The organism is Streptomyces sp. NTD107 (genome assembly GCF_059510435.1).
Window position 1 is genome coordinate 55,667 of record NZ_JCAJZV010000005.1, and the last position, 113,642, is coordinate 169,308.

General features: G+C 71.6%; 100 protein-coding genes (2 of these 100 running past the window's edge). 48 read left to right on the forward strand and 52 right to left on the reverse strand.

Annotated features, from left to right (window positions below; genetic code table 11):
• The 4 genes from allB to AC5WRL_RS12485 all read left to right on the forward strand — a co-directional run.
• Positions 1-1,233, forward strand: partial view of an allantoinase AllB gene (allB, locus tag AC5WRL_RS12470; protein WP_496088819.1) — the 3' portion only. Its footprint begins 144 nt before the window's first position; only the last 1,233 of its 1,377 coding nucleotides appear in the window; its start codon lies beyond the left edge, outside the window; the stop codon is at positions 1,231-1,233.
• Positions 1,230-2,288, forward strand: coding sequence for an allantoicase (alc, locus tag AC5WRL_RS12475; RefSeq protein WP_496088514.1), 1,059 nt, complete (start codon positions 1,230-1,232; stop codon positions 2,286-2,288). Before allB ends, alc begins: the two co-directional genes overlap by 4 nt.
• A 107-nt stretch (positions 2,289-2,395) precedes the next feature.
• On the forward strand, positions 2,396-2,836 hold the full coding sequence (locus AC5WRL_RS12480; protein WP_496088820.1) for a guanyl-specific ribonuclease: 441 nt from the start codon (positions 2,396-2,398) through the stop codon (positions 2,834-2,836).
• Between the two features lie 166 nt (positions 2,837-3,002).
• Positions 3,003-4,232 (forward strand): cytochrome P450 family protein, encoded by a 1,230-nt coding sequence (locus tag AC5WRL_RS12485; protein WP_496088515.1) that lies wholly within the window; start codon positions 3,003-3,005, stop codon positions 4,230-4,232.
• A 45-nt stretch (positions 4,233-4,277) separates the two neighbouring features.
• Here the strand turns inward: AC5WRL_RS12485 and AC5WRL_RS12490 are convergent, their stop codons facing one another.
• Positions 4,278-4,856, reverse strand: a complete 579-nt coding sequence (locus AC5WRL_RS12490; protein ID WP_496088516.1) for a dihydrofolate reductase family protein — start codon at positions 4,854-4,856, stop codon at positions 4,278-4,280.
• A gap of 86 nt (positions 4,857-4,942) precedes the next feature.
• Between AC5WRL_RS12490 and AC5WRL_RS12495 the strand changes: the two genes are divergently transcribed.
• The 8 genes from AC5WRL_RS12495 to AC5WRL_RS12530 all read left to right on the forward strand — a co-directional run bounded on the left by AC5WRL_RS12495 (position 4,943) and on the right by AC5WRL_RS12530 (position 12,934).
• A complete protein-coding gene (locus AC5WRL_RS12495) occupies positions 4,943-5,530 on the forward strand; it encodes a TetR/AcrR family transcriptional regulator (protein ID WP_496088517.1) in 588 nt (195 codons plus the stop codon).
• A 136-nt stretch (positions 5,531-5,666) separates the two neighbouring features.
• Positions 5,667-6,755 (forward strand): sugar ABC transporter substrate-binding protein, encoded by a 1,089-nt coding sequence (locus tag AC5WRL_RS12500; protein ID WP_496088518.1) that lies wholly within the window; start codon positions 5,667-5,669, stop codon positions 6,753-6,755.
• Positions 6,752-7,810, forward strand: coding sequence for an ABC transporter permease (locus AC5WRL_RS12505; protein WP_496088519.1), 1,059 nt, complete (start codon positions 6,752-6,754; stop codon positions 7,808-7,810). The genes AC5WRL_RS12500 and AC5WRL_RS12505 overlap by 4 nt, the downstream gene beginning before the upstream one ends.
• Positions 7,807-8,598, forward strand: coding sequence for an ATP-binding cassette domain-containing protein (locus AC5WRL_RS12510; protein WP_496088520.1), 792 nt, complete (start codon positions 7,807-7,809; stop codon positions 8,596-8,598). The genes AC5WRL_RS12505 and AC5WRL_RS12510 overlap by 4 nt, the downstream gene beginning before the upstream one ends.
• Positions 8,599-8,623: 25 nt before the next feature.
• Entirely contained in the window at positions 8,624-9,769 is a 1,146-nt protein-coding gene (locus AC5WRL_RS12515; RefSeq protein WP_496088521.1) for an ROK family glucokinase, read from the forward strand.
• Positions 9,766-10,314 (forward strand): hypothetical protein, encoded by a 549-nt coding sequence (locus AC5WRL_RS12520; RefSeq protein ID WP_496088522.1) that lies wholly within the window; start codon positions 9,766-9,768, stop codon positions 10,312-10,314. Before AC5WRL_RS12515 ends, AC5WRL_RS12520 begins: the two co-directional genes overlap by 4 nt.
• 47 nt (positions 10,315-10,361) lie before the next feature.
• Positions 10,362-12,353, forward strand: a complete 1,992-nt coding sequence (locus tag AC5WRL_RS12525) for a DUF7224 domain-containing protein (protein WP_496088523.1) — start codon at positions 10,362-10,364, stop codon at positions 12,351-12,353.
• Positions 12,350-12,934, forward strand: coding sequence for a hypothetical protein (locus tag AC5WRL_RS12530; RefSeq protein WP_496088524.1), 585 nt, complete (start codon positions 12,350-12,352; stop codon positions 12,932-12,934). Before AC5WRL_RS12525 ends, AC5WRL_RS12530 begins: the two co-directional genes overlap by 4 nt.
• 140 nt (positions 12,935-13,074) lie before the next feature.
• Here the strand turns inward: AC5WRL_RS12530 and AC5WRL_RS12535 are convergent, their stop codons facing one another.
• Positions 13,075-14,193 (reverse strand): glycerate kinase, encoded by a 1,119-nt coding sequence (locus tag AC5WRL_RS12535; protein ID WP_496088525.1) that lies wholly within the window; start codon positions 14,191-14,193, stop codon positions 13,075-13,077.
• 167 nt (positions 14,194-14,360) lie between these two features.
• On the opposite strand from AC5WRL_RS12535, the gene AC5WRL_RS12540 reads away from it, so the two are divergent.
• A complete protein-coding gene (locus AC5WRL_RS12540) occupies positions 14,361-16,133 on the forward strand; it encodes a BCCT family transporter (RefSeq protein WP_496088526.1) in 1,773 nt (590 codons plus the stop codon).
• Between the two features lie 11 nt (positions 16,134-16,144).
• On the opposite strand, the gene AC5WRL_RS12545 is transcribed toward AC5WRL_RS12540, so the two are convergent.
• Complete coding sequence (locus AC5WRL_RS12545) at positions 16,145-17,575, reverse strand: phytoene desaturase family protein (RefSeq protein ID WP_496088527.1); 1,431 nt, start codon at positions 17,573-17,575, stop codon at positions 16,145-16,147.
• 27 nt (positions 17,576-17,602) lie between these two features.
• Positions 17,603-18,418: an inositol monophosphatase family protein gene (locus AC5WRL_RS12550; RefSeq protein ID WP_496088528.1), complete on the reverse strand. Its 816-nt coding sequence runs from the start codon at positions 18,416-18,418 to the stop codon at positions 17,603-17,605.
• Between the two features lie 106 nt (positions 18,419-18,524).
• Between AC5WRL_RS12550 and AC5WRL_RS12555 the strand changes: the two genes are divergently transcribed.
• The gene (locus AC5WRL_RS12555; RefSeq protein WP_496088529.1) at positions 18,525-19,613 is read left to right on the forward strand and encodes a hypothetical protein; all 1,089 of its coding nucleotides are present in this window, start codon (positions 18,525-18,527) and stop codon (positions 19,611-19,613) included.
• On the opposite strand, the gene AC5WRL_RS12560 is transcribed toward AC5WRL_RS12555, so the two are convergent.
• The 6 genes from AC5WRL_RS12560 to AC5WRL_RS12585 all read right to left on the reverse strand — a co-directional run bounded on the left by AC5WRL_RS12560 (position 19,614) and on the right by AC5WRL_RS12585 (position 28,307).
• Complete coding sequence (locus AC5WRL_RS12560; protein ID WP_496088530.1) at positions 19,614-20,822, reverse strand: hypothetical protein; 1,209 nt, start codon at positions 20,820-20,822, stop codon at positions 19,614-19,616.
• Positions 20,823-20,861: 39 nt separating this feature from the next.
• A complete protein-coding gene (locus AC5WRL_RS12565; RefSeq protein WP_496088531.1) occupies positions 20,862-22,148 on the reverse strand; it encodes a hypothetical protein in 1,287 nt (428 codons plus the stop codon).
• Positions 22,149-22,250: 102 nt separating this feature from the next.
• Positions 22,251-24,047, reverse strand: a complete 1,797-nt coding sequence (locus AC5WRL_RS12570) for a gamma-glutamyltransferase family protein (protein ID WP_496088532.1) — start codon at positions 24,045-24,047, stop codon at positions 22,251-22,253.
• Between the two features lie 46 nt (positions 24,048-24,093).
• Complete coding sequence (locus AC5WRL_RS12575; RefSeq protein ID WP_496088533.1) at positions 24,094-25,116, reverse strand: TIGR03842 family LLM class F420-dependent oxidoreductase; 1,023 nt, start codon at positions 25,114-25,116, stop codon at positions 24,094-24,096.
• Positions 25,117-26,526 (reverse strand): dihydropyrimidinase, encoded by a 1,410-nt coding sequence (gene hydA, locus AC5WRL_RS12580; RefSeq protein ID WP_496088534.1) that lies wholly within the window; start codon positions 26,524-26,526, stop codon positions 25,117-25,119.
• Between the two features lie 155 nt (positions 26,527-26,681).
• Positions 26,682-28,307 (reverse strand): glycoside hydrolase family 43 protein, encoded by a 1,626-nt coding sequence (locus AC5WRL_RS12585; RefSeq protein WP_496088535.1) that lies wholly within the window; start codon positions 28,305-28,307, stop codon positions 26,682-26,684.
• Positions 28,308-28,462: 155 nt separating this feature from the next.
• On the opposite strand from AC5WRL_RS12585, the gene AC5WRL_RS12590 reads away from it, so the two are divergent.
• The 3 genes from AC5WRL_RS12590 to AC5WRL_RS12600 all read left to right on the forward strand — a co-directional run bounded on the left by AC5WRL_RS12590 (position 28,463) and on the right by AC5WRL_RS12600 (position 33,493).
• The gene (locus AC5WRL_RS12590) at positions 28,463-29,485 is read left to right on the forward strand and encodes a LacI family DNA-binding transcriptional regulator (protein ID WP_496088536.1); all 1,023 of its coding nucleotides are present in this window, start codon (positions 28,463-28,465) and stop codon (positions 29,483-29,485) included.
• Between the two features lie 271 nt (positions 29,486-29,756).
• Positions 29,757-32,234 (forward strand): non-reducing end alpha-L-arabinofuranosidase family hydrolase, encoded by a 2,478-nt coding sequence (locus tag AC5WRL_RS12595; protein WP_496088537.1) that lies wholly within the window; start codon positions 29,757-29,759, stop codon positions 32,232-32,234.
• Between the two features lie 647 nt (positions 32,235-32,881).
• Complete coding sequence (locus tag AC5WRL_RS12600) at positions 32,882-33,493, forward strand: hypothetical protein (protein WP_496088538.1); 612 nt, start codon at positions 32,882-32,884, stop codon at positions 33,491-33,493.
• On the opposite strand, the gene AC5WRL_RS12605 is transcribed toward AC5WRL_RS12600, so the two are convergent.
• Positions 33,435-34,295 carry a helix-turn-helix domain-containing protein gene (locus AC5WRL_RS12605; RefSeq protein WP_496088539.1) on the reverse strand — a complete coding sequence of 287 codons (861 nt, stop codon included), beginning with the start codon at positions 34,293-34,295 and terminating at the stop codon, positions 33,435-33,437. The genes AC5WRL_RS12600 and AC5WRL_RS12605 overlap by 59 nt on opposite strands.
• Before the next feature lie 540 nt (positions 34,296-34,835).
• Here AC5WRL_RS12605 and AC5WRL_RS12610 point away from each other — a divergent pair.
• The 10 genes from AC5WRL_RS12610 to AC5WRL_RS12655 all read left to right on the forward strand — a co-directional run bounded on the left by AC5WRL_RS12610 (position 34,836) and on the right by AC5WRL_RS12655 (position 46,830).
• Entirely contained in the window at positions 34,836-35,615 is a 780-nt protein-coding gene (locus AC5WRL_RS12610) for an alpha/beta fold hydrolase (RefSeq protein WP_496088540.1), read from the forward strand.
• A 117-nt stretch (positions 35,616-35,732) separates the two neighbouring features.
• Complete coding sequence (locus AC5WRL_RS12615) at positions 35,733-36,425, forward strand: type 1 glutamine amidotransferase domain-containing protein (RefSeq protein ID WP_496088541.1); 693 nt, start codon at positions 35,733-35,735, stop codon at positions 36,423-36,425.
• A gap of 89 nt (positions 36,426-36,514) precedes the next feature.
• A complete protein-coding gene (locus AC5WRL_RS12620) occupies positions 36,515-37,216 on the forward strand; it encodes a phosphoribosylanthranilate isomerase (RefSeq protein ID WP_496088542.1) in 702 nt (233 codons plus the stop codon).
• Positions 37,216-37,887, forward strand: coding sequence for a uracil phosphoribosyltransferase (gene upp / locus AC5WRL_RS12625; RefSeq protein ID WP_496088543.1), 672 nt, complete (start codon positions 37,216-37,218; stop codon positions 37,885-37,887). Before AC5WRL_RS12620 ends, upp begins: the two co-directional genes overlap by 1 nt.
• Positions 37,888-37,976: 89 nt before the next feature.
• The gene (locus AC5WRL_RS12630) at positions 37,977-38,660 is read left to right on the forward strand and encodes an NAD(P)H-dependent oxidoreductase (RefSeq protein ID WP_496088544.1); all 684 of its coding nucleotides are present in this window, start codon (positions 37,977-37,979) and stop codon (positions 38,658-38,660) included.
• 60 nt (positions 38,661-38,720) lie between these two features.
• Positions 38,721-42,791 carry an amino acid adenylation domain-containing protein gene (locus AC5WRL_RS12635; protein ID WP_496088545.1) on the forward strand — a complete coding sequence of 1,357 codons (4,071 nt, stop codon included), beginning with the start codon at positions 38,721-38,723 and terminating at the stop codon, positions 42,789-42,791.
• Positions 42,792-42,801: 10 nt separating this feature from the next.
• The gene (locus AC5WRL_RS12640; protein WP_496088546.1) at positions 42,802-43,806 is read left to right on the forward strand and encodes a pseudouridine-5'-phosphate glycosidase; all 1,005 of its coding nucleotides are present in this window, start codon (positions 42,802-42,804) and stop codon (positions 43,804-43,806) included.
• Positions 43,803-44,525, forward strand: coding sequence for a HemK2/MTQ2 family protein methyltransferase (locus AC5WRL_RS12645; protein WP_496088547.1), 723 nt, complete (start codon positions 43,803-43,805; stop codon positions 44,523-44,525). Before AC5WRL_RS12640 ends, AC5WRL_RS12645 begins: the two co-directional genes overlap by 4 nt.
• A 92-nt stretch (positions 44,526-44,617) precedes the next feature.
• Positions 44,618-45,844 carry a methionine adenosyltransferase gene (metK, locus tag AC5WRL_RS12650; RefSeq protein ID WP_496088548.1) on the forward strand — a complete coding sequence of 409 codons (1,227 nt, stop codon included), beginning with the start codon at positions 44,618-44,620 and terminating at the stop codon, positions 45,842-45,844.
• 2 nt (positions 45,845-45,846) lie between these two features.
• A complete protein-coding gene (locus AC5WRL_RS12655; protein WP_496088549.1) occupies positions 45,847-46,830 on the forward strand; it encodes a carbohydrate kinase family protein in 984 nt (327 codons plus the stop codon).
• 73 nt (positions 46,831-46,903) lie between these two features.
• Here the strand turns inward: AC5WRL_RS12655 and AC5WRL_RS12660 are convergent, their stop codons facing one another.
• Complete coding sequence (locus AC5WRL_RS12660) at positions 46,904-47,779, reverse strand: LysR family transcriptional regulator (RefSeq protein WP_496088550.1); 876 nt, start codon at positions 47,777-47,779, stop codon at positions 46,904-46,906.
• A 268-nt stretch (positions 47,780-48,047) separates the two neighbouring features.
• On the opposite strand from AC5WRL_RS12660, the gene AC5WRL_RS12665 reads away from it, so the two are divergent.
• The 3 genes from AC5WRL_RS12665 to AC5WRL_RS12675 are packed head-to-tail and all read left to right on the forward strand — an operon-like array spanning position 48,048 to position 50,881.
• Positions 48,048-48,689, forward strand: a complete 642-nt coding sequence (locus AC5WRL_RS12665; protein ID WP_496088551.1) for a mycothiol-dependent nitroreductase Rv2466c family protein — start codon at positions 48,048-48,050, stop codon at positions 48,687-48,689.
• Positions 48,690-48,743: 54 nt separating this feature from the next.
• Positions 48,744-49,673, forward strand: coding sequence for an EamA family transporter (locus AC5WRL_RS12670; RefSeq protein ID WP_496088552.1), 930 nt, complete (start codon positions 48,744-48,746; stop codon positions 49,671-49,673).
• Positions 49,670-50,881, forward strand: a complete 1,212-nt coding sequence (locus AC5WRL_RS12675) for an MFS transporter (protein WP_496088553.1) — start codon at positions 49,670-49,672, stop codon at positions 50,879-50,881. Before AC5WRL_RS12670 ends, AC5WRL_RS12675 begins: the two co-directional genes overlap by 4 nt.
• A 203-nt stretch (positions 50,882-51,084) precedes the next feature.
• On the opposite strand, the gene AC5WRL_RS12680 is transcribed toward AC5WRL_RS12675, so the two are convergent.
• From AC5WRL_RS12680 to AC5WRL_RS12740, 13 genes are all read right to left on the reverse strand, one after another.
• Positions 51,085-52,026, reverse strand: a complete 942-nt coding sequence (locus tag AC5WRL_RS12680) for an NADase-type glycan-binding domain-containing protein (RefSeq protein WP_496088554.1) — start codon at positions 52,024-52,026, stop codon at positions 51,085-51,087.
• Positions 52,027-53,241: 1,215 nt separating this feature from the next.
• A complete protein-coding gene (locus AC5WRL_RS12685) occupies positions 53,242-53,805 on the reverse strand; it encodes a phage tail protein (RefSeq protein WP_496088555.1) in 564 nt (187 codons plus the stop codon).
• Position 53,806: 1 nt separating this feature from the next.
• Complete coding sequence (locus AC5WRL_RS12690) at positions 53,807-55,819, reverse strand: putative baseplate assembly protein (protein ID WP_496088556.1); 2,013 nt, start codon at positions 55,817-55,819, stop codon at positions 53,807-53,809.
• Positions 55,816-56,223: a GPW/gp25 family protein gene (locus AC5WRL_RS12695; RefSeq protein WP_496088557.1), complete on the reverse strand. Its 408-nt coding sequence runs from the start codon at positions 56,221-56,223 to the stop codon at positions 55,816-55,818. The genes AC5WRL_RS12690 and AC5WRL_RS12695 overlap by 4 nt, the downstream gene beginning before the upstream one ends.
• A 5-nt stretch (positions 56,224-56,228) precedes the next feature.
• Positions 56,229-56,534 (reverse strand): PAAR domain-containing protein, encoded by a 306-nt coding sequence (locus AC5WRL_RS12700; RefSeq protein WP_496088558.1) that lies wholly within the window; start codon positions 56,532-56,534, stop codon positions 56,229-56,231.
• A gap of 34 nt (positions 56,535-56,568) precedes the next feature.
• Positions 56,569-58,467, reverse strand: a complete 1,899-nt coding sequence (locus AC5WRL_RS12705; protein WP_496088559.1) for a VgrG-related protein — start codon at positions 58,465-58,467, stop codon at positions 56,569-56,571.
• 9 nt (positions 58,468-58,476) lie between these two features.
• A complete protein-coding gene (locus AC5WRL_RS12710; RefSeq protein WP_496088560.1) occupies positions 58,477-59,244 on the reverse strand; it encodes a CIS tube protein in 768 nt (255 codons plus the stop codon).
• An 8-nt stretch (positions 59,245-59,252) separates the two neighbouring features.
• On the reverse strand, positions 59,253-59,687 hold the full coding sequence (locus AC5WRL_RS12715; protein ID WP_496088561.1) for a phage tail protein: 435 nt from the start codon (positions 59,685-59,687) through the stop codon (positions 59,253-59,255).
• A gap of 35 nt (positions 59,688-59,722) precedes the next feature.
• Positions 59,723-60,010: a hypothetical protein gene (locus AC5WRL_RS12720; protein ID WP_496088562.1), complete on the reverse strand. Its 288-nt coding sequence runs from the start codon at positions 60,008-60,010 to the stop codon at positions 59,723-59,725.
• A 1,392-nt stretch (positions 60,011-61,402) separates the two neighbouring features.
• Positions 61,403-61,546: a DUF6760 family protein gene (locus AC5WRL_RS12725; RefSeq protein WP_496088563.1), complete on the reverse strand. Its 144-nt coding sequence runs from the start codon at positions 61,544-61,546 to the stop codon at positions 61,403-61,405.
• A complete protein-coding gene (locus tag AC5WRL_RS12730) occupies positions 61,543-61,974 on the reverse strand; it encodes a hypothetical protein (protein WP_496088564.1) in 432 nt (143 codons plus the stop codon). The genes AC5WRL_RS12725 and AC5WRL_RS12730 overlap by 4 nt, the downstream gene beginning before the upstream one ends.
• Before the next feature lie 59 nt (positions 61,975-62,033).
• Entirely contained in the window at positions 62,034-62,477 is a 444-nt protein-coding gene (locus AC5WRL_RS12735) for a phage tail protein (protein ID WP_496088565.1), read from the reverse strand.
• 20 nt (positions 62,478-62,497) lie between these two features.
• The gene (locus tag AC5WRL_RS12740) at positions 62,498-64,027 is read right to left on the reverse strand and encodes a phage tail sheath family protein (protein WP_496088566.1); all 1,530 of its coding nucleotides are present in this window, start codon (positions 64,025-64,027) and stop codon (positions 62,498-62,500) included.
• A gap of 182 nt (positions 64,028-64,209) precedes the next feature.
• Between AC5WRL_RS12740 and AC5WRL_RS12745 the strand changes: the two genes are divergently transcribed.
• Complete coding sequence (locus AC5WRL_RS12745) at positions 64,210-67,344, forward strand: DddA-like double-stranded DNA deaminase toxin (protein ID WP_496088567.1); 3,135 nt, start codon at positions 64,210-64,212, stop codon at positions 67,342-67,344.
• Entirely contained in the window at positions 67,331-67,855 is a 525-nt protein-coding gene (locus AC5WRL_RS12750; RefSeq protein ID WP_496088568.1) for a hypothetical protein, read from the forward strand. The genes AC5WRL_RS12745 and AC5WRL_RS12750 overlap by 14 nt, the downstream gene beginning before the upstream one ends.
• 71 nt (positions 67,856-67,926) lie before the next feature.
• Here the strand turns inward: AC5WRL_RS12750 and AC5WRL_RS12755 are convergent, their stop codons facing one another.
• The 4 genes from AC5WRL_RS12755 to AC5WRL_RS12770 form a co-directional block, all read right to left on the reverse strand.
• Positions 67,927-69,945 carry an ATP-binding protein gene (locus AC5WRL_RS12755; RefSeq protein ID WP_496088569.1) on the reverse strand — a complete coding sequence of 673 codons (2,019 nt, stop codon included), beginning with the start codon at positions 69,943-69,945 and terminating at the stop codon, positions 67,927-67,929.
• A complete protein-coding gene (locus AC5WRL_RS12760; RefSeq protein ID WP_496088570.1) occupies positions 69,942-70,535 on the reverse strand; it encodes a Pvc16 family protein in 594 nt (197 codons plus the stop codon). The genes AC5WRL_RS12755 and AC5WRL_RS12760 overlap by 4 nt, the downstream gene beginning before the upstream one ends.
• Positions 70,536-70,557: 22 nt before the next feature.
• Positions 70,558-72,681, reverse strand: coding sequence for an HYR domain-containing protein (locus AC5WRL_RS12765; RefSeq protein ID WP_496088571.1), 2,124 nt, complete (start codon positions 72,679-72,681; stop codon positions 70,558-70,560).
• 130 nt (positions 72,682-72,811) lie between these two features.
• Complete coding sequence (locus AC5WRL_RS12770; RefSeq protein WP_496088821.1) at positions 72,812-73,429, reverse strand: helix-turn-helix transcriptional regulator; 618 nt, start codon at positions 73,427-73,429, stop codon at positions 72,812-72,814.
• A gap of 242 nt (positions 73,430-73,671) precedes the next feature.
• Between AC5WRL_RS12770 and AC5WRL_RS12775 the strand changes: the two genes are divergently transcribed.
• Positions 73,672-75,039: a COG1470 family protein gene (locus AC5WRL_RS12775; RefSeq protein ID WP_496088572.1), complete on the forward strand. Its 1,368-nt coding sequence runs from the start codon at positions 73,672-73,674 to the stop codon at positions 75,037-75,039.
• Positions 75,040-75,046: 7 nt separating this feature from the next.
• Here the strand turns inward: AC5WRL_RS12775 and AC5WRL_RS12780 are convergent, their stop codons facing one another.
• From AC5WRL_RS12780 to AC5WRL_RS12795, 4 genes are all read right to left on the reverse strand, one after another.
• Positions 75,047-75,850 carry an eCIS core domain-containing protein gene (locus AC5WRL_RS12780; RefSeq protein WP_496088573.1) on the reverse strand — a complete coding sequence of 268 codons (804 nt, stop codon included), beginning with the start codon at positions 75,848-75,850 and terminating at the stop codon, positions 75,047-75,049.
• Positions 75,851-75,993: 143 nt separating this feature from the next.
• Complete coding sequence (locus AC5WRL_RS12785) at positions 75,994-77,076, reverse strand: enoyl-CoA hydratase/isomerase family protein (RefSeq protein ID WP_496088574.1); 1,083 nt, start codon at positions 77,074-77,076, stop codon at positions 75,994-75,996.
• Positions 77,077-77,087: 11 nt separating this feature from the next.
• The gene (locus AC5WRL_RS12790) at positions 77,088-78,443 is read right to left on the reverse strand and encodes an aspartate aminotransferase family protein (RefSeq protein WP_496088575.1); all 1,356 of its coding nucleotides are present in this window, start codon (positions 78,441-78,443) and stop codon (positions 77,088-77,090) included.
• Positions 78,440-79,288, reverse strand: coding sequence for a nitrilase-related carbon-nitrogen hydrolase (locus AC5WRL_RS12795; protein ID WP_496088576.1), 849 nt, complete (start codon positions 79,286-79,288; stop codon positions 78,440-78,442). The genes AC5WRL_RS12790 and AC5WRL_RS12795 overlap by 4 nt, the downstream gene beginning before the upstream one ends.
• A gap of 199 nt (positions 79,289-79,487) precedes the next feature.
• On the opposite strand from AC5WRL_RS12795, the gene AC5WRL_RS12800 reads away from it, so the two are divergent.
• The gene (locus AC5WRL_RS12800; RefSeq protein ID WP_496088577.1) at positions 79,488-80,231 is read left to right on the forward strand and encodes a hypothetical protein; all 744 of its coding nucleotides are present in this window, start codon (positions 79,488-79,490) and stop codon (positions 80,229-80,231) included.
• Between the two features lie 55 nt (positions 80,232-80,286).
• Complete coding sequence (locus AC5WRL_RS12805; protein WP_496088578.1) at positions 80,287-81,057, forward strand: GntR family transcriptional regulator; 771 nt, start codon at positions 80,287-80,289, stop codon at positions 81,055-81,057.
• A gap of 34 nt (positions 81,058-81,091) precedes the next feature.
• Here the strand turns inward: AC5WRL_RS12805 and AC5WRL_RS12810 are convergent, their stop codons facing one another.
• From AC5WRL_RS12810 to AC5WRL_RS12860, 11 genes are all read right to left on the reverse strand, one after another.
• On the reverse strand, positions 81,092-81,550 hold the full coding sequence (locus AC5WRL_RS12810) for a DUF6278 family protein (RefSeq protein WP_496088579.1): 459 nt from the start codon (positions 81,548-81,550) through the stop codon (positions 81,092-81,094).
• Between the two features lie 112 nt (positions 81,551-81,662).
• Positions 81,663-82,442 (reverse strand): exodeoxyribonuclease III, encoded by a 780-nt coding sequence (locus AC5WRL_RS12815; RefSeq protein WP_496088580.1) that lies wholly within the window; start codon positions 82,440-82,442, stop codon positions 81,663-81,665.
• Positions 82,443-82,473: 31 nt separating this feature from the next.
• On the reverse strand, positions 82,474-83,124 hold the full coding sequence (locus tag AC5WRL_RS12820; protein WP_496088581.1) for an MBL fold metallo-hydrolase: 651 nt from the start codon (positions 83,122-83,124) through the stop codon (positions 82,474-82,476).
• 139 nt (positions 83,125-83,263) lie between these two features.
• Positions 83,264-84,115, reverse strand: coding sequence for a CDP-diacylglycerol--serine O-phosphatidyltransferase (gene pssA / locus AC5WRL_RS12825; protein WP_496088582.1), 852 nt, complete (start codon positions 84,113-84,115; stop codon positions 83,264-83,266).
• Positions 84,102-84,734 (reverse strand): phosphatidylserine decarboxylase, encoded by a 633-nt coding sequence (locus AC5WRL_RS12830; protein ID WP_496088583.1) that lies wholly within the window; start codon positions 84,732-84,734, stop codon positions 84,102-84,104. Before AC5WRL_RS12830 ends, pssA begins: the two co-directional genes overlap by 14 nt.
• 358 nt (positions 84,735-85,092) lie before the next feature.
• Entirely contained in the window at positions 85,093-86,082 is a 990-nt protein-coding gene (locus AC5WRL_RS12835) for an HpcH/HpaI aldolase/citrate lyase family protein (RefSeq protein ID WP_496088584.1), read from the reverse strand.
• Positions 86,083-86,134: 52 nt separating this feature from the next.
• Complete coding sequence (locus AC5WRL_RS12840; RefSeq protein WP_496088585.1) at positions 86,135-86,929, reverse strand: TetR family transcriptional regulator; 795 nt, start codon at positions 86,927-86,929, stop codon at positions 86,135-86,137.
• A gap of 57 nt (positions 86,930-86,986) precedes the next feature.
• Positions 86,987-87,517 carry a GNAT family N-acetyltransferase gene (locus AC5WRL_RS12845; protein ID WP_496088586.1) on the reverse strand — a complete coding sequence of 177 codons (531 nt, stop codon included), beginning with the start codon at positions 87,515-87,517 and terminating at the stop codon, positions 86,987-86,989.
• A complete protein-coding gene (locus AC5WRL_RS12850) occupies positions 87,514-88,185 on the reverse strand; it encodes an L-2-amino-thiazoline-4-carboxylic acid hydrolase (protein WP_496088587.1) in 672 nt (223 codons plus the stop codon). The genes AC5WRL_RS12845 and AC5WRL_RS12850 overlap by 4 nt, the downstream gene beginning before the upstream one ends.
• A gap of 155 nt (positions 88,186-88,340) precedes the next feature.
• Positions 88,341-90,428 carry a beta-galactosidase gene (locus tag AC5WRL_RS12855; protein WP_496088588.1) on the reverse strand — a complete coding sequence of 696 codons (2,088 nt, stop codon included), beginning with the start codon at positions 90,426-90,428 and terminating at the stop codon, positions 88,341-88,343.
• Between the two features lie 168 nt (positions 90,429-90,596).
• Positions 90,597-91,193, reverse strand: a complete 597-nt coding sequence (locus tag AC5WRL_RS12860; RefSeq protein WP_496088589.1) for a TIGR03086 family metal-binding protein — start codon at positions 91,191-91,193, stop codon at positions 90,597-90,599.
• A 63-nt stretch (positions 91,194-91,256) separates the two neighbouring features.
• Between AC5WRL_RS12860 and AC5WRL_RS12865 the strand changes: the two genes are divergently transcribed.
• Entirely contained in the window at positions 91,257-92,081 is an 825-nt protein-coding gene (locus AC5WRL_RS12865; protein ID WP_496088590.1) for a DUF6597 domain-containing transcriptional factor, read from the forward strand.
• Here the strand turns inward: AC5WRL_RS12865 and AC5WRL_RS12870 are convergent.
• A complete protein-coding gene (locus tag AC5WRL_RS12870; RefSeq protein WP_496088591.1) occupies positions 92,039-92,872 on the reverse strand; it encodes an endonuclease/exonuclease/phosphatase family protein in 834 nt (277 codons plus the stop codon). The two genes, AC5WRL_RS12865 and AC5WRL_RS12870, sit on opposite strands and share 43 nt — an antisense overlap.
• Before the next feature lie 23 nt (positions 92,873-92,895).
• Here AC5WRL_RS12870 and AC5WRL_RS12875 point away from each other — a divergent pair, with 23 nt between their 5' ends.
• The gene (locus AC5WRL_RS12875) at positions 92,896-93,615 is read left to right on the forward strand and encodes an HAD family hydrolase (protein ID WP_496088592.1); all 720 of its coding nucleotides are present in this window, start codon (positions 92,896-92,898) and stop codon (positions 93,613-93,615) included.
• Positions 93,616-93,619: 4 nt separating this feature from the next.
• On the opposite strand, the gene AC5WRL_RS12880 is transcribed toward AC5WRL_RS12875, so the two are convergent.
• Positions 93,620-93,805, reverse strand: a complete 186-nt coding sequence (locus AC5WRL_RS12880) for a hypothetical protein (RefSeq protein WP_496088593.1) — start codon at positions 93,803-93,805, stop codon at positions 93,620-93,622.
• 73 nt (positions 93,806-93,878) lie between these two features.
• On the opposite strand from AC5WRL_RS12880, the gene AC5WRL_RS12885 reads away from it, so the two are divergent.
• Complete coding sequence (locus tag AC5WRL_RS12885) at positions 93,879-94,802, forward strand: LysR family transcriptional regulator (RefSeq protein WP_496088594.1); 924 nt, start codon at positions 93,879-93,881, stop codon at positions 94,800-94,802.
• Between the two features lie 15 nt (positions 94,803-94,817).
• On the opposite strand, the gene AC5WRL_RS12890 is transcribed toward AC5WRL_RS12885, so the two are convergent.
• Complete coding sequence (locus AC5WRL_RS12890) at positions 94,818-95,771, reverse strand: GlxA family transcriptional regulator (protein ID WP_496088595.1); 954 nt, start codon at positions 95,769-95,771, stop codon at positions 94,818-94,820.
• 137 nt (positions 95,772-95,908) lie between these two features.
• Between AC5WRL_RS12890 and AC5WRL_RS12895 the strand changes: the two genes are divergently transcribed.
• Entirely contained in the window at positions 95,909-96,340 is a 432-nt protein-coding gene (locus tag AC5WRL_RS12895) for a Rid family hydrolase (protein ID WP_496088596.1), read from the forward strand.
• Here AC5WRL_RS12895 and AC5WRL_RS12900 read toward each other — a convergent pair.
• Both AC5WRL_RS12900 and AC5WRL_RS12905 read right to left on the reverse strand, forming a co-directional pair.
• Positions 96,324-96,872 (reverse strand): P-loop nucleotide/nucleoside kinase family protein, encoded by a 549-nt coding sequence (locus AC5WRL_RS12900; RefSeq protein WP_496088597.1) that lies wholly within the window; start codon positions 96,870-96,872, stop codon positions 96,324-96,326. The two genes, AC5WRL_RS12895 and AC5WRL_RS12900, sit on opposite strands and share 17 nt — an antisense overlap.
• The gene (locus tag AC5WRL_RS12905) at positions 96,869-99,004 is read right to left on the reverse strand and encodes a glycoside hydrolase family 36 protein (RefSeq protein ID WP_496088598.1); all 2,136 of its coding nucleotides are present in this window, start codon (positions 99,002-99,004) and stop codon (positions 96,869-96,871) included. Before AC5WRL_RS12905 ends, AC5WRL_RS12900 begins: the two co-directional genes overlap by 4 nt.
• A 70-nt stretch (positions 99,005-99,074) precedes the next feature.
• Between AC5WRL_RS12905 and AC5WRL_RS12910 the strand changes: the two genes are divergently transcribed.
• From AC5WRL_RS12910 to AC5WRL_RS12930, 5 genes are all read left to right on the forward strand, one after another.
• Positions 99,075-100,130 (forward strand): LacI family DNA-binding transcriptional regulator, encoded by a 1,056-nt coding sequence (locus tag AC5WRL_RS12910; protein ID WP_496088599.1) that lies wholly within the window; start codon positions 99,075-99,077, stop codon positions 100,128-100,130.
• A 69-nt stretch (positions 100,131-100,199) separates the two neighbouring features.
• Complete coding sequence (locus tag AC5WRL_RS12915; protein ID WP_496088600.1) at positions 100,200-101,537, forward strand: ABC transporter substrate-binding protein; 1,338 nt, start codon at positions 100,200-100,202, stop codon at positions 101,535-101,537.
• 29 nt (positions 101,538-101,566) lie between these two features.
• On the forward strand, positions 101,567-102,460 hold the full coding sequence (locus AC5WRL_RS12920; protein WP_496088601.1) for a carbohydrate ABC transporter permease: 894 nt from the start codon (positions 101,567-101,569) through the stop codon (positions 102,458-102,460).
• Positions 102,457-103,296, forward strand: a complete 840-nt coding sequence (locus tag AC5WRL_RS12925; protein WP_496088602.1) for a carbohydrate ABC transporter permease — start codon at positions 102,457-102,459, stop codon at positions 103,294-103,296. The genes AC5WRL_RS12920 and AC5WRL_RS12925 overlap by 4 nt, the downstream gene beginning before the upstream one ends.
• Positions 103,297-103,406: 110 nt before the next feature.
• Positions 103,407-105,938 carry a CBM35 domain-containing protein gene (locus tag AC5WRL_RS12930; RefSeq protein ID WP_496088603.1) on the forward strand — a complete coding sequence of 844 codons (2,532 nt, stop codon included), beginning with the start codon at positions 103,407-103,409 and terminating at the stop codon, positions 105,936-105,938.
• Positions 105,939-105,956: 18 nt separating this feature from the next.
• Here the strand turns inward: AC5WRL_RS12930 and AC5WRL_RS12935 are convergent, their stop codons facing one another.
• On the reverse strand, positions 105,957-107,003 hold the full coding sequence (locus AC5WRL_RS12935; protein WP_496088604.1) for an Rv2578c family radical SAM protein: 1,047 nt from the start codon (positions 107,001-107,003) through the stop codon (positions 105,957-105,959).
• A gap of 108 nt (positions 107,004-107,111) precedes the next feature.
• Between AC5WRL_RS12935 and AC5WRL_RS12940 the strand changes: the two genes are divergently transcribed.
• Positions 107,112-107,573, forward strand: a complete 462-nt coding sequence (locus AC5WRL_RS12940) for an SRPBCC family protein (RefSeq protein WP_496088605.1) — start codon at positions 107,112-107,114, stop codon at positions 107,571-107,573.
• Between the two features lie 73 nt (positions 107,574-107,646).
• Here the strand turns inward: AC5WRL_RS12940 and AC5WRL_RS12945 are convergent, their stop codons facing one another.
• Together AC5WRL_RS12945 and AC5WRL_RS12950 are read right to left on the reverse strand one after the other, a co-directional pair.
• Positions 107,647-107,892 carry a hypothetical protein gene (locus AC5WRL_RS12945; protein ID WP_496088606.1) on the reverse strand — a complete coding sequence of 82 codons (246 nt, stop codon included), beginning with the start codon at positions 107,890-107,892 and terminating at the stop codon, positions 107,647-107,649.
• Between the two features lie 57 nt (positions 107,893-107,949).
• Positions 107,950-108,741, reverse strand: a complete 792-nt coding sequence (locus AC5WRL_RS12950) for a VOC family protein (protein WP_496088607.1) — start codon at positions 108,739-108,741, stop codon at positions 107,950-107,952.
• A 260-nt stretch (positions 108,742-109,001) separates the two neighbouring features.
• On the opposite strand from AC5WRL_RS12950, the gene AC5WRL_RS12955 reads away from it, so the two are divergent.
• The 3 genes from AC5WRL_RS12955 to AC5WRL_RS12965 all read left to right on the forward strand — a co-directional run.
• Positions 109,002-111,437: an ATP-binding SpoIIE family protein phosphatase gene (locus AC5WRL_RS12955; RefSeq protein ID WP_496088608.1), complete on the forward strand. Its 2,436-nt coding sequence runs from the start codon at positions 109,002-109,004 to the stop codon at positions 111,435-111,437.
• 481 nt (positions 111,438-111,918) lie between these two features.
• Entirely contained in the window at positions 111,919-112,752 is an 834-nt protein-coding gene (locus AC5WRL_RS12960) for a M55 family metallopeptidase (RefSeq protein ID WP_496088609.1), read from the forward strand.
• Positions 112,745-113,642 carry the 5' portion of a M20/M25/M40 family metallo-hydrolase gene (locus AC5WRL_RS12965; RefSeq protein ID WP_496088610.1) on the forward strand. It continues 467 nt past the right edge of the window, so the window shows 898 of its 1,365 coding nt (coding positions 1-898); its start codon is at positions 112,745-112,747; its stop codon lies off the right edge, out of view. Before AC5WRL_RS12960 ends, AC5WRL_RS12965 begins: the two co-directional genes overlap by 8 nt.

Here is a 113,642-nt window from a genome sequence, read left to right on the forward strand (position 1 = left end):
GGTGACGCCGCCCTGCTGCCCGGCCTGGTGGACACCCACGTCCATGTCAACGACCCCGGCCGCAGCGCCTGGGAAGGCTTCACCACCGCCACCTCGGCCGCCGCCGCCGGCGGCATCACCACCCTCCTCGACATGCCGCTCAACAGCCTGCCGCCCACCACCGACCCGGCCGCGCTCACCGTCAAACGCGCCACCGCCCGCGAACAGGCCCATGTCGATGTCGGGTTCTGGGGCGGGGCCGTGCCCGGCAACCTCGGCCGGCTGGCGCCGCTGCACGCCGCCGGGGTGTTCGGGTTCAAGTGCTTCCTGTCGCCCTCCGGCGTCGAGGAGTTCCCGCACCTGGACCCCGCAGGGCTGGAGAGCGCCGTACGGGAGACCGCCGCCCTCGGCGCGCTGCTCATCGTGCACGCCGAGGACCCGCACCACCTCGCCGCCGCCCCCGACCCCCACGGCAGCCACCGGTACGCCGACTTCCTCGCCTCCCGCCCGCCCGCCGCCGAACACGCCGCGATCGAACGGCTGCTGACCCTCGCCCGGCGGTACCGCGCCCGCGTCCACATCCTGCATCTGTCCGCCGCGACCGCCCTGCCCGCCATCGCCGCCGCCCGCGCCGAGGGGGTGCGGGTCACGGTCGAGACCTGCCCGCACTTCCTCACCCTCACCGCCGAGGAGATCCCGGACGGCGCCACCGAGTTCAAGTGCTGCCCGCCGATCCGGGACACCGCCAACCAGGACGCGCTGTGGGCGGCCCTCGCCGCAGGCACCATCGACGCCGTCGTCTCCGACCACTCCCCCTCCACCGCCGACCTCAAGGTGCCCGACTTCGGCGCCGCCTGGGGCGGGATCTCCTCGCTCCAGCTCACTCTGCCCGCCGTGTGGACCGCCGCCCGGGACCGCGGCCACGACCTCGCCGACGTCGCCCGCTGGATGGGCGCCGCACCCGCCGCCCTCGCCGGGCTCGGCCACCGCAAGGGAGCCATCGCCCCCGGCCTGGACGCCGACCTCACCGTGCTCGACCCGGAGGCCGCCTTCACCGTCGACCCGGCCGCCCTGCACCACCGCAACCCGGTCACCGCCTACGCCGGCCGCACCCTGCGCGGGGTGGTGCGCGAGACCTGGCTGCGCGGCGAACTCATCGCCGTGCGCGGCCGGGTACTGGCCAGGACCGGGCGGCTCATCGAACGCGGCCCGCACGAGCCGGCCGCGACCCCCGTAAGGAGCAGCAACCCTTGAGCACCACCCACTTCACCGGCCCGGCCGCCCCGTACCCCGGCGGCGACCCGTACGCCGACTACCGCACCCCTGACCTGACCGCGTTCCCCTGCACCGCGCTCGCCGATCTGGCCGACCGGCGCATCGGCGGCACCGTACTGGCGGCCTCCGACGAGTACTTCGCCGAACGCGACCATCTGCTCGCCCCGGGCCGCGCCCACTTCGACCCGGCGGCGTTCGGCACCCGGGGCAAGATCATGGACGGCTGGGAGTCCCGGCGCCGCCGCGCCGCCCCCGGCGATCACGACTGGGCGCTCGTCCGGCTCGGCGCGCCCGGCGTCGTACACGGTCTGCTGGTGGACACCGCGCACTTCCGCGGGAACCACCCGCGGGCCGTGAGCGTGGCGGCGACGGCCGTCGAGGGCCATCCGGACGCCGCCGCCCTGCTGGGCCCCGGCACCGTGTGGACCGAACTGGTACCGCGCACCGAGGTGGGCGGTCACGCCGCCAACGTCTTCGAGGTCCCGGCCCCCGCCCGCCGCCGCTTCACCCATCTGCGGCTGCGGCAGTATCCGGACGGCGGCATCGCGCGGCTGCGGGTGTACGGGGAGGTACGGCCCGACCCGGCGTGGCTGGCCGCGCTCGGCACCTTCGACCTGCTCGCGCTGGAGAACGGCGGCTTCGCCGAGGACGCCTCCGACCGCTTCTACTCCTCGCCGCTGAACACCATCACCCCCGGCCGATCCCGCGCCATGGACGAGGGCTGGGAGACGAAGCGGCGCCGCGACGACGGGCACGACTGGGTGCGGTACCGGCTGGCCGGCCGCTCCGTGGTGCGCGCCGTGGAGATCGACACCGGCTGCTACAAGGGCAACGCCCCGGGCCGGGCCGCGCTTTCGGTCCGGGAGGGGGAGCGGGGGGAGTGGCACGAGGTGCTGCCCGCCACCGCGCTGCTGCCGGACTCCGTCCACCGGTTCGTACTGCGCGACGACGCCCCGGCGGCCACTCACGCCCGGCTCGACATCTTCCCGGACGGCGGCATCGCCCGGCTGCGTCTGTACGGGTCGCTCACGTGACCGGGAGATGCTGTGGAGTTGCCCGGCCGGCTTGTGAACTCCTGGGAAAATTACCGCAGGCGCGGTTGACGCGGGTCGCGCTACGCGCGTCAACTATTGGCATGGGCATGAACCTCATCTCCAAGGTCATCCGGACCGGCGCCATGGGCGCCCTGGCCACCGGGCTGCTCCTCGGCGGCGGCGCGGCCACGGCCAACGCCACCGCATCCCCCACCCCCACGTCCACGTCCACGGTGTCCGCCGCCGACATCGCCCCCACCGCCGTGGGCAATGTCTGCTACAGCGCGCTTCCTTCACAGGCGTACGACACCCTGCGGCTCATCGCGAACGGCGGGCCCTTCCCGTACTCGCAGGACGGCAGCACCTTCTACAACCGCGAAGGACTGCTGCCGGCCAAGTCGAGTGGGTATTACAAGGAGTACACGGTCATCACCCCCGGCAGCAGCACCCGGGGCGCCCGGCGCATCGTCACCGGGAACTCCTACCGCGAGGACTACTACACCGCCGACCACTACGCCTCGTTCCGCCTGATCAACTACGGCTGCTGAGCCGGTCGCACCCCTGAAACCACCGCCCCCCCACAGACGGCGCCGGGGTCCGCGTACCCCACATCTGCGCGGCACCCCGGCGCCGTCACCCTCCCTCTCCCTCCCTCGCCCGCGCTCGGCCAAAAAGCGCGGTTTACCGCCGCACCGCGCAGTGAAGTCGTCAGACATGACCCCAGCGGACGACATCATCGACCTCACCGATCCGCGGGCGTTCGGCGCCGACTTCACCCGCGACCCGTACGCCGTCTACGCCGCGCTGCGCGAGCGCGGCCCGGTCCACCATGTGCGCTTCCCCGACGGTGCGGAGGGCTGGCTGGTGGTCGGGCATCAGCAGGTCCGCTCCGTGCTCGCCGACAACCGGCTCACCAAGCAGTGGCAGTACGCCAACCCGAGACTGCACGGCGGCCGGGTCTCCCCGGCCACCCACATGCTCGGCGCCGATCCGCCCGACCACACCCGGATGCGCTCCCTGGTGACGCGGGAGTTCACCGCCCGCCGGGTGGCGGCCCTGGCGCCGCGCGTCCAGGCCATCACCGATGAACTGCTCGACACCATGCTCGCCGGACCCGGCGGCGGCACGGATCTGGTGGACGCGCTCTCCTTCCCGCTTCCCATCACCGTCATATGTGAACTGCTGGGCGTGCCCTTCCTGGACCGGGAGCGCTTCCGCACCTGGTCCAACCTGGTGCTCGGCACCACGCTCGACCAGGAGGAGCGGCACGAGACGGTCCAGCTGATGAGCGGCTATCTCCAGGAGCTGATCGACGCCAAGCGCGACCGGGCGGGCGAGGATCTGCTGAGCGCGCTGATCCACACCGCCGACGAGGACGGCGACCGGCTCGCCCCCACCGAACTCGTCGGCATGGCCTGGCTGCTGCTGGTCGCCGGCCACGAGACCACCGTCAACCTGATCAGCAACGGGGTGCTGGCCCTGCTCCAGCACCCCGATCAGCTCGCCCTGCTGCGCGAGGATCCGGAGCTGCTGGACGGCGCGGTGGAGGAGATCCTGCGCTACGACGGCCCGGTGAACACCCCCACCTTCCGGTTCACCCGCGAGCCGTACGAGATCGCCGGCACGGTCATTCCGGGCGGCGGCGAGCTGGTGCTGCCGGCCCTCGCCGACGCCGACCGGGACCCGGACCGCTTCCCGGCCCCCGACCGCTTCGACATCCGCCGCGACACCCGTGGCCATCTCGCCTTCGGGCACGGCATCCACTACTGCCTGGGCGCCCCGCTGGCCCGCCTGGAGGCCCGGATCGCGCTGCGCACCCTGCTGCTGGAGCGGGCCCCCGACCTCACCCTGGACATCCATCCGGCCGCCATCGCCTGGCGCGAGGGCATCCTGATCCGGGGTCCGGTCCGGCTCCCGGTCCGCTGGAAACCACGGGTGGACTGAGCGCCGCGTCCGCCCGCGTCCGCCGCGTCAGGCGCGTCAGGCGCGTCAGGCGCGGGTGTACGTGGTGACGCTGACACCGGAGTCGAAGGCGCGGGTGCTGACCGGGGTGAAGGGGGACGGGGCGAAGGGGCCGTCGAAGAGCGGGATGCCGGCGCCGAGCACGATCGGGTTGCGCTTGATGATCAGCTCGTCGATCTCGTCGCGCAGTACGGCGGCCAGTGTGCCGCCCCCGCACAGCCAGATGCCGAGGCCGTCCGGGCTCTCGCGCCGCTTCAGCTCCCGCACCACCCGTACCGGATCCTCGGCGGTGACGTGCACCGAGGGGTCGGTGCCGGTCTCCGTGCGGGAGAAGACGTACTGCTCCAGATGCGGGTAGGGGCTGGTGATGCCCGCGTTGAGGGCGGGCAGGTAGGTGCCCCGGCCCATCACCACCGTGTCGAAGTGCCGGGGCGGCACGTCCGTGAGCTTCAGCGCGGCGCGTGCCTGGACCGGGAGGGTCTCCGGGTACTCGGCGGTCAGCGCCGCGGAGACATCGGGTTCGAAGGGGAAGAAGTCGTACTCGCCGTTCGGGCCGGCGATGAAGCCATCGAGGGTGGCGGCGACGTAGTAGGTGAGACGGCGCAAGGAGGGCTCCTGATCGCTTGATGTACTCTGCGTGCAGTGGTTTGACCGTAGTACTGCACTTGCAGTGATGTCAATCGGAGATCCGGATGCGCCAGAACCCCGCCCGCCGCACCGCGCTGCTCGACGCCGCCATCGAGGTCCTCGCGGCGGAGGGTTCCCGCGGCCTGACCCTGCGCGCCGTCGACAAGGCCGCGGCCGTTCCCACCGGCACCGCGTCCAACTACTTCAGCAACCGCTCCCAGCTGCTGGGCCAGCTCATGGTCCGGGTCCAGGAGCGCCTCACCCCCGACCCCGAACAGGTCGCCCGCACCCTGGCAGCCGGGCCGTCCCGGGAACTGGTCACCGTGCTGATGGGTCAGCTCATGGAACGGCTGCGCGCCGACCGCGCCAGCCATCTCGCCATGCTGGAACTGCGCCTTGAGGCCACCCGCCGCCCCGAGCTGGCCGCCGAGCTGGGGCAGTTCCTGGACGCCGAGGTACGGGAGCTGACCGATTTCCACGTCGGCGCCGGACTGCCCGGCGGCCGGGACGGGGTGTTCCTGCTGTATCTGGCCATGTTCGGCCTCATGGTCAACGAGCTGACCGCCCCCGAACTGCTCGCCGGCCACCCCGAGCCGGAGCTGATCGCGACCCTGGTGACCAGGCTGCTTCCCGGCGACACCACACCGCGATGACGGCGGGCATGCGCATGGCGGGATCCCGCTGGTCCGGTTCCGGACGGCGTGGCGGATACTTGGCCGGGACACTCAGCCGGACGCATGCCGGATGAAACAGACGATGAAGGAGACGGGGCCGCGTGGTGAGGTGCGGATGAGCCGACGACGAGGCAGGGGTACGGGCCGGGCCGCCACCGCCGCGCTGCTGCTCACCTCGGTTCTGCTGGCCACGGCCGGATGCAGTTCCGCCGGCGGCCGGCGGGCGGAGAACGCCGACCCCACGGCCGGCGCGGAAGCCACCGCCGGCGGCGCCGGCAGCGACACCGGCTCCGGGAACGGCAGTGGCGGTGGTTCCCGCACCGGCGGCTCCGGCACCGGCGGCGACGGCTACACCGTGGCCATGGTCACCCACTCCGGGGACGGCGACACCTACTGGGACATCGTCCGTAGCGGCGCCGAACAGGCCGCCGCCAAGGACGACATCAATTTTCTCTACTCCCACGACAGCGACGCCGGCCAGCAGGCCCAGCTCGTCCAGGCCGCCATCGACCAGGACGTCGACGGCCTGATCGTCACCCTCGCCAAGCCCGAGGCCATGCAGGACGTGGTCCGCCGCGCCGTCGCCGCCGGCATCCCGGTGATCACCGTCAACTCCGGCCAGGACGTCTCCGCCGCCTACGGCGCGCTCGCCCACATCGGCCAGGACGAGGTGCTGGCCGGCGAGGCCGTCGGCGAGGAACTGAACGCCCGTGGCGCCACCAAGGCCGTGTGCCTTTTCCACGAGCAGGGCAACGTCGGCCACGAACAGCGCTGCGACGGCGTCCGCAACACCTTCGACGGGGAGGTGAAGGACGTCTTCGCGGACGGCACCAACATGCCCGCCGTGGAATCCACCCTGGAGGCCCAGCTGCTCGCCGACCCCTCCATCGACACCGTGATCACCCTCGGCGCCCCCTACGCGCCCATCGCCGCCAAGGCCGCCAGCCAGGCCGGCAGCGACGCCGAGACCGTCACCTTCGACCTCAACGCCCAGGTCGCCGCCGGCCTCCAGGACGGCTCCATCGCCTTCGCCGTCGACCAGCAGCCCTACCTCCAGGGCTACGAGTCCGTCGACCTGCTGTGGCTCCACCTCACCAACGGCAACATGCTCGGCGGCGGCAAGCCGGTGCTCACCGGCCCGCAGATCGTCACCCGGAACGAGGCCGACGCCCTGCTCGAATACGCCCAGCGAGGCACCCGATGACCGACACCCTCAGCACAGCGCCCGGGCCGGTCGCCCCCGACAGCCGGCTGATCCGCCGCTCGCTGCCGCGCCGGCTGCTGGGCCGCCCCGAGCTGGGCGCCGTCATCGGCGCCGCCGCCCTCTTCGTCTTCTTCGCGATCGTCGCCGACAGCTTCCTCAAACTGGGCGCGCTGTCCACGATCGTCTACGCCTCCTCCACCATCGGCATCATGGCCGTCCCGGTGGCGCTGCTGATGATCGGCGGCGAGTTCGACCTGTCCACCGGCGTGCTGGTCACCTCCTCGGCGCTGGTCTCCTCCATGGTCAGCTACCAGCTCACCGCCAACGTCTGGGTAGGGATAGGGGTATCCCTCCTGGTCACCCTGGCCGTCGGCCTCTTCAACGGCTTCATGCTGGTCCGCACCAAGCTGCCCTCGTTCATCATCACGCTGGGCACCTTCCTGATGCTCACCGGCATCAATCTCGGCCTCACCAAGGTCGTGAGCGGCACGGTCACCACCCGCAGCATCAGCGACATGGACGGCTTCCCCGCCGCCCGCGCCGTCTTCGCCGCCCGCCTGGAGCTCGGCGGCGGCGCCAGCGTCAACGTCACCGTGCTGTGGTGGCTGGGCCTGGTCGCCCTCGCCACCTGGATCCTGCTGCGCACCCGCGCCGGCAACTGGATCTTCGCGGTCGGCGGCGCCCCGGAGGCGGCCCGCGCGGTCGGCGTCCCCGTGACCCGTACCAAGATCGGCCTCTACCTCGGGGTGGCGCTGGCCGCCTGGATCTCCGGGCAGCATCTGCTCTTCAGCTACGACGTCATCCAGTCCAGCGAGGGCATCGGCAACGAGCTGATCTACATCGCGGCGGCCGTGATCGGCGGCTGCCTGCTGACCGGCGGGTACGGCTCGGCGATCGGCGCGGCGGTGGGCGCGTTCATCTTCGGGATGACCAACAAGGGCATCGTCTTCGCCCAGTGGGATCCCAACTGGTTCAAGTTCTTCCTGGGCGCCATGCTGCTGCTGGCCACGCTGCTGAACGCCTGGATCCGCAAGCGGGCGGAGGCCACCCCATGAGCGAACTGCTGGAGCTGGAAGCGGTCAGCAAGTTCTACGGCAACATCCGGGCGCTGACCGAGGTGTCGCTGTCGGTGGGCGCCGGCGAGGTCAGCTGCGTCCTGGGCGACAACGGGGCCGGCAAGTCCACCCTCATCAAGATCATCTCCGGGCTGCACCGGCACGACGCCGGCGCGTACCGCATCGACGGCACGGAGCTGCATCTCGGCTCCCCGCGCGAGGCCCTGGACCGGGGCATCGCCACCGTCTACCAGGACCTCGCCGTCGTTCCGCTCATGCCCATCTGGCGCAACTTCTTCCTCGGCTCCGAGCCGGTCAGGGGCCGCGGCCCGCTGCGCCGCCTGGACGTGGCCACCATGCGCGCCACCACCCGTACGGCCCTGGCGAAGATGGGCATCGACCTGCGGGACGTGGACCAGCCGATCGGCACCCTGTCCGGCGGCGAACGCCAGTGCGTGGCCATCGCCCGCGCCGTGCACTTCGGTGCCCGCGTACTGGTCCTGGACGAGCCGACCGCCGCGCTCGGCGTCAAGCAGGCCGGGATCGTCCTGCGGTACGTGGCCGCCGCCCGCGACGCCGGCCTGGGCGTCGTCCTGATCACCCACAACCCGCACCACGCGCATCTGGTGGGGGACAGCTTCGTGCTGCTCAAGCGCGGCACGATGGCCGGCCGCCACCGGGCGGACGAGATCACCCTGGACGAGCTGACCCGCCAGATGGCGGGCGGCGCCGAGCTGGCGGAGCTCGGCCACGAACTGCGGCGGGGAGATCCCACGGACGCCGGGTAGGGCGGCGTAAGGCAGAATCAAGCCGATGAGTACCTACCGTGAGCGAGTCCACCGGTCATCGGCGAGGGCGACGGTGCTGCGCACCATCGCCACCCGTGAGCGCCGCTCGCATCTGTCCGCGCCCAGGGTGCCCACCGTCGGCATCGACATCGGCGGCACCAAGGTGATGGCCGGGGTCGTGGACGCCGACGGCACCATCCTGGAGAAGGTGCGGACCGAGACCCCGGACAAGTCCAAGAGCCCCAAGGTGGTCGAGGACACCATCGCCGAGCTGGTGCTCGACCTGTCCGACCGGCACGATGTGCACGCGGTGGGCATCGGCGCGGCCGGCTGGGTGGACGCGGACCGCTCGAAGGTGCTGTTCGCCCCGCATCTGGCCTGGCGCAACGAGCCGCTGCGCGACGCGCTGACCGCGCGGCTCGCGGTGCCGGTGATGGTCGACAACGACGCCAACACCGCCGCCTGGGCGGAGTGGCGGTTCGGCGCCGGGCGCGGCCAGGACCATCTGGTGATGATCACCCTGGGTACCGGTATCGGCGGCGCCATACTGGAGGGTGGCCGGGTCAAGCGCGGCCAGTACGGGGTGGCGGGGGAGTTCGGCCACATGCAGGTGGTGCCGGGCGGCCACCGCTGCCCGTGCGGCAACCGCGGCTGCTGGGAGCAGTACAGCTCGGGCAACGCCCTGGTGCGCGAGGCCCGCGAACTGGCCGCCGCCGACTCGCCGGTGGCGCATCACACGCTGGAGCGGGTCAGCGGCCAGATCAACGAGATCACCGGGCCGATGATCACCGAACTGGCCCGGGACGGCGACGCGATGTGCGTGGAGCTGCTCCAGGACATCGGCCACTGGCTGGGGGTGGGCATCGCCAACCTGGCCGCCGCCCTCGACCCGTCCTGCTTCGTCATCGGGGGCGGGGTGAGCGAGGCCGACGATCTGCTGATCGGCCCGGCCCGCGAGGCGTTCCGCCGCCAGCTCACCGGCCGCGGCTACCGCCCGGAGGCCCGCATCGTACGGGCCCAGCTCGGCACGGACGCCGGCATGGTGGGCGCCGCCGACCTGGCCCGCCTGGTGGCCCGCCGCTTCCGCCGCGCCAACCGCCGCCGGGCGGAGCGCATTCACCGGGGAGGCTTCGACCTGAGCCTGCCGCGATCGTGGTCGATGAACTCATGAGCACCGCGATCGACACCGAACGCCCCCCGCGCCGCCCCCAGCACCGCTGGCTGGCGGCGATCGTGGTGGTGCTGCTGATCGCGATCCCGGCCGGCTATCTGGCGCTGTCGGCGTGGCAGAGCCGGGAGAGCGGCGAGGACAAGGCCCGTTCGGCGTCGGCGCGGGCGCTGATCTACGAGTGGCCGAGCAAGGTGCAGCGCCGGATCTACGACATCCCCATCCCGGACGGCTCCACCTACGTCGGCTACTACGAGACCAACGCCTGGCAGCGCAGCACGATGTATGTGCAGTTCCGCACGACCCCCGGCCAGCTGGCGGTCTTCCTGGAGGAGTCCGGCACCGAACGCGCGGCGCTGCGGGAGGACACCATCGCCATCGCCCCCGGCCAGGCGGACATGGTCGGCTGGTCCTTCGACGACCCGGGCCGCCGATACGCGAGCACCGTCATCCCCGGCTCTGCCTCGGCCCCCGAGGTGACCATCACGGTGGACATCACCAAGGATGAGAACCCCCGCGTCTACGTGGTCTCCACCACGGAGCCCTGACGCTCGGTCAGCTCAACTGCGCACATGCTGTGTAGGGTCGGGTGATCATGCCCATCACCTTTCACCAGTGCACCTTTGGCTACCGTCGGAACCGGCCCGTCCTGCGCGACTTCACCTTCACCTTCCCCGCCGGGCGTACCGTCTTCCTGGGCGTCAACGGCGCAGGCAAGAGCACCGTCCTCTCCCTCGCCGCCTCGGTACGGATGCCGTCCTCCGGACAGGTGGGCCTCGGCGAACTGCGTACCGGCCGCCGCGCCGACCTGCGCGCGTACCGGCGCCGGGTGGCCTGGCTGCCGCAGCAGGTACGGCCGGTGGCCGGCCTGACCGTCCGCGAACAGGTCGCCTACGCCGGCTGGTTGAAGGGCATGAGCCGGCACGACGCCTGGCGGCAGACCCCACGGGCCCTGGCCCAGGTGGAGATGGAGCCGTTCGCGGACCGCAAGGCGTCCCAGCTCTCCGGCGGCCAACTCCGCCGCGTCGCCATTGCCCAGGCCCTCGTCCACGACGCGGACGTCCTGCTGCTGGACGAACCCACCGCGGGCCTGGACCCCCGCCAGCGCCGGGTCTTCCAGGATGTGCTGCACCACCTGCCGGCCGACGTACAGGTGATCGTCTCCACCCACGATGTGGCGGACGTCGAGAGCGATTTCGATCAGGTGGTGGTCGTGGACGACGGTCGCGTGAGGTTCTCCGGGCCGGTCTCGGACTTCCTCGCCCATGCCCCCGAGGGCTCCCCCCCCGGCCCGCCGCGCGGAGAACGCCTTCCACGCGCTCACCGGACCGGAGGTGGCATGCGCCTCCTGACCTCCCTGCGGATATCCAGCGCCGCCTGGGCCCTGCTGCCGACCCTGCTGGTGTCGTGGTACATCGCCGCCGACCGGGCCAGGTTCGGCATCGAGGGCTACGGTGCCTCGGCGACCGTCAACGGTCTGGAAGCGATCTTCGCCCCGGCGGCTGCTTGTGCCGCCTGTGCGGCCTGGGAAGCGGCCCGGCTGACGCGGGCCGGCGTCTGGCGGCTGGCCAATCTGCGCGGTCGCTACCGGATCGCCGCCCACGCCCTGATCCCCGTGGCCGTGCTGGGCGCCGCCGGGATGCTCGCGGCGCTCGCCTCGGCCGGGTTGCGACTGCGCGCCGTGCCCGATCTCGACAGTGTGCCGCTGTTGCTGGGCGGCGCCGTTGTCCTCCTCTCCCACAGCGCGGTCGGCTTTCTGCTCGGCTGCCTGCTGCCGGGGATCATCGCCGCCCCGGTGATGCTGCTGGCGGTCTACCTCTGGATGGGCTTCCCCGCGGCGATGGAACCGCCGTGGCTGCGCTACCTCAACGGCCAGCCGATCGATGCTCCCGGGGCGACGGACTCCCTCGCCGCCGGCTACTGGACCGCCCCCTCACTGCTCGCTCTGGGACTGATCGCCGGAGCCATGGCGGCGGTGGCCCCCGTACTGCGCTATGCGGTGCCGCGGGCCCTGGTCGCGGCCGGCTGCGTCACGGCGGGCGCCCTGGGCGCCCACGCCATCGTCGCGGACTGGGAGTACCAGCCGAAGACCGTACCGCGCGCGTTCACCCCGGTGTGCACCGGCGGGGCCCCCGACATCTGTGTGCCGCCCGAGTTCCGGGCGGCGCTGCCCGGCGCCCGGCGCGCCGCCGACGAAGTGCTGCCGCTGCTCGCCGAGGTGGGCTTCGCTCCACCCGAGCGGATCATCATGCAGTCACGGCACGCGGAGCTGCCCGAGAACACCTGGCTGCTCCACACCCATCCCGGACTGACCGACGCACAGCACCGCCGCTCCATCGCCTACAGCGTGCTGCCACCGGACCCGGGCTGCTCCTTCGGCAGGACCACCGACCTGCGGCTCTGGGGGAGCGCGGAGGCATGGCTGTGGCTCACGGCCGGACGGCCCGAGGTGGCCGACCGGCACGACGAGGAGGACCTGGCAGCCGCCGAGGAGATCCGGCAGCTGCCACCAGCCGGGCAACAGCAGTGGTTCCAGGGTATTCAGGACCAACTGCGCACCTGTCTCCCCGAGGAGACGTACCTGTGACGCTCTGGACCCGGGCCCGGCAGCTGTGGCTGCTCGCAGCGGCCGGACTCGCCTACGTCCTCGGCCTCGCCGTCGTCGGCGACGACGGTGTTCGGCTGCCCTCGCTGTCCTCCGCCTTGCCACCCGCCACCCCGCTGGCGCTGTTCCTTCCGCTGGTGATCTGCCTGACGCTGCTGCACTGCCTGAGCAGCGGACTGCCCGAGCAGGAGCGGGCCGGGGTGCGGCCGGTGTGGCGGTACGACGTGGCGCTGATCGCCGCCACCGGTGCGCTCGCCGTGCCGTTCGGCGTCGCGGTGGCCGAACTGCTGGATTTCCCCGCCGCCGCCTCCACCGGGCGTAACCTGCTCTTCCTGTGCGGCCTGATGCTGCTGGTGCGCGGCCTCTCGGACGATCGCGGTGCGGGCGCCGCACCCGTGGTGTGGCTCATCGCGGTGACCATCTTCGGGTACGCCCCCTCCGGCGCTCCCTACCCCTGGACCGTCGTCGCGCTGCCGCCCGGGGACGGGCTCTCCTGGACGGCCGCGCTGCTGGTGTTCGGGGCCGGGATGGGGCTGCTGGCGCGGGGCGAGCGGGACTACTAGGCAGTCTCGTTCGGATTCTCGTGGATCAGGCCGTGTCGTCGGATGCGGTGCGTCGCAAGGCGCCGGAGCGCCCTCAGAGTGGTTTCCCGTGGGCATTTCGGCACCGCGGCGCGGCCCCGCGAAGATCCGAACGAGACTGCCTACAGGTGGTCCTGGGCCAGTTGTTCCGCCGCGCGTTCCAGCAGGGGGCCCGCCTCGCGCATGGAGACGGCGGGGTCGGGTTCCAGGGCGGACAGGGGGTACGCCTGCTCGATGCCCGCCGCTCGCAAGGTGGCCGTGTCGATGGCCAGCCGGCCGCACACCGCGAGGACCGTGCGGCCCGCCGCGCGGGAGGCCGCCGCCACCCCGGCCGGGGCCTTGCCGTGCAGGGTCTGCTCGTCCAGCGAGCCCTCGCCGGTGATCACCAGCGTGGCCCGCTCCAGCGCCGCGGCGAAGCCCAGGACGTCGAGCAGCACCTCGATACCGGGCCGGAAGACGGCGTTCAGGCCGATCAGCGCACCGTAGCCGATGCCGCCCGCCGCGCCCGCGCCCGGGGCGGCGGCGAGGTCGGGGCGGCCCAGCACCTCGGCGAAGTGCGCCAGCGCCGCGTCCAGCGTCGCCACGGTCTGCGCGTCGGCGCCCTTCTGCGGCCCGTAGACCGCCGCCGCGCCGTGCGGGCCGGTCAGCGGGTTGTCCACATCGCTGGCCAGGATGATCTCGGTGTCCTTCAACCGCGGGTCGAGGCCGGTCAGATCGGCGCTCGCCAGGTCACGCAGCGGGCCGCCCCCGTACGGCAGCGGGTCGCCGTCGCCGTCCAGCAGCCGCGCCCCCAGCGCCACCAGCATCCCGGCGCCGCCGTCGGTGGTGGCCGAGCCGCCCACCCCCAGCACGATGGTGCGCGCGCCCGCGTCCAGCGCCGCGCTCAGCAGCTCGCCGGTGCCGTACGTGGTGGCGGCCAGCGGCGCGAACACCCCCGGCGGCAGATGCCGCAGCCCCGACGCCTCCGCCATCTCCACGATCGCGGTCCGCCCCCGTACCGCGAACCCCGCCGTGACCGGGGTGCCCAGCGGCCCGGTCACCTCCATCTCGTGGAGCGTGAACCCCGCCTCCACGGCCGCCGCGACCGTACCGTCGCCCCCGTCGGCCACCGGCAGGGCCTCCACCGGCACGCCGGGCCGTGCCCGGTGCAGGCCGGCCGTCACATGTGCGGCGACCTCGGCCGCGGTCAGTGACCCCTTGAACTTGTCCGCGGCGATGAGTACGCGCGCCGTCTGACCCATGTGCTGCCCCTGTTGTGGTCGCTTCGTTGCAAGTGTCCAGGCAGTCATGCCCGGGTGACCCTATCCGCCGCGCACCGCCGAGGGCCATGCCTGTCCACCGCCGCGCCGATCACATCGCGGCGTGCCGGGCGCCCGCAACCCCGGCATTCGTCCCATAGTGGTGCACTATGACCACGGATGTGACCGTCCCGCCCCAGCCCCCCGACGCCGGGACCGGGGCGCCGCACCGGCCCGACCCGCCACCCGACGTCACGGTCATCGTCCTCGGCATGGCCGCCGTCCTGGGGGTGGTCGGGTGGGCGGCGTTCGGCAAGGACAACTTCGCCTCGGTCACCGAGAGTTCCCTGGACTGGGTGCTCTCCAACTTCTCCTGGCTGTTCATCATCGCCGCCAACGTCTTCCTGGTGACCTGCTTCGTCATCGCCTTCAGCCGGTTCGGCCGGATCCGGCTCGGCCGCGACGACGACGAGCCGGAGTTCTCCTCGCTGTCCTGGATCGCCATGATGTTCGCCGCCGGCATGGGCATCGGGCTCATGTTCTTCGGCGTCGGCGAACCCCTGCTCCACTTCGCCTCCCCGCCGCCCTTCGGCGACATCGCACCGCGCAGCAACGAAGCCGCCCGCGCCGCCCTCGAATACTCCTTCTTCCACTGGACGCTGCACCCCTGGGCCATCTACGGCATCGCCGGCCTCGGCCTCGCCTACGCCACCTTCCGCAAGGCCCGCGGCAACCGGATCAGCGCCGTCTTCGTCCCCCTCATCGGCGCCCGGCACAGCGCCGGGGCGGCCGGCCGGCTCATCGACCTGCTCGCCGTCTTCGCCACCGTCTTCGGCACCGCCACCAGCCTGGGCCTGGGCGCCCTCCAGGTCTCCAGGGGCCTCAACATCACCACCCACGTCGAGGACAGCCTCACCCTGCGGATGATCATCATCGGCGCGCTCGGCAGCGCCTTCGTCGTCTCCGCCTTCAGCGGGCTGCACAAGGGCGTCAAATGGCTCAGCAACATCAACATCGTGCTGGCCATCAGCCTCGCCCTGTTCATCTTCGTGGTCGGCCCCACCGTGTACATCCTGGGCGCCATCCCGGCAGGCCTCGGCGTCTACCTCGAAGACCTGATGGTGCTCTCCTCCCGCACCGGCGCCTTCGGCAACGAGGACTGGCTGGGCGCCTGGACCATCTTCTACTGGGCCTGGTGGATGTCCTGGGCGCCGTTCGTGGGCACCTTCATCGCCCGCATCTCCCGGGGCCGCACCATCCGCGAATTCCTCATCGGAGTGCTGCTCATCCCCTCCGGCGCCTCGATCATCTGGTTCTCCATCCTGGGCGGCAGCGCCCTGCGCATCGACTCCACCGGCGGCGCCGACCTGACCGGCGAGGTCAACAGCGGGGGTGAGGAGGCCGCCCTGTTCGCCCTGCTGGACGCGCTGCCGCTGGGTACCGTCACCGCGTTCGTCGCGATGATCCTGGTGATGCTCTACTTCATCACCAGCGCCGACTCCGCCTCCCTGGTGATGGGCTCGCTCACCAGCCGTGGCGCCCTGCACCCGCGCAAATGGCTGGTCGTCGCCTGGGGCATCCTGATGGGCGCGGTGGCCGCCGTACTGCTGGTCGCGGGCGGCCTCGACTCACTCAAATCCGGCACCATCCTGGTGGCGCTGCCCTTCGTGGTGGTGATGCTCGCGATGTGCTGCGCCCTGGTGATCGAACTGCGCTCCGACCCCGGCGCCGGAGCCCCCCGGCACCTGCCGCTGCACGGCATCAGGGAGGCGGTACGGGCCATGGTGGGCGAGGCCGTCGAGGAGCGCACCCGTGGCCCCCGGCACTGGCGGCTGCGCCGCACGGCCGACAACGTACGCGACCGGCAGGACGACAGCGGCAGCGGCAGCGGCAGCGGCACCGGGACCGCCACCGACCACCCGCCGTCGCCCCCCGACCCGTGAGGCGCCCGGCGTCACAGCCGCTGCCGCCGCAGCCGCCGCCACACCACCTTCGCCGCGTTGTGCCCCGACATCCCGTGCACCCCCGGCCCCGGCCACGCCGCCTGCGAGCACAGGAAGACCGCCGGATGCGCCGTGGTGTACGGGGACCACGCCGGCCGCGGCCGGAACATCGTCTGCAACCCGCTGAACGCCCCACAGGCGGTGTCCCCGCCCACATAGTTGACATTGCGCCGCGCCAGCTCCGCCGGCCCGGCCACCGCCCGCGCCAGCACCCGGTCCCTGAACCCCGGCGCGAACCGCTCGATCTGCGTCTCCAGAGCCTCCGTCAGATCGCCGTCCCAGCCGTTGGGCACATGCCCGTACGCCCAGAAGACATGCTTGCCGGCCGGCGCCCGGGACGGATCCAGCAGCGTCGGCTGCGAGGTGATCATGAACGGCACCTCCGGCCCCCGCCCCCGCACCGTGGCATCGCGCAGCGCCGTCTCGATCTCCGCGCTGCTCGCCCCGAGATGGACCGTGCCCGCGCGGTGCGCCTGTGGCGCCGTCCACGGCACCGGACCGTCCATCGCGTAATCGATCTTGAACGAGGCCGCCCCGTACCGGAACCGCGGGTACGCCCGCCCCAGGCCCGCGATCCGCGCCATCGCCGTGGGGGAGGTGTCGAAGACATACGCCCGGGCCGGCGGCAGCTCATCCAGCCGCCGCACCTCCACCCCCGTGTGCACGGTGCCGCCCAGCGCCCGCAGATAGCCGGTCAGCGCGTCCGCGATCGACTGCGAGCCGCCGCGCGCGATCGGCCAGCCGCCCTCGTGCGCCGCCAGCGCGAACACCATCGCGATCGCCGAGGTGGCCGGCGTGGTGCCCGCCGGCGAGATCACATGCGCGGCCAGCCCGTGGAACAGCGCCCGCGCCTTCTCGTCCCGGAACCGGGCCCGCGCCACCCACGCCGCCGGCTGAAGCCCCGTCAGCCCGAACCGCGCCAGGGTGAGCGGCGCGGCGGGCAGCCCGTCCCACGGCACCTTCAGAAAGTCTCCGGCCAGCGCGTCCCAGCGGCCCAGATACGGGGCCATCAGCCGCCGGTACGCCTCCGCGTCGCGCGGCCCCAGCGAGGCCGCCGTCACCCCCACCTCACGGGCGAGGACCGCCGCGCTGCCGTCCGGGAACGGATGCGCCAGCGCCAGCTCCGGATGCAGCCACTCCAAGCCGTAGCGTTCCAGCGGCATCGCCTTGAACGCCGGTGATCCGGCGCCCATCGGATGCACCGCCGAACACGGATCGTGCCGGAACCCCGGCAGCGTGAGTTCCTCGGTGCGGGACCCCCCGCCCACCGTCTCCTTGGCCTCGAACACCTCGACGGACATGCCCCGCCGGGCCAGCTCCACGGCGGCGGTCAGCCCATTCGGGCCGGCCCCCACCACCACCGCGTCCCGCATGGTCGGCACGTTACGGCTCCCCTCACCGGTGTGGATTCACGCTCCGGACAGCAAGGAGAGAATACGCCGCGCCGTCGCCGCGTCCCGAGCCGCCGTGAAGGGCAGCGCGTTGCCGCCGGCGATCGCGAACGGCACCCCCGCCACCGTCTCGTGCACCCCGCCCGCCTCCAGCACCAGCAGCAGCCCCGCCGCGTGGTCCCAGGCCGACTCCCAGTTGAACGCCACCGCGTCCAGCTCCCCGCGCGCGATCCGCAGATACTCCAGCCCCGCCGAACCGCACTGGCGCGGCGCCACCCCGTCCGCCCACAGCCGGGCCAGCACCCGCTTCTCCTCGTCCGTCGTGTAGTGCGGGTGCGCGTGCGCCACCCGCAGCGGCCGGCCCGGCTGCGGTGAGCCGGCGACCAGCCGCTCACCGTCGAGGAACGCCCCCGCCCCGCGCCGGGCCCGCGCGGTGAGCCCGAGCGCCGGCGCATGCGTCCAGGAGCCGTGCAACACCCCCCGGTGGGCCAGCCCCACCAGGGTGCAGAAGCCCTTGTCGCCCTCCACGAACTGGCGGGTGCCGTCCACCGGATCCACGATCCACACCGGCGCGTCACCCGCCAGCGCCCCGTACGTCGACGGGTCCGCCGCCACCGCCTCCTCGCCCACCACCACGGAGCCGGGCAGCAGCCCCGTCAGTATCTCCGTCAGCCGCTCCTCGGCCAGTCGGTCCGCGACCGTCACCAGATCGTGCGGACCCGACTTGACCGCCACCTCGTCCTCGGCGAGCCGCCGCCAGCGCGGCATGATCTCCTCGGCGGCGACGGAGCGTACGGCCTCTTCCACCTTCACGGCCAGCTGTTCATCGATCATGCCCCCCATCGAAGCACGTCGCGGGTCACCCCGGACGGTGAGCCGGCCGTGGCGGAGGGCACACTGGCAGCCGGCGCGACGCCGCGCCGGGGGAGGGGAACTGGCCATGGGAGTGGTACGGGAGTTACGCCGCTGGGCGTGGGAACGCTGGATCGCGCTCGGGGTGCTGGTGCTGCTGCTGACCGCCCTCCAGACGGGGACCGGCCAGCAGATCACCGACAAGGCGCTGGTGCGGCTCCAGCCGTGCGGCGGAATCCTGCGCGCCACGGAACTGGCCGCCGTGCCGGGCTGGGACGAGGTGGACGGACAGCGGTTCGTCCACCATCCGCGGCTGGACCGGCTCAGCTGTACGCTGCTGCGCGGCAGCGCCCCCCGGGCGCCGGACTGGCTGACCCTGTCCGCCACCGGCGCGGCGGAGGAGATCGACGCCGAGCTGCTTGCGGCGACCTGGTGGGACCCGTCGAACCGGGGCGGGCCGCTGCCCGACGGACTGCCCGGATTCCTGGTCGAGGAACCGCCCGAGCGGATCCGGATCGTGCTGCTGCTGCCCTGTGCCGCCACGCCGGACGGACAGCTGCTGGTGCAACTGTGGGCGCACGGCGCACGGCAGGGGGAGGAAGAAGCGGCGCTGCTGCGGGCCGCCGTGGGCGCGGCCAACGCCACCGCCGGCGGGTTCGGCTGCGGCGAACCGCCGCTGCCACTGCCCCAGGACCCGGTCCGGCGCCATCAGGACGGGCTGCCCGTGGCGGTGGTGAGCGACGCCGCCCCGTGCGCGGCGATCATCCCGGAGCTGCCCGACGAGGGCCCGCCCGGTGGCTGGCGGATGCATGAGGTGGTTCCGGACGGCGGACCGTTCGGGGTGTGCGCCCTGCCCTTCGACCACGGCAGGAACACGCTGCTGGTCAGCGCCGCCTACGGTCCGTGGAGCGCGTACAAGCATGTGGAGAGCCCCTCGGAGGGGTGGGCGGAGCCGCTGCTGTCGGAGCAGTGGAGGCCCGTCGCGGGCGAGTCCGTCGCAGTGGCCCACACCACTTGTGACGGTGCGTTCGCCCTGTTCCGGGCCGAGGTCGACCTCTACGAGCAGAGCCAGTTCACCAAGGAGTCACTCACCGCGATCGTGACGGCCTTCGCCGTCGATCAGGCCGACCGCCGCGGCTGCGCGCCGCCACGGCTGCCGGCCGCCGGTCAGGAATAGTCAGGAATGGCGCCAGGACGCGCCGTGGAGCGCCTGCGCGTAGGCGGTGCCCAGCACCGCGCGCAGCGGCACCCACTCCGCCTCGGGAAGTCCGCGCTGCTCGGCCCAGCGCTCCAACATCATGATCAGGTGTCCCCGGGCGGCCAGGAAGGCGTCGTCGGCCGTGGGCCCGGGGGCGGGGGCCCGGCGCGCCAGATCACCGGTGAGCACCGGCGGCTGCGGTGGGTCGGCGACGGCGAGGAACGTGCCCCGGCTGTGCTTGCGTACGGCGTCGTCGAAGGCCGCGAGGTCGGTGATGGTGCCGTCCTCCGCGTACCGGGCCCGCAGGTGGGTCAGATCGGCGACGCCCCGCGTCAGCTCACGGAGGGGACCGTACGTATGGAGCCGCGGGGTCGTCCCGACGCCGGCGGTCAGTACCCCCTCCGCGTCCACCGACAGCTGGTCCAGATAGTGGGCACCGTGCGCGCGGTAGGCGTCGTGCAGGATGGCGTACGCCTGCGGATGGGAGACGATCCGGGCGATGACGGTGTACAGCGGGTCCGTCCACGCGTGGAGGGTGTCGCCGGTCACCGGGTCGGTCTCCTCCGCCCACTCGCCGGCGGAGGAGAACAGCACCCGCGCCTCGTCCGTCGCCCGGTCGGCCAGGGCCCGTACCAGCGCGTCGCTCGGAACGGGAGTGACCAGGTCCGGCACATAGGCGGCCAGCATCGTGGCGACATACGGCTCCAGGCCGGGCGGCACCACCGGCGGCAGGGCATCCCGGGGACCGGCAGGCAGCACCGTCCGGCTGCTCGCCGCCATCCCGAGGACCGCCACCGTGTCGTGGACGATCGACGCCATGGCCAGGGTGTGCGGAACGGCGGGACCGTTCTGTTCGGCGAGGGTCTGCCCGGTGGTGGCGGCCACCAGGATGGCCCCCAGCAGGTCGGGCCCGGACGGCCCGTCGCAGGTGACCCAGTGCCGCGGCGCCAGCAGATCGGCCACGCCACCGCCGCCCGCGCTGTCGGTGCCGGCGTCGACGTCCAGCCCGGGATCGAGGTACGCGGTGGCCGCCGCCGGATCATCGGCGAGCGCGGCGATCTCCAGGGGCACGTCCCAGCAGCGCACGCTCGGTTCGGCCCGCCACAGCACCACCCCCAGCGGCACCAGCAGCGCCACCGACACCAACGGCCCGAGCCACTTGCCCGCCGCCACCCCCCACGCAGCCATGACGGACAGCCTACCGGCGGGTCGTGTGCCGGGCCGGGGTCAGGCCAGCCCTGCCCGGCGCAGTTCGCTGGTGATCGCGTAGTGGTGCCGGGGAGACAGCCCGTGAGCCGCCGTCAGCAGCAGCGGGGCCACCACCTCGGGGGCCGGCACGGCCGCGCCCGCCGCCTCCTCCGCCGGCCGCGCCCCCACCAGCGCCGCCAGCAGCGTGACCGCCTCCTCGGACCGCCCCGCGTGCCACAACTCGGCCGCGATCACCCCGGCCTCCGCCGCCGGCCGGGCGGCAGCCTGGCGCAGCAGCGCCACGCAGTCGCGCTCCCGGCCCGCACCGGCCAGCGCCTCCGCCACCGCCGCCAGCGGACCGGGCGGCAGCGACGCCGCCTCCCACAGCAAGGTGGCCACGTCCGAGATCAGACCGGTGCGTTCCAACTCGGTGAGCAGCACCGGCAGCCGGGCCGCCGGACCGCTCACCGCCTCGCTCAGCACGATGTGCGCCCGGCCGCTGGCACCGGCGGCGCGCAGCCCGGCCAGTTCCCCGGCCATCGCCAGCGCCGCCCGCCGGTCCTCCTCGGTCAGCCGCTGCCGCCGCTCCTGCCGGGACTCGCGCAGCGCCCCCGCGAACCGCGAGCCACCCGGCGGCGCCGCCGGCGGCTCCACCACGTCGCCCGCGGCCGGCTGCGCGGGGACCACCACCACCTCGTCCTCCGCCTCGATCCCGGCGAAGCGTGCCCCGCGCGGCTTGGGCTTCCTCGCCCTCACCACCGGCTCCGGCGGCGCGACGGGCGCCCGCGCCGCCGGCTCCTGGGGCAGCGCCGCGAGCCGGGCCCGCAGTTCGGCCCCGCGCGCCCGCGCCCGCTCCTCGTCGTCCCTGGCCCACAGCCGCTGCGCCGCCAGCCGCTGCTCCTCACCGCCCTGACCCACCCGACGGGCCAGATGCAGCGCGTCGGACAGCTGCGTGGAGCGGCTGGCGGCAGCCCGCCTGGCCGCCTGGGCCGCCGCCAGAGCGTGCTCCAGCGCGGCCCGCCCGCCCGGCAGCGCGTCCAGGGCGCGCGCCGCGCCCTCGTACCGCCCGCGCAGCCGGGCGCCGGTGCTCTCGGCGGCGCCGGTCCCGCTGCGTACCGCCAGATCCTGGAGCAGATCGGCGACCACGTCCCACGGCGGCAGTTCCCGGCCCGCCAGCCAGCCGGCCAGTTCCTCCGGGCCGCGTCTGGAGAAGGCCGCGTACCATCCGGCCGCCGGGTCGAGCGTGGCGGTGATCCTCCGCAGCTCGCCAGTGAAGGCAGCCAGTTCGGCCGCCGCTTCCCGCTGGGCCCTGGGCACATCTGCCATAGCCGCTACTGAATCCAACGGTGTTACGCATCGTGTTACCGGCGTGCTACGAGCGCTTTTCCGAAGGTTCTTCCGCAATCACCCGCCGCTACCGCCCCGCGCTCACCGGCCCACGGCGTACCCCTGCGCCCCGCGCGGATTCGCCGCCGCCAGCAGCACCCCGCGCTCCGGGTCGCGGCCCACCGCGCACAGCCGCCCCGCCGTCCACGGCCCGTCGACCGTCACCTGGTGCCCGCGCCGCCGCAGTTCGGCGATCGTTTCCTTCCCGATTCGCGACTCGACGGTGACGCTGCCCGGACGCGTCCCGCGCGGATAGAAGGAGCTGGGGAAGCTGTCCTGGTGCCAGTTGGGCGCGTCGATCGCGCCTTGCAGATCCAGCCCGCCGCGCACCGCCGGCCGCAGCACGGCGGCCAGGAAGAAGTGCAGCTGCCACTGGTCCTGCTGGTCCCCGCCCGGGGTGCCGAACGCCAGCACCGGCTCCCCGTCGCGCAGCGCAAGCGACGGGCTGAGCGTGGTGCGGGGCCGGCGGCCCGGCGTCAGCGAGGTGGGCAGCCCCTCCTCCAGCCAGGTCATCTGGAGCCGGGTGCCCAGCGGGAAGCCGAGACCCTCGATCACCGGGCTGGACTGGAGCCAGCCGCCGCTGGGCGTCGCGCTGACCATGTTGCCCCAGCGGTCCACGACATCGACATGGCAGGTGTCGCCCCGCGTCTCCCCGCTGCGGTCCACGGTCGGCTCGCCCGACCCGGCCACCGGCGCGCCGCCCGAGCGCTCCGCGCCCGCCAGCGCCAGCGCGGCGAGCCGCGGCGTACGGCCACCGGGCGAGCCGGGCCGCAGCTCGTACGAGGCGCCCTCGCCGATCAGCTCCCGGCGCCGCGCGTTGTACGGCGCCGACAGCAGCTCCTCCAGCGGTACGTCGCCACTGTCCCCGTACCACGCCTCCCGGTCGGCCATCGCGAGCTTGCCGCCCTCGATCAGCGTGTGCACATACTCCGGGGTGCCGTACGCCGCCGCGTCGAGCCCCGGATCCAGCAGCGCCAACTGCTGGAGCAGCGCCGGGCCCTGGCTCCACGGGCCGGCCTTGCACACCGTCCAGCCCTGCCAGTCGTAGCTCACCGGCTCCTCGTACCCGGCCGACCAGCCGGTCAGATCATCACCGCTCAGCACGCCCGCGTGCCGCTCCCCGGAGGAGTCCATCGCCGGCCGGGCGGCGTGCACCGCGATCGCCTCGCCGATGAAGCCCTCCCGCCAGATCCGGCGGGCCGCCTCGATCTCCGCCTCCCGGTTACGTCCCGGGCCCGCCGACTCCTTCAGCAGCCGGCGCCAGGTCGCGGCCAGCTGCGGATTGCGCAGCATCCCGCCCGCCGCCGGGGCCACGCCGCCGGGCAGATACACCCCCGCCGAGGACGTCCACTCCTCCTCGAACAGCTCCCGCACCGACTCCACGGTGAGCCCGATCCGCTCCACCGCCGGGTGGCCGTCCTCCGCGTACCCGATCGCGTACCTCAGCACCTGCGCCAGGCTCTTGGTGCCGTGGTCGCGCAGCAGCGTCAGCCAGGCGTCGACCGCGCCGGGGACGACGGCGGCCAGCGGGCCGGTACCGGGCACCAGGTCCAGGCCGAGCGCGTCCCGGTAGTGGCCGATGGTGGCCCCGGCGGGGGCCGGGCCCTGCCCGCACAGCACCTGTATCCGGCCGCCGGCCGGCGCCAGGATGATGGGGACGTCCCCGGCCGGGCCGTTGAGATGCGGCTCGACGACATGCAGGACGAAGCCGGCCGCCACGGCGGCGTCGAAGGCGTTCCCGCCGTCTTCGAGCACCGCCATCGCGGAGGAGGAGGCCAGCCAGTGGGTGCTGGAGACCATGCCGAAGGTGCCTTGCAGGGTGGGGCGTGTGGTGACCATGCGGCGAAGCGTACGCCCAGGGGTCGCGGGCGCCCCGGCCGCCGGCTCAGCCCAGGGCGGGGATGATGTGCTGCCCGTAGGCGTCGATGAGCTCCTTGCGGGCGTCGTGCATCGCGTACACGGCGAACTGGTCCACGCCCAGCTCGCGCAGCCGCCGCAGCTTCGCCAACTGTGCCCGTGGCGGCCCGATCAGACAGAAGCGGTCCACGATCTCATCGGGTACGAACGCCGTGTGCGGATTCCCCGACCGGCCGTGGTGCGCGTAGTCGTAGCCCCGCCGTTCCCCGATGTACGCGGTCAACTCGGCCGGCACCATGCCGGAGCGCTCCCCGTACCTGGCCACCAGATCGGCCACATGGTTGCCGACCATGCCGCCGAACCAGCGGCACTGCTCGCGGGCGTGGTCCAGCGCGCCGCGTGAGGTGCCGTCGGTGACATAGGCGGGCGCCGCCACACAGATGGTCACCGCGCCCGGATCACGCCCGGCCGCTGTCGCCGCCGACCGCACCGCCTTCACCATCCACTCGGTGAGAAACGGATCCGCCAGCTGGAGGATGAACCCGTCGGCCTGTTCGCCCGCCAGCTTCAGGGCCTTGGGCCCGTACGCCGCCATCCACACCGGCAGCCGCGCGGCGGGCCCGCCCCGCACCCACGGCAGCCGCAGCGGCGTACCGTCCACCACCGCCTCGCGCCCCTCGGCGAGTTCGCGGATCGCCGCCATCGCCTCGCCGACCCGGGCCAGCGTGGTGGGGGGCCGGCCGGCCACCCGCAGCGCCGAGTCGCCGCGCCCGATGCCGCAGACGGTACGGGGGCCGTACATCTCGTTCAGCGTGGCGAAGGTGGAGGCGGTGACCTCCCAGGCGCGGGTGGCCGGGTTGGTGACCATCGGGCCGACGATCAGACGCTCGGTCTCGGCCAGAATCCGGCTGTGGATGACGAAGGGTTCCTGCCACAGCACCGCCGAGTCGAAGGTCCAGCCGTAGCGGAAGCCGTGCTGCTCGGCGCGCCGCATCAAGGTGATGGTCTCGGCGGCGGGCGGGTCGGTCTGGAGGACGAGTCCGAAGTCCATTCAGTGCTCCGTGTACTGGCCGAGGCCGCGCGGTACGTAACGGCCGTGCCCCGCCCGGCCGGTGAAGCGGCGCCGGTCCAGGACGACGGTGCCGCGCGAGAGTACGGTGTCGGCCCGGCCGGTGATCCGGCGGCCCTCGTACGCCGAGTAGTCGACATTCATGTGATGGGTGGCGGCCGACAGCGTGTGGGGGGCGTCCGGGTCGTAGATGACCAGATCGGCGTCGCAGCCGGGGGCGATGGTGCCCTTGCGGCCGTACAGCCCGAACATCCGGGCCGGGGCGGCGCAGGTGAGATCGATCCAGCGGCGCCGGCTGAGGTGGCCGTCGAGCACCGCCTGGTGGAGCAGATCCATCCGGTGCTCCACGCCGGGCAGCCCGTTGGGGATCCTGGAGAAGTCGCCCCGGCCCAGCTCCTTCTGGCCGGCGAAGCAGAACGGGCAGTGATCGGTGGAGACCACCTGGAGAGCGCCGGTGCGCAGCGCCCGCCACAGCGCCGCCTGGTGCTCGCGGGGCCGCAGCGGGGTGCTGCACACGTACTTGGCGCCCTCGAAACCGGGCTCGGCGAGCTGATCGGTGCTCAGGAACAGATACTGCGGGCAGGTCTCGCCGAACACCGGCAGCCCCAGATCCCGGGCCCGCGCCAGCTCGGCGACGGCCTCAGCGGCGGAGACATGCACGACGTACAGCGGGGCGCCGGCCACCCGGGCGAGCGCGATGGCGCGATGGGTGGCCTCGGCCTCCAGCAGCGCCTCGCGCACCTCGCCGTGGTGCCGGGGGCCGGTCCGGCCGGCGGCGAGGGCCTGGGCGACCAGGACGTCGATGGCGATGCCGTTCTCCGCGTGTGTCATGATCAGCGCGCCGTTGCCGGCCGCCCGCTGCATGGCCCGCAGGATCTGGCCGTCGTCGCTGTAGAAGACACCCGGATACGCCATGAAGAGCTTGAACGAGCTCACGCCCTCGTCGACGAGACGATCCATCTCGCCCAGCGACGCGTCCGTGACGTCCGAGAGAATCATGTGAAAGCCGTAGTCGACGGCGCACTGCCCCTCGGCCTTCGCGAACCAGGCGTCCAGCCCCTCGCGCAGCGCCTGCCCGCGCCCCTGGACGGCGAAGTCGACGATGGTGGTGGTCCCGCCCCAGACGGCGGCCACCGTCCCGGAGGCGAACGTGTCGGAGGCGGCCGTACCCCCGAACGGCAGCTCCATGTGGGTGTGGACGTCCACGCCGCCCGGGATGACGTACTTCCCGCTCGCGTCGATGACCCGCTCGGCGCCCTCGTCCCACCCCTCGCCGGCGGCGCTGCCCCGGGCGGCGAGGGCCACGACCTGCTCGCCCTCGACGAGAACATCGGCCTCGACCTCGTCGGCGGCGGTGACCACCAGCCCACCCCGGACCACGATCCGTCCCACGCGCGTCGCCCCTCTCACCTGTGGTCGCGGACACCGGAGGGACGACCGTAACCGTGGTCACGGAGTGTGGCAACGACGTCACGGTCAAGGCGATTTTGGGCGTGTTGTGCGCCGCCCCGGGTGCCGGCAGCCGGTCGCCCGCCGGAGCGGCACGGTCACGGAGCCGTGTGCTCGAACCGTTCGACCAGGACCGCGCCGCCGAGCGCCTGGGTGGCGTGGTTGAAGATGGCGTACCGGTAGCCCATGAAGAACTGCCAGGCGTTGTTGAGGGTGAAGGCGGGGCCGAGCGGCAGGTAGGTGACGCCGTCGGTGCTGTAGGAGAAGCGGGCCTGGCGGCCGGCGCCGGGGCGGATGTCGGCGGTGGCGCGCAGCAGGACGCGGGGGCCGGTGATGGCGGCGGTGGCGCGCTCGGTGCCGGTGCCGGTGGTGTTCCAGTTGGCGTCCATGGTGAGTCCGTCGACCATGGCGAGCCGGGTGCTGCCGTTGTCGCGCTTAAGGCCGATCCAGGCGGAGCTGTCGCGGAGCATGGCGAGGCCGGCGCGGTCGCCGTCGCGCATCCGGCTGTGGTCGAGGGTGATGGTGGCGGTGGAGACGGGGCCCTGGACGCGGTGGGTGAGGGTGTTTCTGGCCGAGTAGAGGTCGCCGGTGACGCTGGCCGTGTGCAGGGTCAGGCCGTTGTTGACGGTGTAGCGGCTGGTGTCCGGGTTGTGGTTCCACTCCCACGCCGGTTTCAGGGTGCGGCCGGCGAAGGTGTCGACGCCGGTGAGGGGTTCGACCTGGCGGGGTGGGGCCGGGAGGCTGGGGGAGGGGTACGACGCTCCCCAGGCGCCGCCCACCAGGTGGAGTTGGGGCCAGCCGTCCACCGTCCAGCTGACGGGAGCGAGGGCCGGGACGCGTCCGCCGGGGTAGGCGTCGACGAAGGCGAGGTAGTACCACTCGCCGCTCTGGGTCTGGACGAGTCCGCCCTGGTGGGGGACGCCGCCGCCGGGGATCGGACCGGGCAGGTCGAGGAGGAGTTGGCGCAGGGTGTAGGGGCCGAAGGGGCCGCTGGTGGACTTGAGGATGTACTGGCCGTTGGCGGGGCGGGTGAGGAAGATGTAGTAGGCCCCGTTGATCTTGTAGAACCGGGCGCCCTCCAGGGTGCCGATGCTGCTCGGGGTGGAGAACACCTGCTGGGCGCGGACCTGGCTGCGGCCGTCCGGGGCGAGTTGGGCGACGCTGATCTGGGTGTTGCCGTAGGCGACGTACAGCGTGTCGTCGGTGTCGACCAGCAGCCCGGCGTCGTAGTAGACCTGCGGCAGTTCGGCGAGCCGGCTCCAGGGGCCCTCGACGGAGGTCGCGGTGTACAGGTACGTGCGGGCGAAGTCGATCTGCCCCACCCAGTAGAACGTGTGGTTGCTCGGCCGATGAGCGAGCGACGAGGCCCAGATGCCGCGCACGTAGCCGCGTCCGCCGCTCAGGTCGTACTTGGCGCCGAAGTCCAGGCGTGGCACGGAATGGCCCGCGAACTCCCAGTTCACCAGGTCGTAGGAGCGCAGGATCGGCGCCCCGGGGGAGTAGTGCATCGTCGAGGCCGAGCAGTAGTACGTGTCGGCGACCCGGATGACATCGATGTCGGCGAAGTCCTGCCAGATCACCGGGTTGGTGAACGTCGCCGCGGCTTTGGGTAACGCGGCAGGTGCCGGCGCCGCGAGAGCCGGCGCCGCCGCGGCCCCCGCGACCAGGCCACCGGCGGTGGCCAGGATGCCCCTTCGGCTGATGTCACGACGAGACATGGACATATGACCCCTCGTTTCTTCGAAATCATTCGAGAAATCTGACCGATTGTTACGACGGGGGGACTGTAGGAACGGCCGCTCCCACCGTCAAGGCGTGCGACGGCCAACCGTCCGCTCCCGCTCCGGACGACCGGACACAGGTCGTTAGACTTGCCGACATGTCCTCAGCCGACGATCCTCCGGACGGTCCGCTGACCATCGCGCAGATCGCCACGCGGGCGGGCGTGTCCACCGCCACGGTCTCCAAGGTCGTCAACGGCCGGGCCGACGTGGCCCGGGCGACCCGCACGCTGATCGAGGACATCATCCGCAGACACGGCTACCGGCGGCAGAAGGCGGCGGGACCCGCCGCGCTGCTCGAACTGGTCTTCCACGAAGTGCGCGGCCCCTACCCGACCGAGATCTACCAAGGCGTCCAACGCGTCGCCGCGGGACACGGGCTGGCGGTGGTCATGTCCGAACTCCAGGGGTGTCACACCCCGGGCAAAGGCTGGGAGGACGCGGTGCTCGCCCGCCGCCCCACCGGAGTGATCTCGGTGTTCTCCGGCCCCACCGGGTCGCAGGCCGAGCGGCTGCGCACCCGTGGCATACCGTTCGCGCTGGTCGACCCGACCGGAGACCCGGGGCACGAGGTCCCCTCGGTGGGCGCGAGCAACTGGAGCGGCGGCCTCTCCGCCACCCGGCACCTGCTGGAGCTCGGACACCGGCGCATCGCCGTCATCACCGGACCCGAGCACCACCTGGGCGCCCGGGCCCGGCTGGACGGCCACCGGGCCGCCCTGGACATGGCCGGCGTCCCCCTCGACCCGGCGCTCGTGCGCGTCGGCGACTTCCAGATCGTGGACGGGATCAAGCACACCCGCGACCTGCTGCGCCTGCCCCAGCCCCCCACTGCCGTCTTCGCGAGCAACGACGGCCAGGCGCTCGGCGTCTACCGCGCGGCGGCCGAAGCGGGACTGCGCATCCCGGAAGACCTCAGCGTCGTCGGATTCGACGACCTCTTCCCCAGTCAGTGGCTCACCCCTTCCCTCACCACCGTGCGCCAGCCACTCGCCGAGATGGCCGCCACCGCCGCGGGCATGGTGATCGCGCTCGCCCAGGAGCGGGCCCTGCCGCAGAACCGTGTGGAACTGGCCACCGAACTCGTTGTCCGGGAGAGCACCGCAACATTTCGGGGCTGAATCCCGAATCCTGTCGGAAGCCTTGACGGCGTGCCGACCCCGCCTATCATCCATGGTTGTCTGATGTTCCGGCCGCTGTCCGCAGTATCGAACCGCCTGGGCGCGGTCGGCGGGCAGCCGCCGGCTCGGGCGTGTTTCCCGCTCCGTGGCCTGTGTGTGCCGTCGCCGGTTACGGGGTTACCCCTGATCGATTTCGTACGGGGGCGGGGCCGCTCACATTTGGGAGCGCTCCCATCGGCTGCCGCGCCGCCCCCGGCAGAAGGGACGACTGATGGATCAGCCGATTCGGGCGGGCTTACGGCCCGCGCCGTTCCGATGGCTCAGAGCGCTGGTGGTGCCGCTCGTCACCCTGCTCGTGGCCATGGGCACGATCGTCGCGTTGGCCGGTACGGCCGAGGCGGGCACCACGCTGGGCACCTCCGCCGCCGAGCGGGGCCGCTACTTCGGCGCCGCCGTGGCGGCCAACAAGCTCGGCGACAGCGTCTACACGACGGTCCTCAACCGTGAGTTCAACAGCGTCACCGCCGAGAACGAGATGAAGTGGGACGCCACCGAGCCCTCCCGTGGCCAGTTCACCTTCACCAATGGCGACCGGATACTCAACCACGCACGCCAGCAGGGGATGTCGGTCCGCGGCCACGCCCTCGTCTGGCACTCGCAGCAACCCGGCTGGGCGCAGGGCCTGGAGGGCAGCACGCTCCGCTCCGCCATGACCAACCACATCACGCAGGTCGCCACCCACTACCGGGGCCAGATCCACTCCTGGGACGTGGTCAACGAGGCGTTCGCCGACGGTACGAGCGGGGCCCGGCGGGACTCCAACCTCCAGCGCACCGGCAACGACTGGATCGAGGTCGCGTTCCGTACCGCCCGGGCCGCCGACCCCGGCGCCAGGCTCTGCTACAACGACTACAACACCGACGGCATCAACGCCAAGAGCACCGGCATCTACAACATGGTCCGGGACTTCAAGGCCCGCGGCGTGCCGATCGACTGCGTCGGCTTCCAGTCCCACCTGACCAACTCCGTGCCCGGCGACTACCAGGCGAATCTCCAGCGGTTCGCCGACCTGGGCGTCGACGTGCAGATCACCGAGCTCGACATCTCGGGCTCCAACCAGGCGAGCGTCTACGGCACCGTCACCCGCGCCTGCCTGGCGGTCGCGCGCTGCACCGGCATCACGGTGTGGGGCATCCGGGACAGCGACTCCTGGCGCACCGGACAGAACCCGCTGCTCTTCGACAGCGCGGGGAACAAGAAGCCCGCCTACACCGCGGTGCTCGACGCGCTCAACGAGGGCGGCAACCCGCCGCCCTCCGGCGGCATCGACACCAGCGCCTGGTACGTGCTGGTGAACCGCAACAGCGGCAAGGCACTGGACGTGTACAACCTGGCGACCAACGACGGGGCGCGGATCACCCAGTGGGCGCGGAACGACCAGGCCCAGCAGCAGTGGCAGTTCGTGGACTCCGGTGGCGGCTACTACCGACTGCGGTCGCGGCACTCGGGCAAGGTGCTGGACGTCTACAACTACTCGACGGCCGACGGCGGAAGCATCGTCCAGTGGGCCGACAACAACACCGCCAACCAGCAGTTCCGGGCGGCCGATTCGGGCAGCGGGTATGTGCGGCTGATCAACCGCAACAGCGGCAAGGCCGTCGAGGTGCAGGGCGCCGCGACCAACGACGGCGCCAACATCGTCCAGTACACCGACTGGAACGGCGCCAACCAGCAGTGGCAGCTGGTGCGCGTCGCAGGGGGCGGTGCGCAGCCCGGTGCGGCCCTGCCCTCGTCCCTGCAATGGAGCTCCAGCGGCATCCTGGCCGCCCCGAAGCCGGACGCGACGCACGACATCGTCTCCATCAAGGACTACTCGGTGGTCCGGCACAACAACCAGTGGCAGGTCTACGCCACCACTGCCAACCGCAGCGGCGGCTGGAGCCTGGTGCACTTCGCCGCCCCCGACTGGCCACAGATGGCCGACGCGCAACACACCTACCTCGACACCGCCTCCGGAGTCGGCACCGGATACCGGGCCGCGCCACAGGTGTTCTACTTCGCGCCCCAGAACCTGTGGTACCTCGTCTACCAGACGGGGCTGCCGTCCTACTCGACCAGCAGCGACCCCAGCAACCCCAGGTCGTGGTCGGCCCCGCGCAACTTCATGAACAGCGTGCCCGACATCGTCCGGGAGAACATCGGCAACGGGGCCTGGCTGGACTACTGGGTCGTCTGCGACACCGCCAACTGCCACCTGTTCTCCAACGACGACAACGGCCACATCTACCGCGCCCAGACGTCGGTGGCGAACTTCCCCAACGGCTTCGGCAACACGGTCATCGCCCTCCAGGACTCCAACCGCTTCAACCTCTTCGAGGGCACCGCGGTCTACCAGGTCAGCGGTGACAGCACCTATCTGCTGCTCCAGGAGGCCATCGGCTCGAACGGCCGCCGCTGGTACCGGTCGTTCACCTCCAGCACCCTCAGCGGGCCGTGGGCCCCGCTGCACGGCACGGAGTCCAACCCGTTCGCCCGCGCCAACAACGTGACCTTCCCGGCCGGCACCCCCAACTGGACGCAGGACTTCAGCCACGGCGAACTGCTGAGGGCCGGGAGCGACCAGACCATGACCATCGATCCGTGCCGGCTTCAGTTCCTCTATCAGGGCATCGACCCGGGCGCCGGCGGCGACTACTCCCAACTTCCCTGGCGGATGGGACTGCTCACCCAGACCAACGCCACCTGCTGACCGCAGGCAGCGCACCCGCGCCCGCCTGCCGCCCGCCCGCCACCCGGCGGGCGGGCGCGCGGCAGGCGCCGGCTTCACCGGGGTCGTGGGCCGGTCCGGGGAGCGAGGTCCGTATGTGCCGGTGGCGTCGGTGATCCGCTCGGCGCCCCGGCCCACCTGCGACGTTCCTCGTGTGCCATCGGGGTGGCGTTGAACTCCAGCCCTCGAAACTGCCCAATTTCGGCCAGATGTCAGGTTACTCGTCCGTCGCGTAAGTCTGACATCTATCGTGGCTGCCACAGCACGCGCCACGGTGCGCGGGACTGAGGCTGAGCCGACGGGTAGCGGGGGTTGGGACCGATGGACGGGCCGCATGGATGACCTTCGCCGCCGGCGGACGCGATGACGTCCGCATCCGGCACGAAGTTCCTTCCTTCGCCCGGACCGAGGGTCCACGCTCCTGATGAGGCATGCGAGACGCGGGGGGCTCTCAGCATGCCTGAAACATGGTGAAACCAGGCTCGGGGCGCCCCGTGCGGCGCCCCGAGCGGCCGTGCGCACAAGGGGGAATGTGCAATGACCACAGTGGACCGTTCGCCGACCTGGCGCCGAGAGCGGGGAAGAACGATCGGCGGTCGGCGGCAGCCCATCGGGTTGGGTTCCGGGGAATGATCGGGATCTCAGGCTGGAAGCGTCCCGAATCCGCAGTGATCGCGGGGTTGTACCGCCGTTTACGTGCCGAACGACTGCACTTGCAGGCCGAAGGGGAGAGTGAGCGCCTGATCGCCTCCATGCCTCTTCCGGTCCCCTTCGACTTCGACCAGCTGGTCCGGAACATCGCGGAGGCCAACGGCCGGCAGATTGTCATGAGGCCGATCCCGGATCATCTGACGGGACTTGAGGACATGTGCGGCCTGCTCATCAAGCACGACACACATCCGGTCGATCTGATTCTCCATCCGAAGGTCCGCTCGCCGCTCCGGGAACTTGAGCTGAAGGCACATCAGCTGGCGCATCTGTGGGCCCGGGACAGTACGGGGACCGTCCTGCCGCCCGGCGTCCCGCCGATCCGCGCGGTGCCGCCGCAGACCGGGCCCGCAACAACCGGCCCCGCGGACCACGCCGCGCTCATCGAGCTGCGCGCCGACCACGTGGCGCGGCTCATCTGTCAACGGAACGGTCACCGGGCGGCCGGCGAGAGCCGGCCGTTGGCCGCGGCGATCACGCCGGGTGGCCTTTCCCGTCATCGGCCAAGATCTCCCCCATGGTCTCACCGATGAAGTCCCGGAGCTGGTCCCAGGATTCCTTGGACAGGCTCTGGCCACCACCGCGCGCGACCATCACGGTGAACCTGTCGCGTACGGCCCGGGTGGACAGGATCAGGGCGTCGACCTCAGGATCGTCCTGCCTGAAGTAGACCGGCGGCACGTCCAGGGCGAGCGCCAGGGCGTCGAGGTCCCGCTGCTCCGGTTCGGCGATCTCGCCCGCCCGCAGGGCCCGCACCAACTCCTCGGTGAGCACGGCCGAGCCGCTCCTGCGGTTCCCCTCGGACGCGAGATGGGCGTCCGAGGGCGCCGTGCCGCCGTAGACCTCGGTGCGCAGCGAGTCCAGCTTGCGGGCCACGCGGGCGCCCTCGGCCGTCCGCACCGGCTCTTCCTGCTGTCCGAAGGAACGCCGCTGTGCGGCGAGCAGTTCGGCGCGGGTCACGTTGTAGGCGGCGGCCAAAGCCGCCACCGCCTGGTCGGACAGCGGCCGTTTGCCCTGTTCGGCGGCTCTTACCGGCATGGGGGAGGAGGTGTTGGTGTAGCGCGCCGTGTCCGACTGCGTCATCCCGGCGTCGCACCGCAGATCGGCGAGATCCGGAGAGGTGGGGCGGGGAAAGAGTTCATTCAGATCGGCGTCCAGGAATGCCGCGATGGCCGACAGCCTCTCCGGCGAGGGGGCGGCCAAACCCTTCTCCCACCGATAGACGGCATTCACCTTCACCTGGAGCCCCTCTGCCAGAGCGGACTGCGACAGGCGTTTGATCAAACGGCGATCACGCAGTTTGTCGCCGTCGAAGACTCGGTCGGGCACCGGCATACTCCACAAAGGCAGGGGGGACGGACATTCTAGTGCCCCGCCGGACGGGCCTCGTCCTCCGAGAGGTCGCACGGGCCGGCAGCCATCGCCGGAGTCATGCCCGCTTTCGCGGCCGTCGCCTGCGCCACCGCCTGAGTCGTCACACTTCCTCCCCATGTACCGACCGTCTGTCGGGGCCGGCCATGCCGTGCGCCGGGGGGGATGACCGCGAGACGGCGGGTCATCTTCCCGGGGTCCGGCAGGGCTTGACGATATCAATGGAAGTAGATAATCTAACCTTCGAGTGATCGAGGTGGTTGTCCCGTCCGGCGACCGTCCCGGTCCCTGTCCCGGCGCAGCCGTACGCCCTGTCGACATTCCCCCACCTCCGCACCTCCACTCCGTATCCAGCGGAACGCGGAGCCCTGCCCCGACCCTCCCCCACCGGACGGGCCGGGCACGGGCCGGGCCGAAGGAATGCTCCGGCCGCCATCCCGCACCACTCTCCGCACGCGCGCACCCGCGCGCTTCTTTCCCACTCATCGCAGGAGGCGATCCGTCATGCCCTCGATCTCCGTCGGCACCTCGCGCATTCACTACACCGTGACCGGTGAGGGACCCGCCCTCGTGCTGGTGCACGGTGTCGGCAAGGGGGGCCAGGTCACCTTCGGCCACCTCGTCGAGGAGTTCGCCCGCCGCAACACCGTCATCCTTCCCGAGCTGTCCGGCAGCGAGACCGCCACCGACGACGGCACGCCACTGACCGTCGAGCAGCTGGCCGAAGAGGTCGCCGCCGTGATCGATCATGCCGGCCTGGGCCCCGTGGACCTGGTGGGCTTCTCGCTCGGCGGGGCCGTTGTCGCGGCCACCGCCGCCCTGTACCCCGACCGCGTCCGCCGCCTGGTTCCCGTTGGCGGCCTGATCACGTCGGACCTCTACATCCAGAATCTCATCGGCCTGACCCTGAGCCAGAAGCACGACCCGAAGGCATTCGGCCGCGTGCTGAGCACCACCGCCTTCAGCCCGCGGTTCATCCGCAGCCGCCCCACTCTGGAAGATGTCGAGAACCTCGGCTCCGAGCTGAGCCCCTCCAACGGCCGCATCCGCCAGCTCGAACTCCTCGTCCAGGTGGACATCCGCGACCTCGTCGGAAGGGTTCGGGCGCAGACCCTCGTCCTGGCCCCCTACCCGGACGCCGCGGTGCCCGCCGAGCACTCGCGTGAGCTGGCCGCCGCCATCCCGGACTCCTCGTACCTCGAAATCGACAGCGGCCACATGGTGATCTTCGAGAAGCCGGTCGAGTTCGTGAAGCTGATCCAGGACTTCATCCACGCGACCTGACACCGCGCCACGACGCGCCCCCACCGTTCACCACCGGGCGAGCCCCCGCCTGCCCGGAGTACGGCTGGCCGGCCCCCGTCACCCGCACCACACTCCGACCCGATTCCAGGAGGAAGCATGGCCAAGATCCTGCTTGCCGTCAGCAGCCACGAGACCTTGGGGGACACCGGCAATCGGACGGGCTACAGCGTCTCCGAGGCGGCCCACCCCTACGACGTCTTCACCGGCGCCGGTCACGAGATCGACTTCGTCTCCGTACGCGGCGGCGAACCGCCGGCCGTTGTCTTCGAGGGTGAGGAGAACGATCCGGAGATCCTGCGCTTCCTGGCCGACCGGACCGTCAAGAGCGCACTCGCGGCGACCTTCCGGGCCGCCGACGTGGACGGCTCCGCGTACTCCGCGATCTTCTATGTCGGCGGCCACGGCGCCATGTGGGACTTTCCCGACTCCCCGGACCTGGCCCGTATCGCCATGGACATTCACCGCCGCGGCGGGATCGTCTCCGCCGTCTGCCACGGACCGGCGGCGCTCATCAACCTGCGCCTGCCGGACGGCACCCCCCTCGTACGCGGCAAGCGCGTCGCCTCCTTCAGCAACGAGGAGGAGAACTCCCTGGGCCTCGTCGACGTCATGCCCTTCCTCCTCGAAGACCGGCTGAAGGAGATCGGCGCGCTGCACACCAAGGCGCCCATGTACGAACCCCACACCGAGAGCGAGGGCCGGGTCATCACAGGGCAGAACCCCGCCTCCGCCGCCCCGGTCGCGCGGCTCGTCGTCGCCGAACTCGACCGCGCGGCCGGCAACCGCTGAGCCGGTACCCGGTACCACCCCGATCGTCACCGCACGTACCTCATGACAGATCGGCCCGGCGCTGACCGCCGCGGCCCAAGGAGGCAGACATGTACGGCTTGATCCAGGTCGCGGGCGTCATCGACCAGCCCGAGGCCGATCTCATCATCGAAGAGGGCGCCGACTGGCTCGGCTTCGCCCTGCGCCTTCCCGCGAAGAACGAAGACCTGTCGGAGGCCGAGGCCGCCGCCATCATCAAGGCGATCCAGCCCGGCAACAAGGGCGTCATCATCACCTACCTGACCGATGCCGACGAAATCGCCTCCTTCTGCGCCGGGATGGGCGTCGGCGCGATCCAGCTCCACGGGGACGTGACCCCGGCCGAGCTGCGTCGGCTGCGCACCCTGGCCCCGGAGCTCTACGTCCTCAAGAGTCTTGTGGTGAAGACGGGCAACATCGACGAACTCCGCCAGGTGGTCGAGACCTCCGCGGAGTGGATCGACATGTTCATCACCGACAGCTTCAACCCCGCCACCGGCGCCAAGGGGGCGACCGGCCTCACCCACGACTGGTCGGTCAGCGCCGAACTCGCCCGGACCTCGCCCAAACCCCTGATGCTGGCGGGCGGACTCACCCCCGAGAACGTCGCGGCTGCCATCGAGGCCGTCCGCCCCGCCGCCGTGGACGCCCACACCGGCCTGGAGGACCCCACCACCGGGCGCAAGGACCGCCGGAAGGTACGCGCCTTCGTGCAGGAGGCCCGCGCCTCCTTCGCCCGGGTCGCCGCGCAGGACGGGCGGGGCCGGCCCTGATGACGACCCGAACCGAACCGCGCCGGGGCGTCACCCACCTGCTGCCCCAGACCAACCGGCTGCGCGCCCTGCACTCGATCGTCCGTGACCACCGGGCCCGGCGGGAGGACTTCGTCCCGGCCGCCAACCGGATCATCCGGGGTCTCCTCGACGCCGCGCTGGATCTGCTGCCCTACCAACCCCGCGATGTGCGTACTCCGGTCGGCCGCACCTACCACGGCCTTGCCCCGGCTTCCCCGGTCTACGGGGTCTCCGTGGCCCGGGCCGGCGACAGCATGGAGTCGGAGCTGCGCGCCCTGGCGCCGGAGACCCGGCTGGGCAAGATCCTGATCCAGCGGAACAAGGTCACCAAACTCGCGCACCTGTACTACGCGGCACTGCCCGCCGGTATCGCCCGGGGCCACGTGCTGCTGCTCGACCCGATGCTCGCCACCGGCGGCACCGCGCTGGCGGCCATCGGCGTACTCCTTGATCACGGCGTGCCGCAGGAGCACATCGTCTTCGTGAACCTGCTCTCCGCGCCCGAAGGAATCAAGGCCGTCCACGATCGGCACCCCGAGGTGCGGATCGTGACCTCCGCCATCGAGGAGCGGCTCAACGAGGACGCCTTCATGCTGCCCGGCATCGGTGATTTCGGCGACCGCTACTTCGGGACCGACACCCCGGCGTGAGCGCCTTTCCCCAGCGCGGGGCGGGGCTTCGCCACGCCGGGGGTCCCCTCCCGCCGGACCCTTCGACCACCACACCGAGGAGGACTCGCGTGTCCACCGCCGACACCCCGTCGTCGACGACGAAGATCTCCATCATCTACTACTCGGGCACCGGCAACGTCCACAAGCTCGCCGTGGCCGCAGAGGAGGCCGCCGCGAAGACCGGCGCCGGGGTCCGGCTGCGCCGGGTCCCCGAGTACGTCCAGGAGTCCCTGGCCCCCGAGTTCACCGAGTGGACCGCGGCATGGCGGGAGAACGCCCGGGCCACCGCCGGCATTCCCGTCGCCGGCGTCGAGGACCTCGCATGGGCCGACGCGATCCTGTTCGGCGGCCCCGGCCGGTTCGGCATGATCGCCGCACCGCTCAAGCACTTCATCGACCTGGCCTGGCCACTCAACGCGCGCGGGGGCCTGGCGGGCAAGGTCATGTCGTCCTTCACCTCGACGGGCGCCCCGCACGGCGGGCAGGAAGCGACGATCCTGTCACTGAACACCGTCTTCTACCACTGGGGCGGCATCATTGTGCCGCCCGGCATCACCGACAGCATCATGACGGCGCCCAGCAACGGCAACCCCTACGGGGTCAGTTCCGTCTCCGGCCGGCAGGCGCTTCCCGGCCGGCTGGCGGAGAACGTCACCAAGGACAACCTCGCCGCCATCGCCCACCAGACCCGCCGCATGGTCGAGGTCGCCGAGGCCCTGCGCGGCGGCCGGCGAGCCGACGCGGACCGATGACCACCCGTCAGCGTCCTCGCACGGCCACGAAACAGCCCACGCACACCCAGGGGGACCCACATGCCCACCGACACGCCTGGCCGGACCGCGGCCACGGACCTGTCGTTACCCGAACTGCTCCTGCGCACCGCCGCCCAACGCCCGGACGACACGGCGGTGATCAGCGGGGAGGACCACATGACCTTCGCCGGACTGGTGGCGCGAAGCCGAGGTCTGGCCGGACTCTTACGGGAACACGGAGTGAGCGCCGACCACTGTGTGGGGGTGTTCGCCGAACCCTCCTCCGATCTGATGACCGCGGTGTGGGGCATCCTGTTCTCCGGTGGTGCCTACCTTCCGCTGGCCCCGGAGTACCCCGAAGAGCGCCTGCGCTTCATGATCGAGCACTCGGGCGCGAAGGTGATCGTCGCACAGCCCCACCTTGAGGAGCGGCTGGCCGCCCTGGCCCCCGCGGGCACCGTGATCGTCCGGGTCGCGGACACCCGTGAGGACACCCCGGTCACGGACATCGCCATCTCCCCCGGCTCGCTCGCCTACGTCATCTACACCTCGGGCAGCACCGGCCGGCCCAAAGGCGTCATGATCGAACACCGCAGTATCGCCCACCAGATGTCCTGGCTGCGGACCGCCCACGGCATCGATCACACGCGGGTCATCCTCCAGAAGACACCGATCAGCTTCGACGCCGCCCAGTGGGAGATCCTCGCCCCGGCCATCGGCGCCGTCGTCGTCACGGGCCGCCCGGGGATGCACCGGGACACCGAACAACTGGTGCACGCCATCACCACCCACTCCGTGACCACTCTCCAGTGCGTCCCCACCCTGCTCCAAGCGCTCCTGGAAACGGACGGGTTCACTTCCTGCCGCTCGCTGGAGCAGGTCTTCACCGGCGGCGAGGCCCTCGCCACCTCCCTGGCCCGCGACTTCCTGGAGAACATGCCGGGGAGCGATCTGATCAACCTCTACGGGCCGACCGAGTGCACCATCAACTCGTCCTCCCTCACCGTGGCCAAGTCCACGGTCGGCGACGGCCCCCACTCCATCTCCATCGGCACCCCGGTCGACGCCACCGAGTACCACATCCTCGGCCCCGGGCAGACCGTACCGGCGAAGGGCGAGATCGGCGAGCTGTACATCGGCGGCGTGCAGGTCGCGCGCGGCTACCTGCACCGTCCCGATCTGACCGACCAGCGGTTCATGGCCAACCCGTTCGGTCCCGGACGGCTCTTCCGCACCGGCGACCTCGCGCACTGGAACCCCGATGGCACAGTCCAGTTCGCCGGCCGCGCCGACAACCAGGTCAAACTCCGCGGCTTCCGCGTGGAGCTGGATGAGATCCGGCTTGCCATCGAGAACCACGACTGGGTCCGGCACGCGGCCGTGCTGGTCAAGCGTGACCCGTCGACCGGCTTCCAGAACCTGATCGCCTGCGTCGAACTCGACCCGAGGGAAGCCGCCCTGATGGACCAGGGCAGCCACGGCGCGCACCACCGGTCCAAGGAGAACAAGCTTCAGGTCAAGGCCCAGCTGTCGAACCCGGGCGTACGGTCCCAGGCCGACCTCGCCGGCCTTCCCGTCCTCGACCTGCCCGGCCGCACGCCCACCCCGGCCCAGCGCCGCCTGGCCTTCGCCCGCAAGACCTACCGCTTCTACGAGGGACGCGCCCGGGTGGCGGAGGCCGACCTGCTGAAGCTGCTCGGCCGCCGGCCCACCGCCGTCCACCGCCGGGAACTCACCGATCTGGGAACACACGAACTCGGCGCGATATTACGCAACTTCGGGCAACACCTGAGCCAGGAGCGGCTGCTGCCCAAGTACGCCTACGCCTCACCCGGCTCCCTCTACGCCACCCAGCTCTACCTGGAGATCGCCGGTTTCCCGGGAATCCCGGCGGGCACCTACTACTACCATCCGATCAAGCACCAGCTGGTGCTGCTGTCCCACCCACCCGGGTCGCGCAACGCGGCGGCGAGCCCCCTGGTCCGGGCCCACTTCCTGGGCCGGCACGGTGCCATCGAGCCGGTCTACAAGAAGAACATCCGGGAGGTCCTGGAGATCGAGGCCGGCCACATGGTCGGACTGTTCGAGGAGATCCTGCCGCAGTACGGCCTGGACATCGAAGCCGCCCCGTTCGCCCCCGGGACAAAGGCCCGGCTGCGCGTCGCAGCCGAGGACCACTACCTCGGCGCCTTCGACTGGGCGCCCTACCGGGGCCCCCGCCCGGACGAGGACATCGACCTGTACGTTCAGATCCACCCTGGCGGGGGAGTGGACCGGCCGGCCGGACAGTACCTCTACGAGGGCGACCGGATGCGCCCGGTGTCACCCGACCTGATCCTGCGCAAGCACGTCATCGCCATCAACCAGGCGGTCTACGGCCGGGCGGACTTCGGCGTCTCGGTGATCAGCCGCAGCCCGCAGCAGTGGCGGCGCTACATCGACCTCGGCCGTACGCTCCAGCGCCTGTCCATGAACGACCTCGACATCGGCTTCATGTCCTCGGGCTACAGCTCGCGCGGCGGCGACGACCTGCCCTCCGCCCGGCGGATCGACGGCATCCTGAACGGGCTCGGCCGCCCCCGGGGCGCCTCGTACTTCTTCGTCGGCGGCCGGGTGAGCCGCCGGCAGCGGCGGCACGAAGGCATGCGGGAGGACGAGGTCCACACGCGGGGGCCGGCGGAGCTGATCCGCGAGGACCTCATCGACCACCTGCCGGACTACATGATCCCGAACAAGGTCGTCATCCTGGATGCCCTGCCGACCACCGCCAACGGCAAGATCGACCTCCAGGCGCTCGCCGCCTCCGACACGGTGGCGGTGGGGCCGGCCGACCGTCCCTTCACCGCACCCAGGAACGAGACCGAACGCCGGGTGGCCGCGCTGTGGAAGCGGGCGATGAAGCGTGAAAGCGTCTCGGTGCGGGACGACTTCTTCGCCTGCGGCGGCAACTCACTTCTCGCTGTCGGCCTGATCAACCGGATCAACCGGACGTTCGGGTCCGGCCTGCCCCTGGAAGTCATCTTCACCTCGCCGACCGTCGAGGAACTGGCCCGCCGGATCGACAGCGAGTCGACGGGCGACCTCTCCCGACTGGTCCCCCTGCGGCAGCGGGGACCCGGACGCCCCGTCCACTGCTGGCCCGGCCTGGGCGGCTACCCCATGAACCTGCGCCTGCTGGCCGAACGGCTCGGCATCGGGCGGCCGTTCCTCGGCGTGCGGGCGTACGGCATCAACCCGGGTGAGGCGCCGTACGCGACGATCGAGGAGATGGCGGCCCAGGACGTCAGGGCCATCCGCGAGGCCCAGCCCGAAGGCCCGTACACGCTGTGGGGCTACTCCTTCGGAGCGCGGGTCGCCTTCGAGGCCGCGTACCAGCTGGAGGCGGCCGGCCACCCGGTCGATCACGTCTTTCTGATCGCCCCCGGCTCGCCCAAGGTCCGCGCGGCCGGCGCGGAGCGGGTCGCCGCCTTCACCAGCAGGGCCTACGTGACGATCCTCCTGTCGGTCTTCACCGGCACGATCAGCGGTCCCCTGCTGGAGAAGTGCCTGGCCGTCGTCAGGGACGAGGAGAGTTTCGCCTCCTTCATCAGCACACACCTGCCGGACCTCGACATCGACCTGGTGCGCCGGATCGTCCAGGTGGTCGGCAGAACCTTCGAGTTCAGCTACAGCTTCCGCGAGCTGCGGAAGCGACGGATCTCGGCGCCCCTCACCATCTTCAAGGCACAGGGGGACGAGTACGCGTTCCTGGACGGCAGCAGCGGCTACTCCGTCACCGCGCCCACCGTCGTCGAGCTGGCCGCCGACCACTACTCACTGCTCAGGGCACCGGACGTCGACGAGCTGGTGACGGCCATCCGCCGGCGTCTGAACCTCCGGAAGGACACGGTCATGCCCCACGTCAACATCAAGCACTTCCCGATGGCACTCAGCGACGAGCAGCGGTCCGCGCTGCTGTCGGCGGTGACCAAGGCGGTCACCGACGCCTTCGGCTGCGACGAGGAAGTGGTGTCCATCGCGGTCGAGCCGATCGACAAGGAGCTGTGGAACGAGCGGGTCTACACCCCGGAGATCGTCAACCGCAGACACATCCTCGGCAAGGTGCCGAACTACGGCCCCGACACTCACTGAAAGGACGGCTGTGACCGCCACGACCTCCCGTTCGCACCGGGACATCCCACTCGACCTCGCCGCCGAGGTGGCCGACGCGCTCCACGAAGGCCGCCCGGTCGTGGCACTGGAGTCCAACGTCATCACCCACGGCCTGCCCTACCCGGACAACGCCGCCACCGCCCGCAAGGTGGAGGAGGCCGTCCGCGCGGGCGGCTCGGTGCCGGCCACGATCGCCGTGGCGGACGGCAGGATCGTGGTCGGCATGACCGCCGACGGCATCGACCGGTTCGCCTCGACACCGGGCATCCCCAAGGTCAGCAGCCGGGACCTGCCCGTCGTCCTGGCCCAGGGCCGGATGGGCGCGCTGACCGTCGCCTCCTGTGTGCTGGCGGCCGAACTCGCGGGCATCCCGTTCTTCTCCTCGGCCGGCATCGGCGGGGTGCACCGGGGCGCGGACACGACCATGGACGTGTCCTCCGATTTGATCCAGTTTACGCGTTCCAAGGTCGCGGTGGTGTGCGCCGGAGGGAAGAAGATCCTGGACCTCGGCCTGACCCTGGAGTACCTGGAGACCCAGTGCGTACCGGTGGTCTCCTACCGCTCCGACGACTTTCCCGCCTTCTACTGCGTCTCCAGCGGATTCCGCAGCCCGATGCGGCTGGACGACGACGAGGTTATCGCCCGGGCGATCGAGAACCACTGGGCCCTGGGCAACAACAGCTCATTCCTGATCACGACGCCGGTCCGGGCCGGGGAAGCGATCGACAGTGACGAGGTCGACGGCGCGATCGCCGAGGCCATGGCCGCCGCGGACCGGGACGGCATCCGGGGCCAGGCCATCACGAAGTACCTGATGCGGGCGGTCGACGCGGCGACCGGGGGCCGCTCGTCGAGGGCCAACATGGCCGTGCTCATCAGCACCGCCGAGGCCGGCGGCCGGCTGGCCGCAGCGCACGCCCGGCTCCGGGCCACCGAACGGTTCACCGATCCACGACACACGACACACGAGACACGAATGGATGCGACATCATGACGAAGCTCGTCCAGCAGTCCACAGCCGAAGCCGAGTCCTACCGCCCGCTCGTCTCCCCGGAGCGGGTGAAGGAGATCACGGACCTGCGCCGCGCCATGGCCGCGCAGGGCGGCGCCGAGGAGGGCGAACCGTCCCACCCCTTCCTGGGCCTGACCCTGCGGGTTCCCGCCCAGGTCATGACCCCCTGCCCGGTGTCCCCGATGCTCGGTGGCGCGGTCTTCGCCGAGGTCGAACCGGGCGACCGGGTGCTCGACATGGGCACCGGCAGTGGTTCGCTGGCCCTGATCGCCGCCAAGAAGGGCGCCCATGTCCTGGCGGTGGACCTCAACCCGGACGCGGTGGCCGCTGTCCGTGCCAACGCGGAGCTGAACGGGGTCGCCGACCGCGTCGTGTCGCGCGAGAGCGACATCTTCAGCGCGGTCGAGGGCCGTTTCGATCTGATCGTCTTCAACCCCCCGTTCCAGTGGTTCGCCGCCACCGACTACGCGGACGTCGCGGGCACCGACGCCGGTTACCAGGCCCTCACCCGCTTCTTCCGCGAGGCCCGCGCTCATCTGACGGAGCGGGGGCGGATGATCCTCTTCTTCAGCACCATGGGCGACGTCGAGTACTTCAAGAAGCTGTTGGCCGACGAGGGCTTCGACCACGAGGTGGTCTTCTCCACCACCCGGCCCGTCTTCGATGTGCCGGTCGAGTTCACCGTGCACCGGCTGTCCTGACCGCGGACCCCCACCGGGGCCTCCCGACCGGGAGGCCCCGGCCCGCCGCGGTCCCCGTCCACCCAGGTCCGTACGAACAGGAGCCTCACACCGTGTCCCACCGTCTGTTCACCTCAGAATCGGTGACCGAAGGTCACCCGGACAAGATCGCCGACCGAATCAGCGACTCCGTCCTCGACACCCTGCTGGCCCAGGACCCCCGGTCCCGGGTGGCGGTGGAAACCCTCATCACCACCGGCCACGTACATGTGGCGGGCGAGGTGACCACGTCCGCCTGGGCCGACATCCCCGCGCTGGTGCGGGACACCGTGCTGGAGATCGGCTACGACTCCTCCGTGAAAGGGTTCGACGGCGCCTCGTGCGGCGTCTCGATCTCCATCGGCACGCAGTCCCCCGACATCGCGCAGGGGGTCGACACCGCGTACGAGCGGCGCGTCGAGGGCGAAGCGGACGGCGCGGACCAGGAGGACGAGCTGAACCGGCAGGGCGCCGGCGACCAGGGACTCATGTTCGGCTACGCCTGCGACGAGGCCCCGAACCTGATGCCGCTGCCGATCGAGGTGGCGCACCGGCTGGCGCACCGGCTCACCCACGTGCGCAAGGACGGGACGATCCCGTACCTGCGTCCCGATGGCAAGACCCAGGTGACCATCGAGTACGACGGGGCGACCCCGGTCCGCCTGGACACCGTGGTGATCTCCTCGCAGCACGCCAGCGGCATCGACCTCACGACGCTGCTGACCGCCGACATCCGCGAGTACGTGGTGGAACACGTGCTGGCCGGCCTGCTGGAGGAGGGCATCAAACTCGGCACCGAAGGCTATCGGCTGCTGGTCAACCCGACCGGACGCTTTGAGATCGGCGGCCCGATGGGCGATGCCGGCCTCACCGGCCGCAAGATCATCATCGACACCTACGGCGGGATGGCCCGCCACGGCGGCGGCGCCTTCTCGGGCAAGGACCCCTCCAAGGTCGACCGTTCCGCCGCGTACGCGATGCGCTGGGTCGCCAAGAACGTGGTCGCCGCCGGTCTCGCCTCGCGTTGCGAGGTCCAGGTCGCGTACGCGATCGGCAAGGCACGGCCGGTCGGCCTCTTCGTCGAGACCTTCGGCACCGCCACCACCGACACCTCCAGGATTCAGAACGCCATCACCGAGGTCTTCGACCTGCGCCCGGCCGCGATCGTCCGCGACCTCGACCTGCTCCGTCCGATCTACGCCCAGACCTCCGCCTACGGTCACTTCGGTCGTGAACTGCCCGCGTTCACCTGGGAGCGGACCAACCGCACCGCCGCCCTGCGCGCCGCCGCCGGGATGTGAGCATGGCCATCGCCGTCACCGGCTCCATAGCCACCGACCACCTCGCGACCTTCCCAGGGCGCTTCGCCGAGCAGATCATCCCCGAGCGCCTGGCGACGATCTCCCTGTCGTTCCTCGTGGATGACCTCCGGGTGCGCCCGGGCGGCGTGGCCGCGAACATCTGCTTCGGGCTGGGCCTGCTGGGGATGACTCCGGTGCTGGTCGGCGCCGCCGGCCAGGATTTCGCCGAGTACGACGCCCGCCTGCGCACCCGCGGGGTGGACACCGGATCGGTCCGGCTCAGCACCACGCGCCACACCGCCCGCTTCACGTGCACGACCGACATCGACCACAACCAGATCGCTTCCTTTTATTCGGGCGCCATGGTGGAGGCGCGGGAGATCGTCCTCGCGGAGGTGGTGGACCGGGTCGGCGCCCTCGACCTCGTCCTGGTCGGGCCCGATGTGCCGGAGGCGATGGTCCGGCACACCGCGGCGGCGCACGCCGCCGGCATCCCGGTCGCCGCCGACCCCTCGCAGCAACTGGCCCGGCTCGACCGGGAGTCGACCCGGCTGCTGGTGGACGGCGCCCGGTTCCTGTTCACCAACGTGTACGAGAGCGCGTTGCTGAGGCAGCGGACCGGGTGGAAGGAGGCCGAGGTGCTGGCACGCGTCGGCATGTGGATCGTCACCCGTGGTGCCGACGGAGTCTCACTTCTTACCGCCGACGGGCCGGCCGAGCACGTACCCGCCGTACCGGCCGACCAGCCCGTCGATCCCACCGGGGTGGGCGACGCCTTCCGGGCCGGCTTCCTCGCGGGCCTCTCCCGGGGCCTGTCCCACCGCAGGGCGGCCCAACTGGGCTGCGTCGTGGCCACGATCGTCCTGGAGTCCTCCGGCACGCAGAACTACCGGTTGCTTCCCCACGACCTGTCGCGCCGACTGCTGCGGGCCTACGGGGCCCAGGCAGCGGCCGACATCGGCAACTGGCCCCGGAAGCCCGGGTGAGGCAGCCACGCCCGCGCCCCGTCCGACGGCGGCGGCGCGCCCGGCGGCCGGACCGCGCCGGGGGAGAGCCCGGTCAACCCTCCGCCACGCCCAGTAGTTCCAGGAAGGCCGAGGCCGCCGGAGTACGGCTCTCCCGCCCCCAGATCACGTACTCGGAGCGGGCCGGCGCGTCCGTGACCTCGATCGTGACCATCCCGGTCAGGCCCGCGACATAGGTGGGCGGCAGCAGGGCGATACCCAGGCCCGCGCCGACCAGACGGGCCAGGTAGTCCGCGTTCGTCACCTCGAACGCGACCTCGCGGGTGAGCCCGGCCGCACTGAACGCCAGATCGGACTGGGCCCGCCCGGCGGTCTTCGCCGGAAGGTCGACGAACACCTCCGAGGACAGCTGTCGCAGGCTCACCGAACTCTCCCCCGCGAGGGGGTGATCCGGGCAGACTACCGCGACCAGCCGCTCGCGGGCCAGCTCCCGTGCCATGACGCCGCGCGGACGGGCGCTGACCGGGACGCCGAGAAAGGCCACTTCGATCACGCCCAGCCTCACCTGTTCGACCAGCTCATCGCTCGCTCCCACGCTGAGGCTGATCCTGGCCCGTGGATGGCGTCGGTGGAACTCCTTGAGGACGGCGGGAATGTCCACGGCGGCAACGGTGGGAATCAGCCCCACCGCGAGGCGTCCGCGTACCTCCCCCACCGCTGCCGCGACTTCGGCGACGGCCCGCTCCGCCGCGTCCAGACACTGGCGGGCGGCGGGCAGGAAGGCCGTACCCGCCGGGGTCAGCCGGACCCGGCGGCTGGTGCGTTCGAAGAGCCTCACGCCCAGCTCCCGCTCCAGGCGGGCGATCTGGTGGCTGAGCGCGGACTGGACGACGAGGCAGCGTTGCGCGGCCCTCGTGAAGCTGTTCGTCTCGGCCACCGCGATCACGTACCGCATCTGCTGGAGCTCCATGGATCCATCGTGATTCGTGATCCATCAAGTGACAAGCATGTGTTGGACTCATTGATGGCCCCGGCCCGACACTGGTGAGGGCCGCTCACGGCGGGACCGTCACCGGGCGGGCCCCCGAACGGCCCCCGCGGCAGGCCCGCAAGCCGCTCCTTCGCCGTACCCCCACATAACGCCACGTACCGCCACGTACTCCCGTACCCGGCCGCACGGCGCCGAGGCGCGCCCGCGCGCCCCCGCGTCCGTGACACCGAAAGGACGAGTGATCCCGATGGGCACCGCACCGCCGCGTTCCGCGAGGACCGTCGCCGACATCTGGGTGGACCCCCGCTGCCCCTGGGCGTGGATCACCTCACGCTGGATGCTGGAAGTGGAGCGGGTCAGGCCGGTGGACACCCGATTCCACATCATGAGCCTGTCCGTCCTCAACGAGGGCCGCGAGGTCCCCGAGAAGTACCGCCAGGGCATGATCGACGGCTGGGCCTGCGTACGGGTGTGCGTCGCGGCACGGCAGCGGCACGGCCACCAGGCGCTGCGACCGCTCTACAACGCCATGGGCGGGCTGATCCACCACGAGAAGGCCGGGCTGGGCCACGACATGATCCGCGCCGCGCTGGAGCAGGCGGACCTGCCCGCCGATCTGATCGAGGCCGCGGACGACACCGCCTGGGATGAGCCGCTGCGGACCGAGCACCACACGGGGATGGACCCGGTCGGCTCCGAAGTCGGCACCCCGGTGATCCACGTGCCGGGACCGGAGGGGAGGCCGCTGGCGTTCTTCGGCCCCGTACTCACCCCCGCCCCCCGTGGGGAGGCGGCCGGAAGGCTCTGGGACGGCGTGCTGGCCGTGGCGGGCACGGACGGTTTCTTCGAGCTGAAGCGCGGCCGGGACCGCGACCCCATTTTCGAATGAGCCGGCCGGGCGGAGGCCCGGAGCCACAGTGACTCCTGCGGAATTCGAGGCAAGATGACGAACAGACAGAATGTCCTCACGGCCGCCGTCACCGGGCTGGCTCCGGCGGTCTGGGGCAGCACCTACCTGGTGACCACCGAACTGCTGCCCCCGGATCGGCCGCTCCTGGCCACCACCATGCGGGCGCTGCCCGGCGGGCTGGTCCTGCTGGCCCTGGGCCGGCGCCTGCCCGCCGGCATTTGGTGGTGGCGCGCGCTGGTGCTCGGCGCGCTGAACATCGGCGCCTTCAACTTCCTGCTCTTCGTGGCCGCCTACCGACTGCCAGGCGGCATCGCCGCCATGATCATGTCGGCGCAGCCCATGTTCGTCGTCATCCTCGCCGCCCTCGTCCTCGGCGAGCGGATCAGACCCGTCCACGCCCTGGCCTGCGCCATGGGCACCGGGGGGGTGGCGCTGCTCGTCCTGCGGGGCACGGCGTCGCTCGACACCGTCGGAGTCCTCGCCGCGGTCGGCGGAGCCCTGTGCATGGCCTCGGGCATCACCCTGACCAAGCGGTGGGGACGGCCGCAGGGCGTGGGTCTGCTCACGTTCACCGGGTGGCAGCTCACGGCGGCCGGCCTGCTCCTGCTGCCCTTCTGGCTGTCGCTGGAAGACCTCCCCGAAGGTCTCACCAGATCCAACGTCATCGGGTTCGCCTACCTCATCACCTTCGGCGCGGTGCTGAGTTACATCGTCTGGTTCCGAGGCATCGAACGGCTGACGGCCGTGGCCGTCTCCTTCCTCGCCCTGGGCAGCCCGATCGTGGCGACCCTGCTGGGCTACGCCGTCAAGGACCAGACCCTGACGGCCCTTCAGATCATCGGCATGGTCGTCATCCTCGTGGCAGTCGTGCTCGGTCAGCCCCGCCCGCCCGGACCGAAGTCCGAGGACTCGCCCTCGGCCCCACCCGTACCACGCCTGACCACATCCGGAGAGAAGACATGACCGTTCAAGAAGACGCCGGCAGCTCCGACACGTCGCGCAAACCGCTGTCCCCGACCCGGGGCTGGCTGGGTGTGGCTGCCATCACCGCCAGCCTGTTCGTCTTTCTCACCACCGAACTGATGCCGATCGGCCTGCTCACGCCGCTCAGCGAGAGCCTGGACGTCTCCGTGGGCTCGGCCGGCCTCATGGTCACGGCGCAGGGGGTGGCGGCCGGCCTCGGGGTGCCGTTTCTCGTGGCTTGGACGCGGCGTGTCAACCGGCGCCGTCTGCTGACCGCTCTGCTGGCCGTTCTGACCATCGGCAATCTGCTGACCTCGATCGCCCCGAACTACCCGCTGATCCTGGGCACCCGCCTGATCATGGGCTTTGCCAGCGGCGTCTTCTGGGCCATCGGCGTCAGCATGGCCATGCGCATCGTCCCAGAGAAGCACGCCACCCGGGCAGCCGCCGTCGTGATGTCCGGAATATCGATCGCCACCGTCGTCGGAATCCCGCTCGGAACCCTGCTGGAGAGCGCCGGCGACTGGCGCACCACCTTCCTGATCTGGGCCGGCCTCAGCGCTCTGGTGTTCGTCGCGGTCGCCCTCACCATCCCGTCGCTGCCATCGGCCAACGCGGTCTCGGTCCGGGAGGTCTTCGAACTGCCCCTCAAGAACGTGCGGCTGCGGGTGGTCCTGGTCATGGTCGTGCTCTTCGTCCTCGGCCACTTCGGTGCCTACACCTTCGTCCGCCCGTACCTGGAGGAGAGTACGTCCGCCACCGTGGGCTTCATCACCGTCATCCTCATCGTCTTCGGTGTCGGCGGCGCGATCGGCAACTTCATCGGCGGCCACACCGTCAACAAGAGCCTGCGGGGCAGCTTCATCGTGGGCGGTCTGACCATGATCGCCGCACTCGTCATGCTGCTGTCCGTAGGGGCGAACAACCTCGGAGTCATCGCCGCCATGATCCTTTGGGGCCTCGCCTTCGGTGTCATGCAGCTCAGCCAGATCAACATGACCCTCTCGGCGGCCCCCGAGACCTTCGAGGCCGCCATGTCGCTCAACACCATGGCCTACAACACCTGCATCGCCGTGGGCGCTCTCATCGGCGGTCTGTTCGCCGACCACGTGGGCGTCACCAGCGTGGTGTGGTTCGGCATCATCCTGGTGGCTCTCGCCGTGACGCTGCGGGCCGCCACCGGCGGCCGGACCGCGCGGGCGAGCTGACCCCGTCCCCCTCCCCGTCCCGAACCACCGGAGCGCGGTCCCGGCCCCGGTCCCGCCCTCCGACCGGGAGCGGATGTCGCGACACCCCCGACGTGACGATCCGCACCGCTTCCGGCGCCGTGGGCGCGTGTCCCCCGTCCGGCGACGGTGGAGCACGCGCCCACGGCGCGTTCCCGGAGTGGCGGTGCCGGCCGGGGGAGGGATCAGCGGCGCCCGAAGAGTTCGACCTCGGCCACGGCCAGCCGGGTCCCGTCCCGGGTCCCGTACGCGGCATCGAAGGTCAGCCGCAGCGTGACGACGTCGGAGCCGCTCACCTCGAAGCTCTGGCCGCCGGGTTCATCGCGCAGGCTGATCGTCTGCTCACGCGAAGTGCCGTCGGTGCCGGTGGTGGTGAGGGTGATGCTCGCCGGCCGGCCCTGGGCCAGGAACTCGTCCTGATTGACCGAGGCCCCCGGCGTGATCAGCACATTGGTCAGCCGGACCGGCTCCTCGAAGCGCACCTCCAGATACTCGCCCTCGCCCGGACCGGCGGCGGCCGGGGTCCAGGCGCGGTTGTTGAAGCCGTCGAACGCGTTGTCCGCCGGATGGTCCGGGGCCTCGCTCGACGCCCGTACGACGTCCGGGTGCAGTGCTTCCGGCTCACCGGTACGGTCCCGGGCCGAGTCGAAGAGTTCCCTGATCTGGTCCCGGCCGAACCACGCCAGCAGGGCGAGCAGCAGAAGCAGCACGGGTATCAGAAGCCGGGGCCGGCGCCGCCGCCGGCCCGCCGGCCGGGTGCCTGCGGCCATCGGCCCGCGGGGGCCGCGCCGGAACATCCGGCGCCACCACGGGAGCGCCGCTGTGCCGGTCCGCGGCGGCGGCCCGTCGCCGAGCAACGCTCCGCAGCGCTCGCAGAGCCGGCGTCCGGCCTCGTTGCGGGTCGCGCAGTTCGGGCAGTCGCGGGGCGTGGCGGTGACCGGCCGGGGTACGGGGCTGGGCTCGGTGGCCGGTTCCGGCGCGTCGGCCCCCCGGTCGGCCGGCCGCTCCTCCCGGTCACCCGGCCGCCGGGGCGCGGCCTTCGCCGTCTCCTTCGGCTCCGGGGCGAACCCGGCGTCCTCCGAGCGGGCCCAGGACGGCCCCGGCTGCCGGGGCCCACCGGGCGACACCGGCGCCCCGGGTCGCCTTGTGCCGCTGGGCGCAGCCGTTGCCGGAGGTGGCCCCGGCGGCGGATGCGCGGGCGGCGGAGGATAGGGATCGAGGGCCGCCGAACCGGCGAACCCCCCACCCGCCCCACCCGCTGACGGCGGCCCGGGCGCGCCCGCCGGATCCGCCGGTGGGCGGGGGTGAGGCCGCGTGCCGCTGCCCGGCAGGGACGGCGATGGCTGTCCGGGCGCCCCGGCCGGGCCGGACGGTGTACGGGGGCGCGGCTCGTACGGCTGTGCGCCGGTGTTGGGCGCGCCCGGGTACGGTCCTCCGGGTGCGCTCGCCGGATTCGCCGATGCGCCGGGGCCCGGTTGGTACGGCGGTGCGCCGGTGTTGGTCGCGCCGGACGGTGGTTGCCCGGGTCGGTTGGCCGGGCCGGCCGGTGTGCCGGGGCGGGGCGGGTAGGGCGGTGCGTTGGTGCTGGGCGCGCCGGGGGAGGACCGTCCGGGGCCGCTGGCCGGATTCGCCGGGGCGCCGGGGCCCGGTTGGTACGGCGGCGCGCCGGTGTTCGGGGCGGACGGTGATGCTCCTGGGGCCGGCGGAGTACGCGGCTGTCCGCCGACGCCACCGGATGGAATCGGCGGCGTGGGCGGTGACTGGGGGGAACGCTGGTCATGGGCGGCTTCACGCGGCCGGACGAGGCCGGGCGGCTGTCCGGGCCCGACTGCCGCCGCGCCGGGGTCCGTTCCGGTTGGCCCGGTTGGCTCCCTGGGCCCGGCGGGGGCTGGCTGGCCGGTGCTTCCTACGGGGTACGGACCGCCGGGCGCCGAGGGAGTGCGCCCGTCGGCCGGAGCCGGGGCGGGCCCTTGCGGGGGGCCGCCGGCGGCGGCCGATGGCCGCACCGGCTCGGACATCGGCCGGCGGGGCGGTCCTGGTGGTGGTGCGGCGGAGCCAGGTGCTCCCCGGGCCGGTCCCGCCGATCCGGCGAACGCGCTGTCCGTCGCCGGGCCCGTTCCGGTGCCCGGCGACGCCACCCCCGAGGCCGGGGCCGGGGCGGTGGGGCCGCCGGACGCCGCTCCCGCCGTCGTACGCTCCCCGTCCCCGTCCCCGTCCCCGCCCCCGCCCCCGTCCCCGGACGACGGCTCGCTCGCCCAGTCCAGAAAGGTGTGGCACTCGCCGCAGAACCGCGTCCCCTCCGCGTTGCCGGCACCGCACTCCGGGCAGTTGATCACGCTCGCTCACCCACCCGTACCGTCATCCGTCACCACAGGCAGAATCTCCAGCCGGAACGGCACATGCGCCGGCACCTCCTGGGCGATCAGCTTCTCCAGCCCCGCCCGGTCGAACCCGTCGGGGTCCGGCACCCGCAGCCGTACCGTCACCGACTCCCGTACCGCACCGGGCACCGGACCGCCCGGGTAAGGGGACCAGCCGGCCGCCCCGCTCTCGGTGATCTCCGGCTCCACGCCGGTCTCGATCCGTACCGCCGCCGCGAGCCCCGCCCGGGTGCCGCGCCTGCCGTGCCGGGTGACCGCGCTCGCCACCACGGCCCGGCGCTGGTTGACGGGACGTTCCTCGTCCACCTCGACGGCCACCCACCCGGCCAGCCAGCGCAAGAAGTCCTCCGGCGCGCTGCGCGGATGCAGATGGGCCGGCAGGTTGTCCAGCGACAGCATGACGGGGGCCAGCACCTCGTCCAGCGCGCCGGTGAACCGGCGCAGGAAATCCTGCTCCTGATACACCGCGGGCAACAGCTCCACCAGCGGATGCGGCGTCGGCAGCCCCGGGAACGCGCCGCGCATCTCAGCTGCCCTCCCGCACCCGCAGCTGGTGTTCGTAACTGAACACCAGGGCGTGCGCGTCCAGTTCGATCCGCGACACCGGCTCGGCCCGCTCCCCGGTCAGCGGGTCGGCCGGGAACAGCCGGATGTCCTCCACCAGATCCACCCCCGCCACCCGTTGCAGCACCGCGAAGACCTCACCGGACTGCACCGGCCGGCCGAACGGCCAGCCCTGCCCGTCCGGGCCGCCGATCAGCGGGTTGAAGTACGTGTACAGCGCCGTCAGCGCCGTCTCCCGCAGCCGCTCCAGCGCCGCGCCCCGTACCGACTGCAACGAGGCCACGATCGTCAGCCCCTGGTACAGCGGCGGCTGCACCAGCAGCCGGGCGCCCACCGGCCGCCGTTCGTCCAGATGGTCCTTGATGGCGGTCAGGGTCTCGGCTCCCGGCGTCAGGTCGTCGAAGCCGACCCGCCCCTGCTCGTCGCTGTGCCCGCCCGGCACCACCAGCAGCCGCAGCGCCTCGCCCTCCTGCTCCCCGGCCCGTACGCAGTGCACCCGCGCCGCCTCCGGCGCCACCTCGCGCGCCAACTGCTCGTAGTCGCGCGGCACCACCGCACGGTGCAGCGTGCGCAGCGTGAGCGGGCCGCGCACCCGGGCGTTCTCCACCGTCTCGCCGTCGACCCCGCCCAGCGCGGGTGCGCGGTTGGTCACCCGCGCCACGTACGGCAGCGAACTGCGCAGCACCCGCAGCGCACCGCGCGCCACATTGCCGCGCCGGCCGCCGCCCGTGCGGTACGTACGCACCCGGATCGCGCTGCCCTTGTGCGGGATCGCGCCGAACAGCCGCAGCCCGCCGGTCGCCTCCCGCACCGCCGGGCCGAAGTCGACGCGCCCGGAGTTGCGGTCCAGGGTGAAGTGCCGGTCGTACGCCGTGGAGTGCGCGAAGCTCTCCACCAGCCGCCACTCGCGCCACCGGGTGCCCTCCGAGACCTCCACCACGAACGGCTCCTCGCCGGGCACCACCGGCGGCCGGGCCACCTGGAAGCCCTGCCCCGGCAGCCCGTCCGAGGTGCCCAGCAGTTCGTCGGTGACGGTCTCGGCGTGGACGGCCTCCACCCGCGCGCCGATGCTGAACGCCCTCGCCGCGCGTACGGTCGGCGACGCCCGGTACGCCGGCTGCCCCTCGGCCGTCTGGATCAGCCGGCAGCGCAGCCAGCCGGCTTCGTGCCGCGCCACCCGCGACGGCGCGTGGACGTCCGGCAGATGCAGAATGATGTCGCCCGCTTTGTTGAACCCGCCCGTGCCGTCCGACTCCACCTCGCACTCCGCCCACGCCGAGCCGTCCCACGCCTCCCAGCGCAGCGGTGGCCGCAGCGGGTCCACACCCACGCCGTCCACCCGGCAGTCGAGGCGCAGCACCACCACCGCGGCCGGCACCGGCTGGGAGAGCCCCAGGTACAGGCAGTCGCCGGGCGTCGGCGCCACCCCGGCCCCGGACGGTGCCGATGCCGCCGATGCCGCCGCGCCGCCCGCCGTCACCGATCCGCTGAAGCACGGCACATCGCGTTCCAGCGCCAGCTCCCCGGTACGGTCGATCGCCTCCCCGTGGGCCTGCCAGGTCACCAGGTGTTCCAGGGTGCACGGCGGCACGGACAGGTCCCGGACGGTGGTGAAGACCACCGCCTCCTCGGTCTCCCCGCGCACGGTCGCCACCTGGGTACCGGACCGGATCCGTACCGCTTCGGGCTGCGGCGCCGACAGGGTGAAGGTCACCGGCACCCGCGCCGCCGTCGGCGGGTACAGGCGCACCCCGATGAGGTCGAGAAACGCCAGATAGTTCTTGTCCGGTACGCGATTGAGCCGATAGACAAGCTGATCGACCATGGTCGCGAACGCTTCGATCAGCGTCACTCCCGGATCGGACACATTGTGGTCGCTCCACTCCGGGCAGCGCTGCTGCACCAGCCGCTTCGCCTCGTCCACCAGCCCCTGGAACCGCCGGTCGTCCAGATTCGGGCTCGGCAACGACGTCATACGGTCTCCTCGTGCTGCGGGATGACATAGAAGGGGAAAACGAGATTGCGCGGATCGTTCGCGTCCCGCACCGAGTAGCTGATGTCGATGTAGAGCACCCCGTCGTTCACCCGGTCGAAGCGCACCGCCACATCCGCCACCGTGACGCGCGGCTCCCAGCGCTCCAGGGCCAGCCGTACCTCGTACGCCAGTTGCCCGGCGGTGCCCGCGTCCGCCGGGGCGAAGACGTAGTCGTTCAGCGCGCAGCCGAACTCCGGGCGCATCGGCCGCTCGCCGGGCGAGGTGGCCAGGATGATCCGGATCGACTCCTCGATCTCCTGCGCCCCGCTGACCAGGGCGATGCTGCCGGTGGCGTCGGTGCGCGGCGGGAACGCCCAGCCCGAGCCCACGAATTGCTGTCCCATGACCCTCAGCCGCCGATCAGTACGGTCGCGCAGCCGGCGGTGATCGCCGCGCCGCAGCCGGCCCGGTCGCCCGCCCGGGCGGCGGGCCGGCCGCCGATCAGCACACTGGAGCTGCCGGGGCCGGTGATCACGGACGCCGGGTGGGCGGCCGGCGAGGCGCACTGGTGGGCGGTGCCGACGGTGGCGGCCGGACGGCCGCCGATGAGCACCGTGCTGTGGCCGGGCGGGCCGATGGTTCCCGGGTGGCCGGTCGGATCGCCGACCCGGGCGGCCTGCGCGGCGGTGCCGCTGCCACTGCCGGCTGCGGACATGATGGTCCTCCCTGTTGCTGTTGCTGTTGCCGAGTCAGTTGATCCGCACCATCGGCGACTGCACGGTCAGCGACCCGTCGCTGCGTACCTCGGTGCGCTGAGTGCCCTTGACCTCGACCCGCCCGCCCCGCACCTCGACGGCGCCGCCGGTGGCCAGCCGCACGCTGCTGTCGCCGCCGTCCACCTCCACGCCGCCCCGGTGGGCGGTGAGCCTGACGCTGGCGCCGCTGAGCTCCAGGGCGCCGTCGCCCGCGTCGATGCTGGCGCCGCTGCCGGCCGTGACGGTGACCTGCTGCCCGGCCTTGATCTCCACGTTGCCCTCGCTGTCGATGACAATCGTGGTGCCCTTCTTGTCGAGATCGATCAGCAACTTGCCATCGCCGGTCAGCAGTCGTACGCCCTGCGGTCCGTTCGCCGCGTCCAGCAGCTCCAGCTTGTTGCCGCCCTTCGAGCCGAACGACCGCTTGGTGACCGCGCCGCTCGCCTCGTCGATCGCCCCCGAATCCCCCTCGCCGCCACCACCGCCCGAGGGCCGGTCCTGCCCGTTGTACAACGCGCCCAGCACATAGGGCCGGTCCAGCCGCCCCTGCTCGAACCCCACCAGCACCTCGTCCCCCACCTCCGGGATGAAGCCCTCGCCGCCGCCCGTACCACCGGTCTGCGCCGTACGCGCCCAGTCGCTCGCGTACTCCTCCGACAGCCACGGGAAACACACCTTCACCCGGGCCAGACCCTCCGGATCCTTGGTGTCCGTGACCGTCCCGCTCACCAGCCCGCCACCGCCCCCACCACCACCGGCGCCACCCTCGGCGGGCACCTCACCCCCACCACCGCCCGTCAGCCCGAACAGCGACCGCTCCTGCTGTCCCGACACCGTCAGCCACGTCTCGTACCCGCGCAGTGGATCGAACACATGCCGCGACGTCGTCACCGTGTACCGGCCCTCGAACGGCGCCCCGACCCCCGTCAGCGTCACCGCGCTCCCCGCCCGTACCTCGGGATTCCCCCGGATCACCGCCTCCAGCTCGGCGAACGACCCCGCGATCGTCGCCGCCAGCGCCTTCGCCACCTGATCCACCTGCGCCTGCGTCCCGTACGAGGCCCCCGCCACCACGAACTCCGCCGCCCCGAACGGCTCACTCACCTGCGCCGCCGTCACCCCCAGCTCCAAAGTCGCCGCCGCGCCCGCCTCCACCCGCCCCACCAGCGGCTGCTTCGTCCGCACGTCCCAGCCGCGTACCTCCACCGCCGACACCTGCTCCGCCGCCGAGATCCCGGCCCGGCAGCGCAGCAGATTGTCACCGGCCTCCAGCACCAGCGGACTGTTCCGCGCCCGCGCCGACGTCTCCGGCGCGCCGCCCGCCTCCGCCGGGCGGACCACATGCAGCAGCCCGTCCGCCACGTACACCTGCGCCCCGGCGTCCGCCGCCAGCAGGCGCAGAAACTCCCAGTCGGTGCAGTTGGGCTGCGCCACATGCTCCAGCACGGGGCCGGCCACATCGACCGTTCCCGGCTTGAGCCCCGCCCGGCGCGCGATCTGGGCACAGATGTCGGACAACGTCATGTTCTGATAACTCGCCACCCGCCGCCCGCGCAGCAGCCGGTACGACTCATCGAGCCCGCGCACCACCGTGAACGTCCCGGTGTCATCGATCTCGATCTCCAGCGCCGTCACACTCCCCGTCAGCAACGGCCGCGCCGCCGCCGCGCCGCCGTCCCCGGCGCTGGCCAGCAGCCGTACCGGCGTCCCGACGGTCAGCCCCGTCTGCTCCAGCAGCACCCGGGACGGATCGCGGAAGCGCAGCACGAACAGATCCGGCAGCGTACGGCTGTCGTCCACATACCCGTCCACCAGCGTGTTGGTGAGCGCCGGCGACAGCGGGGCGCCCCCGAACTCCACCACCAGCGCCTTGGCCACACTCTGACCCGCCATCGGCCCCCCTCACCGCCCCGCGTCGTCGCGCGCCGGCAGCAGCAGTTCCTGCCCGAGCGTCAGCCGCATCGGATCGTCGATGCCGTTCGCCTCGGCGATCAGCCGCCAGCCGGCCGGATCCCCGTACTCCTGCCACGCCAGCGCCTGCAAGGTGTCGCCGGACAGCACCCGATGTACGCGGCGCGGGCGCAGCGACCCGGACGTCGGGTTCTGGCCGGGTGTCTCGCCGCTGATCTCCTCGACCGTCACCTGACAGGTGGCGCGGATCGGCACCCCGGAGGTGGTGAAGAGGGAGTACTTGACCTGAACCTGGCTGACATACCCGGGGAAGCCCGTCAGCCCACCCCAGTGGAACACCACCCACGGCGGCGAGGCGCGCTGCGCCTGCCGCGTCTCACTGGTCGGCACGCAGCACGCGAACAGCTGCTCCACGGCGGTCACCACGCTCGTGTCCTGGGTGGCACTGGCGTCGAAGAACATCTCCACCGTCAGCTTGCTGGGCTGCGGCCCCTGGTACTCGGGCGGGCCCGCGCTCTTGGCGCCCTTCGCCGGAGTGCGCTTCCAGGCGGCGGCCTTGGTGAGGCTCAGCTCCTTCGGATTGAACTGGAAATCGATCCGGCCGCACGCCGCGCCCGGCGTGAGACTCCCGCCGGGGGGCGGGGTGCGCAGCTCCAGATACGCGTGCTCCAGCTTGGGACGTACGCCCCCGCCGCCGGTACCGCCGCTGCCGCCGACGGAACCGGTCCCTGCCGCACTGAACGCGATGGGTGAACTCATGGCCGCGCTCAGTCCCCCAACACATAGCCGTGATGGGCGATCTCGATCGTCTCGATCGCCACCTTGGGCGACTCAGGACTGAAGGACGGGCCGGTCCAGCGCACCGGGACCACCTCCAGCAGGCCCCACTGCGCGACGGTGCGGCCATCGGGGCTGCGGGCCTCGATGTGCGCGGTCTTGCGGGTGAAACCGGTGGTCATGCTCGCGAACCAGCGGGCTACCTTCTCCGTCTCCCGGGTCAGCGGGCGCGAAAGCTTGACGTTCGAGTACTTGATGCGGGTCGGCAACTGCCACAGATGGCCGTTGTTGCCGCCCTCCTCACGCTGTTCGAGGACGACCTCGCAGCCGAGCCCGTCGCAGGTGTTGAACGATCCCAGCTCGATCCCGTCGATGGTGACGACGAAACAGACACTGACCGCCGGATCCTCGTCGCTCGCGGCCATGGGCGGGTCCTCTCTCTCACATCCGGGGGATTCGTTCAGTGCCGGGTCTTGATGAGCTGACCGGCGCGCTCCCGCTCCAGCCGCAACTCGGCGCGCAGCAGCCGGCTGAGCGGGGCGAACAGCGCCCGTACCAGCTCATCGGTGACCTTGGGCGGCGGGGCATCGCCGGCCTCCTCCGGAGCGGCGGCATGCGCGCCGGGCGCCGGCGGACCGGTCTCCGCCACCGGATCGGATACGGGCTCGGCCTGCTCCGAGGTGTCAAAGCTGGGCGTGAACTCGGCCTCGGGCACCGGCGGCTCGGCGCCGTCCGAGTCCCGTTGCACGGCTGAGGAAGTAGCGGGCGGCGGAGCGAAGACAGAAGTGGAGGTGGAAGCGGAAGCGGGATAGGAGGGAGACGGCGACAGCGACGGCGACGGCGAGCGGGGCGGGGACGGCGAGGGAGACGGTGCCGCGGACGACAGAAACACCACGGACCCATCCGCCATCCGCTGCGCCACCCCGGCCGCGACGGCCACGGCCCCGGCATCGCGATGAGCCGGGGGAGTGGGCGGGTCGGCAGCGGGCGCAATGGCCCGCTGTACGGCCGGCGCTGCCGGCTCCCCGGACCACCGCACCGGTACGGGGTCGTCCGGGGCGGGCCCGGCGGCCGGACGTTCCCAGGAGGGCAACACGGTGACCGAACGCTGCGCGACCAGCGGAAGCACAGGAGCGGCAGCAGCCTGGGGCGGGTCTGCTTCGTCGGCCAGCCGCTGAAGGGGAACAGCACTGGAAGAGAAGGAGAGCGAAGAAGAAGAGCCCGAAGAAGCGGAATCAGAAGACGAAGAAATGGGGGAATCAGGGACAGGGACAGGGACAGAAACAGAAGAAGAGAAGGCTCTGGAAACCCCGATGGACCCCACGTCATGCTCCCCTTCGGAGGCCGAACGGCCCTCCCCGCCGCCGCTCTCCTGAACGGAGAGGGACGGCGCATCCCCCAGCAGGGGCGCGGTTTCGACGTCAGGATCCGCCCCGGGACTGGTACTGCGGCCGGCGACATCACGCTGCGCCGTGGGCGGCAGCCCGGTCAGCGGTTCCCCCAGCCCCAGCCCACCGCGCGTGACAGGCGACGGCATCGTGATGCCCCGCGCGACGGTGGGCACGTCGGGCCGCACCACAGCCAGCCGCCGCACGACCGGCAGTGGCGTGTCATCCACAGCCGGCGCCTCCTCCGCGAGACGTTGCACAGGAACAGGCGGAGAATCCGTCCGAGAGGCAGAAGGAGAAGCAGAAGCAGGAGCCGAAGCAGAAGCGGCGTCAGAACTGTGACGGGAACCGGCCAGAGAAACGAACTCGTCCCCCTCCCCACCTGCGGAATCCACTCCCAATTCCTCAACAGGCGTTGGAGCGATGGCCGGAGCCTGCACCGACCGAGGAGCGAAGGTCTGAACCGACGGGGTGGCGAGTTCATGCCCCACCCCGGACGGAGCCGCCTCATCGACGTGATGCCCCAGCTCCCCGGTCAGCGAGACATCCTGCCGAGTGCTCAGCGAGCCCCGGAACCCGGCGGGATCCGTCACCAACTGGACGCCGCCGTCCACCATCCGCTGCATGGGTGGCACATCACGCCACTCAGCACCGGAGGAAGTCACCGGAGCAGCAGCATCAGCAGCCGACTCGTTCCGCTTTCTGCCTTGCCCCCACCCCAACCGGGAGAACAACCCCACGACGAACCCGCCTCACTTCCCGCCCAGCCGGGCGACCTGCGCGACATACCTCAACCGGTCGGCGTGCTCCAGATCGAGGATCTGGTCCAGCGACCAGTGGAAGTGGTAGGCGAGGTACGCGACCTCCTCATGGATACGGTCGGCCGCGTACGTCACGATTCCCCCAGGCGACCACCGCCACCGCCACCGCCACCGGCACCGCCGCCACCGGCCAGATCAACGGCGAAGCTCTCGCGACAGGACGGGCAGGTCACGGCAGCCCGGGTATGCCCCTCGGCGTTGATCCGCCGGTAGAAGTCCTGGAGAAAGGCCAGGTCGGAGGCGAACAGATCCTCCACCACACCCGGATGGACGTCCTCGATGGACCCGATCCTGGTGATGACCCGGGAGATGAGCACCACCGACAGATAGGCGGCGTTCTCCCGCACCCGGTCGTCCCGCAGCGGCACCAGCTCATCCCGCGCGGTCGCCAGCCGCATCACACCCGACCGGTGTACGGTGCCGGCCGCGTCCACGTACCCCCGGGGCAGTTCGAACGCGAACTCCGTCCGCAGCCTCTCCTCCTGCTCCCGCCCCCGCACCATGGTCGCCGTCGAGGAAGCGGCCCCGGTGGTATCCGGAAGGGTGGGAATTCCGCGCCGCCTCACTCGACCTCCAGGCTCTCGTACGTGATGGACAGTTTCTCCGTCAACACCGACGTGTCCCCGGCCTTCAAAGCACTGATCTCCAGCGACTTCGGCCAGGCATTGACCAGCTTGTACCGCTTGATGGGAATGCCCTCGTAGTCGTACACGATGATCGACCCATTGCGCCGGGCGCTGCTCATCTGCCCGAAACGGGAATCCTTCACCCACCGCTCGAAGCTGTTGTCCTCCGTGAGACCCCGGGTCACGGTCACTTCCCCGGCCTTGGGCCGGCCGGGAAGCTTCTTGATGGCGTATTTTCCGTCCGCGGTGTTCTGCTTCAGCTCAATGACGTCCTGTTCCATCTTCAGACCACTCACCTCGGTGATCTGCCGGATGAGAACACTGTCGAACTCCAGGCCGAACGAATGCCCCACAGAACTGTCAAGATCGGGCAGCGGCATAACGGTCTCCTCCCCTCACATCATTCGTCAACGGCGCCGGACCCACCCGACAATTGCGCGAGACGGAACACCACGAACTCGGCCGGCTTGACGGGCGCCACCCCGACCTCACAGATCACCTGTCCGGCGTCGATGCTCTCCGGCGGATTGGTCTCGCGGTCGCACTTCACGTAGAAGGCGTCATCCGGCGTCAGCCCGAACAGCGCGCCCTTTCGCCACTCGTTCGTCAGAAACGCCTGGATGGTACGCCGCACCCGCGCCCACAGCGCATCGTCGTTCGGCTCGAACACCACCCACTGGGTGCCGGCGAGGATCGACTCCTCCAGATAGTTGAAGAGCCGGCGCACATTCAGATAGCGCCAGGCCGGATCGCTGGAGAGGGTCCGCGCCCCCCACACCCGAATTCCGCGCCCGGGGAACGATCTGACACAGTTCACCCCGATGGGATTGAGGAGATCGTGCTCCCCCTTGGTGAGCTGGGTCTGGAGGGCAACGGCACCCCGTACGACCTCGTTGGCCGGCGCCTTGTGCACCCCGCGCGAATCGTCGTTACGGGCCCAGGCCCCCGCGATGTGACCGCTCGGCGGCACGAACACATTCCGCCCCAGGCCCAGGTCCAGCACCTTGATCCAGGGGTAGTAGAGCGCCGCGTACTTGGAATCGAACCCCGTGGTGTCCGTACGCCATGCCTTGACCTGCTGCGGACTCAGCCCGGGCGGCGGATCGAGGATCGCGACCCGGTCGCCCATCGCCTCGCAGTGGGTGATCAGTCCCTGCTGCACCGCGACGACGGACTCCAGGTCCAGCGCGCCCCGCTGATAGGCACTCATCAGATCGGGAGCGGCCACCATGGTGACCTCTTCGACGGCCTCCAGGCCGCCGAACCCGGTCCTGGTATCGGGATCGCCGACATAGGAATCCGCGGACAGCTCAAGCGATCCCTCATCAGCGGGCCCCCGACCCGGCCCCGACGCGGACGCGGACAACGTAACGGACTGGGCCTCGGGCCGTACGGTGATGGCACCCCGCTGCACGACGTCCAGCCGGATCACCTCGGACCGGGCCTTGACCTGGGTGGCGACGTTGTCCTTGTTCCGCTTCGTACTGACCCCGGAAAACGTCTCGACGGTGTCGCCGTCCCTCCTCACCAGGAGAGTGAAAAGCCCGTCATCGGCGCCATCCCCTTCCGGATGAACAACCTCCACGCTGATCTCACCCGTCACACCGGGCAACACCCGCACCGTGTAGGGCCCGAGCTGCGCCTGTGCCGGCTCGGCGCTCTCACCGCCCTGCCCGATGCGGACCACGTAGGCCACTCCACCACCGTTGGCGAAGTAGCCGTAGACGGATGACGCGAGATAGGTGCCCTCAACGAAATCGCCGAAGACGCTGATGAACTGACTCCAGTTGGAGACCAGCGTGGGCTCGTTGAAGGGCCCCTTCTGTGCGAACCCGATAAAGGCGGCGACAGCCGTCCCGACCCCTTCGATCGGCCGGCTCCCTGACTCCACCTCTTCGACGTACACACCCGGGGACAGGTACGACGGCATACCACTCTCCTTGGCCGGGGAAACAACACCGATTTTTCGCCATGAGTGGATCACCGGGAACGTCCGAGGGGCCGCCCAACCGTGCAGACGCCCCTGCCCCATGGTGAAAGATCGCGAAAGAGAAAGAGAAACATCCCCGCCCCCCTCTACCGGCTGCCGCCTCCCATCGGCACGGTGAGGGAATGGCGCGGACGGAGACCGGGAAACAGCCCCTCCCGGAACACCAGAACGCCAAAACCCCAGCGGCCACACCAGCCCCCACCGCCGCCCTCCATCACTTACAGAGAACAGCGGGAAACGCGGCGGTAGCCCGCCTGGTCGCCCAGCGCTACACACCCCCGGTGAAGCCGCCGCCGGCCCAGGCCCCGGGCTTGCGCAAGGTCAACGCGGACATCGGAGCCAAGCGACAGAAGCTCTCCGCCCACCCGCCCGCCGCGCTGGAATCCCGGGCTGCCCAGGACGCGGCCGTGGCACCGCCGGACGACAAGGAAGCCCAGGCCAAGACCCAGCACGCCGAGAAGATGAACGCCGCCGAGCCCGGCGACTTCGACAAGGCGGCCTTCATCACGGCGGTGAACCAGGCGGTCGACGCCCAGGCGCCGAAGAACCTCGACGAGGCGGACAACTTCGCGGACTCCGGCAACGCGGACCGGATCAAGGACGAGGTCGACGGCCAGGTCAGCGACGGCACCAAGTCCTCGTCGGAAGAACTCACCACCACAACATCACAAGCCCCGGACACCTCCAACACCACGGACAAAGAGGTCACCCCCCTCACCGCGGACCAGGCACCCCTGAACCCGGGCGCCCCGAACGCCTCGGACGCGATCCCGGAACGCCAGCCGGACGAGGTCACCGACTTCTCCGAGGGGCAGCAGGAGACGGAACAGCAGCTCGCGGACGCGGATGTCACCGAGGAGCAGCTGGCGAAGGGCAACGAGCCCGAGTTCGACAACGCCCTGGCGGAGAAGAAGAAGGGCGAGGAAGAAACGGCGTTGGCCCCCGGCCAGGCCAGAGCGGCGGAGAACGAAGAACTCCAGACCGCCAAATCCGGCGCGGCAGCGGCCGGCGCCCAGGCCATGGCCGGCCTGACGGCGACCCGCCAGGAAACCGGATCCCAGGTCGACTCGGGCAAGGGCGAGACCAAGTCTGCGGATGAAACGAAACGCGAACAGGTAACGGCAAAACTTAAAAAAGTCTTCGATGAAACCAAAAAAGATGTCGAGAAGACACTGGAAGATCTCGACGGAAAAGTAGACAAGGAGTTCACGGACGGGGAGAAGAAGGCCCGGGATGCCTTCACCAAGGACCACGAAGACCGGATGAAGGCATACAAGAAGAAACGCTACTCCGGCTTCGACGGAAAACTCCGCTGGGGCAAGGACCTGTTCGCCGGCCTCCCGGATGAGGCGAACGACCTCTACCAGGAGTCCCGCAAGCTCTATGTCACCAAGATGCAGGGCGTCATCTCGGACATCGCCGACACGATCGGCCGCGAACTGGGCCACGCGAAGAACCGCATCAAGCAGGGCCGCACAGAACTCCGGGCCGAGGTGGAGAAACTCCCGGCAGACCTGAAGCAGTTCGGCGAGGAAGCGGCGGCGGACTTCTCAGGAAAGTTCGACGACCTCGAATCGGAGGTCAACGAGAAATCCGAGCAACTGGTCCAGGACCTGGCCCAGAAGTACACCGAGTCCCTCGACGCGATCGACGAGGAGATAAAAGAACTCCAGGAAGCGAACAAGGGCCTGTGGGACCGCGTCAAGGACGCGGTGGTCGGCGTCATCCAGACCATCATCGAGCTGACCAACGCCCTGATGGGCATCCTGGCCAAAGCGGTCACGGCGGTCACCAAGATCATCAAGGACCCCATCGGGTTCCTGGGCAACGTGGTGCGCTTCATCGGCGACGGCCTGAACCTCTTCACCTCCAACATCGAACAACACCTCAAATCCGGCCTGGTCTCCTGGCTCCTGGGCACCGCTGTGAAGACCGGCCTCCAGATCCCGGCGAAGTTCGACCCCAAGGGCATCATCCAGCTCCTGGCCTCCCTCCTCGGCCTCACCTGGGAAACCATCCGCGCCAAGATCGTCCGCAAGGGCGTCCCAGAAAAAGCCATGGCGACGGTAGAAAAATCGGTCCCCGCGGCCCAGACCCTCCAAAGAGAGGGCCCCGCCGGCCTGGCAAAAGAAATAGAAAATGACGCGGGGAACCTGAAGAAAACCATCCTGGACGACCTGAAGTCCTACCTGATCCCCACGGTCATCATGGCCGGCATCGCCTGGATCGTCTCCCTCCTGACCCCCGCCTCGGCCTTCGTCCGCGCGGTCAAGGGAATCATCGACATCGTCACCTTCATCGTGACCCAGGCCGCCCAGATCACCGACTTCATGAACGCGATCCTCGACGCGGTCATAGCCATAGCAGACGGAGCAGCAGCCGGCGTCCCCAAGCTCATCGAATCCGCCCTCTCGACAAGCATCCCCCTCCTCCTGGGCCTCCTGGCCGCCCTCCTGGGCATCGGCGGCCTGGCCAACAAGGTCAAGAACGTCTTCCAGAAGGTCTCCCGCCCGGTAGGCCGAGCCGTCGACAAAATCATCAACAAGATTGCTCAAAAGGGAAGGCAACTCTGGGGCAAATCAAAAGGGGGGCGAAATGATAATTCCGATGACGCCAATGCGAACTTAAGAGAAGGTATCGGCGCTGCCCATGAAGCGATAAAACAGGGCGCCGATCAAAAAGACGTTGAGCATCGATTTCCTGCAATAAAGAGCCGCTACGGCCTCACGACCCTTCGCCTCATTGTTGATCGCGATGAAGGTGCGTATAGATTTGTCCATGCGAAAGGAGTGATACAGCGAGCAGATTCACCTACAGAAAAGATCCCTTCGGGGAAAGTCACGGTGTATCCCCCCGTTCCTGAACGCTTGGGTGAGTTTGCCGAAAAACTTCCCGATCGCAGCGGTGCTAAAGATAAGACGGAGGGATATATCGTCTCGGCCGGCGGTCCGGGATTGCATGTAATAAGCGGGAGGGATGCTGATACTGTTAGTGATCTGAAGCGCAGGTTTAGGCCTGTTTCGGTTGATCACGCAGAAGCAAAAGCTGCTCGACAAATGCGGAAATACTCCGTCAGTAGCGCGTGGGTAGTCATCAATAATGATCCATGCGAAGGCCCGAATGGCTGCCAGGAGTCGTTGCCTGCTATGCTCCCTGTGGGTTTTGTGCTTCGCGTGGCGGTAAAGTATGCAGACGGTACGGTGAGGCACTTCAATGACTACACGGGAAATGGAGAGGGAATTAATGCCGACATCTGACTCTGAGTCCGAGAAAGTATTTGGCAATGCATTTCCGGGTACAGGGGATTTCGAAACTGCAAGGGTGGAAGAATTTCAAGCCATTGCCGGTGTGTGGTGGGACATTTGTTCAGAGAATGTAACTGACGCGGATTCTGCCGAGGAACTGGTTCGCGAATTGATGGAACGATGGACGCTTCGCGATGAAGACGGTTTGCCAATTTCGGGCGCGCTGACAATGTGGTGGGGTGAGCCGATCTGGGGCAGCCAATTTTCCCCCGGGTGCCTTCGAGTGGATGTACATGGGCCGACCGGAAGGGCAGCTTTGCGCTGGCTCCCAACCGAGCAGATTGGTGTCGAGCCAGACTATCAGAACAGCGGTAAGCCTTTTACGGTGTTGGAGTCTTCGCAATATCCCCCCGTGGAAATCTCGGAAAAGTATTCTCGGGCTAGTGTTGCCATCGCCATCCGTGCAATTCGAGAATACGTCCAGACGGGAAGTCGGCCAGAATGTGTCGATTGGATTTCCTAGCACTTTTCGGCGAGAATGCCGGATATTACTTCTGAAGAATCAGAGACATTCCGCCCTGTGGCTCATGAAGTTTATGTGAGTAAATTCAAGTAAGGGCCGAATTCTGAGGCCAGGGTGAGACGGCCCAGCTTTTGGTATTCGCGTTGGATTGCGCGGATCAACAGGGGCATCGTGATGGGAGAGTCCGCCGTCGCGGCCAGGTAGGCCGCTGTGATGGCGATCGAGCGGATGTTGCCGCCGGAGAGTTCGAAGGATTCGGCGCAGAAGTCCAGGTCCAGGTCGGGGGAGAGGGGGACCTCCGTGCCCAGGGAGTTGGTCCACAGGTGTTTGCGGTGGGTGGGGTCCGGCAAGGGGAAGTCGATGACCAGGTCCAGGCGGCGGGTGAAGGCGTCGTCCAGGTTGGCCCGTAGATTCGTCGACAGGATGGCCAGGCCGTCGAAGGACTCCATGCGTTGGAGGAGGTAGGCGCTCTCCACGTTCGCGTAGCGGTCGTGGGCGTCCTTCACCTCGGAGCGTTTGCCGAAGATCGCGTCCGCCTCGTCGAAGAGCAGGACGCCGTTGATGCCGGCCGCCTCGGTGAAGATGCGTTCCAGGTTTTTCTCGGTCTCGCCCACGTATTTGTCGATGACCGTGGCGAGATCCACCGTGTAGAGGTCGAGGCCCAGATCCGCGGCGATGACCTCCGCCGACATGGTTTTTCCCGTTCCCGAGTCGCCCGCGAACAACGCCGATACGCCGCGGCCCCGGCCGCCGCCCGGGCGCATGGACCAGGTGCCGAGGACCTGGTCGCGGTGCCGGGCCCGGGCCGCCAGTTCGTGGAGTTGGGTCAGGGTGTCGGGCGGCAGGACCAGGTCGTGCCAGGTGACGGAGGGTTCGATGCGGCGGGCCAGGCGGTCCAGGCCGGCCGCGTTCTGGGCGCGGGCGCCGGCGCTGATGTGTTCGGGGCGGAGTTCGCCGTCCGTCAGGAGCGCCGCCCGGGCGGCGGTGCGGGCCGCGCCGGCCAGTTGGGCGGGGGTCAGGAGGAAGGGGGCGAGGAGGGCGGGCAGGTCCACCTTTGGGCCGACCGGTCCACCGTGCGCTGCTGACCAGATCTCCGCCCGTTCGGCCGGCTCCACTCTCGGTGCGGTCAGGGGCAGGGGCTGGTCGGTCGACCAGTCCGCGTCCCAGGGGATGGTGCCGGTCAGGATCAGAGGTTGGGAGCACTGGGTGAGCAGGCGCAGGGTCGGCACGTGGTTCGGGGCCAGGGCGTCCACCGGCGTGCAGATCAGGCCCGCGTTCGTCAGGCGGGCCTCCCGGATCAGGGTGCGGACCGCCTGGGCCGGGGCGGGGTCCTCCGTCAGCCGGTGCAGGTTCACCGTGAGGGCGCCGCTGCCCGTCGCCGACAGGGCCTGGGCCGCGATGGTGTGCGCCGTACCGCCCAGCGGGGACTTCACGTACACGAGGTGGGCGCCCGCGCTCAGGGCCTTCGTCAGCGGGGCCGCGTCGCCGGCCGGGTACGGCGTGCCCTCCTCGGCCAGGAGATGGGCGATGCGCGGGTCGGGGATGTCGCTGCCCAGCAGGTGGGAGGTGACCCGGTCCGGGACCCGCAGCGCGCGGGTCAGGAACGGCCGGTCCAGGTCCTCCGTCAGCAGCAGACCGCTGTCGATGAGCGGCGATCGCGGTGCCAGACGGTCGCGGGCCGTGGCGTCCGCCGGGGAGGTGCCGCACAGGCCCAGCGCCAGGCCGATCGACGGCCGGCGGCGCGTCACGTCGTCGTGCAGATAGCCGTAGAACGATTCGAACCGGTCATCCAGGTCGGGCAGGAGCGCTATCAGCAGGATCTCCACGTCCAGTGGCGTGAGGGTGAAGGTCCTGGCCAGGGTGTTCAGCCTGGTGTCGTCCGGTGGGGTGTCTTCCTCGTTGACCCCTGGGGTTGCCGTGACTGCCACGTCGCGGCCTTCGTCCAGCAGCCGCTGGATGCTTTCCTCGCTCAGATAGAGGCCGCGGAACGCGTCGTCCGGGTCCGGGTCGGTCCGGCGGCGCTCCGCCACCGCGTGGCGGATGCGTTGTTCCACCTGGCGCGCTCGGTGCAGGAGGTGGTGGGGTGTCATGCCCCGGTGGCTTCCGCCGTGTTCGTCATGCCGAGGCTCACGCCGCCGTCCGTGACCGGCGGGCCGGCCGGGTACAGCGGGGATTCCGTCACCGGAACGCTGATCACCAGATCCAGGGACGGCTTCAGTTCGCCCCCCAGCGCGCTCCAGACATCCGCGAACGAACGGTCCTCCGGCGGCGGCAGCGCGATCGTCATCGGGATCGCGATGCCCAGCTCCGACAGGAAGCCGGTCAGGTACGCGGTCGGCAGGGCGTCCTGGCGGAGGAGGGAGATCAGGAGGGAGGACAGCAGACGGTGTTCGTCCTCCGGGCGTTTGGTCCAGGCCGTGATCAGGTACGACAGCTTGAAGTAACGCGGCGGGCGGCGGCGCGCCACGACGATGCCGGCCTCGTTGTACTCGTTGTGCAGCCCGCGCTCCCGGCGCCGCATGTCCTCCCGGATGTCGTACAAGTACAGGTTCACCGTCGGCGCGTTGACCTTCGCCGCCCATTCCCGCGTCGGCGCCTCGAAGACGATCGCGATCTGCCCGCCCGCGATCACCTCCGCCCGCAGCAGCCCGCGCAGCGCCTCGTCCACCTCATGGATCATCCTGAGCTCCGCCCGCCCCTCGTCAGCTGCGTCCGACGAAGTCCGGCGGCCGCAACGTCCGCTGCACCACCAGGAAGTCCTCTTCGAACGGTTCGAACTCCGCCGTCTCCACCCGCAGCACGCGCGCGCCGAGCTGGTCCTTGCGCAGCACCAGCACCTGCGCCTCGAACGTGCCGTCCGGCCCCGCCCGTACGGGTGCCCGCGCCGCGGTGATGCCCGGCGCCCAGGTCAGCGCCACCTCCGTACCCGGCGGGAAGTTCTCCCCGCGCGCGATCACCACCGAGCCCGGGGCTCCGACCTCGGGGGTGATGGTGATCTCCGGCTGGAGGATGTCGATACGGGCCGTCGTCGCGTTGTTGGCACCCCTGGGGTCGGCCGTCGTGGCGCTGACCGTGGCCCGCAGTTCGCCGCTCAGCGGCAGCCCGTACCTGGCGGACTGGGTGACCGTCAGGCGCGCACCCGGCGCGATCGAGCAGGGGGCCGCCGCCGTGCACGCCGACTGCGCCTCCACCGTACGGTCCGCCGGGTCCGGGCGCCGGGGCCACGCCGTCGCCAGGACCACGCCCTCCGCCCGGTCCGGGCCGGCGTTGGTGATGGTGAACTCGGTGGTCACCGGCAGCCCCGTATAGCCCGGTACGGGATCCACCGCCGCCGTGACCGCGATATCCGCCGAGGGTGGCGGGGGCGGGGCCGGCGGGTCGGGTGGTACGGGCGGCACGGGGAGGATCGTGAAGGTCGCCGTGCCCGTCCCCGTGTTGCCCGCCGAGTCGGTGGCCGTGCACACCACCTGCGTCGTACCGACCGGGAACAGCGACCCGGACGGCGGTACGCACTCCACCGGCAGCTCGCCGTCCACCTCGTCCACGGCCGTGGCGGTGAACTCGACCACCGCCCCGTCCTCTCCCGTCGCCTGCACGGTGCGGTCGTCCACCGTGACGACCGGTGCGCCGAGGTCGTTGACGGTGATGGTGATGGTCTGCCGGTAGTCGGGATCGGCCTCCTCGTCGTCCTCCGGCGCCGCCGGCGGGGGCGCCTCGGGATCCAGCAGCTCGGGCGGAATGCCGGTCGGGGCCCGGCCGTTCAGCAGGAACTGGACGACGCAGCTGAGCGTCGCGCCCTGCGGGGCGTCCTCAGCAACGGAGATGGTTTCACCGAACGTCGCGGTACCGCCGCTCGTCACGTCCTGGTGGTCGGGTGCCAGTGTGACGGTCAGGGCCGGGTCGCATATCAGGATCTGGTGGGTGACGGTGGTCGGCAGATTGGTGAGCCCGTCGACAATGGCGTCGGTCACCTGGGTCGGGTCGATGCCCTCGACGAGCCGCCCGTTGGTCGCTGCCACCAGTGTGTCGGCCTGGCCGGGCGGGTGCCGTTGGTCGGGCTCGCCCCAATCCGGGTGTGTGCCATCGCCGTTGAGACCGTCACCGTCCGGAGTGTCGATGTCCACGGCTACGATCCGGGCGCCGATGTTCTGGAGGAGGGTCACGGTGTTGCTGAGAGAGTGACCCATGCTGGGGTCATGACTGGACGCGTCGCCGATCAGCACGATGATCGGACTCGCACCGTCTCGGAACTCGGTGTCGCCGCCCGCCCCCGTGCCGATCTGCCACAGGGCGTTGATCCAGTCCTCCGCAGGCCCGCCGCTCCACCCTCCCCGGTCGGCCTCGATGTCGTCCACGCCGTCCTGAACGGCCGTCAGGTCATACGTCAGCCCGGTGTGCACCTGGAAGGTCCGGGTGCGGTCCGTGTCATCGTTGTGGTCGCCGAAGCTGATCACCGCGAAGCGCGAATCCGGCTGTTCCTGCCGTACCCGGCCGGTGACGTCTGCCAAGGTGTCCTTCAACTGGTCGATGGTCGGCTGCATGCTCCCCGTACCGTCCACCAGCAGCACCACATCGGGGCGCGGCGGCACTTCCGGGGTGCCGATGTTCTTCTCCACCTCGATCGCCTCGCCCGGGTCCGCGTCCCGCGTCACCCCGCCCGGGGTGGTGCCCAGGTCGGGGAGCGAGGCCGCGGCGTAGGCGGCGCCGCCCGCCGCCGAGCCGGAGATCGAGGCGGCCAGCAGTACCAGTACGGTGCCCAGCGCCAGCCGCCACCGGCCGCCGCCGCCCGGTCGTTCCGCCCGCCCCCATGCTGCAAACCCCCGCACGGCCCACCCCGCCTCACTTGAGATCGCGTCGATCTCCACCGTCTCCCGCGCGCGCGAGGATCGCAGCGAGAGCGGAGACAGCCTTTCGGGAAGTCGCCGCTTCCCGAAAGGCTCCCGCCCGCCTCGTGGATCAGATCAGGCCCTGGCGCAGCGCGTACGCCACCGCGTGGGAGCGATTGCGCAGATTGAGCCGGGTCATCACCGCGTGCAGTACGTTCTTGATCGTCCGTTCCGAGTACGCCAGGCGTACGGCGATGTCGGCGGTGTCGTAGCCCTCGGCGACCAGGCGCAGCACCTCGATCTCGCGCGCCGCGAGGCCGGTGAAGTTCAGGCCGCGCGGGGCGAGTACCTGGCCCTGTACCCGTCCGACCTGCGTCAGCAGCCCGCCCAGCAGATCCGGCGGGACGTACCCCTCGCCCTTCGCCACCGCGCCGATCACCGCGATCAGCCGCTCCGGTGTGGCCTCCGTGCGCCGCACCACCCCGACGAAGCCGCACTCCGCCGCGCTCACCAGCTGCTGTTCGTCGATCTGGGTCACCACCAGCACTCCGCGCGGGGTTCCGGTGCGCTGTGCCTGTCGCAGGATCCGCAGGGCGCCGTCGTCGATGATGTCCACCACGACCACCACCACCTCTGCGGCGTCGGCGGCTGCGTCCCGGTTCCGGTCGATGATGCGTACCTCCGGACGGGTCCGCAGGTGGCTGGCGATGCCGGCCTGCGAAATGGGGTCCTGAGCCCGAAGGTCCACTGTGATGCGGTCCGTGACTGTCTGTTGCACGTCGCGTCGTCCTCCCCCTATTTAGTTCATGTCATGGTCTTGTCATATGCCAATCATGAGATTGCCCCACCCACCCCCATAAGAGGTGCTTCGCGACCAGGAAGGGTAATCACCGGCGCAGCCACGATGGCTGGGAGCGAACGCCATGTTGCCCAAAAGTGTTCCTTTACGGTCGCTCCCCGACCATCCACCCGCCCCCTACCGTGCCCGTTATGACCGTGTCAGCGAGCTTGGACGAGTCGCCCGTCGCCGTGTCCCCCGGTGACGAGGCCGGCCTCCCCGTACGGGTGCTGAACTCCGGCACCATCGTCGAAGAGGTCCGATTCGAGGTGGTCGGGCCCTGTGCCGCCTGGACCACGGTCGAGCCGGAAACCCTCTCCCTGTACCCGGGATCCACGGGCACCGCCGTGCTCCGGCTGCGCCCGCCGCGCGATCCCGGCATCGCCCCGGGGCCCACGCCCCTCGGCCTGCGGATCACCCACACCAGCGACGACGGCCGCCCCCAGGTGCCCGAACGCACCATCACCGTGCAGCCGTACACGGACATCACCGCCGAACTGCTGCCGCGCGGCTCCCAGGGCCGGCTGCGCGGCCGGCACCGGATCGCCGTCGACAACCGGGGCAACATCCCCACCACCCTGAACCTCAGCACCCAGCAGTCCACCGACCGGGCCCGCCCGGTCTTCGAACCCGCCGCCCTCACCATCCCGCCCGGCCAGGCCCAGTTCGCCAGGCTGAAGATCAAGCCCGCCAAGCGGGTGTGGCGCGGTGCCGCCGTGACCCACCCCTTCCAAGCGGTCGTCAGTACGGCGCCGCCCGAGTTCCCCGACATCGCCGACGCGCCACCGCCGGCGGCCGAACCCGTGGTCCTGGACGGCGTGTACGAGCAGCAGGCCATCATCCCGCAGTGGCTGCCGCGCGCCCTGATCGCCGTCGTCCTCATCGGCGCGCTGCTCACCGGCCTGTGGTTCACGGTGCTGCGGCCCACCGTACGGTCCGCCGCCCGGGAGGCCGTCCCCGACGCCGTGCAGGACGTCATCGAGAGCCTCGAACCCGGCGACGCCGGCGGATTGACCACCGACGGGCCGGACGGCGGGGCCGACACCGGGGCCGGCGGTGCCGGTGGCGGCGGCGGTGACCCGGCCGGGCAGGACGCCGGCGGCGCGGACGGCGGCGGTGGCTCACCCGCGCCCGGCGAGCCCGGCGGCCCCGGGCTGCCCACCAGCGCCCGCGTCGAGGTACGGGACGGGCCCGGCGGCGGCGCGACCACCCGCAGCGCGTACGAGGTGCCCGGCGGCATGACCTTCCAGCTGACCGACATCGTGGTGCAGAACCCGCAGGGCGACGCCGGCGATCTGACCATCTCCAGCCAGGGCGCCCCGCTGCTCACCCTCGCCCTGGAGAACTTCCGCGACACCGACTACCACTTCGTCACCCCGATCGCGGTACCGGCGGGCGAGGAGATCACCATCACCCTCAACTGCCGCGAGGTGGGCCGCCCGGTGGCCAGCAGCGCGCCCTCCGAGTGCTCGGAGGCGCTGTTCCTGTCCGGCACGCTCACCGCGCTGCCGGAGAACTGAGCCGAGGTTACGGGGCGTCCCCGGGCGCCTCGTCCTCTTCCTCCTCCTCGGCCGCCCGCTGGACGAAAGAGCCCTGCACATCCGCCGGTTCCTCGTCCTCCCCCTCGTCCTCCTCCGAACGCTGTACGGCCGGCGCCAACCCCGGATCCGGCGTCGCCTGGGCCACCTCGGCGGCGGGGGAGGACGGCGCCGGCTCCGCCATCGCCCGCTCGGCGTTGGCCACCGCCTCCCGCTCATAGCGGTCCGACGGATCGCTCACCCGGATGCCGCCCGCCGCCTCCGTGCCGTCCACCGGGCCGCCGCGCTGCTGGATCACATGGGTCAGCTCGTGCGCCAGCATGGTGCGGCCCGCGTCCGAGCCGGGGGAGTACGCGTCGCGCTGGAACACCACGTCGTTGCCGACCGTATAGGCGTGCGCGCCCACCTCCTTGGCCGAGTCATGGGCCCGGGAGTCCGTGTGCACCCGGACATCGGAGAAGTCGGCCCCCAGCCGTGCCTCCATGTCCGACCTGGTGTCGCTGTCCAGCGGGCTTCCGCCGCCCGAACCCACCACCTCGTGCACCGCGGAGCGGCCACCGCCGGCCTCCTCCTCGCCCGGGCCCTCCGTCTCCCGTTGCAGCATCGCGCCCACCGCGCTGTTGCCGACCGCGCGTTGCAGGGTGCCCATGCCGCCCGCGCCGACCACATCGGGGCGCCCGGCGACGGCCGCCCGGAACAGTTTCGGCAGCGCCTCGTCCCGCTGCGGCGTATCGTGCCGGCCGCCGGTCGCGGCCGAATCCTCGAACTCGTTTCCCTGCTCATGCGCGCGCATCGCCGGCTCCTCGGCCCTCGGCGGCCACTCGAATCCCTTCCAGCGTCGGCCCCGCGACCGGCACCGTCCAGGGGCGCCGAGCCCTGGCCGGCACAGGCATCGGGCAGGGTCCGCTGCACCAACGGGCAACCCGGCGAACCCCGTTACCCGGGCACCCCCGCGAACCAACCCGCCACATCGACCTCATCCAGCCGTTCCGGCCGCCAGCGTGGTGTCTGATCCTTGTCGACCAGCAGCGCCCGCACCCCCTCGGCGAAGTCATGGCCGCGTGCCACCCGGCCGGCCAGCATCAACTCCCGCTCCAGGCAGGCCGCCAGCCCCGCACTGGCCGCCCCCCGCGCCAGCAGCTCGCAGGTCAGCCACAGACTGGTGGGGGAGAAGCCCCGCACCAGCTCCAGGGTGTCGCGCGCCCACGCACCGGGCTCGGCGGCCAGCCGCGCCACGATCTCCGTCGGGCGCGGATCCGCGAAGCAGCTCTCGATCATTGCCCGTTGCTCCGCCCACTCGGGGCCGGCCGGGGGTGCCGGGCGGGCGAACCGTTCCACCGCCGCCAGTATCGTCCCACCGCCCTCGTTCCCACGGCCCTCGTCCCCAGCGGCCGTCCGCAACGACGCCTCCAGGGAGGGAAGTCCCGCCTGCGGTACGAAGTGGGTGGCCAGGCCGCAGTCCAGCGCCCGCGCCGCGTCGAGCCGCGCCCCGGTCAGGCCCAGATACCGGCCCAGCGGCCCGCCGAGCCGGGGCAGGAACCAACTCGCCCCGACATCGGGGAAGAACCCGATCCTGGTCTCCGGCATCGCGAACACCGCCCGCTCGGTCACCACCCGCACCGAGCCGTGCACCGAGATCCCCAGACCGCCGCCCATCACCAGGCCGTCGATCAGCGAGACATACGGCTTGGGGAACTCCGCGATCCGGGCGTTGAGCGCGTACTCGGCGGCGTAGAACGCGTCCGCCGCCTCCGGCGCTCCCGCCAGCACGGCCTCCCGTACCGCCCGTACGTCCCCGCCCGCGCAGAACGCCCGGGGCGAGGAACTGCGCAGCAGCACCCCGCCCACCCCGGGATCGTCCCGCCACTGCTCCAGCGCCGAGGCGATCCCCGACACCATCGGGGCGGTCAGGGCGTTCAGCGCGGCCGGGCGATCCAGCGTGAGCACGCCGACTTCGCCGGCCGTGACGTCCCGCCGTACGTGCTCCGTCACTTGTTCCGTTCCCGGTTCCCGTTCCATGGGGCCTCACCCTAAGGGCGCCCGCCGGACCCCCCTTCGGCCTTCACCTCGGCCTTCACCTCGGCCTCCACCCCGGCCAGCGCCGCCACCAGCAGCTCCGCCCCCTCCCGCGCCTCCTCCTCGGTCAGGCTCAGCGGCGGCGCGATCCGCAGCACGCCGGCGCCCGGCCCGCCGCCCTTGCCGATCAGCAGCCCGGCCGCCCGCGCCCGCTCCAGCACCAGGCCCGCCAGCGCCGCATCCGGCTCATCGCTCCCCGGCCGCACCAGCTCCACGCCGATCATCAGACCGCGCCCGCGTACCTCCCGTACCAGCCCCAGCCGCTCCGTCCCGGCCACCAGCCGCTCGCGGAGCACCGCCCCCACCCGCCGGGCGTTGGACTGAAGGTCGTGATCCAGCAGATAGCCCAGATTCGCCAGCCCGGCCGCCATCGTCACCGGGCTCCCGCCGAAGGTCGAAATGGAGTTGGCGTCCAGGGCGTTCATGATCCCGGCCCGCCCCACCACACCCCCGATCGACATCCCGTTCCCGATCCCCTTCGCGAAGGTCAGCAGATCCGGCGGCCCGGCCGCCCCGTGCGCCTGCCAGCCCCAGAAGTGGTCGCCGGTACGGCCCCACCCGGTCTGCACCTCGTCGCTGATCCACACGATCCCCTCCCGCTCCAGCACCCGCCGGAACGCCGCGAACAGACCGTCGGGCCCCGAGGTGAAGCCGCCCACGCCCTGCACGGGTTCGGCGATCAGCGCCGCCACCCCGGCCGGCCGGGTGTGCGCCAGCATGTCCTCCAGGTCCGCCACCGCCGCCGCGATGAACGCGTCGTCCGACAGCCCCGCGTACGGGCCCCGGCTCCGTACACTCCCGTGCACGTACAGCGTCTGCAACGGCGACAGCGTGGTCGGGGTCCAGCCCGCGTTCCCCGTGAGGCCCACGGTGGCGAAGGACCGCCCGTGGTAGCTGTTGCGCATCGCCAGCACCTGATTGGCGCCCCCGCGATACGCCGACGCCAGCAGCAGCGCCGTGTCGTTCGCCTCGGTCCCGGAGGTCGTGAAGAACACCCGGGCGTCCTCGATCCCGGACAGATCCGCGATCCGCTCCGCCAACTCCACCATCGGGCGGCTCAGATACAGCGTCGAGCTGTGCACCAGCCGCGCCGCCTGCTCGCTGACGGCCTTCGCCACCTCCGGCAGCGCGTGCGCCGTCATCGTCGTCAGGATGCCGCCGAAGAAGTCCAGATAGCGGTTGCCGTCCGCGTCCCACACATGCCGGCGGGCGCCGTGGGTGAGCTCCAATGGCCGTTCGTAGTACAGCGCCAGCCACTGCGGCAGTACGGCGCGGTGCCGCTCGTACAGCGATCCGGTGCCCGCGCTCATGGCCGCACCAGTCCCTCGTACGCGTCCGGCCGCCGGTCCCGGTAGAAGGCCCACTGCTGCCGCACCTCCTCGATCAGCGCGAAATCCAGGTCACGCACCAGGAGTTCCTCCTTCTTGTCGCCGGCCACCGCGCCCACGAACTGCCCGCGCGGATCGACGAAGTAGCTGGTGCCGTAGAAGTCGTTGCTGCCGTACTCCTCCGTGCCCACCCGGTTGATCGCCGCCACGAAGTACGCGTTCGCCACGGCCGCCGCCGGCTGCTCAAGCTGCCACAGATGCGCCGACAGACCGCGCGATGTGGCCGACGGATTGTATACGAGCTGGGCCCCGGCGAGCCCCAACGCCCGCCACCCCTCCGGGAAGTGCCGGTCGTAGCAGATGTACACCCCGATCCGCCCCGCCGCCGTGTCGAACACCGGCCACCCCAGATTCCCCGGGCGGAAGTAGAACTTCTCCCAGAAGCCGGGCAGTTGCGGAATGTGATGCTTGCGGTACTTGCCCAGCACCGTACCGTCGGCGTCGATCACGGCGGCCGTGTTGTAGTAGTGGCCGGCGTCCGCCACCTCGAAGACCGGCGCCACGATCACCAGGCCCGTCTCCCGCGCCAGCGACCGCAGCCGCCCGACGGTCGGGCCCTGCGGCACCGGCTCCGCCCACCGGTAGTGCTCCACCTCCTGCACCTGGCAGAAGTACGGGGCATTGAACACCTCCTGGAAGCCGATCACCCGCGCCCCGGCCCGGGCCGCCTCGCGCGCGTACTCCTCGTGCTTGGTGATCATCGACTCGGTGTCGCCGGTCCAGGCGGCCTGCACCAGCGCGGCGCGCACGACGTCAGCATCAGCCATCAGCTGCTCCTGTGGATGGGGCGATGGACACGCGTAGCGAGCGGGTCCGGTGCGACGTTAAGATCCGTCACGCACTGTGGCAAGGGCATCAGCGTTACGTCGCCGAATCCGCCGGGTTTCCCACCCCGCTGCCCCCTGCCCGCTCCGTTCCGCCCGGGGGGTCGAGGATCGTCACACCCCGCCGGTAGAGTCCCCGCCCATGACGGAAGACGCCCGCACCCTCGTGATCGCGGTCGCCGCGACCGCACTCGCCGCCATCGCCCTGGGCTGGTTCGCCCGCAGCCGGCTCAGCGCCCTCGCCCACCGCCGCCGGCAGGAATTCTTCGGCCTGCCCGACAACTCCGAATGCGTGCTGGTGGTCAGCCGCGACACCGGCACGGACGGCGCGGTCGCCCGCAACGATGTCATGGCCCTGCTCGAACTCTCCGCCGTGATACGGAACTGCGGCGCCCGCGCCCAGCTGATATCCGGGGAGACCGCCCGGCAGGGCTTCGGGGAGCGCACCGAATTCTGCCTCGGCAGCCCGGTGGCGAACCGCCGCTCGGCCGCCCACCTCCACAGCCTGCTGCCCGGAGTCTCCGTCAACACGGACGCCGACCCGGGACCCGACCGGGGGGCGTTCGTCATCGGCAGCGAGCGCTACCGGCTGGAGAACGGCTCCGTCGAACACGTCCTGCTCGCCCGCCTCACCGCAGGCCAGGAGGGCCGCCCGGTCTTCCTCGCCTGCGGCCAGCGCTCCATCACCCACCAGGCCGCCGCCCGCTATCTGGCCCGGCACAACGCCCGCCTCAGCCGCAAGTACGGCGCCGGCGGCACCTTCGTCCTGCTGCTGAAAGTGGTCAACTCCCAGGCGTACGGCCCCGATGTGGTCGAGCTCGTCAAGGACGTCACCCGGGTCGCCACCGTCCCCCAGCCCAAGCTCACCAGGAGTAAGGACCTCTGACCGCGCGTGACATAGTGACGTAGCCTGGACGTCGGCGGCGGAAAGGATGATGAGGATGGGCGACGCCCGGCCGGTATATCAGCGCATCGCGGATGACCTGCGGCAACAGATCGACGAGGGCACCCTTCCGGTGGGGGCGCGCATCCCCTCCCGCGCCGAGCTCAAACGCACCTACACCGCCAGCGACCAGACGGTGGACCGCGCCGTACGGGTGCTCAAGGCCGCCGGTTACGCCACCGGCCAGTTCGGGCGCGGCGTCTTCGTCAGCGACCGCGAACCGCTCGGCGTGCTCATCCGCTCCACCGGCGCCGTCGACACCCCGCTCGCCGCCCGCATCCAGATCCTGAGCGGCGCCGGGCACGGCGGCGAACACCCCGATCTGATCTGGGAAGCCACTTCCACGGCGGTCGCCGCCCCCGCCGAGATCGCCGTCCGGCTCGGCATCGGCGCCGGCGAACCCCTCATGTGCACCCAGTACGAATACCTGGCTGACCGCCGCCCGCTGCAACTCGCCACCAGCTGGGAGCCGCTGGCCCTCACCAAGGGCACCGATGTCCTGCACCCCGAGCGCGGCCCCTACGCCCGGCGCGGGGTACGCGGGCGGTTCGCGGCGATCGGCATCCGGATCGTGCGCGCCACCGAGACGGTCGCCTCCCGGCCCGCCACCGGCGCCGAGGCCGACGCGCTGGGCTGCTCGCCCGGCCAGTGCCTCACCGCCGTGCAGCGCACCCACTACGACGAGTACGACCGCGCCGTGGAGACCTCCGACACCGTGCTGCGCGGCGACCGCTGGCGGCTGGAGTACGCGATCGGCTTCGGCGGCTGAGGCTGCTGAGGTCAGCCGAGGCGCCCGAAGGGCCTCAGAACTCGGCGGACTCCGCGTACACCTGGCACAGTTCGGGCGCCCCGGTGTCCGCCCACTCATGACCGGCGCTCAGCACATCGACCCGCCGTCCCGACGCCATCACCACCACCGGACCGCCCCGCGCCCCCGGCGCCCAGCGCGCGCCCGGCACCGTACGGACGATCACCGTGCCCAGGTAAAGGCCCGCGTCCGTGCCCAGTCCCGCCAGCTCCTCCGGATCGTCCCGCCAGCGCGGCAGCAGCTGATCAAGCGCCTCCAGCGACTGCGGGGTGTCCCCGAGCACCACCCCGGCCGCCAGCGCCCGGGCCCGCAGCAGCTCGCACTCGGACAGCAGTTGCGCCACCCCCTCGGCATCGGCGTCGCTCCACGCGCCGTCCCCGGCCCGCTGACCGGGAGGGGTCCCCAGCCGGGGATCGGCCCGCTTGCGCCAGTTGTCCAGGAAAGGGATATTCATGGGCTTCAGCGTCCCACCCGGGGCCCGGCGGGCACCACAGGGCCACACCCGTCTTCTTGTTCGTTCCCGGATTGTCCCCCGCTCGCCGTAGCCGCCCGCCCGGCCCCGCCCCTCACAGCTCCAGGTCCACCACCACCGGCGCGTGGTCCGAGGCGCCCTTGCCCTTGCGTTCCTCCCGGTCCACGTACGCGTCCTTCACCCCGCCCGCGAACGCCGCGTTGCCCAGCACCAGATCGATGCGCATGCCCCGGTTCTTCGGGAAACCCAGCGCCCGGTAGTCCCAGTAGGTGAACGGCCGGTCGTACTTCAGCGGGCGCGGCAGCACATCGGACAGCCCCGTACCGCGCAGCTCCGCCAGCGCCTCCCGCTCGGCGGCCGTCACATGCGTCGCCCCCTCGAACGCCGAGATGTCCCACACGTCCTCGTCCGCCGGCGCGATGTTGAAGTCGCCCAGCACCGCGAACGGCCGTCCCGCCGCCGCGTCCGCGCGCACCGCCTCCCGCAGCGCCGCCAGCCAGCGCAGCTTGTACGCGTAGTGCGGGTGGCCCACCTCCCGCCCGTTGGGCACATACACCGACCACACCCGTACCCCGTCACAGGTCGCGGCCACCGCGCGCGGCTCGGTCAGCCCGTCGTACTCCGGCCCGCCGGGCAGCCCGGTCACCGGCTCGGAGACGCCGATCCGGGAGATCACCGCCACCCCGTTCCAGCGGCCCCCGGCGTGCACCGCGGCCTCGTAGCCCAGCGCCCGCAGCTGGTCGGTCGGAAACGCCTCGGCGGCGCACTTCAGCTCCTGGAGACACAGCACATCGGTGCCGCTGCTCTCCAGCCAGGCCAGCAGGCGCGGCAGCCGCGCCGTGATCGAGTTGATGTTCCAGGTGGCGATGCGCATCGAATCGGGGTCTCTCTCGCAGGTCTGGGTCTCAGATGGTGGTGGACTCGCCCGGCGCCAGCCGCGCGTACACGGTCGCGCCGCCGAGCCCCGGACCCTGCGGCCCCAGATTGCGGCCGTAGACCGCGAGCCCGGCGTCGTTCAGCAGCCCGTCGTGGACCGCGAGGGCCTGCCCGGCCCCGACCTCGCGCGCGTACTCCAGGACCTCGGAGAACTTGTTCCACGGGGCGTGCAGGGGCAGCAGCAGGGTGGATACGGGGCGCTCGGGCACCGTCAGCGCGTCACCGGGGTGGAAGACCTCGCCGTCCACCAGGAAGCCGATATTGGTGATCCGCGGCATATCGGGGTGGATCACCGCGTGCAGCTCCCCGTACACCTCGACCCCGAAGCCGGCCGCCGTGAAGCTGTCGCCGTGCCCCACGGTGCGCACCCGGCCCGGGAAGGCCGCCGACAGCCGCTCGGCCACGCTGCGCAGCGTCCACAGCTCGGTGGCCGGGGCGGCCTCCAGCGCGGTACGCAGCCGGCCCTCGTCGAAGTGGTCCGGGTGCTCGTGGGTGACCAGGATGGCATCGGCGCCCAGCGCCGCGTCCGCCTCGCTGAAGCCGCCGGGGTCGATGACAAGCACCCGGCCGTCGTCCCGGGTGAGCCGGACACAGGAGTGCCCCTTCTTGGTGAGCCGCATGCCCGCCATTGTGCTACGGCCCACTGACAGCCGGTCGCGCGACGCTCCCCGCACGCGCCAGGGGGCCCGGGTGACCGGTCGGTCACCCGGGCCCCCTGGCCCCGCTCCGCTGCTTTCCCGCTCTCCGCCCGCGGCCCTGCTACGACCGGGCCTCGGCCCGGGCCTCGCGCCGCAGATCGCGGAAGTTGTACACCCGCCGCACCATCGCGAACAGCGGGATCACCGCGCCCAGCACCAGCTGGAGCGAGCAGCCGGTCTGGAGCATGAGCTCGCCACCCGGCGCGTCGAAGGCCCACGCGGTCAGCAGCGCCATGCTCAGCACGATCCACGACAGCATCGCCCCGGCCAGCGGCCCGCGCGGCTTCGGGTACTCGACCCGGCTCACCATCAGCCAGGCCACCCCGACGATCGCCAGCAGCGTCGGCCAGAACGGCAGCTCAAGCAGCACGATGGAGACCACCGTGAGCGCCCCGAAGGGGCTGGGCATGCCCTGGAAGACGCCGTCCGGCATGGTCACGCAGGAGAACCGGGCCAGCCGCAGCACCACCGCCAGCAGCACCGTGATCGCCGCCAGCGCGGCGACCGGTTCATGGGCGTCACCCACCACCATGCCCCATACCAGGACAAAGTAGGCGGGGGCCAGACCGAAGCTGATCAGGTCCGACAGATTGTCCAGCTCGGCGCCCATCGGCGAACTGCGCAGCTTCCGCGCCACCAGACCGTCGAACAGGTCGAAGACCGAGGCCAACAGCATCAGCAGCACGGCGGTCGCCGCGTTGTTCCGGACCACCCCGACATCGCCGCTGCCCGTCAGGTGCGGGATCAGCACGCCGGTGGTGGTGAAGTAGACCGCCAGAAAGCCACAGATGGCGTTCGACAGGGTCAGGGTGTCCGCTATCGACAGCCGCATCGACAGCGGAAGCTCATCCGCGTCGTCCTCGTCCGCCTCCGGCACCCAGGCGCTCTGCGCGCCGCGGTCAATCACGGTCAAGACGTGTCACCCCCGCTGTGGTCTTCTCGCCGACCTCGACCGCGGGCTCGATGCCCTCCGGGAGGTAGACATCCACCCGCGAGCCGAACCGGATCAGCCCGATCCGCTCGCCCTGCTCCACCTTGCAGCCCTGCGGCACGTACGGCACGATGCGGCGCGCGACGGCGCCGGCGATCTGCACCATCTCGATGTCGCCCAGCTCGCTGTCGAAGCGCCACACGACGCGCTCGTTGAACTCGCTCTCCTTGTCGAACGCCGGAACGTAACCGCCCGGTACGTGCTCCACGGAGGCCACGGTGCCGGCCACCGGCGCCCGGTTCACATGAACGTTCAACGGGCTCATGAAGATCGCGACCCGGGTGCGCCCGTCCTCCCACGGCATGATGCTCTGCACCACCCCGTCCGCCGGACAGATCACCCTGCCCTGCCCGATCTCCCGCTCCGGGTCGCGGAAGAACCACAGCATGCCCGCCGCCAGCGCGGTGGCCGGCACGGCGGCAGCCGCCCAGCGTCCGGAGTGGCGGGCCTTGGCGAGCGAAACGGCGGCCGTGGCCACCGTCGGCAGCAGCCACGGCGATGCGCCGCGGGCGAGGCGTACGGAGGAGGAGCGGAGCGGCATGGGAGACCTTCGTAGCGGGGAAAGCCGCGCATCCAGAAGCGGCGCGACTAAGCCGATGCTAGCGGCTTCGGACGGTAACTCGGCAAGCCAGCAGGCCGGGTGCGGCCTTAAGTCCTGTTCTGGCGTCGATCTGCGTGTCTCAATAATGCCCCGATAGAGGACATTCAGCCCTGGCCACCATACGGGAGAACGCGCTCGTACGGGAGAGGGGATTCTGGATCGCCCGGCGAATTCCGAGATGTACCGCGGCGCAGCGTGAGTTTCCACACGCACTACGTGATGCGGGGCCGGGGGATGTCCGGTCCCGCCATCATTTGGTAAAACCTCGCTCACCGTCCCGGACCGCCGCCCCGGGTGCTCAGGAGGCGACCGGCGGGGTGAAGGACGAGGTACGCGCCAGACCGGCCGCCCGGCCCTTCCCCGCGAGCACCAGCGCCATCTTCCGGCTGGCCTCGTCGATCATCTCCTCGCCCAGCATCGCCGCGCCCCGGGCCCCGCCCGCCGCCGAGGTCCAGTAGTCATAGGCGTCCAGAATCAGCTCGGCGTGGTCGTAATCCTCCTGGGAGGGCGAGAAGATCTCGTTCGCCGCCGCGATCTGGTCCGGATGGAGCACCCACTTCCCGTCGAACCCGAGCGCCGCCGACCGGCCGGCCACCTCGCGGAACCCGTCCGGATTGCGGATCTGGAGATAGGGGCCGTCGATCGCCTGGAGACCGTGCGCGCGGGCCGCCATCAGAATCCGCATCAGGATGTAGTGATAGGCGTCCGCCGGATAACCGGGCGGCTGTTCGCCGACCACCAGTGACTTCATATTGATGGATGCCATGAAGTCGGCCGGGCCGAACACCAGGGACTCCAGCCGGGGCGAGGCCGCCGCGATCACATCGGCGTTGACCAGGCCACGCGCGTCCTCGATCTGCGCCTCGATGCCGATCCGTCCGACCTCAAGGCCCACCGTGCGCTCGACCTGGGTCAGCAGCAGGTCCAGCGCCCGTACCTGCTCGGCGTCCTGCGTCTTCGGCAGCAGCAGCGCGTCCAGGTGCGCGCCCGCGCCCTCGACGACCGTGATCACATCCCGGTATGTCCACGGCGTGGTCCAGTCGTTGACCCGCACCACCCGCGTTCTGCCGCCCCACTCACCCTCGTTGAGCGCCGCGACCACGGCCTGCCGGGCGCCCTCCTTGGCGAGCGGCGCGACGGCGTCCTCCAGATCGAGGAAGACCGCGTCGGCCGGCAGCCCCTGTGCCTTCTCCAGAAACCGGGGATTGCTGCCCGGTACGGCCAGCACGGAGCGGCGGGAGCGCTGGGGGCGCTGGGGGTGCTGCCCCAGGGAGCCGGGGACGGTCATACGGGTCTCCAGAGGGAAGGGAGAGGAGAGAAGCGGACGACACGAGGGACGGTCAGCGGCGGCAGTCGCGCAGGGCCTGCTCGATGGTGCGCATGACCTCGTCCAGCGGGGCATCGGTACGGGCCACCGTGACCAGCACCTCGCCGCCACCGGCGGCCGGCGCCACCTCGGCGGTCGCCGCCGGGGGAGCCGGGGCGGCGGCGCTGCTTGTGGTGCCGCCCGCGAACACCGGCAGCGAGCCGAAGGTGCTCCGGACGATCGTGAAGGCGTGCTCCAGCTCCGCCTCCACATCGCCCTGCCCGCCCCGGCGCAGCCAGCGGCGCAGCACGTGATTGTGCGCCGTCACCACGGAGGAGGCGGCCACCTCGGCGAGCAGCGGTTCGTCCCCGTTGTGCGAGTTCTCGTCGAACCTGGCCAGCAGATAGCGGGTGAACAGCCGCTCGTACCGGGCCACCGAGGCGATCTCGCGCTCGCGCAGCGCCGGGACCTCGCGGGTCAGCTTGTAGCGCTCGACGGACACGGCCGGGGAGGCCGCGTACATCTTCATGACCTCCTTGATGCCCCGGCAGATCGTGTCGATCGGGTTCTCCCGCTCGGGGGCGGCCTCCAGGACCTCCTCGGCGCGCACCAGGGTGTCGTCGTGGTCGGGGAAGATCGCCTCTTCCTTGGAGCGGAAGTGCCGGAAGAAGGTTCTGCGGGCCACCCCGGCGGTCGCGGCGATCTCGTCGACCGTGGTCGCCGCGTAGCCTTTCGTGGCGAACAGCTCCATGGCGGCGGCGGCCAGCGCCCGGCGCACCTTCAGGCGCTGGGAGATCTGCGGACGGTCTGACTTGACGGGCTGAGCCATGCAAGCGAACGTACTCCATCCCCCCGCCCCCCGCTGACCATTGCCGATGCGGCGTCCTCAGCCTCGCGCGTACCGCACTTCCCGCACGGCGACCCCCTCGACGTCGAAGGACTGCCCGGCCCCGTCCGGGCTGAAGCCGGCCCGCTCGTAGAAGCGGCGCGCCGGGGTGTTGTCGCGCAGCACCCACAGCCGCACCCGGGGCATCCCGGCGGCGCGCAGCCGGGCCAGGGACGCCGCCAGCAGGGTGCGGCCGACACCCGTACCGATGAACTCGGGGAGCACGTACAGCGCGTACAGCTCGCCCCAGCCGGCGTCCGCCGGGCGGTACGGGCCCTGGCAGGCCCAGCCGATGATCCGGCGGCCGGGCGTGGGGCCGGGCGCCGGCGCCACCAGGTGAGTGGTGTGCGCCGGCGGCCGGGGGAGTGACCGCCGCAGGGCGGCGGCGTACGGTGCGGGGTCCATGGCGTCGAGGTACCCCTGGGGCATCAGGCCCCGGTACGCGTGCCGCCAGCCCTGGACCCGGAGCCGGGCGACCTCGTCCGTGTCCGCCTCGGTCATCTCCCTGATCTCTGTCATCTCTGTGGTCATCCCCTCATGGTGCGGTGGAAGTGGAAGGGGCAACGCGGGCCGCCCAGGCCGATGGTGGTGGGGCGGGTGAAGGCGAAGCCGTGCCGGTCGGGGTCGATGGCCCGGATCCAGTTGCCGTCGAAGGCGCACAGCACCGGGGTGAGTTCCGGCGCGCCCTGGGCCGCGAAGTAGTCGTGGTAGCCGCAGCGCACCACGTCGGCGAGGAACGCGCCCTCGTCGTCGCGGGGGTGCTCGAAGGTGAACTCCGCCCCGAAGTCGGTGTCCTCCCGGCCCCTGGCCACCGCGACCATCGTCGCGAAGGGGTCGGGGGCCGCGTCCAGCATGGCGCGGGTGCCCTCGGTGATGGCCGGGCCGAACGGCTCGGTGAACGCCGAGGTCAGCAGGGCCGGCAGCTCGGTGGCGGCCGGGACGCCGGGCGCCCGGGACGCCGACAGCGCCCGGTACGCGGCCAGGATGGCGGCGGTGTACTGGCGGTTGATCCGGGCCGGGGCGTCCGGCAGCCGGTCGGCGCCTCGGCCCGCCAGGTGCTCCCAGAGCGCCCGGGCGATGCCGGCCAGGTCGCGGCGCACGTCCTCGGCCACGCCCCGGTCGGCCAGGTCGTGGTCGAGCCGCTCGAAGAACGCCTCGATCAGGGCGATGGCGTCGGAATGTGCGGTGTGTTCTGACATGGAAGGTTGTCCTCCGGTCGGGCACACCCGCGAACCGGCCACCGCCGTCAGCCTGCCCGGCAGCGGCCTGCTCCGGGCATGCGAGCAGACCAGCGCGCTCCACCAACCACCGGCGCTGAACAATACGAACGCCGTCACCGTAACACCCGGGTGGGTCAGGCCGGTTCCCGCGCGCTCCGGGCGGCTCCACCACCGCCCCGTAGCACCGCCGCGCCGTAGCGGGGCAGCCGCAGCGGGCCGGTGACGGGGACCGGGGCCCCCGGCGGGAGTACGTTCACCGGGTCGGTCAGCCCCGGCGGCGGCTCCACGGTGACCTCGTGCGGGGTGTGGTTGAGCAGGAACAGATGCTCGGTACCGTCCGCGGCCCGCCGCCGGAACGCCTCCACCCCCTGGGGGGTGACCGGCCCCGGGGTGACCCCGGCGGCCCTCGCGGCGTCCAGGAGCAGCCTGCGCAGCGTGTCGGGGTCGGGCGAGGTGCCCAGATAGCCGGCCGCTCCGGCGCCGAAGCGGTGCCGGGTGGCGGCCGGCCGCCGCGCCAGGTCGCCGCCCGTGTAGACCAGCAGCGGCTCGGCCCCCTCCGGCACGATGACGTCCTGCCAGTCGGTGGCCGTGCCGCCCCCGCTCAGCGGGTGGCTCTCGCCCTCCTGGAGCGGGTTGAAGTCGTCGACGGTCAGGCCCAGCAGTTCGCGGAACGCGCCGGGATGGCCGCCGGTGCGCACCCGGTCGTACTCGTCCACGATGCCCGAGAAGTAGGACATGAACAGCTGCCCGCCGTCCCGTACGTACCCGGTGAGGTTCGCCGCGTCCGCGTCGTTCACCAGATACAGGTTGGGGGCGATCACCAGCCGGTACGCGCCGAGGTCGGCGTCCGGGCGGACGAAGTCCACCGGGATGTTGGCGCCCCACAGCGGCCGGTAGTGGTTCAGCACCTGGTCGGTGAAGCGCAGCGCGTCGGAGGGGTGGTCGGGGCCCTCCAGCGCCCACCAGTTCTCCCAGTCCCACACCACCGCCACCTCGGCGCGGTCGCACCGCCCGCCGGCCAGCTCGCGCAGCGCCGCCACCTGCTCGCCGAGCGCGGTCACTTCGCCCCAGGTACGGGTCTGGGTCCCGCCGTGCGGCAGCATCGCCGAGTGGAAGCGTTCGGCGCCGGCCCGGGAGGCGCGCCACTGGAAGAACATCACCGAGTCCGCGCCGCGCGCGACGGCTTGCAGGGCCCGTACCCGCAACTGTCCCTCGGGACGGGCGGAGTTGCGGCCGCCGGTGAGGTTGGCGCCGGTGGCGGATTCCATGAGCAGCCATGGCCGGCCGCCGCGCAGCGAGCGCATGAGGTCGAAGTTGTACGCCGCCCGCAGCTGCCCCTCGGTGTCCCACGGCTTGGGGTAGACGTCGATGGAGACGATGTCCTCCGCAGCTGCCCAGCGCCAGTAGTCCAGGTGTTTGAAGGACCCCATGAAGTTGGTGGTGACCGGCAGTTCGGGGGTGTGGCGGCGGACGATGTCGCGTTCGGCGGTGAACAGCTCCCGGTTGGCGGCGTCGCTGAACCGCCAGAAGTCCAGCAGCTGGCCGGGGTTGGGCCCGGAGATCAGCCGGGAGCGGGGGGCCGGGGTGCCGATGTGGTCGAAGGAGTCGTAGCGCTGGCCCCAGAAGGCGGTGCCCCATGCCTCGTTGAGGGCGTCGATGGTGCCGTACCGGGCCGCGAGCCAGCGGCGGAAGTGGGCGGTGGAGACCGCGCAGTGGCAGCCGTAGCCGATGTACTCGTTGCCGATGTGCCACATGGCGAGCGCCGGATGGGAGGCGTAGCGGCGCGCGAGCCGTTCGGTGATGCGCGCCGCGTGGTGGCGGAACACCGGTGAGGAGGGGCAGTAGTGGCAGCGGGCGCCGAACGCGACCCGGCGGCCCTCGCCGTCCACCGGCAGCGTCTCGGGGTGTTCGTGCGCCAGCCAGGAGGGTGGGGCGGCGGTCGGGGTGGCGAGGTCGACGCCGATGCCCGCCTCGGCGAGCAGGCCGAGCACCTCGTCCAGCCAGTCGAACCGGTAGACGCCGGGGCGTGGTTCCAGCAGCCCCCAGGAGAACACCCCCACGGTGACCAGGTTGACCCCGGCTTCCCGCATGAGCCGTATGTCCTCGCGCCACACTCCGGCCGGCCACTGCTCGGGGTTGTAGTCGCCGCCGTAGGCCAGGCCGCCGCCCAGGCGTTGCCGTAGCCCGGCCAGTCGTTCATCGGCGCTGTGGGTAGGGGGCACAGGATCTCCTCGCCGTTGGCTTCTGAGTCGGCATGTTGGATTATGTGCCAAGGTGATGACGTCATCCACCCCCTGGTCCCACCGCGGCAGCGGCGCCGCGATCAGCTCCGCCGCGGCCCTCCCGCCGCACCGCGCCGCACCCCCGCCCCGGGCGGCCCGCGGCCGTACCTACCGCCCGATCCGCCCGCCGCTCCGGTACGGATCGCGGCCGGTGGCCCCCAGCAGCGCCTCGAAGGCGGTCGCCCCGGCCGGTACCGGCACCGGCTCGTCCATGACCTTCATCGAGCGCCCGGTCGGGCCGATCTCCGCCACCAGCCCGGCGCACGCCGCGACCGCCGCCGGGTCCGGCTCGTACGGCTGCCCGGTGGCGATCGCCAGGTCCCAGCCGTGCACGGTCAGATCCAGCAGCGCCATCGCGGCCACCGTCGGCGCCGGCAGCCGCATCGCCCCGGCCTCGCCGTCCAGCGCGCCGGGCGCCGCCCACGCCGCCGCCAGCCGCTCCGCCGCCACCGGGAACAGGTCCCGCCACCCCGGATCGGCGCCGACCAGATCCGGTGCGGTGCCGAACTCCGCCGGGCGCCGCTCCGCCAGGTTCTGGAACTGGACGATCACCTGGAAGAGATGGTTCAGCAGCTCGCGTACGGTGTACGCGGTGCACGGGGTGGGGTCCCCGAGCCGGTCGTCGGCGATGCCGCGCACCACGGGGGCGGTGCGCCGCGCCGCCTCGGTCAGCAGGGTGTCCATGGAAGGAGTCACAGTCGTCATACCGGCGACGCTAGGCGCCGCTGACCTGCGGCGGCTTGAAAAAACACGACATACGATCGGACCATGCCGGCCGAGCCGAGACGCGACACCCGGGGCATCGTGGACGCCGCCGGGCTCTTCGCACGGGTCCGGTTCCGCCGCCGGCTGCCCGAGGCGGCGGCGCTGCGCCCGTACATCGAGCACTACTGGCTCATCGACTGGACCGACCTGCCCCAGCCGTACCTCACCCAGGTCGTGCCGCACCCGTCCGTGAACCTCGTCTTCCAGCGGTACGGGGCCGCTCCCGGCTTCGGCGAGCTGGCCGGCATCGGGCTCGCTCTGTTCACCCAGCGGTTGGCGGGCAGCGGGCGGGTGTGCGGCGTACAGTTCCGGCCCGGCGGCTTCCGGCCCTTCGCGCCGCACGAGCCGGTCGCGCACTGGACCGGGCGCCGGCTGCCGTACGGCACGGCCGGCGAGGCGGCGGCGGTCCTCGGCCCGGACGAGGAGGTCGGGCGGGTCGCCGCCCTCGACGCCCTGCTGCTCGGCCGGGGCCCGCACCCCGACCTGCGGGCGCGGGAGGCGATGGCGCTCGCGGACCGGATCCGCACCGACCGCACCGTGCGCCGGGTGGCGGCCCTCGCCCGCGACGCCGGGCTGTCGGTGCGCACCCTGCAACGGCTGTTCGCGGACTGGGTCGGGGTGTCGCCCAAGTGGTGCATCCTGCGGTATCGCGTCCACGACGCCCTGGAACGCGCCGAGCGGGACACCGGGGTGGACTGGGCGGCGCTCGCCGCCGACCTCGGCTACAGCGATCAGGCCCATCTCGTACGGGACTTCACCGCCACCGTGGGCGTACCCCCGGCCGCCTACGCCGCCGGCGCCGCCAACTCGGCCAGCACGGCGAAGTGATCGGAGGGCCACACTCCGTCCACCGGTCCGTCCCCGGCGCGGCGCACCGACCGCACCCGGCCGGTGCCGTCGTGGGCCGGCGGCCCGGTGTGGATGTAGTCGACCCGGATGCTCAGCCCAAGTCCCGCCGCGAGATAGGGGTTGACGGTGTCCCAGGTGGCCGACGGCTGCCCCGGGTCGGCGTACCGCCAGGCGTCCAGCAGCATCTGCCCCGGCACGGCGGGCGCGGTGAGCCGGCCGCCGAACAGCCGGATCTCGTCCGAGTCCGGCTCCGCGTTGAAGTCCCCGGTGACCACCGGCGGGAACGCCCCGCCGCCGCGCCGGTCCGCCACCGCCCGGGCCAGCGCCCGTACCTGGGCGCAGCGCACCGCCGAGCCGGCCGGACCCGAGTGCAGATGGGTGGTGAAGAACGGCACCGGGCCGCCGGGGGCGGCGATCCGCGCGTACAGCGCCATCCGGCCCTCGTCGGGGCCGTCGCCGCGCGGCAGCGGCACCGCCGCCGACTCCTCGATCGGCCACCGGCTGAGCACCGCGAGCCCCACCCCGAGCCCGGGCGGGGCGGTGGCCGGGATCCGCTCGCGCCAGTGCGGCGGCAGCGTGGCCGGGGCCCAGGCGAGGTGCATGCCGAGGTCGTCGGCGAGGCGCTGCGCGAGATGGCCTTCCCGGGTGGACCAGACCTCCTGGAGGCCGCAGATGTCGGGCCGTTCGGCGCGCAGCACCGCCGTGATCGCCTCCTGCCGCCGCTCCCAGGGGCCGAATCTCCACCACAGATTCCACGTCAGAATGCGCACGGCCCGATGGTACGGTCCGGGACATGCTGACAGGGGCGGACATCCGGGCCGTGGTGTGGGACATCGACGACACCATCTTCGACTACTCGGGGGCGAGCGAGGCGGGCGCACTGAGCCACTTCGCCGCCGAGGGGCTGCCCGCCACCGCCGCCGAGGCCGCCCGCTGGGAGGCGGTGATGCGGGAGCACTACGCCCGCTATCTGGCGGGCGAACTGGCCTTCGGGGAGCAGCGGCTGGAGCGGGTACGGGACTTCCTGGGCGAGCCCGGGCTGCCCGACGAGGCGGCGCAGGCGTGGTTCGACCGGTTCAGTGTCCGGATGGAGGCGGCCTGGCGGCTGTACCCGGATGTGCTGCCGGCGCTGGAGGCGCTCACCCCGCGCTACCGGCACGGGCTGCTGTCCAACTCCAACCTCGACCACCAGGACGACAAGCTGCGCCGGCTCGGGGTGCGGGACCGCTTCGAGATGCTGCTGTGCTCGGAGCAGCTGGGGCACGCCAAGCCGGCGCCGGAGGCGTTCCGGGCGGCGTGTGAGGCGATGGGTCTGGCGGCGGGGGAGGTGGCGTACGTCGGGGATCAGCGGGTCACGGACGCGGAGGCGGCGACGGCGGCCGGGCTGCACGGCATCTGGCTGGACCGGACGGAATCGGGTGGTACGTCGGAGACGGGGGTGGGGGTGGGGGTGCACCGGGTCACGACCTTGCTGGCCCTGCCCGGTCTGCTGGCGGCGCTGGGCGGCAGGTGAGCGGTCAGCGGCGCGGGGCGCCGCCGCCGGTGGTGGTGGTGCGGGGGAGCGCGCCGGGGGTGTGGGGGTAGAGCGTCATCCGGGGATGGCCGTCGGCGTCGCGGGTCCACACGACGGTGCCCTCGCTGGTGAGATGACGGGAGATCACGGTCTCTTCGGACGCTTCGGGGCGGTTCACGGAGGTCGTCATGGCTCCAGTGTCGAGCCGGCCGACCGTTCGCGTCCATTGCATGTTTCCCCGTGTCTCCGTGCAGAATTATTGAATGATTGATCTGCGTCGGGTTCAGGTGCTCAGAGCCGTCCACCAGCACGGCACCGTCACCGCGGCGGCGACGGCGCTGCATCTGACCCCCTCGGCCGTGTCCCACCATCTGCGCGAGCTGTCCCGCGAGCTGAAGGTGCGGCTCATCGAGCCACAGGGCCGTGGGATCCGGCTCACCGGCGCGGCGTACGTGGTCATCGAGCACGGCGACGCCATGGTGGCCCGCTGGGAGCAGGCGGAGGCGGCGCTGGAGTCCTACCGCGCCGGCCACGCGGGCCTGCTGCGGATCTGCGGCTTCCCCAGCGCGGTGGCCGCCCTGATCGGCCCGGCCGCCGCCCGGCTGCGGGTCTCCCACCCGGAGCTGCGGGTGGAGGTCAGCGAGTGCGAGACCCCGGCCGGCTTCGACCTGCTGATGGCCACCGACGCCGACATCGCCGTACTCGCCCCGTCCGAGGACTTCCCGCACCCCGGCGACTCCCGCTTCGACCAGCGCGCCCTGCTGGACGAGCCGCTCGACCTGCTCGTCCCGGCCGGCCACCCGCTGGCGGAGCGTACGGGGGGCGTGCGGCTGGAGGACACGGCGCGCGAGGACTGGATCCTGCCGGCGCCCGGCAGCTGCGATCACCACCAGCGGGTGGTGGTCTTCTGCGCGGTGGCCGGCTTCACCCCCAAGGTCACCCACTACGTGAAGGAGTGGATGGCGACCTCGGCCATGGTCGGCGCCGGCCTGGGCATCTCCCTGGTGCCCCGCCTGGTCCCGTTCCCGGCCGGCCACCAGGTGGCACGCGTCCCCCTGGCGGGCGCCCCGCCCCTCACCCGCCGCATCCTGACCTGCGTCCGCGAAGGCAGCCGCGACCACCCCCTCATCCACCACGGCCTGACCGCCCTGAAAGCGGTGGCGGAGGCGGCGTTCGCGGTCCGCTGAGGGTGGCTGCCGGGGTCACGCCATCGTGTGCGACTTCCGGTAGATGGACGGGGGCACGCCGAGTTCTCGGCGGAAGATGGTGCGGAAGTTCGCGGCCGTGCCGAAACCCGTCGTGGCGGCGATCCGGTCGACGGACCAGTCGGAGGTCTCCAGCAGCCGGCGCGCCGCGCGCATCCGCTGCTGGGTCACCCAGTGCATGGGCGGCAGCCCCGTCTCCCGTACGAAGCGCCGGATGAAGGTCCGCCGCGACAGCAGACTGTGGTCCGCCATGCGCTGCACGGTGAGCGGCGCCGCCAGATTGTCGATCGCCCACTCCCGGGTGGCCCGCAGGCTGTCCCGGGCGGGGGCGGGACGGTCGGCGTACTGCGGCTCGCTGCCGCCCCGGGCGGCGGAGAGGACGACGCCCTTCGCCACGTCGTCCGCCGCCGTGGCGCCCGCATCGGTCTGGATGACATGCAGCAGCGCGTCGATTCCCGCGCCCGCGCCGGCCGAGGTCAGCACGGGGCCGTCCTCGACGAAGAGCTGATTCTCGACGACCTCCACCCCCGGATATCGCGCCCCGAGCTGATCGGTGTAGCGCCAGTGCGTCGTGGCCGCTTTTCCGTCCAGCATTCCGGCGTCCGCGAGGGCGAAGACGCCCGTGCAGATCGCGACGGTACGGGCGCCCCTTTCGACCGCGCCGGTCAATTGCTTCAGATAAGCATCGGGGACCGGGCGCAGCGGATCGTCATAGCCGGGAATCACCACGATATCGGCGCGTTCGGCGGCGGAGAGCGGGTGCGTCGGCCTGATGTCGCCGGCCGCCTCGGCGGCCGGCGATCCACCGCCCGCGTCAGCGGCGCACAGCACGACCCGGTAGCCGGGATGCTGCCCGAAGACATGCGCCGCGATGCTCACATCCAGCGCGAACGCGCGCGGCACCGCGAGAATCGCGACCACCGTCGCGCCGTCCGTGGATCCCTGTGTCACTCCTCCAGCGTACGGGTCGGGCCACGCTGGCACGATCCTTGCCGGAAGTGGCACGGCCACCTGTGGCCCGGCCCGACCCGGCCCCCATACGGTTTCGGCAGTACCGGGAAAACCCGCATTTCGCTGATCGGAGCGCCATGAGCGACGCACGCCGGACCGAAAGCCACTCCGTTCCGTGGGAAGAGACCCACGGATATGTCCAAGCCGTCAAGCACGGCGACACCATTTATCTCTCCGGCCAGGTGGCACACCAGGGGGCGGAACTGGTCGCCCCGGCCCCGGTCGATGAATCCGGAAAGGTCACCGACTTCTCCAACACGGGCGCGCAAATGCGCCAGTGCTACGCCAACGCGGCCGAACTTCTCGGACGTTTCGGTGCCTCGCTCGACGATGTCGTCGAGGAGGTCCTCTATGTGATCGACCCCGACACGGCGGGCGAGGCGGCCGGGCCGGTCCGCAAGGAGGCGTACGGCCGCCCCGACCCCCAGGTGGCCAGCACCGTCATCGGCACCCCCCGGCTGGCCTTCCCCGAGCTGCTGGTCGAGGTGCGGTTCACCGCCCGGGTCTGACCCGGGCGGTGAGGCGGGTGGCCAGGGCGCGGACGTCCACAGGAGCGGAGGTATCCACCAGGTGGACCGGGCCCAGCGCCAGCGGTCGGGCCGTGCGCTCCCACTCCTCCCATCTCTCCTCGTCCTCGGCCACCACATGCACCGGATGCCGGATGCCGGCCCGGTCGGCGCAGCGGGCGCGGGCCACCGCCGTCGGGAGCTCGCACCACACCTCGTGCACCTCCGTGGCCCCCGCCCGGCGCAGCCCCGCCGCGACCATCGGCCGCAGCGGGGCCGGCCACGGACTCTCCAGCACCGCCCGGCCATTCGCGTCCGCCAGCAGTGACCACAGCGACTCCGCCGCCGCGCGGCCAAGCGCACCGTTCCACTCCCGGTCGCTCAGAGCGAGTGGGCGCAGTGGGGCCAGGTGGTCCGCCAGGGTCTCCTTCACGGTGTCCTTGCTGAACAGTGGCAGCCCCAACTCCCGTGCCAGTGCCCGGGCGAGGGTCGTTCTGCCCGCGCCCGGGAGGCCGTTGACCAGGATGGTGGTCATGCCAGGCGCAGCAGCAGTGCGGTCGGGGTGCGGGGGAGGGTGATGGTCAGGGTGCCGGGGGTGGGGGACCAGGTGGCCTCGCCGGCGGGCGCGGTGGCCGGGTGGATGATCCGTGGGGTCAGCGCGCGGCCCCGCAGGTGGGGGAGGGGGAGGGTACGTGCCGGGTCGCCGGACCGGCGCCAGACCGTCAGGTACGAGGCGCCACCGGCCGTGCGCAGACCCAGTGCCAGCCAGTCGTCCTCCCACTGCGGCACGCCCAGCGGCCAGAACGGCACCGCCCCGGGCAGTTCGGCGCGCAACTCCTTGTAGACGCGCACCGCGTCCCGGACCTGCGTCAGCTGGTCCTCCGTCATCCGGTTCAGATGGCCCGACAGATGGATCCGCCCCAGCAGCGCGCCCGCCAGCGTGAACGCGATCTCGTCAGAGGTGAACTCCGGCTGCGGATACGCCCACACCGCGCCCTGCTCCGGCGGCACCGCCGTGGGAGCCGCTGCCGCGATCGGCGGGTAGCGCAGGAAGTCCTGCTGATCGCTGGTGGATTGCAGTTGCAGCAGCGCAAGCGACGAGCCGTCCATCCGCATGCCGCCCGAGGCGCAGTTCTCGATCACCAGCCGTGGATGGCGCTCCAGTACCCCGCGCAGCCAGTCCTGGTACGCCCGGGCGTGCCCCAGCAGCCCGGCGCCCGGGCTGGTGGTGCCGCCGGTGTCGGTGCCGGGCGGGACGGAGATGTTGTAGTCCAGCTTGAGATAGCCCACCCCCCACTCGCCGGCGAGCCGGTCCACCGTCTCGTCGAGGTGGCGGCGCGCGGCCGGGTGGCGCAGGTCCAGCTGGTAGCGGCCGTTCTCCCGGACCCGCGCCCCGTCCCGGGTGAAGTACGCGGCGTCCGGCAGCGTGGGGGCGATCGGGCTGCGTACCCCGACCACTTCGGGCTCCAGCCACAGCCCAGGGACCATGCCGTGGGAGCGGATCCGGTCCAGCACCTCGTGGATGCCGCGTTCCCCGGGGAACCGGGCGGCGGCCGGCTGCCAGGCGCCCACCGTGTCCCACCAGCCCCCGGCGTCATTGTCGTACCAGCCGGCGTCGATCACGAAGTACTCCGCGCCCGCACTCGCCGCCGCGTCGATCAGCGGCAGCAGCTTCTCGGTGGTCGGATCGCCGCTGAGGGTGTTCATGTAGTCGTTGAAGATCACCGGCAGGGCTTCGTGGTCCGGGTGCGGGCGCCGCAACAGCCGCCGGTAGGACGTCAGTTCGGCCAGCGCGCCCTCGAAACCCGCGTCCGACACGGCCAGCGCCGCCGGCACCGTGGTGAAGGACTCGCCGGGGGCCAGTCGTTCGCTCCACTGATGCTCGGTGTCGGTCGGCCCCCACAGCGCGAGATAGCCGGCCGCGTGGCGTTCGCCCGTCTCCCAGGTCCAGCCGGTCGGCGACTCGATCTGCCACAGCCATGCCGCACCGGACGCGCCGTCATCGCCCCGGGTCAGCGCGCCCATCGGCAGGTGGCCGTCGGTCGGCCAGCTGCCCCGGCTGCTGTACGCCACCCGGCCGCGCGAATCCTGCTGGTGCAGCCCGTGGTTGAGGTCCGGGACCCGGCGGCGCAGCGGTTCGCGCCGCCAGCGGCACTCGGCGAGCCAGTCGTTCTCCGCCCAGTGCAGGGTCAGTTCACCGGGGCCCGGCAGCCCGCCCAGCGTCAGCGAGGAGACCGCGTACACCGTACGCACCCCGTCGTCCGCCTCATTGGTCACCGTCACCGAGCCGCGCAGCACCGCTGTCCCCTCGGGGGACTCCAGGAGCAACGCCACCGCCAGCCCGCTCACTTCGTCCACCAGGTCGAGCCGCAACCGGTGCCAGGGCCCGGACACCTCCGTCGTGTGCGAGCGCAGCCGCAGCCGCCGCCCCACCGCCGTGTCGATGCCGCGCTGCCCGCTCCACTCGCTGCCCGTCCCCGCCGCCAGCAGTTCCACCACCGGTACCGCCGCCGCGACCGGCGACTCCGGCGCGCCCGGCGGCCCGAGCCGTACCGTACGCAGCGCTCCGTCGGCTCCCGCCGCGAACTCCGCGGTCAGCGCCGAGTGGCCCCACCGGACCCGGACATCGGTGGCAGTGGCGGCGGTCTGCTCATCGCTCGACGACACGGTGATCCCCTTGTGAATTCCCGGTTTCCACTGTCTTGACGGCCCCTGTGTGACCGGTCACAATCCTGGCATGCCTGTGACCGGTCACACAAGGAGTGGCGGACGCCCCGCCAGCATCCGCGACGTCGCCGATGCCGCCGGGGTGTCCTACCAGACCGTCTCCCGGGTCATCAACGGACACCCCAGCGTGCGCCCCGCCACCCGCACCCGGGTCGAAGCCGCCATCGCCGCCCTCGGGTTCCGGCGCAGCGCCACCGCGCACGCGCTGGCCAGCGGCCGGAGCCGGGCGCTGACCGTACTCACCTCCAACACCACCCACTACGGCTACGCCGCCGCCCTCAAAGGCATCGAGGAGGCGGCCCGCGCCGCCTCCTTCGCGGTGGGCATCTCCGTCCTGGAGTCGGACGAGGACCACGTGGTACGCGACGCCGTACGCCGCGCCACCGACTCCGGCGGCGGACTGATCGTGATCGCCTACGACCGCCCCGGCGTCCGCGCCCTGCAACTCGTCCCCGACGACGCCAAGATGGTGGCCGCCGTGGAGACCCCGGCCACCGCCCCGCCGCCCGGCAGCCCCTGGGTGTGGACGGACGACCGCGCCGCCGCCCGCCGCATGACCCGCCACCTCCTCGACCTCGGCCACCACACCGTCCACTACCTCGCCATCCCCTCCACCACCGACACCAGCGGCGGGGCCCAGCGCGCCGCCGGCTGGCGCGAGGCGCTGCGCGAGGCCGGCCTGCCCGCCCCCGAACCGCTGCTCGCCGGCTGGGAGCCGGCCGACGGCTACGCCGCCGGGCGCCGTCTCGCCGCCGACCCGGACGTCACCGCCGTGCTGTGCGGCAACGACGACCTGGCGCTCGGGATGCTGCGCGCCCTGCACGAGGCCGGCCGCGCGGTGCCGGGCGACGTCAGCGTCGCCGGCTTCGACGACGCCCCGCACTCCGCCTATCTCAGCCCGTCCCTCACCACCGTCCGGCTCGACTTCACCGGCCTGGGCCGCGCCACCTTCGCGCTGCTGCACGGCCTGCTGGAGGCCGGCGAACCCATCACCCCGCACTCCGTGGCCCCGCCCGAGCTGATCATCCGTGAGAGCACCGGCCCGGTGCCCCGACCGCCCCGCTGACGTACGGCGCCGCCCGCCCCCCTACCGGGCACCGGCCGCGCCGCCACCGAACGCCCCCAGGAGTCCACGATGAAGAGGACATCCACCGCACTGGCCCTCCTGTGGGCCGGCGCCCTGACCCTGCCCCTGATCCTGACCGCCGGATGCAGTGACAGCTCCGTCATCGACCACACCGACGAGGCGGCCCGCATGACGCCCGTCGACCCGCTCGGCGACCTGTCCGGCGTCACCCTCACCTTCTGGACCGCCCAGTCCTCCGTCGAGGCCGCCGCCCCGGTCATCGACGCCTTCGAGGCGGCCACCGGGGCGACCGTGCGCACCGAGGCGATCCCCGACCTGTACGAGCAGAACGTGCCCACCCGGCTCGCCGCCGGCGACATGCCCGACCTGCTGTTCTGGCAGCCCAGCATCTCCACGCTGCCCTTCATCCACCCGCAGCGCAATCTGCTGCCGCTGGACAACGAGCCCTGGGTCGCCGAACTCGGCCCCACCGAAGCCTCCCTGGGCGTCATCGACGGCACCCGCTTCGCCGCCATCGTCTCCAGCCCCGCCATGCTCGGCGTCTACTACAACAAGGCGGTCTTCGCCGAAGCCGGCCTGACCGAGGACGACTTCCCCACCAGCTACGCCGAACTCCTCCGGCTGGGCCACACCGTCCAGGACCGTACGGACGCCGCCGCCTTCTACGAGGCCGGCGGCGATCAGTGGCCGCTGCAATGGCAGGTGCAGGCGCAGCTCACCGACCTCCCCGACAGCTGGTGGCAGGGCCTCAACCGCAACGAGCAGCACTGGACCGACCCGGTGGTGGTCGATGCCATCGCCACCTACCGGGACGACCTGCTCGGCGCCGGCCTCGCCCAGCAGGACTACCGCACCGGCACCTTCACCGGCCAGGCCGACGCCCTGTGGGAGGGCAGCTCCGCCATGGCGCTCAATGTCACCGCCCTCCAGACGCTCTTCCAGGCCCAGCACCCGACCGAGGAGATCGACGACACCATCGGCTGGTTCCCGGTCGCCAACTCCGACGCGAACGGCCTCTACTCACCCGACCAGGCCAACGGCGTGGTCGCCTTCCGCACCGGCGACGAGACCCGGCAGAACGCCGCCCGGCAGTTCCTCGCGTACTGGCTCGGCCCCGGCTACCCCGACTACCTCGACGCCCGCCGGATCACCTCCGTCCAGCCGGCCGTCCCCACCCCCGACGGCCTGCCACAGATCGCCCTCGACCAACTCGCCGCGCTGCCGGGGGCACACGGCGTCTTCCAGGCGAAGGCCATCGTCGCCCCCGACCTGCACGTCGGGCTCGCCGAGCTGATCTACGGCCAGAAGTCCCCCGAAGCGGTCGCGCGGTTCGTCGACGACCAGTTCTCCGAAATCGCCCAGGCCCAGGGCGCCGAAGGCTTCTGAGGAAGCATCAGAGAGGAGGAACCGTGCCCATGGCCACTTCCGGCACCCGCGCCCGCGCCCCCGGCCGGATATCCCGGGCGGCCGTGCACCACCCCTGGTGGTTCGCGCTGCCCGCCGTCCTCGTCTTCGGCGGCTTCTTCCTGCTGCCCAACCTGCTGAACTTCGTCTACCCCTTCACCGACTGGTCCGCCTACCAGAGCCGGATCTCCTACGTCGGCCTCGACAACTTCCAGCGAATCCTCGACAACGGCGCCCTGCTCCGCGCCATCCGCACCACCCTCCTGTACGCGCTGCTCGCCGCCTTCTTCCAGAACCTCTTCGGCCTGCTGCTCGCGCTCCTGCTGGAGAAGGACACCCGCTTCAACCGGCTCTTCCGCACCGTCTTCTTCCTCCCCGTCCTCATCTCCGCGCTCGCCGTCGGCTACCTCTTCCAGGCCCTCCTCAACACCGACGGCGCCCTCAACAACGCGCTGGGCACCGCCATCCCCTGGCTGGGCAGCACCACCTGGACGATCGTGCTGGTCGCCGTCATCCACGGCTGGAAGTGGATGGGCCTGGCCATGCTGATCTACCTCGCCGGCCTCAAGGGCATCCCCGGCGAGACCCTGGAGGCGGCCCGCGCCGACGGCGCCGGACCCTGGCGGATGTTCTGGTCCATCCGCTTCCCCCTCCTCGCCCCCGCCGTCACCTTCAACGTCACCACCTCACTCCTGGGTTCGATGAACACCTTCGACATCGTCCAGGCCACCACCGGCGGCGGCCCGGCCGGCGCCACCGAGGTGATGAACATCTACATGTTCCGCGTCTTCGGCCAGGGCCTGTACGCCCAGGCGTCCGCCATGAGCCTGGTGCTCTTCCTGGTGGTCGTCGCCCTGGCCATCCCGCTGGTGACCGGCCTGCGCAAGAGGGAGCAGCTGCTGTGAACACCACCGCGCCCGCCGTCATCTGGCGCTGGAGCCGCCCCGCCCTGGTTATTGTGCTCGCCGCGCTCGCCGTGGGCGTACCACTGTGGCTGGTGCTGGTCACCGCCGCCAAGCCGCAGGGCGAGGCCGTACGCCCCAACCTCGACCCGCCGCAGCACTGGCAGCCCGCCCAGAACTACTCCGACGCCCTGGGCCAGGGCGAGATGCTGCGCGGCCTGCTCAACAGCCTGCTGGTCATCGTCCCGGCCGTCATCCTCGTACTGGTCCTGGGCGCGGCAGCCGCCTGGGTGTTCGCCCGCCGCAGGGGCAAGCTGGTCACCATCGCGTACACCGTCTGCATCAGCGGGCTGCTGCTGCCCCCGGCGATCATCACCATCGTGCTGCAACTGCGCCAGCTCGGCCTGGCCGGCACCCGCCCCGGAATGATCGCCGTCTACACCGCCATGTATCTGTCCACGGCCATCTTCTTCATGACCGGCTTCATCCGGGCCATCCCGCACGAGCTGGAGGAGGCCGCCCGGATGGACGGCGCCGGCCCGCTGCGGATCTTCGCCCGGATCATCCTGCCGCTGCTGCGCCCGGTCATCGCCACCGCCACGATCATGGTGATGCTCTACGCCTGGAGCGACGTCTTCTACGCCTTCTTCGTGCTGGGCGGGGGCGACGCCGCCACGCTGCCGATCAAGCTCTTCCAGGTCGCCAGCGCCCAGCTGTACCTCAACAACTGGCATCTCATCTTCGCCTATGTGGTGCTGATGAGCCTGCCGATGGTCGTGGTCTTCCTGGTCGCCCAGCGAAGGATCGTCTCCGGCATCACCAGCGGAGCCGTCAAGTAACCCCTGTTCAACCCCCGTTCCGAAGGAAAGGACTGCACCCCCACATGAGCGAGTCCCCAGCACGGCACGGAACATCCCGCCCAGCGAGAGCGAAAAGGAAACTCCTCCGCATGACGATCGCCGCCGCCGTCGCCGTGGCCACCCTCGGCGCCGCCGCCCCGGCCGGTGCCGCCGCCGAGGAGCCGGCCGCCGCCCCCGCCCTCACCGTCGACCTCGGCGCAGCCGAGGGCCCCCTGCTGTACGGCGCCAACGGCGCGCTGTACGGCCTCAGCGACGACGGCGTCCCCAGCGACGCCATCCTCGCCCCGCTCAAGCTGACCACCATCACCCAGAAGCCCGAGGGCGGGGCCCAGCACCCCAACGGCGACGCCCTCACCGTCTCGGACTCCTTCTTCCGCAACGGTGGCGGCGACGTCTACGTGATGATGCAGGACATCTACGCCCAGTGGCCGTACGAGGATCTTGGCCTGGCCGACTATCTCACCAAGGTCGACGGCATCATCGAACGGATCGCCGCCCACCCGGACGCCGACCGCTTCGTCGTCGTCCCCTTCAACGAACCCGACCAGATCTGGTACCGGCTGGACATCGCCGACACCGCCCAGTACCAGCGCAACCGCGACCGCTTCCTCGCCGACTGGTCCACCGTCCACGACCGGATCCGCGCCATCAGCCCCACCCTGCGCATCGCCGGGCCCAACGAGGCGCGCTACGACCGCCGTTTCCTGCCCGACTTCTACCGCTACGCCCACGACCACGGCGTGCTGCCGGACATCACCACCTGGCACGAGCTGTCCCCCGACTCGCTGCGCTCCTTCCAGGGCAACCTGGACCACTACCGGGCCCTGGAGCGGGAGATCGGCTTCGGCCCGCTGCCGGTCAACATCGACGAGTACGCCAACCGCCGCGATCTGTCGGTGCCGGGCCAACTCGTCCAGTGGGTGAGCATGTTCGAGCGCAACAAGGTTTTCGCCAACCAGGCGTACTGGGACATGGCCGGCAACCTCGACGGCAATGTGGTGCGCGCCAACATCCCCAACGGCGGCTGGTGGTTCTTCCGCTGGTACGCCGCGCTGAGCGGCGACACGGTGCGCGTCACCCCGCCGCGGGCCGACACCATCGACACCCTCCAGGGCCTGGCCTCCCTGGACACCGGCCGGCGCCAGGCCCAGGCCCTGGTGGGCGGCGCGGACGGCGCCGCCGATGTGGTCTTCCGGCGCGTCGACCCGGCGCTGTTCGGCGACCGGGTCGCCATCACCGTCGCCGAGGCCCGCTGGTCCGGCTACGAGGGCGCCCACCCCGCGCCCCGGGTCATCGGCCGCGGTACGGCACCGGTCGGCGCGGACGGTACGGTCACGGTGCCGCTGGCGGGGATGGAGCGGATGTCGGCGTACCGGGTGGTGCTCACCCCGGCGGGATCGGGCACCCCGGACAGGGTGCCGGCGCACTGGCGCGGCACGTACGAGGCGGAGGACGCCCGCATCACCGGCGGGCAGATCTACACCCAGGGCACCGTCGCCAACGCCAACGGCTACGCCACCTCCGGCACTCGCGATGTCGGCTCGCTCAACCAGCCCGACAGCCAAGTGGAGTTCACCGTCGAGGTGCCGGCCCCCGGCGACTACGACCTGACCGTCTTCTACGGCAACCGGAGCGGTGAGCCGGCCACTCAGCGCCTGATCGTGGACGGAGCCCCGGCCGGCACCGTGACCTACTCCGCGACGCTCAACTGGACCTATCGCGCCACCGCGACCGTGCCCCTCGCGCTGACCGCCGGCCGGCACACCCTCACCCTCGCCAAGGGCGACGGCGAGGCCACCCTGGACAAGATCGAACTCACCCCGGCCGCCGAGCCCTTCACCGCCTACGAGGCCACTCTCGCGGACACCACCGGCAGCCCCGGCTACGACTACACCTCGACCGCCGGACCCGGCACCGGCGCACTGGTGCTGGGCAGTGCGGCGGACGGCGCGGTCTTCGACGTGTACGCGCCCCGCGACGGCTACTACCGGCTGACCCCGCGCTACACCGGCGCGGGCCCGCTGACCCTCACCGCGCACGGCGAACGGTTCGCCGCCCCGGCCGGGCAGGGGCAGCGGGTGCTGCTGGCGGCCGGCAACAACCGGATCACCGCCACCGCCACCGCCACCGCCACCGGCACCGGCACCGGCAGCACCGCGCTCACGGCCCTGGAGGTGACCGGCGCCGGGGACACCACCGGCCTGGCCACGTACCAGGCGGCCGGCGCCACGCTGGCCGGCACCACCACCCTGGCGAGCAGCCCGCACGCCGCAGGCGGCACGTATCTGCGCTGGCTGGGCAACGGCGAGGCCAACACCGCCGCCTTCACCGTCCGCGCCGAGCGCACCGGCCCGCACCTGCTGATCGTGCACTACGCCAACGACGAGCGCGCCGACAACGGCCACGCCTACAACTCGGACGTCATCTCCCGCACCCTGGACATCCGGGTGGCCGGCGCCACCACCCGGGCGACGTTCCGCAACTCCTACGGCTGGCAGAACTTCTGGGGCCAGGCCGTCCTCATCGACCTCCCCGCCGGCACCCACACCCTCACCCTGGCCAACCCGGCCGCCCACGCCCCCGACATCGACCGCCTCGAACTGGCCCCGGTGCGGGGCTGATCCTGCCCCGCACCGCCTTCACAGCAGAGTCAGCTGAGTGGCGGCCGGCTCCCGGCCGGCCGCCTCCGGCTCATCGGGTACGGGCTCGGGCGGAATGCCGCGCGCGGCTCCCGGCCGGGCGGCCGGGCCGATGCCGTACTCGGCGGCCAGCTCGTGCACCTGCCGGGTGATCCGCCGCTGATACCAGGTGGGGGCGTACGCGCCGCCCTCGTACAGCACCTCGTAGCGCCGCACCAGCCCGGGATGGTGCCGGGCCAGCCAGCTCATGAACCACTCCCGCGCGCCGGGCCGCAGATGCAGCGCCAGCGGCGTCACCGAGGTGGCCCCGGCGGCGGCGATCGCCCGTACGGTGGCGCGCAGCTGCTCGGGGGAGTCCGCCAGGTACGGGATCACCGGCGCCATCAGCACCCCGCAGCCGATGCCGTGGTCGGTGAGCGCCCGCACCACCTCCAGCCGCCGCTGCGGGGCCGGGGTGCCGGGCTCCACGGTGCGCCACAGCTCGGGGTCGGTGAAGCCGACCGAGACGGAGACCCCGATCTCGGTGACGGCGGCGGCCTCCCGCAGCAGGGGGAGATCGCGCAGAATCAGTGTGCCCTTGGTGAGGATCGAGAACGGGTTGGCGTAGTCGCGCAGCGCCGAGATGATCCCGGGCATCAACCTGTACTTGCCCTCCGCCCGCTGATAACAGTCGACGTTGGTGCCCATCGCGACGTGCTCGCCCTGCCAGCGCCGCCCGCCCAGCTCCTTGCGCAGCAGCTGCGGGGCGTTGACCTTGACCACGATCTGTGAGTCGAAGCCGATGCCGGTGTCGAGGTCGAGATAGCTGTGGGTCTTGCGGGCGAAACAGTAGACGCAGGCGTGACTGCATCCCCGGTACGGGTTGACCGTCCATTCGAACGGCATCCGGGACGCGCCCGGCACCCGGTTGAGGATCGAACGCGCCCGCACCTCGTGGAAGGTGATCCCCCGGAACTCGGGGGTGTCGAACGTCCTGGTGACGACTTCGGAGCCGAAGAGGGCGGGGCTGGCGGCCCGGCCGTCCTCGCTCAGGTTGTTCCAGCGCATGCAAATAGAACACCGGTTCGAATCCGGTCTGTCAAGCGCGGATTTTGGGGGAGGGGCGCACAGATGGTTGGCTTGCCGCCAAGTCCGAAGATCGCCGGGAGGATTGTCATGGCGCAGGTAGAAGTCATTACTCAGCGTGAGATCAACGCGGAGCCGGACGATGTGCTGGACGCCATCGCGGACTATCGGGAGGTACACCCCCGGCTGCTTCCGGAGCAGTTCACCGACTTCGAGGTGCGCGAGGGCGGCGACGGGGAGGGGACGGTGGTCTTCTTCCGGCTCCACGCCACGGCCAAACGGGTCCGCGAGTGCCTGATGGAGGTCACCGAACCGGATGACAACACCCTGGTGGAGACCGACCGCAACTCCACGCTGGTCACCACCTTCACGGCGGTGCCCGGCTCGGTGAAGGGCACCTCCAGCGTGACCATCCGCAGCACCTGGGAGGGCGCCGGCGGCATCGGCGGGATCTTCGAGCGGATCTTCGCCCCGCGCGGCCTCAACGGCTTCTACGAGCAGATCCTGGCCAACCTGGCCAAGGAAGTGGAGTCCGGCGCCGGCAAGGAGTAAGTGGTCGCGTCCCCGCGCGACCGCGCCGCCCGCCGGCCAGGCGGGCGGCGGCCCCCGTACGCACCAGTGCCCGCTACGCCGCGCCCGGGTGCCAGGCCGGCCATTCCTCGGGGCGGTCGGCCCAGTGCACCTGCTCCGGGTCATCGAGATCGATGTCCGGGAAGAGCTGCCGGATGCGCGGCTCGAACTCCTCCTCGGACAGCGGCTCCCAGCCCACCCCGCGCAGCCAGACCAGCCGGTAGCGGTGGTCGTCGCCGAAGGAGCCCACGTACACCGGATAATCGGGCTCCGGTGGGCGTGGACGTTTCGCTCTGGTCATCCCACCACCGCCTTCCGCTGGTCCGCCTTCCGCCAGGTGTGCCGTACGGGCCGGGGCTCACATCTCGGGCTTCTCGCCCTTCGTGGTCGACATGTCGATCACGGTGAACCGCGCGCCGTTGTCGTCCGCGCACTCGGCCCAGCGGCCGAACGGGCTGTCCTGCGGCTCGCTGATGATCCGGCCGCCCAGCTTCTCCGCGGTGGCCGCCGCGTCGTCGCAGTGGTCGACGCCGAAGTACAGCCGCGCGTACGTGCCGCTCTCCGCCGCGCCGGCCCCGGTCGGCATGGGCATCCGCCCCGCCACCGCCTGGCCGCCGGCGTGCACGGTCTTGTAGTCGAACTCGCCCGGATCGCCGACCCGGTGCATCTCCACCGGGAAGACCGCGCTGAAGAACGTGTCGAACGCCGCCGCGTCGCTGGTCACCACCTCGCTCCAGCACACCGACCCCGGCTGCCCCATCGCGCCGAAGCCCTGGTGGGTGCCCGGCTGCCAGCAGCCGAACGTCAGCCCGTCCGGGCTCTGCGCGATCAGCATCCGGCCGAACTCGCCGACGCTCATCGGCTCCATCAGCAGCGTGCCGCCGTTCTCCCGGATCCGGCCCGCGGTCGCCTGCACGTCGTCGGTGGCGAAGTACAGCGTCCAGGCCGGGGTCAGCTCCTGGCCCGGCATCGGGGGCATGAGTGCGGCCATCGGCTTTCCGTCCAGGCTGGCCATCGTGTATCCGCCGTAATCGGGACCCGCGGTCATGAAGTCCCAGCCGAACATCTCCCGGTAAAAGGTCTTGCCGGCGTTGAGATCGGCGACCACACAGTCGGCCCAGATCGGTGCTCCTTCGGGAAATTCCGCCATGGGTAACGCCTCCACAAGAAGTATGGGCATGGAATATGGAGATAATCCTCTTCTTCCACGCTAACCACAGACCGGGCATCGTGCAGGGCGAATGGGTGATTACCGAACGTGTGTACGTGAGCGCCGTCGGGCGCCAGGCGTACGGGGCGCACACGCTCGGCGCGTGAAAGCGCCGGCGCACCACCACCTTCGCCATTGCCCCCCGCCGCCGCCCCGCCGGGGGATACCGTGGAACCGCTCCCCTCGCCAATGAAGGAGAGATGGTGGCCGCAGAGCCGGAAATCCCCCAGCAGCGTGACCCCGCACTCCCCGACACCCGCACATCGCTGTCCGGCCGGATTCCGCTCGCGGTGGCGGTCGTCGACACCGCGGGCCGCATATCCCATTGGAGCAGCGGAGCCCGCAAGCTGTTCGGATTCCGCCGGGAGGAGGCGGTCGGCCGGATCGCCGCGGAGATCGTCCCGGTCACCGGCGTCCTGGACGCCCCCGGCTACCCCACCGCCGGCCGCTTCCGCACCCACGGCCAGGGCGAGCCCGGCGCGTCACCGCGCGGCAGCGGCGACATCCTGTGGTGGACGTACCCGCTGCCCGCGCCCGACGACCGCCCCGGCGGCGTACTGATCCTGGCCACCGACGCCACCCCGCTGCGCTCCGTCGAGGGCACCACCGCCGCCCCCGGCGACAAGGTCGGCGCCGGCTTCGCCCGGCACACCGACTTCGACCACGCCGAAGACCTCGCCCGCGGCCTCCCGGAGATCATGCCCGGCATGAGCCCGCAGGAGAGCGGCGTCATCGTCGAGCGGATCCTGGCCCTGGGCTACCCCGTCCTGGAGCTCAGCCGGCACACCCGGGTCCCCGTCACCCCGGACTGGGGCGTCCCGCGCCGCGCCGCCCGCCGCGCCCGGCTGCTGCGCGCCGTCACCGAGGCCGGGCTTGAGCCCGACCCGGAGTTCGACCTGGAAGCCGACCTGGAGTACGCCGCCGTCCGCGAGCGCCTCGAATTCCTCAACGAGGTCAGCTCCCGCATCGGCTCCTCCCTCGACCTGGGCCGCACCATCGAGGAGGTCAGCCAGGCCGTCGTGCCGCGTTTCACCGATGTCGCCGGCACCTATCTGCGCGAACAGGTCATCGCCGGCGAGGGCTTCCCCGACGGCCCGCCCGACACCTCCACCCTGTGGCACCGGGTCGCCGTCGAGCACACCGACGAACCGGGCCGCTGGGACGACGTGGTGCCGGTCGGCGAATCCATGACCTTCCCCGCCAACACCCCCTTCTTCCAGTGCATGACCAGCGGCGAGCCCGTCCTGGTCCCACGCGTCACCGAGGAGATGGGCAACGCCATCGCCGCGCAGTTCGACAAGCGCGACATCCGCCCGCTCATCAACCACCGCTCCATGCTGGTCGTCCCGCTCAAGGCCCGGCAGGTGGTGCTCGGCTTCATGATCCTGCTGCGGCACCGCACCCGCCCCGAGTTCCACGACATGGACCGGGTCACCGGCGCCGAGCTGGCCGCCCGCGCCGGGCTCGTCCTCGACAACGCCCGCATGTACACCTACCAGGAGAATGTCGCCGACACCCTCCAGGACAGCATGCTGCCGCGCATCGAGCCGCGGACGGCAGGCTGCGACACCGCCACCCGCTACCTGCCCGGCACCCGGCTGGGCCGGGTCGGCGGCGACTGGTTCGACACCATCCGGCTGCCCGGCTGCCGTACCGCCCTGGTCGTCGGCGACGTGATGGGCCACGGCCTCAACTCCGCCGCCATGATGGGCCAGCTGCGTACCGCCGTCCAGACCATGGCCGCCCTGGACACCGAGCCCGCGCAGCTGCTGCGTTCCCTGGACGACCTCGCCCAGCGGCTCGGCGACCACTACCTGGCCACCTGCCTCTACGCGGTGTACGACCCGGTCCGCGGCGAGCTGCGGATCGCCAACGCCGGGCACATCCCGCCGGTGCTGGTGCGGGCCGCCGACGGCCGCAGCGAGCTGCTGGAGCTGCCCTCCGGCGCGCCGATCGGGGTGGGCCGGGTCGCGTTCGAGTCGGTCACGGTTCCGGTCGGCCCCGGCGACCGGCTCGTGATGTGCACGGACGGGCTGATCGAGGTACGCGGCCAGGACATCGGCGCCGGGCTCGCCGCACTGTGCGAATCCGCCGCCCACCCGGCCGCCTCCATGGACGCCGCCTGCGACACCATCATCCGCACCCTGGCCTGCGCCACCACCCCCGAGGACCGCAAGGACGACGTGGCGCTGCTGATGGCCCGGCTCAACGGCATCGCCGCCCGGGACGCCGCGCTGTGGCGGCTGGCCACCGCCCCCCAGGAGGTCGGCCGGGCCCGTCGCCTGGTCCGCGACCAACTGCGCAGCTGGGGCCTGTCCGCCGTGGCGGACACCGCCCAGCTGCTGGTCAGCGAGGTGGTCACCAACGCCGTACGGCACGCGCGGAGCGGTCCGGTGGAGCTGCGGCTCGTGCGCTCGGACGCGCTGCTGTGCGAGGTCGCCGACGACGGCCCCGAGCTGCCCGTGCTGCTGAACGCCCGGGAGAGCGACGAGGCGGGGCGCGGCCTGTCCGTGGTCAGCCGGCTGGCGAGCGGCTGGGGCACCAGCCGTACGGACCGGGGCAAAACGGTATGGTTCGAGCTGCCCTTGCCGCCGGCCGGTCGCCGGGCCCGCCGGACGGGCGCGGAGCCGGGCTGAGCGACGCCTGGGAGAGCTTCTGGCGGGCCGCCCCGGAGGTACGGGCCAGGTCTTCCGGGCCGCGGGGTCCAGCGTGGCCGGGGGCGGCATCTGCCGCTGTTCGCACCGCACTTGGCCGAGCCTTCCGCAGGGACCGGTCCCGCGCGGCGGCGTGCCACCGCCGCCCGCCGCCCGCCGCGTGTGATGGGCCGTAGGCGTCGGTGGGGCAGGGCACCTGCCGCCCGTTGGGGACCGGCCCCGCGCCCTCGGCGCCGGGACCCCGGACCCCGCCGGCTGCCCGGCACCCATCGGGGGCCGACCCCCCGCTGTCGGCGCCGGGGCCGGCCCTGCTCCGCCGCGCCGCGCCGCGCGGCCCGCTGCTCTCCCGGCCGGCCGCCGCGCCCCGGTTCCGTGGCGCGTCTGCGCCGGTCGGGGGCCATCGGCGGGCCGTTCCGCGACGGCGCCTTCCCCCTGGCAGGGCGAGCGCGTAGCCTGACGCGGCATGAAGATCTTGATCTCCGCCGACATGGAGGGGGCCACCGGAGTCACCTGGCCCGCCGACTGTCTGCCCGGGCGGCCCGAGTGGCAGCGGTTCCGGCCGGTCTTCACCTCTGATGTGAACGCCGCCATCGCCGGGTTCTTCGACGGCGGCGCCGACGAGGTCATCGTCAACGAGGCGCACATGACCATGCGCAACCTCCTGCTGGAGCAGCTGGACGACCGCGCCGTGCTGCTCACCGGCCGGCACAAGGAACTGGGCATGGTCGAGGGCGTCCAGCGCGGCGACATCGACGGCATCGCCTTCGTCGGCTACCACTGCGCCGCCGGAGCCGAAGGCGTCCTCGCCCACACCTACCTCGGCAGCTGCATCACCGGCGTCTTCGTCGACGGGGTACGTGCCAGCGAGGGCCTGCTCAACTCCCTGGTCGTCGCCGAGTACGGCACCCCGGTGGTGCTGGTCACCGGCGACGACCTCACCTGCGTCGACGCCCAGGGGTACGCGCCGCAGGCGCCCGCCGTCGCCGTCAAGGACCATGTCTCCCGGCACGCCGCGATCTGCCGCACCCCCGCCCGTACCGCCGCCGACATCCGCACCGCCGCCGCGCGCGGCGCCGTGCTGGCGCACCGGCACGACCCGGCGCCGCCCAAGGACCGCACCGTCGAGGTGGAGTTCGACGCCGAACAGCTGGCCGGCGCCGCCACCTTCGTCCCCGGCGTGGAGCGGACCGGGCCGCGCCGGGTGGCGTACACCGCGCCCACCATGTACGAGGGCATCCGCTGCTTCAAGGCGCTGACCACGCTGGTATCCAACGCAGTTGAGGAATGGTATGGCTGAGCACCACCCGCACGCACCGCACGCACCGCACGCACCGCACCACATCGATGAGATCGCGCTGGAGGAGGCCGTCACCTTCACCAGCGATCTCATCCGCATCGACACCACCAACCGGGGACAGGGGGACGGCCGCGAGCGGAAGGCGGCCGAGTATGTCGCCGAGCGGCTGACCGAGGCCGGACTCGACCCGATACTGCTGGAGAAGGCTCCCGAGCGCACCAATGTGGTGGCCCGCATCGAGGGCACCGACCCGTCCGCCGACGCCGTTCTCGTCCACGGCCACCTGGACGTGGTACCCGCCGACCCCGCCGAGTGGTCCGTCGATCCCTTCTCGGGGGAGATCAGGGACGGCGTGGTGTGGGGCCGCGGCGCCGTCGACATGAAGGACGCCGACGCCATGGTGCTGGCCACCGTACGGGCCTGGGCCCGGGCCGGCATCCGCCCGCGCCGCGACATCGTGCTCGCCTTCACCGCCGACGAGGAGGACTCCGCCGAAGTCGGCTCCGGCTTCCTCGCCGACCACCGCCCCGAACTCTTCGAGGGCTGCACCATCGGCATCAGTGAGTCCGGCGCCTACACCTTCCACCCGGGCGACGGCCGGCGCATCTACCCGGTGGCGGCCGGCGAACGCGGCACGGGCTGGCTGAAGCTCACCGCAGGCGGCCGTGCCGGACACGGCTCGCGCGTCAACCACGAGAACGCCGTCTCCCGGCTCACCGCCGCCGTCACCCGCATCGGCGACCACCAGTGGCCGCTGCGGCTGACCCCCACCGTCCGCGCCGCGCTCACCGAACTCGCCGCGCTGTACGGGCTGCCGCTGCCCGACCTCGACGACGACGACGCCGTGGAGCGGCTGGTCGCCGACCTCGGCCGGGCCGGCACGCTGGTCG

What these genes read in the sequence shown, in the direction of transcription:
- AC5WRL_RS12670 (WP_496088552.1), top strand. Translation starts at nt 48,744, where the DNA reads ATGACGAACAGACAGAATGTCCTCACGGCCGCCGTCACCGGGCTGGCT.
- AC5WRL_RS12880 (WP_496088593.1), bottom strand. Translation starts at nt 93,805, where the DNA reads ATGACGACCTCCGTGAACCGCCCCGAAGCGTCCGAAGAGACCGTGATC.
- AC5WRL_RS12865 (WP_496088590.1), top strand. Translation starts at nt 91,257, where the DNA reads ATGCCGGCCGAGCCGAGACGCGACACCCGGGGCATCGTGGACGCCGCC.
- AC5WRL_RS12760 (WP_496088570.1), bottom strand. Translation starts at nt 70,535, where the DNA reads ATGATCCATGAGGTGGACGAGGCGCTGCGCGGGCTGCTGCGGGCGGAG.
- AC5WRL_RS12665 (WP_496088551.1), top strand. Translation starts at nt 48,048, where the DNA reads ATGGGCACCGCACCGCCGCGTTCCGCGAGGACCGTCGCCGACATCTGG.
- AC5WRL_RS12655 (WP_496088549.1), top strand. Translation starts at nt 45,847, where the DNA reads ATGGCCATCGCCGTCACCGGCTCCATAGCCACCGACCACCTCGCGACC.
- AC5WRL_RS12800 (WP_496088577.1), top strand. Translation starts at nt 79,488, where the DNA reads ATGACGGAAGACGCCCGCACCCTCGTGATCGCGGTCGCCGCGACCGCA.
- AC5WRL_RS12510 (WP_496088520.1), top strand. Translation starts at nt 7,807, where the DNA reads ATGAGCGAACTGCTGGAGCTGGAAGCGGTCAGCAAGTTCTACGGCAAC.
- AC5WRL_RS12505 (WP_496088519.1), top strand. Translation starts at nt 6,752, where the DNA reads ATGACCGACACCCTCAGCACAGCGCCCGGGCCGGTCGCCCCCGACAGC.
- AC5WRL_RS12495 (WP_496088517.1), top strand. Translation starts at nt 4,943, where the DNA reads ATGCGCCAGAACCCCGCCCGCCGCACCGCGCTGCTCGACGCCGCCATC.
- AC5WRL_RS12570 (WP_496088532.1), bottom strand. Translation starts at nt 24,047, where the DNA reads ATGGTCACCACACGCCCCACCCTGCAAGGCACCTTCGGCATGGTCTCC.
- AC5WRL_RS12940 (WP_496088605.1), top strand. Translation starts at nt 107,112, where the DNA reads ATGGCGCAGGTAGAAGTCATTACTCAGCGTGAGATCAACGCGGAGCCG.
- AC5WRL_RS12610 (WP_496088540.1), top strand. Translation starts at nt 34,836, where the DNA reads ATGCCCTCGATCTCCGTCGGCACCTCGCGCATTCACTACACCGTGACC.
- AC5WRL_RS12585 (WP_496088535.1), bottom strand. Translation starts at nt 28,307, where the DNA reads ATGTCCATGTCTCGTCGTGACATCAGCCGAAGGGGCATCCTGGCCACC.
- AC5WRL_RS12555 (WP_496088529.1), top strand. Translation starts at nt 18,525, where the DNA reads ATGGGAGTGGTACGGGAGTTACGCCGCTGGGCGTGGGAACGCTGGATC.
- AC5WRL_RS12780 (WP_496088573.1), bottom strand. Translation starts at nt 75,850, where the DNA reads ATGCGCGCGCATGAGCAGGGAAACGAGTTCGAGGATTCGGCCGCGACC.
- AC5WRL_RS12875 (WP_496088592.1), top strand. Translation starts at nt 92,896, where the DNA reads ATGCTGACAGGGGCGGACATCCGGGCCGTGGTGTGGGACATCGACGAC.
- AC5WRL_RS12795 (WP_496088576.1), bottom strand. Translation starts at nt 79,288, where the DNA reads ATGGCTGATGCTGACGTCGTGCGCGCCGCGCTGGTGCAGGCCGCCTGG.
- AC5WRL_RS12930 (WP_496088603.1), top strand. Translation starts at nt 103,407, where the DNA reads ATGACGATCGCCGCCGCCGTCGCCGTGGCCACCCTCGGCGCCGCCGCC.
- AC5WRL_RS12915 (WP_496088600.1), top strand. Translation starts at nt 100,200, where the DNA reads ATGAAGAGGACATCCACCGCACTGGCCCTCCTGTGGGCCGGCGCCCTG.
- AC5WRL_RS12480 (WP_496088820.1), top strand. Translation starts at nt 2,396, where the DNA reads ATGAACCTCATCTCCAAGGTCATCCGGACCGGCGCCATGGGCGCCCTG.
- AC5WRL_RS12695 (WP_496088557.1), bottom strand. Translation starts at nt 56,223, where the DNA reads ATGGGACAGCAATTCGTGGGCTCGGGCTGGGCGTTCCCGCCGCGCACC.
- AC5WRL_RS12840 (WP_496088585.1), bottom strand. Translation starts at nt 86,929, where the DNA reads ATGGCTCAGCCCGTCAAGTCAGACCGTCCGCAGATCTCCCAGCGCCTG.
- AC5WRL_RS12785 (WP_496088574.1), bottom strand. Translation starts at nt 77,076, where the DNA reads ATGGAACGGGAACCGGGAACGGAACAAGTGACGGAGCACGTACGGCGG.
- AC5WRL_RS12740 (WP_496088566.1), bottom strand. Translation starts at nt 64,027, where the DNA reads ATGCCGTCGTACCTGTCCCCGGGTGTGTACGTCGAAGAGGTGGAGTCA.
- AC5WRL_RS12910 (WP_496088599.1), top strand. Translation starts at nt 99,075, where the DNA reads ATGCCTGTGACCGGTCACACAAGGAGTGGCGGACGCCCCGCCAGCATC.
- AC5WRL_RS12520 (WP_496088522.1), top strand. Translation starts at nt 9,766, where the DNA reads ATGAGCACCGCGATCGACACCGAACGCCCCCCGCGCCGCCCCCAGCAC.
- AC5WRL_RS12750 (WP_496088568.1), top strand. Translation starts at nt 67,331, where the DNA reads ATGCCGACATCTGACTCTGAGTCCGAGAAAGTATTTGGCAATGCATTT.
- AC5WRL_RS12560 (WP_496088530.1), bottom strand. Translation starts at nt 20,822, where the DNA reads ATGGCTGCGTGGGGGGTGGCGGCGGGCAAGTGGCTCGGGCCGTTGGTG.
- AC5WRL_RS12935 (WP_496088604.1), bottom strand. Translation starts at nt 107,003, where the DNA reads ATGCGCTGGAACAACCTGAGCGAGGACGGCCGGGCCGCCAGCCCCGCC.
- AC5WRL_RS12805 (WP_496088578.1), top strand. Translation starts at nt 80,287, where the DNA reads ATGGGCGACGCCCGGCCGGTATATCAGCGCATCGCGGATGACCTGCGG.
- AC5WRL_RS12745 (WP_496088567.1), top strand. Translation starts at nt 64,210, where the DNA reads ATGGCGCGGACGGAGACCGGGAAACAGCCCCTCCCGGAACACCAGAAC.
- AC5WRL_RS12895 (WP_496088596.1), top strand. Translation starts at nt 95,909, where the DNA reads ATGAGCGACGCACGCCGGACCGAAAGCCACTCCGTTCCGTGGGAAGAG.
- AC5WRL_RS12730 (WP_496088564.1), bottom strand. Translation starts at nt 61,974, where the DNA reads ATGGTGCGGGGGCGGGAGCAGGAGGAGAGGCTGCGGACGGAGTTCGCG.
- AC5WRL_RS12615 (WP_496088541.1), top strand. Translation starts at nt 35,733, where the DNA reads ATGGCCAAGATCCTGCTTGCCGTCAGCAGCCACGAGACCTTGGGGGAC.
- AC5WRL_RS12920 (WP_496088601.1), top strand. Translation starts at nt 101,567, where the DNA reads ATGGCCACTTCCGGCACCCGCGCCCGCGCCCCCGGCCGGATATCCCGG.
- AC5WRL_RS12515 (WP_496088521.1), top strand. Translation starts at nt 8,624, where the DNA reads ATGAGTACCTACCGTGAGCGAGTCCACCGGTCATCGGCGAGGGCGACG.
- AC5WRL_RS12950 (WP_496088607.1), bottom strand. Translation starts at nt 108,741, where the DNA reads ATGGCGGAATTTCCCGAAGGAGCACCGATCTGGGCCGACTGTGTGGTC.
- AC5WRL_RS12660 (WP_496088550.1), bottom strand. Translation starts at nt 47,779, where the DNA reads ATGGAGCTCCAGCAGATGCGGTACGTGATCGCGGTGGCCGAGACGAAC.
- AC5WRL_RS12590 (WP_496088536.1), top strand. Translation starts at nt 28,463, where the DNA reads ATGTCCTCAGCCGACGATCCTCCGGACGGTCCGCTGACCATCGCGCAG.
- AC5WRL_RS12535 (WP_496088525.1), bottom strand. Translation starts at nt 14,193, where the DNA reads ATGGGTCAGACGGCGCGCGTACTCATCGCCGCGGACAAGTTCAAGGGG.
- AC5WRL_RS12850 (WP_496088587.1), bottom strand. Translation starts at nt 88,185, where the DNA reads ATGTCAGAACACACCGCACATTCCGACGCCATCGCCCTGATCGAGGCG.
- AC5WRL_RS12600 (WP_496088538.1), top strand. Translation starts at nt 32,882, where the DNA reads ATGATCGGGATCTCAGGCTGGAAGCGTCCCGAATCCGCAGTGATCGCG.
- AC5WRL_RS12900 (WP_496088597.1), bottom strand. Translation starts at nt 96,872, where the DNA reads ATGACCACCATCCTGGTCAACGGCCTCCCGGGCGCGGGCAGAACGACC.
- AC5WRL_RS12705 (WP_496088559.1), bottom strand. Translation starts at nt 58,467, where the DNA reads ATGGCGGGTCAGAGTGTGGCCAAGGCGCTGGTGGTGGAGTTCGGGGGC.
- AC5WRL_RS12700 (WP_496088558.1), bottom strand. Translation starts at nt 56,534, where the DNA reads ATGTCCGCAGCCGGCAGTGGCAGCGGCACCGCCGCGCAGGCCGCCCGG.
- AC5WRL_RS12815 (WP_496088580.1), bottom strand. Translation starts at nt 82,442, where the DNA reads ATGCGCATCGCCACCTGGAACATCAACTCGATCACGGCGCGGCTGCCG.
- AC5WRL_RS12605 (WP_496088539.1), bottom strand. Translation starts at nt 34,295, where the DNA reads ATGCCGGTGCCCGACCGAGTCTTCGACGGCGACAAACTGCGTGATCGC.
- AC5WRL_RS12810 (WP_496088579.1), bottom strand. Translation starts at nt 81,550, where the DNA reads ATGAATATCCCTTTCCTGGACAACTGGCGCAAGCGGGCCGATCCCCGG.
- AC5WRL_RS12685 (WP_496088555.1), bottom strand. Translation starts at nt 53,805, where the DNA reads ATGCGCGGCGCGTTCCCGGGGCTGCCGACGCCGCATCCGCTGGTGGAG.
- AC5WRL_RS12595 (WP_496088537.1), top strand. Translation starts at nt 29,757, where the DNA reads ATGGATCAGCCGATTCGGGCGGGCTTACGGCCCGCGCCGTTCCGATGG.
- AC5WRL_RS12790 (WP_496088575.1), bottom strand. Translation starts at nt 78,443, where the DNA reads ATGAGCGCGGGCACCGGATCGCTGTACGAGCGGCACCGCGCCGTACTG.
- AC5WRL_RS12845 (WP_496088586.1), bottom strand. Translation starts at nt 87,517, where the DNA reads ATGACCACAGAGATGACAGAGATCAGGGAGATGACCGAGGCGGACACG.
- upp (WP_496088543.1), top strand. Translation starts at nt 37,216, where the DNA reads ATGACGACCCGAACCGAACCGCGCCGGGGCGTCACCCACCTGCTGCCC.
- AC5WRL_RS12690 (WP_496088556.1), bottom strand. Translation starts at nt 55,819, where the DNA reads ATGACGTCGTTGCCGAGCCCGAATCTGGACGACCGGCGGTTCCAGGGG.
- AC5WRL_RS12735 (WP_496088565.1), bottom strand. Translation starts at nt 62,477, where the DNA reads ATGCCGCTGCCCGATCTTGACAGTTCTGTGGGGCATTCGTTCGGCCTG.
- AC5WRL_RS12500 (WP_496088518.1), top strand. Translation starts at nt 5,667, where the DNA reads ATGAGCCGACGACGAGGCAGGGGTACGGGCCGGGCCGCCACCGCCGCG.
- AC5WRL_RS12565 (WP_496088531.1), bottom strand. Translation starts at nt 22,148, where the DNA reads ATGGCAGATGTGCCCAGGGCCCAGCGGGAAGCGGCGGCCGAACTGGCT.
- AC5WRL_RS12675 (WP_496088553.1), top strand. Translation starts at nt 49,670, where the DNA reads ATGACCGTTCAAGAAGACGCCGGCAGCTCCGACACGTCGCGCAAACCG.
- AC5WRL_RS12635 (WP_496088545.1), top strand. Translation starts at nt 38,721, where the DNA reads ATGCCCACCGACACGCCTGGCCGGACCGCGGCCACGGACCTGTCGTTA.
- AC5WRL_RS12885 (WP_496088594.1), top strand. Translation starts at nt 93,879, where the DNA reads ATGATTGATCTGCGTCGGGTTCAGGTGCTCAGAGCCGTCCACCAGCAC.
- AC5WRL_RS12715 (WP_496088561.1), bottom strand. Translation starts at nt 59,687, where the DNA reads ATGGCCGCGAGCGACGAGGATCCGGCGGTCAGTGTCTGTTTCGTCGTC.
- AC5WRL_RS12820 (WP_496088581.1), bottom strand. Translation starts at nt 83,124, where the DNA reads ATGCGGCTCACCAAGAAGGGGCACTCCTGTGTCCGGCTCACCCGGGAC.
- AC5WRL_RS12860 (WP_496088589.1), bottom strand. Translation starts at nt 91,193, where the DNA reads ATGACGACTGTGACTCCTTCCATGGACACCCTGCTGACCGAGGCGGCG.
- AC5WRL_RS12550 (WP_496088528.1), bottom strand. Translation starts at nt 18,418, where the DNA reads ATGATCGATGAACAGCTGGCCGTGAAGGTGGAAGAGGCCGTACGCTCC.
- AC5WRL_RS12540 (WP_496088526.1), top strand. Translation starts at nt 14,361, where the DNA reads ATGACCACGGATGTGACCGTCCCGCCCCAGCCCCCCGACGCCGGGACC.
- AC5WRL_RS12835 (WP_496088584.1), bottom strand. Translation starts at nt 86,082, where the DNA reads ATGACCGTCCCCGGCTCCCTGGGGCAGCACCCCCAGCGCCCCCAGCGC.
- AC5WRL_RS12525 (WP_496088523.1), top strand. Translation starts at nt 10,362, where the DNA reads ATGCCCATCACCTTTCACCAGTGCACCTTTGGCTACCGTCGGAACCGG.
- AC5WRL_RS12620 (WP_496088542.1), top strand. Translation starts at nt 36,515, where the DNA reads ATGTACGGCTTGATCCAGGTCGCGGGCGTCATCGACCAGCCCGAGGCC.
- AC5WRL_RS12775 (WP_496088572.1), top strand. Translation starts at nt 73,672, where the DNA reads ATGACCGTGTCAGCGAGCTTGGACGAGTCGCCCGTCGCCGTGTCCCCC.
- AC5WRL_RS12830 (WP_496088583.1), bottom strand. Translation starts at nt 84,734, where the DNA reads ATGCCGCTCCGCTCCTCCTCCGTACGCCTCGCCCGCGGCGCATCGCCG.
- AC5WRL_RS12955 (WP_496088608.1), top strand. Translation starts at nt 109,002, where the DNA reads ATGGTGGCCGCAGAGCCGGAAATCCCCCAGCAGCGTGACCCCGCACTC.
- AC5WRL_RS12755 (WP_496088569.1), bottom strand. Translation starts at nt 69,945, where the DNA reads ATGACACCCCACCACCTCCTGCACCGAGCGCGCCAGGTGGAACAACGC.
- AC5WRL_RS12960 (WP_496088609.1), top strand. Translation starts at nt 111,919, where the DNA reads ATGAAGATCTTGATCTCCGCCGACATGGAGGGGGCCACCGGAGTCACC.
- AC5WRL_RS12575 (WP_496088533.1), bottom strand. Translation starts at nt 25,116, where the DNA reads ATGGACTTCGGACTCGTCCTCCAGACCGACCCGCCCGCCGCCGAGACC.
- AC5WRL_RS12645 (WP_496088547.1), top strand. Translation starts at nt 43,803, where the DNA reads ATGACGAAGCTCGTCCAGCAGTCCACAGCCGAAGCCGAGTCCTACCGC.
- AC5WRL_RS12485 (WP_496088515.1), top strand. Translation starts at nt 3,003, where the DNA reads ATGACCCCAGCGGACGACATCATCGACCTCACCGATCCGCGGGCGTTC.
- AC5WRL_RS12945 (WP_496088606.1), bottom strand. Translation starts at nt 107,892, where the DNA reads ATGACCAGAGCGAAACGTCCACGCCCACCGGAGCCCGATTATCCGGTG.
- AC5WRL_RS12710 (WP_496088560.1), bottom strand. Translation starts at nt 59,244, where the DNA reads ATGAGTTCACCCATCGCGTTCAGTGCGGCAGGGACCGGTTCCGTCGGC.